The sequence below is a fragment of the uncultured Pseudophaeobacter sp. genome (assembly GCA_905479575.1).
Lineage (GTDB): Bacteria > Pseudomonadota > Alphaproteobacteria > Rhodobacterales > Rhodobacteraceae > Pseudophaeobacter.
On the sequence record CAJQNB010000005.1, the window covers coordinates 1 to 112,752 of the forward strand.

108 protein-coding genes and 1 pseudogene are annotated in these 112,752 nt (G+C 59.6%); 62 read left to right on the plus strand and 47 right to left on the minus strand.

The genetic code is table 11. The features are described from left to right. The first annotated feature begins 238 nt into the window (after positions 1-238). The 4 genes from QZ268_RS01465 (at position 239) to QZ268_RS01480 (ending at position 2,573) form a co-directional block, all read left to right on the plus strand. Positions 239-1,102 (plus strand): MBL fold metallo-hydrolase, encoded by an 864-nt coding sequence (locus QZ268_RS01465; RefSeq protein WP_295447060.1) that lies wholly within the window; start codon positions 239-241, stop codon positions 1,100-1,102. A gap of 172 nt (positions 1,103-1,274) precedes the next feature. Then, the gene (locus QZ268_RS01470; RefSeq protein ID WP_295447062.1) at positions 1,275-1,703 is read left to right on the plus strand and encodes a YeeE/YedE thiosulfate transporter family protein; all 429 of its coding nucleotides are present in this window, start codon (positions 1,275-1,277) and stop codon (positions 1,701-1,703) included. Continuing rightward, complete coding sequence (locus QZ268_RS01475; protein WP_295447064.1) at positions 1,703-2,137, plus strand: DUF6691 family protein; 435 nt, start codon at positions 1,703-1,705, stop codon at positions 2,135-2,137. The genes QZ268_RS01470 and QZ268_RS01475 overlap by 1 nt, the downstream gene beginning before the upstream one ends. A gap of 10 nt (positions 2,138-2,147) precedes the next feature. After that, complete coding sequence (locus tag QZ268_RS01480) at positions 2,148-2,573, plus strand: TIGR01244 family sulfur transferase (RefSeq protein WP_295447066.1); 426 nt, start codon at positions 2,148-2,150, stop codon at positions 2,571-2,573. A gap of 196 nt (positions 2,574-2,769) precedes the next feature. Here the strand turns inward: QZ268_RS01480 and QZ268_RS01485 are convergent, their stop codons facing one another. From QZ268_RS01485 to QZ268_RS01505, 5 genes are all read right to left on the minus strand, one after another. Continuing rightward, entirely contained in the window at positions 2,770-4,131 is a 1,362-nt protein-coding gene (locus QZ268_RS01485) for a flagellar motor switch protein FliM (protein WP_295447068.1), read from the minus strand. 68 nt (positions 4,132-4,199) lie between these two features. Then, positions 4,200-6,893, minus strand: coding sequence for a sensor histidine kinase (locus tag QZ268_RS01490; RefSeq protein WP_295447071.1), 2,694 nt, complete (start codon positions 6,891-6,893; stop codon positions 4,200-4,202). Then, on the minus strand, positions 6,893-7,216 hold the full coding sequence (locus QZ268_RS01495; RefSeq protein WP_295447073.1) for a hypothetical protein: 324 nt from the start codon (positions 7,214-7,216) through the stop codon (positions 6,893-6,895). Before QZ268_RS01495 ends, QZ268_RS01490 begins: the two co-directional genes overlap by 1 nt. Before the next feature lie 94 nt (positions 7,217-7,310). Beyond that, positions 7,311-7,709, minus strand: a complete 399-nt coding sequence (locus QZ268_RS01500) for a response regulator (protein ID WP_295447075.1) — start codon at positions 7,707-7,709, stop codon at positions 7,311-7,313. Positions 7,710-7,804: 95 nt separating this feature from the next. Then, a complete protein-coding gene (locus tag QZ268_RS01505; protein ID WP_295447076.1) occupies positions 7,805-9,103 on the minus strand; it encodes an XRE family transcriptional regulator in 1,299 nt (432 codons plus the stop codon). A 233-nt stretch (positions 9,104-9,336) separates the two neighbouring features. On the opposite strand from QZ268_RS01505, the gene QZ268_RS01510 reads away from it, so the two are divergent. From QZ268_RS01510 to QZ268_RS01530, 5 genes are all read left to right on the plus strand, one after another. Beyond that, positions 9,337-10,683: a substrate-binding protein gene (locus QZ268_RS01510; protein WP_009808643.1), complete on the plus strand. Its 1,347-nt coding sequence runs from the start codon at positions 9,337-9,339 to the stop codon at positions 10,681-10,683. Positions 10,684-10,859: 176 nt separating this feature from the next. Next, positions 10,860-11,882, plus strand: coding sequence for a branched-chain amino acid ABC transporter permease (locus tag QZ268_RS01515; protein WP_295447080.1), 1,023 nt, complete (start codon positions 10,860-10,862; stop codon positions 11,880-11,882). A gap of 3 nt (positions 11,883-11,885) precedes the next feature. After that, on the plus strand, positions 11,886-13,088 hold the full coding sequence (locus tag QZ268_RS01520) for a branched-chain amino acid ABC transporter permease (RefSeq protein ID WP_295447082.1): 1,203 nt from the start codon (positions 11,886-11,888) through the stop codon (positions 13,086-13,088). A 12-nt stretch (positions 13,089-13,100) separates the two neighbouring features. Next, entirely contained in the window at positions 13,101-13,856 is a 756-nt protein-coding gene (locus QZ268_RS01525; protein WP_295447083.1) for an ABC transporter ATP-binding protein, read from the plus strand. Between the two features lie 77 nt (positions 13,857-13,933). Further along, positions 13,934-14,689 (plus strand): ABC transporter ATP-binding protein, encoded by a 756-nt coding sequence (locus QZ268_RS01530; protein WP_295447085.1) that lies wholly within the window; start codon positions 13,934-13,936, stop codon positions 14,687-14,689. 174 nt (positions 14,690-14,863) lie between these two features. Here the strand turns inward: QZ268_RS01530 and QZ268_RS01535 are convergent, their stop codons facing one another. Further along, positions 14,864-15,247 (minus strand): CVNH domain-containing protein, encoded by a 384-nt coding sequence (locus QZ268_RS01535; RefSeq protein WP_295447087.1) that lies wholly within the window; start codon positions 15,245-15,247, stop codon positions 14,864-14,866. A gap of 400 nt (positions 15,248-15,647) precedes the next feature. Next, entirely contained in the window at positions 15,648-17,147 is a 1,500-nt protein-coding gene (locus QZ268_RS01540; RefSeq protein WP_295447088.1) for an AMP-binding protein, read from the minus strand. Between the two features lie 134 nt (positions 17,148-17,281). Here QZ268_RS01540 and QZ268_RS01545 point away from each other — a divergent pair, with 134 nt between their 5' ends. The 4 genes from QZ268_RS01545 (at position 17,282) to aat (ending at position 20,639) form a co-directional block, all read left to right on the plus strand. Next, positions 17,282-17,821 (plus strand): PAS and helix-turn-helix domain-containing protein, encoded by a 540-nt coding sequence (locus QZ268_RS01545; RefSeq protein ID WP_295447090.1) that lies wholly within the window; start codon positions 17,282-17,284, stop codon positions 17,819-17,821. Positions 17,822-18,002: 181 nt separating this feature from the next. Next, positions 18,003-18,494: an acetyl-CoA carboxylase biotin carboxyl carrier protein gene (gene accB / locus QZ268_RS01550; protein ID WP_295447092.1), complete on the plus strand. Its 492-nt coding sequence runs from the start codon at positions 18,003-18,005 to the stop codon at positions 18,492-18,494. 9 nt (positions 18,495-18,503) lie between these two features. Then, on the plus strand, positions 18,504-19,856 hold the full coding sequence (gene accC, locus QZ268_RS01555; RefSeq protein WP_295447094.1) for an acetyl-CoA carboxylase biotin carboxylase subunit: 1,353 nt from the start codon (positions 18,504-18,506) through the stop codon (positions 19,854-19,856). A gap of 147 nt (positions 19,857-20,003) precedes the next feature. Continuing rightward, complete coding sequence (aat, locus tag QZ268_RS01560; RefSeq protein WP_295447096.1) at positions 20,004-20,639, plus strand: leucyl/phenylalanyl-tRNA--protein transferase; 636 nt, start codon at positions 20,004-20,006, stop codon at positions 20,637-20,639. Here aat and QZ268_RS01565 read toward each other — a convergent pair. From QZ268_RS01565 to QZ268_RS01575, 3 genes are all read right to left on the minus strand, one after another. After that, positions 20,588-20,977 (minus strand): DUF2155 domain-containing protein, encoded by a 390-nt coding sequence (locus QZ268_RS01565; protein ID WP_295447313.1) that lies wholly within the window; start codon positions 20,975-20,977, stop codon positions 20,588-20,590. The two genes, aat and QZ268_RS01565, sit on opposite strands and share 52 nt — an antisense overlap. A gap of 44 nt (positions 20,978-21,021) precedes the next feature. Beyond that, positions 21,022-21,474: an outer membrane lipid asymmetry maintenance protein MlaD gene (mlaD, locus tag QZ268_RS01570; protein WP_295447098.1), complete on the minus strand. Its 453-nt coding sequence runs from the start codon at positions 21,472-21,474 to the stop codon at positions 21,022-21,024. A 103-nt stretch (positions 21,475-21,577) separates the two neighbouring features. Next, the gene (locus QZ268_RS01575; RefSeq protein ID WP_295447100.1) at positions 21,578-21,964 is read right to left on the minus strand and encodes an NADH:ubiquinone oxidoreductase subunit NDUFA12; all 387 of its coding nucleotides are present in this window, start codon (positions 21,962-21,964) and stop codon (positions 21,578-21,580) included. Between the two features lie 433 nt (positions 21,965-22,397). Between QZ268_RS01575 and QZ268_RS01580 the strand changes: the two genes are divergently transcribed. After that, positions 22,398-22,598 (plus strand): hypothetical protein, encoded by a 201-nt coding sequence (locus tag QZ268_RS01580; protein ID WP_295447101.1) that lies wholly within the window; start codon positions 22,398-22,400, stop codon positions 22,596-22,598. Between the two features lie 30 nt (positions 22,599-22,628). Continuing rightward, positions 22,629-23,105, plus strand: coding sequence for a DUF4760 domain-containing protein (locus QZ268_RS01585; protein WP_295447315.1), 477 nt, complete (start codon positions 22,629-22,631; stop codon positions 23,103-23,105). Here QZ268_RS01585 and QZ268_RS01590 read toward each other — a convergent pair. The 3 genes from QZ268_RS01590 to QZ268_RS01600 form a co-directional block, all read right to left on the minus strand. Further along, the gene (locus tag QZ268_RS01590; RefSeq protein WP_295447103.1) at positions 23,102-23,473 is read right to left on the minus strand and encodes a RidA family protein; all 372 of its coding nucleotides are present in this window, start codon (positions 23,471-23,473) and stop codon (positions 23,102-23,104) included. The two genes, QZ268_RS01585 and QZ268_RS01590, sit on opposite strands and share 4 nt — an antisense overlap. A 165-nt stretch (positions 23,474-23,638) precedes the next feature. Then, positions 23,639-24,913, minus strand: coding sequence for an ATP-dependent Clp protease ATP-binding subunit ClpX (gene clpX / locus QZ268_RS01595; RefSeq protein WP_295447105.1), 1,275 nt, complete (start codon positions 24,911-24,913; stop codon positions 23,639-23,641). Positions 24,914-25,057: 144 nt separating this feature from the next. Continuing rightward, positions 25,058-25,690, minus strand: coding sequence for an ATP-dependent Clp protease proteolytic subunit (locus tag QZ268_RS01600; protein WP_039965932.1), 633 nt, complete (start codon positions 25,688-25,690; stop codon positions 25,058-25,060). A 345-nt stretch (positions 25,691-26,035) separates the two neighbouring features. Here QZ268_RS01600 and QZ268_RS01605 point away from each other — a divergent pair, with 345 nt between their 5' ends. Further along, positions 26,036-27,043, plus strand: coding sequence for a GlxA family transcriptional regulator (locus QZ268_RS01605; protein WP_295447109.1), 1,008 nt, complete (start codon positions 26,036-26,038; stop codon positions 27,041-27,043). 114 nt (positions 27,044-27,157) lie between these two features. Here the strand turns inward: QZ268_RS01605 and QZ268_RS01610 are convergent, their stop codons facing one another. The 10 genes from QZ268_RS01610 to QZ268_RS01655 all read right to left on the minus strand — a co-directional run bounded on the left by QZ268_RS01610 (position 27,158) and on the right by QZ268_RS01655 (position 37,145). Continuing rightward, entirely contained in the window at positions 27,158-28,762 is a 1,605-nt protein-coding gene (locus tag QZ268_RS01610) for a class I SAM-dependent methyltransferase (protein ID WP_295447111.1), read from the minus strand. Positions 28,763-29,125: 363 nt separating this feature from the next. Further along, positions 29,126-30,181 carry a c-type cytochrome gene (locus QZ268_RS01615; RefSeq protein WP_295447113.1) on the minus strand — a complete coding sequence of 352 codons (1,056 nt, stop codon included), beginning with the start codon at positions 30,179-30,181 and terminating at the stop codon, positions 29,126-29,128. After that, entirely contained in the window at positions 30,165-31,457 is a 1,293-nt protein-coding gene (gene soxC / locus QZ268_RS01620) for a sulfite dehydrogenase (RefSeq protein ID WP_295447115.1), read from the minus strand. Before soxC ends, QZ268_RS01615 begins: the two co-directional genes overlap by 17 nt. 115 nt (positions 31,458-31,572) lie before the next feature. Next, entirely contained in the window at positions 31,573-33,270 is a 1,698-nt protein-coding gene (soxB, locus tag QZ268_RS01625) for a thiosulfohydrolase SoxB (RefSeq protein ID WP_295447117.1), read from the minus strand. 115 nt (positions 33,271-33,385) lie between these two features. Beyond that, the gene (soxA, locus tag QZ268_RS01630; RefSeq protein ID WP_295447119.1) at positions 33,386-34,237 is read right to left on the minus strand and encodes a sulfur oxidation c-type cytochrome SoxA; all 852 of its coding nucleotides are present in this window, start codon (positions 34,235-34,237) and stop codon (positions 33,386-33,388) included. 75 nt (positions 34,238-34,312) lie between these two features. Next, positions 34,313-34,642 (minus strand): thiosulfate oxidation carrier complex protein SoxZ, encoded by a 330-nt coding sequence (gene soxZ / locus QZ268_RS01635; RefSeq protein WP_295447121.1) that lies wholly within the window; start codon positions 34,640-34,642, stop codon positions 34,313-34,315. A 66-nt stretch (positions 34,643-34,708) separates the two neighbouring features. Further along, positions 34,709-35,125, minus strand: coding sequence for a thiosulfate oxidation carrier protein SoxY (soxY, locus tag QZ268_RS01640; RefSeq protein ID WP_295447123.1), 417 nt, complete (start codon positions 35,123-35,125; stop codon positions 34,709-34,711). 50 nt (positions 35,126-35,175) lie between these two features. Continuing rightward, positions 35,176-35,652 carry a sulfur oxidation c-type cytochrome SoxX gene (soxX, locus tag QZ268_RS01645; protein ID WP_295447126.1) on the minus strand — a complete coding sequence of 159 codons (477 nt, stop codon included), beginning with the start codon at positions 35,650-35,652 and terminating at the stop codon, positions 35,176-35,178. A gap of 125 nt (positions 35,653-35,777) precedes the next feature. After that, positions 35,778-36,371, minus strand: coding sequence for a thioredoxin family protein (locus QZ268_RS01650; RefSeq protein ID WP_295447128.1), 594 nt, complete (start codon positions 36,369-36,371; stop codon positions 35,778-35,780). Between the two features lie 36 nt (positions 36,372-36,407). After that, entirely contained in the window at positions 36,408-37,145 is a 738-nt protein-coding gene (locus tag QZ268_RS01655; RefSeq protein WP_295447130.1) for a cytochrome c biogenesis protein CcdA, read from the minus strand. A gap of 117 nt (positions 37,146-37,262) precedes the next feature. On the opposite strand from QZ268_RS01655, the gene QZ268_RS01660 reads away from it, so the two are divergent. The 11 genes from QZ268_RS01660 to mdoH all read left to right on the plus strand — a co-directional run bounded on the left by QZ268_RS01660 (position 37,263) and on the right by mdoH (position 51,897). Next, the gene (locus QZ268_RS01660; RefSeq protein ID WP_295447132.1) at positions 37,263-37,715 is read left to right on the plus strand and encodes a hypothetical protein; all 453 of its coding nucleotides are present in this window, start codon (positions 37,263-37,265) and stop codon (positions 37,713-37,715) included. Positions 37,716-37,778: 63 nt separating this feature from the next. Continuing rightward, positions 37,779-38,117, plus strand: coding sequence for a metalloregulator ArsR/SmtB family transcription factor (locus QZ268_RS01665; RefSeq protein WP_295447134.1), 339 nt, complete (start codon positions 37,779-37,781; stop codon positions 38,115-38,117). Between the two features lie 208 nt (positions 38,118-38,325). Beyond that, positions 38,326-39,384 carry a YeeE/YedE family protein gene (locus QZ268_RS01670; RefSeq protein ID WP_295447136.1) on the plus strand — a complete coding sequence of 353 codons (1,059 nt, stop codon included), beginning with the start codon at positions 38,326-38,328 and terminating at the stop codon, positions 39,382-39,384. Positions 39,385-39,617: 233 nt separating this feature from the next. Then, the gene (locus tag QZ268_RS01675) at positions 39,618-41,648 is read left to right on the plus strand and encodes a PhoX family phosphatase (protein WP_295447138.1); all 2,031 of its coding nucleotides are present in this window, start codon (positions 39,618-39,620) and stop codon (positions 41,646-41,648) included. Positions 41,649-41,906: 258 nt separating this feature from the next. Then, positions 41,907-42,422, plus strand: coding sequence for a DUF302 domain-containing protein (locus QZ268_RS01680; protein ID WP_295447162.1), 516 nt, complete (start codon positions 41,907-41,909; stop codon positions 42,420-42,422). 195 nt (positions 42,423-42,617) lie between these two features. Beyond that, positions 42,618-44,237, plus strand: a complete 1,620-nt coding sequence (locus QZ268_RS01685; protein ID WP_295447164.1) for a thiamine pyrophosphate-binding protein — start codon at positions 42,618-42,620, stop codon at positions 44,235-44,237. After that, positions 44,224-45,447, plus strand: coding sequence for a CaiB/BaiF CoA-transferase family protein (locus QZ268_RS01690; RefSeq protein WP_295447166.1), 1,224 nt, complete (start codon positions 44,224-44,226; stop codon positions 45,445-45,447). The genes QZ268_RS01685 and QZ268_RS01690 overlap by 14 nt, the downstream gene beginning before the upstream one ends. 270 nt (positions 45,448-45,717) lie before the next feature. Further along, complete coding sequence (locus QZ268_RS01695; protein WP_295447168.1) at positions 45,718-47,082, plus strand: tetratricopeptide repeat protein; 1,365 nt, start codon at positions 45,718-45,720, stop codon at positions 47,080-47,082. Positions 47,083-47,204: 122 nt separating this feature from the next. Then, on the plus strand, positions 47,205-48,485 hold the full coding sequence (locus QZ268_RS01700; RefSeq protein WP_295447170.1) for an OpgC domain-containing protein: 1,281 nt from the start codon (positions 47,205-47,207) through the stop codon (positions 48,483-48,485). After that, positions 48,482-49,999, plus strand: a complete 1,518-nt coding sequence (locus tag QZ268_RS01705; RefSeq protein WP_295447172.1) for a glucan biosynthesis protein G — start codon at positions 48,482-48,484, stop codon at positions 49,997-49,999. Before QZ268_RS01700 ends, QZ268_RS01705 begins: the two co-directional genes overlap by 4 nt. A gap of 44 nt (positions 50,000-50,043) precedes the next feature. Beyond that, positions 50,044-51,897, plus strand: a complete 1,854-nt coding sequence (mdoH, locus tag QZ268_RS01710; protein ID WP_295447318.1) for a glucans biosynthesis glucosyltransferase MdoH — start codon at positions 50,044-50,046, stop codon at positions 51,895-51,897. Between the two features lie 193 nt (positions 51,898-52,090). On the opposite strand, the gene QZ268_RS01715 is transcribed toward mdoH, so the two are convergent. Together QZ268_RS01715 and QZ268_RS01720 are read right to left on the minus strand one after the other, a co-directional pair. Continuing rightward, complete coding sequence (locus QZ268_RS01715) at positions 52,091-52,996, minus strand: alpha/beta fold hydrolase (RefSeq protein WP_295447174.1); 906 nt, start codon at positions 52,994-52,996, stop codon at positions 52,091-52,093. A 14-nt stretch (positions 52,997-53,010) separates the two neighbouring features. Continuing rightward, positions 53,011-53,517, minus strand: a complete 507-nt coding sequence (locus tag QZ268_RS01720) for a rhodanese-like domain-containing protein (RefSeq protein ID WP_295447176.1) — start codon at positions 53,515-53,517, stop codon at positions 53,011-53,013. Between the two features lie 404 nt (positions 53,518-53,921). On the opposite strand from QZ268_RS01720, the gene QZ268_RS01725 reads away from it, so the two are divergent. From QZ268_RS01725 to selD, 7 genes are all read left to right on the plus strand, one after another. Next, a complete protein-coding gene (locus tag QZ268_RS01725; RefSeq protein WP_295447178.1) occupies positions 53,922-56,813 on the plus strand; it encodes a monovalent cation/H+ antiporter subunit A in 2,892 nt (963 codons plus the stop codon). A gap of 17 nt (positions 56,814-56,830) precedes the next feature. Further along, positions 56,831-57,184: a Na+/H+ antiporter subunit C gene (locus QZ268_RS01730; RefSeq protein WP_027239900.1), complete on the plus strand. Its 354-nt coding sequence runs from the start codon at positions 56,831-56,833 to the stop codon at positions 57,182-57,184. Continuing rightward, positions 57,181-58,743, plus strand: coding sequence for a monovalent cation/H+ antiporter subunit D (locus QZ268_RS01735; RefSeq protein WP_295447180.1), 1,563 nt, complete (start codon positions 57,181-57,183; stop codon positions 58,741-58,743). The genes QZ268_RS01730 and QZ268_RS01735 overlap by 4 nt, the downstream gene beginning before the upstream one ends. Continuing rightward, a complete protein-coding gene (locus QZ268_RS01740; RefSeq protein WP_295447182.1) occupies positions 58,740-59,237 on the plus strand; it encodes a Na+/H+ antiporter subunit E in 498 nt (165 codons plus the stop codon). Before QZ268_RS01735 ends, QZ268_RS01740 begins: the two co-directional genes overlap by 4 nt. Then, positions 59,234-59,506 carry a K+/H+ antiporter subunit F gene (locus tag QZ268_RS01745; RefSeq protein ID WP_295447184.1) on the plus strand — a complete coding sequence of 91 codons (273 nt, stop codon included), beginning with the start codon at positions 59,234-59,236 and terminating at the stop codon, positions 59,504-59,506. The genes QZ268_RS01740 and QZ268_RS01745 overlap by 4 nt, the downstream gene beginning before the upstream one ends. A 14-nt stretch (positions 59,507-59,520) precedes the next feature. Beyond that, entirely contained in the window at positions 59,521-59,907 is a 387-nt protein-coding gene (locus tag QZ268_RS01750) for a Na+/H+ antiporter subunit G (RefSeq protein ID WP_295447186.1), read from the plus strand. Positions 59,908-60,124: 217 nt separating this feature from the next. Further along, positions 60,125-62,293 carry a selenide, water dikinase SelD gene (gene selD / locus QZ268_RS01755; RefSeq protein WP_295447188.1) on the plus strand — a complete coding sequence of 723 codons (2,169 nt, stop codon included), beginning with the start codon at positions 60,125-60,127 and terminating at the stop codon, positions 62,291-62,293. On the opposite strand, the gene mnmH is transcribed toward selD, so the two are convergent. From mnmH to QZ268_RS01770, 3 genes are all read right to left on the minus strand, one after another. Then, positions 62,290-63,357, minus strand: a complete 1,068-nt coding sequence (gene mnmH / locus QZ268_RS01760) for a tRNA 2-selenouridine(34) synthase MnmH (RefSeq protein WP_295447190.1) — start codon at positions 63,355-63,357, stop codon at positions 62,290-62,292. The two genes, selD and mnmH, sit on opposite strands and share 4 nt — an antisense overlap. Before the next feature lie 109 nt (positions 63,358-63,466). Beyond that, positions 63,467-64,210 carry an SOS response-associated peptidase gene (locus QZ268_RS01765; RefSeq protein WP_295447192.1) on the minus strand — a complete coding sequence of 248 codons (744 nt, stop codon included), beginning with the start codon at positions 64,208-64,210 and terminating at the stop codon, positions 63,467-63,469. Positions 64,211-64,367: 157 nt separating this feature from the next. Beyond that, positions 64,368-65,945, minus strand: coding sequence for a bifunctional metallophosphatase/5'-nucleotidase (locus QZ268_RS01770; RefSeq protein ID WP_295447321.1), 1,578 nt, complete (start codon positions 65,943-65,945; stop codon positions 64,368-64,370). Positions 65,946-66,173: 228 nt separating this feature from the next. Between QZ268_RS01770 and QZ268_RS01775 the strand changes: the two are divergent. The 4 genes and pseudogenes from QZ268_RS01775 to arsC all read left to right on the plus strand — a co-directional run. After that, positions 66,174-66,506: pseudogene (locus QZ268_RS01775) on the plus strand (DUF952 domain-containing protein); the annotation flags it as partial. A 15-nt stretch (positions 66,507-66,521) separates the two neighbouring features. Next, positions 66,522-66,953 (plus strand): DUF1330 domain-containing protein, encoded by a 432-nt coding sequence (locus QZ268_RS01780; RefSeq protein ID WP_295447324.1) that lies wholly within the window; start codon positions 66,522-66,524, stop codon positions 66,951-66,953. After that, positions 66,950-68,008, plus strand: a complete 1,059-nt coding sequence (locus QZ268_RS01785) for a quinone-dependent dihydroorotate dehydrogenase (RefSeq protein ID WP_295447194.1) — start codon at positions 66,950-66,952, stop codon at positions 68,006-68,008. Before QZ268_RS01780 ends, QZ268_RS01785 begins: the two co-directional genes overlap by 4 nt. Beyond that, positions 68,005-68,346, plus strand: a complete 342-nt coding sequence (gene arsC, locus QZ268_RS01790) for an arsenate reductase (glutaredoxin) (RefSeq protein WP_295447197.1) — start codon at positions 68,005-68,007, stop codon at positions 68,344-68,346. Before QZ268_RS01785 ends, arsC begins: the two co-directional genes overlap by 4 nt. A 1-nt stretch (position 68,347) precedes the next feature. Here arsC and QZ268_RS01795 read toward each other — a convergent pair whose 3' ends face one another. The 3 genes from QZ268_RS01795 to QZ268_RS01805 all read right to left on the minus strand — a co-directional run bounded on the left by QZ268_RS01795 (position 68,348) and on the right by QZ268_RS01805 (position 70,670). Continuing rightward, entirely contained in the window at positions 68,348-69,667 is a 1,320-nt protein-coding gene (locus tag QZ268_RS01795; RefSeq protein ID WP_295447199.1) for an MATE family efflux transporter, read from the minus strand. 68 nt (positions 69,668-69,735) lie between these two features. Then, complete coding sequence (locus tag QZ268_RS01800; RefSeq protein WP_295447201.1) at positions 69,736-70,251, minus strand: PaaI family thioesterase; 516 nt, start codon at positions 70,249-70,251, stop codon at positions 69,736-69,738. Next, positions 70,248-70,670 (minus strand): PaaI family thioesterase, encoded by a 423-nt coding sequence (locus QZ268_RS01805; protein ID WP_295447203.1) that lies wholly within the window; start codon positions 70,668-70,670, stop codon positions 70,248-70,250. Before QZ268_RS01805 ends, QZ268_RS01800 begins: the two co-directional genes overlap by 4 nt. A 128-nt stretch (positions 70,671-70,798) precedes the next feature. Between QZ268_RS01805 and QZ268_RS01810 the strand changes: the two genes are divergently transcribed. The 11 genes from QZ268_RS01810 (at position 70,799) to QZ268_RS01860 (ending at position 82,737) form a co-directional block, all read left to right on the plus strand. Next, positions 70,799-71,167: a MerR family DNA-binding transcriptional regulator gene (locus QZ268_RS01810; RefSeq protein WP_295447205.1), complete on the plus strand. Its 369-nt coding sequence runs from the start codon at positions 70,799-70,801 to the stop codon at positions 71,165-71,167. Between the two features lie 430 nt (positions 71,168-71,597). Further along, positions 71,598-72,002: a MerR family DNA-binding transcriptional regulator gene (locus QZ268_RS01815; protein WP_295447207.1), complete on the plus strand. Its 405-nt coding sequence runs from the start codon at positions 71,598-71,600 to the stop codon at positions 72,000-72,002. 79 nt (positions 72,003-72,081) lie between these two features. Continuing rightward, a complete protein-coding gene (locus QZ268_RS01820; RefSeq protein ID WP_295447209.1) occupies positions 72,082-73,863 on the plus strand; it encodes an acyl-CoA dehydrogenase C-terminal domain-containing protein in 1,782 nt (593 codons plus the stop codon). A 91-nt stretch (positions 73,864-73,954) separates the two neighbouring features. Further along, positions 73,955-74,167 carry a hypothetical protein gene (locus tag QZ268_RS01825; RefSeq protein ID WP_027239884.1) on the plus strand — a complete coding sequence of 71 codons (213 nt, stop codon included), beginning with the start codon at positions 73,955-73,957 and terminating at the stop codon, positions 74,165-74,167. A 43-nt stretch (positions 74,168-74,210) separates the two neighbouring features. Next, positions 74,211-75,362 (plus strand): acyl-CoA dehydrogenase family protein, encoded by a 1,152-nt coding sequence (locus QZ268_RS01830; RefSeq protein ID WP_295447214.1) that lies wholly within the window; start codon positions 74,211-74,213, stop codon positions 75,360-75,362. A gap of 280 nt (positions 75,363-75,642) precedes the next feature. Beyond that, on the plus strand, positions 75,643-76,275 hold the full coding sequence (locus QZ268_RS01835) for a glutathione S-transferase (protein ID WP_295447216.1): 633 nt from the start codon (positions 75,643-75,645) through the stop codon (positions 76,273-76,275). Between the two features lie 10 nt (positions 76,276-76,285). After that, positions 76,286-77,497 (plus strand): acetyl-CoA C-acetyltransferase, encoded by a 1,212-nt coding sequence (locus tag QZ268_RS01840; RefSeq protein ID WP_295447218.1) that lies wholly within the window; start codon positions 76,286-76,288, stop codon positions 77,495-77,497. Continuing rightward, positions 77,497-77,982 carry a cupin domain-containing protein gene (locus tag QZ268_RS01845; RefSeq protein ID WP_295447220.1) on the plus strand — a complete coding sequence of 162 codons (486 nt, stop codon included), beginning with the start codon at positions 77,497-77,499 and terminating at the stop codon, positions 77,980-77,982. Before QZ268_RS01840 ends, QZ268_RS01845 begins: the two co-directional genes overlap by 1 nt. After that, a complete protein-coding gene (locus tag QZ268_RS01850) occupies positions 77,979-80,183 on the plus strand; it encodes a 3-hydroxyacyl-CoA dehydrogenase NAD-binding domain-containing protein (protein ID WP_295447222.1) in 2,205 nt (734 codons plus the stop codon). Before QZ268_RS01845 ends, QZ268_RS01850 begins: the two co-directional genes overlap by 4 nt. A gap of 315 nt (positions 80,184-80,498) precedes the next feature. Further along, complete coding sequence (locus QZ268_RS01855) at positions 80,499-82,049, plus strand: RNA-directed DNA polymerase (protein WP_295447224.1); 1,551 nt, start codon at positions 80,499-80,501, stop codon at positions 82,047-82,049. A gap of 184 nt (positions 82,050-82,233) precedes the next feature. Beyond that, on the plus strand, positions 82,234-82,737 hold the full coding sequence (locus tag QZ268_RS01860) for a hypothetical protein (RefSeq protein WP_295447226.1): 504 nt from the start codon (positions 82,234-82,236) through the stop codon (positions 82,735-82,737). A gap of 328 nt (positions 82,738-83,065) precedes the next feature. On the opposite strand, the gene QZ268_RS01865 is transcribed toward QZ268_RS01860, so the two are convergent. The 4 genes from QZ268_RS01865 to QZ268_RS01880 all read right to left on the minus strand — a co-directional run bounded on the left by QZ268_RS01865 (position 83,066) and on the right by QZ268_RS01880 (position 86,607). Further along, positions 83,066-83,728, minus strand: a complete 663-nt coding sequence (locus tag QZ268_RS01865; RefSeq protein ID WP_295447228.1) for a Hint domain-containing protein — start codon at positions 83,726-83,728, stop codon at positions 83,066-83,068. A 97-nt stretch (positions 83,729-83,825) separates the two neighbouring features. Continuing rightward, entirely contained in the window at positions 83,826-84,515 is a 690-nt protein-coding gene (locus tag QZ268_RS01870; protein ID WP_295447230.1) for a sulfotransferase family 2 domain-containing protein, read from the minus strand. A 353-nt stretch (positions 84,516-84,868) separates the two neighbouring features. Beyond that, positions 84,869-85,462, minus strand: a complete 594-nt coding sequence (locus tag QZ268_RS01875) for an HD domain-containing protein (RefSeq protein ID WP_295447232.1) — start codon at positions 85,460-85,462, stop codon at positions 84,869-84,871. Beyond that, positions 85,459-86,607: a TauD/TfdA family dioxygenase gene (locus QZ268_RS01880; protein WP_295447234.1), complete on the minus strand. Its 1,149-nt coding sequence runs from the start codon at positions 86,605-86,607 to the stop codon at positions 85,459-85,461. Before QZ268_RS01880 ends, QZ268_RS01875 begins: the two co-directional genes overlap by 4 nt. Positions 86,608-86,693: 86 nt before the next feature. Between QZ268_RS01880 and QZ268_RS01885 the strand changes: the two genes are divergently transcribed. Continuing rightward, positions 86,694-87,551, plus strand: coding sequence for a LysR family transcriptional regulator (locus QZ268_RS01885; RefSeq protein WP_295447236.1), 858 nt, complete (start codon positions 86,694-86,696; stop codon positions 87,549-87,551). A 147-nt stretch (positions 87,552-87,698) separates the two neighbouring features. Here QZ268_RS01885 and QZ268_RS01890 read toward each other — a convergent pair whose 3' ends face one another. The 4 genes from QZ268_RS01890 to QZ268_RS01905 form a co-directional block, all read right to left on the minus strand. After that, positions 87,699-89,249: a cryptochrome/photolyase family protein gene (locus tag QZ268_RS01890; protein WP_295447238.1), complete on the minus strand. Its 1,551-nt coding sequence runs from the start codon at positions 89,247-89,249 to the stop codon at positions 87,699-87,701. After that, a complete protein-coding gene (locus tag QZ268_RS01895; RefSeq protein WP_295447240.1) occupies positions 89,189-89,326 on the minus strand; it encodes a DUF2256 domain-containing protein in 138 nt (45 codons plus the stop codon). Before QZ268_RS01895 ends, QZ268_RS01890 begins: the two co-directional genes overlap by 61 nt. Then, positions 89,323-90,831 carry a deoxyribodipyrimidine photo-lyase gene (locus QZ268_RS01900; protein ID WP_295447242.1) on the minus strand — a complete coding sequence of 503 codons (1,509 nt, stop codon included), beginning with the start codon at positions 90,829-90,831 and terminating at the stop codon, positions 89,323-89,325. The genes QZ268_RS01895 and QZ268_RS01900 overlap by 4 nt, the downstream gene beginning before the upstream one ends. Before the next feature lie 246 nt (positions 90,832-91,077). Next, complete coding sequence (locus QZ268_RS01905) at positions 91,078-91,509, minus strand: helix-turn-helix domain-containing protein (protein ID WP_295447244.1); 432 nt, start codon at positions 91,507-91,509, stop codon at positions 91,078-91,080. A gap of 70 nt (positions 91,510-91,579) precedes the next feature. Here QZ268_RS01905 and QZ268_RS01910 point away from each other — a divergent pair, with 70 nt between their 5' ends. From QZ268_RS01910 to QZ268_RS01940, 7 genes are all read left to right on the plus strand, one after another. Next, positions 91,580-92,809 carry an MFS transporter gene (locus QZ268_RS01910; protein ID WP_295447246.1) on the plus strand — a complete coding sequence of 410 codons (1,230 nt, stop codon included), beginning with the start codon at positions 91,580-91,582 and terminating at the stop codon, positions 92,807-92,809. A gap of 294 nt (positions 92,810-93,103) precedes the next feature. Next, the gene (locus QZ268_RS01915) at positions 93,104-93,979 is read left to right on the plus strand and encodes a DUF4394 domain-containing protein (RefSeq protein ID WP_295447248.1); all 876 of its coding nucleotides are present in this window, start codon (positions 93,104-93,106) and stop codon (positions 93,977-93,979) included. A gap of 127 nt (positions 93,980-94,106) precedes the next feature. Further along, the gene (locus QZ268_RS01920) at positions 94,107-94,649 is read left to right on the plus strand and encodes a sigma-70 family RNA polymerase sigma factor (RefSeq protein ID WP_295447250.1); all 543 of its coding nucleotides are present in this window, start codon (positions 94,107-94,109) and stop codon (positions 94,647-94,649) included. After that, on the plus strand, positions 94,646-95,368 hold the full coding sequence (locus tag QZ268_RS01925) for an anti-sigma factor (RefSeq protein WP_295447252.1): 723 nt from the start codon (positions 94,646-94,648) through the stop codon (positions 95,366-95,368). Before QZ268_RS01920 ends, QZ268_RS01925 begins: the two co-directional genes overlap by 4 nt. A 74-nt stretch (positions 95,369-95,442) precedes the next feature. Beyond that, on the plus strand, positions 95,443-95,994 hold the full coding sequence (locus QZ268_RS01930) for a fasciclin domain-containing protein (RefSeq protein WP_295447254.1): 552 nt from the start codon (positions 95,443-95,445) through the stop codon (positions 95,992-95,994). Positions 95,995-96,067: 73 nt separating this feature from the next. Continuing rightward, positions 96,068-96,535, plus strand: coding sequence for a peptide-methionine (R)-S-oxide reductase MsrB (msrB, locus tag QZ268_RS01935; RefSeq protein WP_295447255.1), 468 nt, complete (start codon positions 96,068-96,070; stop codon positions 96,533-96,535). Between the two features lie 35 nt (positions 96,536-96,570). Beyond that, positions 96,571-96,885 carry a DoxX protein gene (locus QZ268_RS01940; RefSeq protein ID WP_349376149.1) on the plus strand — a complete coding sequence of 105 codons (315 nt, stop codon included), beginning with the start codon at positions 96,571-96,573 and terminating at the stop codon, positions 96,883-96,885. Between the two features lie 134 nt (positions 96,886-97,019). On the opposite strand, the gene QZ268_RS01945 is transcribed toward QZ268_RS01940, so the two are convergent. Then, positions 97,020-97,952, minus strand: a complete 933-nt coding sequence (locus QZ268_RS01945) for a DMT family transporter (RefSeq protein WP_295447259.1) — start codon at positions 97,950-97,952, stop codon at positions 97,020-97,022. Between the two features lie 78 nt (positions 97,953-98,030). On the opposite strand from QZ268_RS01945, the gene QZ268_RS01950 reads away from it, so the two are divergent. Then, entirely contained in the window at positions 98,031-99,659 is a 1,629-nt protein-coding gene (locus tag QZ268_RS01950) for an AMP-binding protein (RefSeq protein WP_295447261.1), read from the plus strand. 50 nt (positions 99,660-99,709) lie between these two features. On the opposite strand, the gene QZ268_RS01955 is transcribed toward QZ268_RS01950, so the two are convergent. Then, positions 99,710-100,165 carry a GNAT family N-acetyltransferase gene (locus QZ268_RS01955; protein WP_295447264.1) on the minus strand — a complete coding sequence of 152 codons (456 nt, stop codon included), beginning with the start codon at positions 100,163-100,165 and terminating at the stop codon, positions 99,710-99,712. A 224-nt stretch (positions 100,166-100,389) separates the two neighbouring features. Here QZ268_RS01955 and QZ268_RS01960 point away from each other — a divergent pair, with 224 nt between their 5' ends. Then, positions 100,390-101,400, plus strand: coding sequence for a hypothetical protein (locus QZ268_RS01960; protein ID WP_295447265.1), 1,011 nt, complete (start codon positions 100,390-100,392; stop codon positions 101,398-101,400). A 145-nt stretch (positions 101,401-101,545) separates the two neighbouring features. Here QZ268_RS01960 and QZ268_RS01965 read toward each other — a convergent pair whose 3' ends face one another. The 6 genes from QZ268_RS01965 to QZ268_RS01990 form a co-directional block, all read right to left on the minus strand. Next, a complete protein-coding gene (locus QZ268_RS01965; protein ID WP_295447267.1) occupies positions 101,546-102,946 on the minus strand; it encodes an SPOR domain-containing protein in 1,401 nt (466 codons plus the stop codon). A 138-nt stretch (positions 102,947-103,084) separates the two neighbouring features. Next, positions 103,085-103,717 carry a uracil phosphoribosyltransferase gene (upp, locus tag QZ268_RS01970; protein ID WP_295447269.1) on the minus strand — a complete coding sequence of 211 codons (633 nt, stop codon included), beginning with the start codon at positions 103,715-103,717 and terminating at the stop codon, positions 103,085-103,087. A 91-nt stretch (positions 103,718-103,808) separates the two neighbouring features. Next, entirely contained in the window at positions 103,809-105,020 is a 1,212-nt protein-coding gene (locus QZ268_RS01975; RefSeq protein ID WP_295447271.1) for a phosphopentomutase, read from the minus strand. Beyond that, complete coding sequence (locus QZ268_RS01980; RefSeq protein WP_295447273.1) at positions 105,020-106,324, minus strand: thymidine phosphorylase; 1,305 nt, start codon at positions 106,322-106,324, stop codon at positions 105,020-105,022. The genes QZ268_RS01975 and QZ268_RS01980 overlap by 1 nt, the downstream gene beginning before the upstream one ends. Positions 106,325-106,328: 4 nt before the next feature. Then, positions 106,329-106,721, minus strand: a complete 393-nt coding sequence (locus tag QZ268_RS01985; protein ID WP_295447276.1) for a cytidine deaminase — start codon at positions 106,719-106,721, stop codon at positions 106,329-106,331. 140 nt (positions 106,722-106,861) lie between these two features. After that, positions 106,862-107,962 (minus strand): cupin domain-containing protein, encoded by a 1,101-nt coding sequence (locus tag QZ268_RS01990; RefSeq protein ID WP_295447278.1) that lies wholly within the window; start codon positions 107,960-107,962, stop codon positions 106,862-106,864. A 184-nt stretch (positions 107,963-108,146) separates the two neighbouring features. Here QZ268_RS01990 and QZ268_RS01995 point away from each other — a divergent pair, with 184 nt between their 5' ends. The 3 genes from QZ268_RS01995 (at position 108,147) to QZ268_RS02005 (ending at position 112,495) form a co-directional block, all read left to right on the plus strand. Then, entirely contained in the window at positions 108,147-110,420 is a 2,274-nt protein-coding gene (locus QZ268_RS01995; protein ID WP_295447280.1) for an NADP-dependent malic enzyme, read from the plus strand. Positions 110,421-110,703: 283 nt separating this feature from the next. Beyond that, positions 110,704-111,489, plus strand: coding sequence for a CbiX/SirB N-terminal domain-containing protein (locus tag QZ268_RS02000; RefSeq protein ID WP_295447282.1), 786 nt, complete (start codon positions 110,704-110,706; stop codon positions 111,487-111,489). 160 nt (positions 111,490-111,649) lie between these two features. Next, positions 111,650-112,495 carry a fumarylacetoacetate hydrolase family protein gene (locus tag QZ268_RS02005; protein ID WP_295447284.1) on the plus strand — a complete coding sequence of 282 codons (846 nt, stop codon included), beginning with the start codon at positions 111,650-111,652 and terminating at the stop codon, positions 112,493-112,495. Positions 112,496-112,752 lie beyond the last annotated feature (257 nt).

Genomic DNA, 112,752 nt, shown 5'->3' on the forward strand with positions numbered 1-112,752 from the left:
AGTAGCGAAAGCGCGGCAGTGTCGGTATTGTTCTTCATGGCGTGATCTCCCTGGCGGTTGCTGCCGCCGGTTGGGTGGGTTCAGTTCACCCGGAGATTACGCCACCTTCAAATTTCCACCACCTTCGCGACACGACCGAAACTAATTTAGACTGATCCATAATCAAAGCGACAGCAGCACTTGAAACATATTCCTTATTTTGTATATATCAAATGAAACGAAAGGGAGTGCCCAGACAATGAACCCCACCGTCAAAGCTTTTTTCGACGAGGCCACCAACACAGTATCCTACGTTCTGCGGGACCCGACCGGAGTGGCCTGCGCTGTTGTCGATTCCGTGTTGGACTTTGATCATGCCTCGGGGCGCACCGACACGGCCTCGGCGGATGAGATCATCGCCTGGATCACCGCAGAAGGGCTCAAATGTGAGTGGATCCTGGAGAGCCACGTGCATGCGGACCATCTCTCGGCGGCGCCCTATCTGCAGGAGCGTCTGGGCGGCAAGATTGGCATTGGCGCCAATATCACCGTGGTTCAGGACACCTTTGGCAAGGTCTTCAACGAAGGCACAGCCTTTCAGCGCGATGGCAGCCAGTTTGATGCGCTGTTCAAAGAAGGCGACAGCTTTATGATTGGGCAACTGCGTGGCGACGTTCTGCACACGCCCGGCCATACCCCGGCCTGCCTGACCTATGTGATTGGCGATGCGGCCTTTGTTGGCGACACCCTGTTCATGCCCGATTTTGGCACTGCGCGCTGCGATTTTCCCGGCGGCTCTTCCGAGGTGCTGTACCAGTCGATCCAAAAGATCCTGGCCCTGCCTGAGGAGACCCGGATCTTTGTCGGCCACGACTACAAGGCACCGGGGCGTGATGACTACGCCTGGGAAACCACCGTCGGTGAGCAAAAAGCGCTCAACGTGCATATCGGGGAGGGTCGTCCACTGGAGGAGTTCACCGCAATGCGCGACGCACGCGATTCCACCTTGGCAATGCCGCGACTGATCCTGCCCTCGCTGCAGGTCAATATGCGGGCAGGCCAGATGCCGGAACCGGACGAACAGGGCGACATCTTTCTGAAACTGCCGGTGAACAAGATTTAATCCCCTGCTTTTGGGTTTGGCGGCATAGAAATTTCCCGCCAAACCGCTGTGGCTCGGTCGGGGGCAATTGCATGGTCAGATGGGCTTGTTCTCGCAGGCTGATCTGTCCATCGCGGCGGCAGGGATGAAACACGACCCGATAGCTAAATTGACAAAATAGGAACGCGCGAAAATGGAAATGGATTGGATCTGGGGGCTCGTCGGTGGCGGCCTGATTGGATTGGGAGGCGCAGTCTTCCTGCTCGGCAATGGTCGCATCATGGGGGCCAGTGGCATTCTTGGTGGCCTAGTGGACGGCTCGGGCCGCAGCAATATGGCAGAGCGCCTGGTCTTTTTGATTGGGGTGCTGGTCGCGCCAATGCTGCTCTATCCCCTGTATCAAAACGGTGTGGACACGCATATGACCAGCAATATTGCTGTGATCATTGCCGCTGGCCTGTTGGTTGGTATTGGCACCAGAATTGCCAATGGCTGCACCTCTGGCCATGGGGTATGTGGGATTTCCCGCCTGTCCCTGCGTGGCATTGTCGCCACCGTTTTCTATATCATTGCCGGCGGGGTCACCATTGCCCTGTTTCGCCACGTATTGGGAGTGATCTGATGCAGCGCTTGTTTCTCTCGCTTGTTTCCGGCGCGTTATTTGGTGCCGGGCTTTTTGTTTCCGGCATGACCGACACCACCAAGGTCCAGGGTTGGCTGGATGTCTTTGGCAGTTGGGATCCCACCCTCGCCTTTGTTATGGGCGGCGCCATTGTACCAATGTTTATCGCCTGGCGTCTGACCAAGGGGCGGCACCCCTTGGTTGGTGGAGAATTTCCCATTGCCCCGCGCCCGGAAATGGATCACCGGCTGATCACCGGATCCATTCTGTTTGGCATGGGCTGGGGACTGGCCGGTCTTTGCCCCGGACCAGCGATTGCCTCGCTCAGCTATAATGGCTCTGGGGGTCTTATCTTCATGGGGACGATGCTTGTGGGCATGTGGGCGGCGCCCTTTTTTGGCAGGCAACTGGACGGGCTGGCGGCAAAGGTTTAAAGAACCCACCATGGATGCACGTATAATCACCCCCCGCTACGCCGTCTCGCCGCAAATCTCGGCGGAAGACATGCCAAAAATCGTTGCTGACGGCTACAAAACGGTGATTTGCAATCGCCCGGATTCCGAAGTCCCGCCCAGCCATCAGGCCGCTGCCATTCGTGCCGCAGCCGAGGCGGCAGGGCTGATCTTTCGGGAGCTGCCGCTCACCCATCAGACCATGACACCAGAAAATGTCGCGCAACAGCGCGCCTTTTATGAAGAAAGCCCAGGCCCGGTTTTGGCCTATTGTGCCTCTGGAACCCGCTGTTCGGTGATCTGGTCTCTCGGTGTTGCCACCGAAATGAGCCCGGACGAGATTTTGCAAAAAACCAGCGCTGCTGGCTATCAACTTGATGGTCTGCGGCCGGCACTGGAAACAATCTTCGCCGGATAAATGTGGCAAGCCCCCTGTGGTTCGCCCGCGGGGGGGATACGGCGTTTGAACACTGCGGTGCATCCTGCCCGCCAGTCAAACCCAAAGGGCGCAAACCAAAGGCCCGGCCATCATTTGGCCGGGCCTTTGGTTTGTTGTCTTGCGACAAAGCAGCTGCCGACCGTCGCTACAGAACGCCACGATCGGGTCGGCGGCATCAGAGCCCAGGTGCTGCGTCCCCTTCCAGGCCTGCAAGTTTTGATATTTCTGCAGCCGCATCATCGGGGTTAAACTGATCCGCGCCATCACCAAGCCCGGCGAACTCCCCCATTGGGGCTGCGCTCAGATCCGCGCCCAGGTCCGCGCCCAGATCCCCACCGAGACCGCTGCCAAGGTCGCCTCCCAGGTTGCCCAGATCCGCACCAAGGTCCGCTCCTAAGCCAAGCCCAAGATCGCCCCCGAGATCACTCATGTCGTCGTCCATCCCAGCGGGATCAGAGCCCATGCCATCCAGGGTAAGCCCCCCTGCCGGAGCCCCAAAGCCCATGGGGTCATCCAGTGGATCCTGCAAATCCTGCGCCGCAATCCCCAGATCCAGCGTTGCCGGTTCTTCGATCATAGGCAGAGCCGGGGGCACGTCAGAACCAATGCTATCGGCAAACCCATCGCCCATTTGAGCGGGGTCCGCCTGCTGGCTGGGTCCAGTGTTCAACCGCACCGCACGGGCGCCATTCAACTGGCCCAGACGGCCCTTGGCAATGGAATGACCGCCAATGTCGATTAAATCGGTTTCATACAAAAAGGCCTGATCCAGCGGCAGCACTTCGCCCACGCGCAGGGCCGAAAATTCATTCAACGGCACCCGCACCTTGCACAGAATCGCAGAGAGCTCCGCCCGCATGGCCCCCATGCCGCCAGCCAAGGTTGGCCCGGATTTTGCACCGCTCAGGCCGAGCTCCTCTGGGGTGGGTTCCGGCAGGATCAGCTTCAGCTCCCCCTGCATCGCCCCAATGGCCAAATCCACAGTCATGGTGATCAGACGGTAGTCTTCCCGCTCCATCCCCAGGATCAGCGAGCGCACGTCTTCGATCTGTGCGCCGTAGCGATAGCCAGAAAACACCAGTTGATCTTTTTCCCCCTGCAACAACGCCTGCACCTTGGAAAAGGACTTTTCCAGGAACTCTGCGGTCATCGCCGCATCCGTTGGGGTGTAGTTCCGCTCAGATGGGGCCTTGCCCATGATCTGGCCAATGGTCTGTTTCTGGATCAAGGCCGTCACCAGCGCCGCATCCAAGGTGGCCGCGCCAATCCGTCCGTCGGGCCCGTCGAGAATCACCAATAGATCCTTGTCAGACAGCTCTTCGACCAGGTCTTCGGGGGCACGGTTGGCCTGGCGCGCCGCCAGAACGGCCAGCGGCAGGTCGCATTGCTCCGACGCCGCACGGGCAAGCGAACGACGCAAAGCTTTGAGGGTCAAAGACCCTTTTTGAGCCGCTCCCCCGTCCTTTGACGCCGCAAGTTTACGCGCGAGTCCACCGGACCCGCCGTTCCCAGCTTGCTGTTTTTCCGCTTCAGACATCAGCCATCAACCTGCACGTTTTGCGCTCCCTTTTTAATTGTCTTAACGCCCGTTCGTTACCAAGACCTTTAAAACGCCCCCTCCGGGGAGATTTTCCGCGCAAATGGCAGGGAAATTCTGAAACTGCCTCCCTTTTGCCCCGGCAGGTAGGAAATGTCGCCCTCAAGGCGCTGCATGATCTCACGGCAAATCGCCAACCCAAGCCCGGCTCCCCCGGCCCGTTCGGGGCTAACCCGCGAGAATTTCTCAAAAATTAGCTGTTGGTGGTCAGCGGGAACGCCGCTGCCATTGTCGGTGAAATCTATCCAGACCTCCCCTAAGCTGCGGGTCACCCGAATGGTCATTTCCGCCGGTTGCCCGTCGCAATACTTCTGGGCATTGGCAATCAGGTTGATAAAGACCTGCGCCAATCGATCCAGGTCAGAGGAAATCCGTATTTGCTCTGATTTTGGGTCGCGGTGCACCTGAATGGGGTGATCCGAACCCGCCAAAGCAGTGGAAATCGCATGGTCCATCACCTCGCTCAGAGTCCCCGTCGACATATTCAAACTCACCTGTCCGCTTTCCAGCACGCTCAGGTCCAACAAATCATTCAACAGCCGGGTCAGACGCAGCGCCTCGTCATGGATGATGGTGGCATACCGGGCTTTGTCCGCCAAAGGCATATCGCCCTCATCGCGCAGGATCTCGGAGAAGGCCCGGATTGAGGTCATCGGCGTGCGCAGCTCATGGCTCACCTGGCTGAGAAAGGCATCTTTTTGCTGGGAAATCTGGGTCAGCTTTTCATTGGAGACCCGCAATTGTCGTGCGGTGCGCGACAGTTCCGCGGATTGCTCTTCCAGTTGATTGGAGTACTCCAGCATCTGCGCCGTTTCATCCGCCACCGCCAGCAGATCCTGCACCGACACCGAGGAGCCGCCGACGATTTGGCCAATCATCGCATGGGCCGCGGCCGCCCCGATCGAGGCCCCCAGTTCGCGCTCCAGCCGCTCCAGGAAGGCCGGTGTGGGCTCTGGCAGGGTGCCGCGCCCGCCTTGCCTGACAAGTTCACGTTGAAAAAACGCCTGCGCCTCGGTCGCGCCTAAGATGCGTTGCGACATCACCATCAGATCTTCGCTTTGCGCCACAGAGCCAGTCCAGCCGCGTGGCCCCGAGGAATGTTCAAACACATTGACAAACTGCGCGCCCTGCAAACGCTCAATAGGGCTTGGAAAGGTCATCAGCGAGACCAGACAAAACACCACCGCATTGAGGCTCATCGACCAGAGCACCGCATGCACCGTGGAATCCAGCCCTTCGATACCAAACAGGGCCTGTGGGCGCAGCCAAGAGAGGCCAAACAGCCCTTCGGCCAGGATATGATCCGGCAACAAGCCCCCCCCCAAGGCCGGCAGCAACATGGTATAGACCCAGATGGCAAAGCCCACGGACAGGCCACAAAGGGCGCCGGTACGGGTGGCACCGCGCCAGAACAGCCCGCCAACAAGTGGCGGCAACATCTGGGAAATACCGGCAAACGAGATCAACCCCACGGCGGCCAGCGCGGCGCCACCGCCGGAGAGCTTGTAATAGAAATACCCCAGGCCAAGAATGACAGCGATGGAGATCCGCCGGGCAAACAGCACCACATTGCGCACGTCTCCGGACACCGAAGCCCCCTCGCCGCCTTGCAGATGCAGCCAGATCGGCATCACCATATGGTTCGACACCATGGTCGACAGCGCCATCGCCGCCACGATCACCATCGATGTAGCCGAGGAAAATCCGCCCAGGAAAGACAGCATCGCCAGCCCCTGTTGCCCCTGTGACAGAGGCAAGGCCAGGACAAACAGATCCGGGTTTGATCCCGGCGGCAGCAGCTCCAGGCCGATGGCCGCAATCGGCACCACAAACATCGAAATCAGAAACAGATAAAGCGGAAAGGCCCAGGCCGCGACCCGCAGATGGCGCTCGTCCTCGTTCTCGACGACCATGACCTGAAACATTCGCGGCAGGCAGACAAAGGCCGCAGCGGACAGGAAGGTAATGGTTGCCCAGCGGCCACCATCCACCCGCCAATCACCAATTTGCGAGGCATCAATCCGCGCCAGTGTATCTGAGATCCCATCGGACAGACCCCAGACCACAAAGATACCAACCGCCAGCAGCGCCACCAGTTTGACCACCGCCTCCAGCGCCACCGCCGTGACCACGCCGTGGTGGCGTTCATTCGCGTTCAGGTTGCGGGTTCCAAACAGAATGGCAAAGACCGCCAGCCCCGCAGTCACCCAGAACACCGTCGTGGTCTCGTGGTAGCTGCGCAGCGGATCGGCCTCGGCAAAAGTTGAAAAAGACAGGGTAATAGACTGTAGTTGCAGGGAAATATACGGGGTAATGCCAATCACCGCCAGGACCGTGACACCGATGGCCAGAGCATTGGACTTGCCATAGCGTGCCGACAACAGATCCGCGATCGAAGTCACCCGCTGGCTGCGCCCAACCCGGACCAGTTTACGCAGCCCCCACCACCAGCCAACCATGACCAGAGTCGGCCCCAGATAGATGGTCAGAAATTCCAGCCCTGAACGCGCCGCGTATCCGACCGCCCCGTAAAATGTCCAGGCTGTACAGTAAATTGACAGGGACAGTGTATAAATCAGCGGCGAGCGTATCCAGGCAGAGCTTTGGCCGCGCGCGGCGCGGCGGTCCGCAACAAAGGCAACAAAGAACAACAACGCCACATAGGCCAGACAGACCAGCGCCAGAACATTAAGCGAGGCCATCAGCTCTTGTCGTCCTGAGGGCCGCCCTCTGTCCAGTGCCCGGCCCAAAGCCGCACCGCCAATCCAAAGACAAAGCTGGCAGCGATCAAACCGCCCCAGACCGCAAAGATGTAGGTGATTGCAGCAGAGGTGGCCATGCCACCGTGATTGCCGGGGGCAGGATAGGGATCTGGATTTGGCCACATCAGGGGCACCGTAAACAGCAATGCGCCCAGAATGGGCAGCAAGCGGGCAATATCCATCAGGCGACGACGACGATAGGTGCGCCGCTCTACAAAGGGGCTTTTGAACGCGTCCTGATGCCCTGCCCCATCGCCGCGCATCACAGCTGTTCCAGGGTAACTATGGTGGCAGTTTCCATGAAAACTTGCGGGCCTGTCACAGGGCTGCGCGCCGGGCTGCTGGCGGGCGGACAATTCACGGGGCGGCGTCCTGCGGTTCCTGATAGGCCTGCGCATAAAGGTCGCGCACCGCCGTCAGCACCTCGGAATTGGAAAAAGGCTTGGTCATAAACCGGGTCACCCCAGCTTTTTCCGCCATTTCGCGATCTTTTAGCTGGCCACGGGCGGTCAGCATCAAGACCGGCAGGCGCTGCATCTGTTCGACAAGGCGCAGCTCTTGGATCACCTCAAGACCGCTTTTCCCCGGCAGCATCAGATCAAGGATCACCAGGTCGGGGCTGGCAGCCTGGATGACCTCCGCCGCGTCACTGCCATTTCCATGCACATCCACAGTCCAATTGTCGCGGGTCAGCAGAAACCGAATGGCCTCTGCGATATTTGGCTCATCTTCAATTAAAACGACATGTCTGCTCATTGGCAGAAGTTCCTCCCAGCGCGGCTATTTCGGACTGTTTTGCCCAAGACCACGTTCTCATCCCAGGGCAGACTACCCCTGCCGCCGGGCACAAGTCAAAACTCTTCCTTCAGGATCGACGGCTCGCGGCGTGCTTCACAGGTTTGACGGGGGCAGATCCGGCAGCTGCTGCCCACCGGTTGCGCCTGCGGCGGCACCTCTCGGCGGGGCAGGATCAGCATCACCGCATGATAGAGCGGATCCCGGTCAAACGAGCTGGGCACATGATTCCAGGCCACCGCCAGGCATTCGAACCCCAGCGCGCTGCGCCCCTGTTGCACCACATTGCGCCGCAAGGGTACATCCGGCCGCTGCAATGCCGTGTAAATCGGCCAAAGCGGACAGGAAGCGCCAAAGCGCGGCAGCGCAAAACCCGCAACCGGTTTGCGAAATAGGATCGACCCCGAAGCGTCACAAACCACCAGTCCTGCCTCATGCCCCAGCACATCAACCGGCAACACCCCCAGGCGCCGCAGCACCACCGGCAGGGGGACGTCAAACCGCCGCGCCAGCGCCGAGGGATCCACTCCCTGAGACTGGATAATCGGCGCCACCTCCGCCAGGGGCATCTGCAGCGCGTCCTTTTGGTATTGTTCCAGCGCGCCACGGGCAATCAATCGGGCCGAGTCACTGACCAGCTCCGGCGCGGCTGCAACCAGGGCTTTGGGATTGCTGCGCCCCTGTTCCAGTTCTGGAAAGTGATAGCTATTGGACAGCAGGAACTCCTCGGCTTCCTCCTGTGGCATCCCGCGACGCTCGGCGCTGCTGTCGCTTTCATCGAGAAAGTTCACCAGCGCCCGGCTGCTTTCGGCCAGGCGTCGCGAATCCTCGTTCAGGTTATTGTGAAAGCGATCGCGCCATTCCGGCTCCAGCTCTCCGGTTTCCGCCAGGATCGAGGCCGTGGAGCGGATCGCCGCCGCTGTTGACAGCACCTCATGCAAGGAGGCCGCAAGATGCGGGTCATGGGTCAGCCGGTCCGACAGGGTTTCGACCGTGCGTTCCAGCCGGGCAATCCGCTGATGATTGCTCGCCAAGACCTCGGCCCAGCCTGGAAAACGGCCGGCAAACTCATCAGTCCGGTCAAGTTCAGCCACCTTGGCGCCTGCATCGGCTGCCGCCTCACGCAGGGCGGCAAGCAATGCTGCCTCAGCGCCTTCGGTCAACATAGAGGGCTCCACCCCCAAGACCTGCGCCAAACCCACCAGGAGTTTACCGCCGATTCTACGGCGGTTGTGTTCGATCAAATTGAGATAAGACGCCGAGATACCAGCCTTGCGCGCCAGCTCTGCTTGTCGAATACTCAGGATCAAACGCCGCTCCCGAATGCGGCTGCCTGTCAGCGTGTCACGCGCCATCAGCTGGCCCCCTGTCAAAACTCCGCCATTTCAACGGCTTTCTGCGTTGCAACATAACAAACTTTACAGAATACCGCTGAATACTGTGCATTTGTTTACAGAATAGATGATCATTTCAAGGGTTTTATTGCGCAATTTTACAACTCGCTCCCATACTGATTTTGCACAAAACGTGCAGACGCCTGGGCAGAAGTGAGGAGCTGCTCAGCGTTTTACACATAAGGGAGGAATTTATGTCCAAGTCAGCATTCTCGCGTCGCGGGGTCCTGAAGTCAGGCGCTCTCGCAGGCACTGGCCTTGCGCTTCCAACAATTTTCACCGCGTCTTCTGCAGCCGCATTTACAAATGACCCAACCGGCAGCTCGGTCACGCTGGGTTTCAACGTTCCACAGACCGGCCCCTACGCCGATGAGGGCGCCGACGAGCTGCGCGCCTATCAGCTGGCCGTTGAGCACCTGAACGGTGGCGGCGACGGTGGCATGATGAACACCTTCTCGTCCAAAGAGTTGCAGGGCAACGGCATCCTGGGCAAAGAAGTCAAGTTCGTCACCGGCGACACCCAGACAAAATCTGATGCGGCCCGTGCCTCGGCCAAGTCGATGATCGAAAAAGACGGCGCAGTGATGATCACCGGTGGCTCGTCCTCCGGTGTGGCCATCGCGGTTCAGGGCCTGTGCCAGGAAGCTGGCGTGATCTTCATGGCGGGTCTGACACATTCCAACGACACCACCGGTAAAGATAAGAAAGCCAATGGCTTCCGTCACTTCTTTAACGGCTACATGTCCGGTGCTGCGCTGGCGCCAGTGCTGAAGAACCTCTATGGCACCGACCGTAACGCCTACCACCTGACCGCCGACTACACCTGGGGCTGGACTCAGGAAGAAAGCATCGCAGCCGCGACCGAAGCTCTGGGCTGGAACACTGTGGAGAAAGTCCGTACGCCGCTGGCGGCCACTGACTTCTCTTCCTACATTGCGCCGGTTCTGAACTCCGGTGCAGACGTGCTGGTTCTGAACCACTACGGCGGCAACATGGTGAACTCGCTGACCAACGCGGTTCAGTTTGGCCTGCGTGAGAAGGTGGTGAATGGCAAGAACTTCGAAATCGTTGTTCCGCTCTATTCGCGTCTGATGGCCAAAGGTGCTGGTGCCAACGTTAAAGGCATCCACGGTTCCACCAACTGGCACTGGTCCCTGCAGGACGAAGGCAGCCAGGCCTTTGTGCGCTCCTTTGGTACCAAATATGGCTTCCCACCCAGCCAGGCGGCTCACACCGTTTACTGCCAGACACTGCTTTATGCAGATGCGGTTCAGCGCGCCGGTTCCTTTAACCCATGCGCCGTGGTCGAAGCGCTGGAAGATTATGAGTTCGACGGTCTGGGCAACGGTAAAACACTGTACCGTGGCGAAGATCACCAGTGCTTCAAAGACGTTCTGGTCGTACGTGGTAAAGAAAACCCCACGTCCGAGTTTGACCTTCTTGAAGTGGTTGAAGTCACACCTGCGGCACAGGTTACCTATCCTGCGGATCACCCAATGTTTGCCGGTGGCGCACTGGGCAGCTGTAACTCGGGCGCCTAATTCAGGTACTCATCGCCGGGCGCTTGCTATAGCGCCCGGCACTTTATCTTCATTCTGACATCGCGGTTTTACCTGACGCGGCCTAGGCTGTTTGGGCGTGCCGTTAAGCCGGGGCATGAGGCCTCGCAGGGTCGGAATCCACCACTTCCACATCGAAGAACCCAAGGGTGGGGACTATGGACGCAATCCTATTGCAAATTTTAAACGGGCTGGACAAAGGCTCTGCCTATGCGCTGATCGCGCTAGGCCTGACACTCATTTTTGGCACGCTGGGCGTGGTGAACTTTGCCCATGGCGCATTGTTCATGATCGGTGCCTTCTGCGCTGTCACCGTGCAGCGTATCCTAAACCTCAGCTATGAGGTGGTCGACGAAACCCAAAAGGATTTCCTTGGCAACCCACTGAAAGTAAAAGCAACCTATGTGGAAAGTTGGTTCGGCCCCGAAATGGGGGGCGCCATAATAGACTGGGCAGTGCCCATCGCGATTATCTTTGCCATCCCGATCATGATCTTAATCGGTTTTGTCATGGAACGCGGGTTGATCAAGCATTTTTACAAGCGCGAACACGCGGATCAGATCCTGGTGACCTTTGGTCTCGCCATCGTGTTGCAGGAAGTGATCAAATACTTCTACGGTGCCAACCCGATCCAAACCGCCTCCCCCGAGGCCTTGAGCGGCGTTGCCAATGTCGGCGCGCTGTTTGGCACCGAAATCTTTTATCCGGTCTGGCGTATCGTCTACTTCTTCTTCTCGGTTGTCATCATCGGCGGCATCTTCTCCTTCCTGCAGTTCACCACCTTTGGGATGGTTGTGCGCGCCGGCATGGCAGACCGTGAAACCGTTGGCCTGCTGGGCATCAATATCGACCGCCGCTTTACCATCATGTTTGGCATTGCTGCTGCCGTCGCCGGGCTTGCCGGGGTGATGTATACCCCGATCAACTCCCCCAACTATCACATGGGCATGGACTTTCTGGTGCTGAGCTTTGTGGTTGTGGTTGTTGGCGGTATGGGCTCGCTGCCTGGTGCCGTTCTGGCCGGCTTCATGCTGGGTATTCTTGAGGCCTTTGCCTCGATGAACGAGATCAAATCTTTCCTTCCCGGTATTGACCAAATCATCATCTACGTCGTTGCGATCATCATTCTGCTCACCCGTCCGCGGGGTCTCATGGGCCGCAAAGGTGTGATGGAGGAATAACACATGTTCGGACTTGATAAAAAAGACACGCGGATGCTCTTGGTCGTCGCTATATTGACGCTCTGTGCTCCCTTCATCCTCAATCCCTTCCCCACTGACAGCGCCATGGCGCAGTTCAATGCGGGCTACCCGGATCTGATGCAACGCTTTGTGATATTTGGCATCTTTGCCATCGGTTTCAATATTCTCTTTGGCCTCACCGGCTATCTCTCCTTTGGTCACGCGGCCTTTCTGGGTGTCGGCTCCTACTCTGCCGTTTGGATGTTCAAACTGCTGAGCATGAACGTGGTGCCAGCCATCCTGCTTGCGGTGGTGATCTCGGGATTGTTTGCACTGCTCATTGGCTTTGTTTCGCTCAGACGCTCGGGGATCTACTTTTCGATCCTGACGCTGGCCTTTGCCCAGATGTCCTTCAACCTGGCCTATTCGGTGCTGACCCCGATCACCAACGGTGAAACCGGTCTGCAGCTGACACTGGATGACCCCCGCGTGCTGGGTGTTTCCGCCACAGCAGATGGCTCCATCCCGGTGACCAGCCTGTTTGGTCTGGAAATGCGTTCAACCTTTGAGATGGTTGTTGGCCCCTGGGCCTTCCAGTTCAACGCCGGATACTACCTCTGTGCGCTGGTACTGCTGGCGGCCTTCTACTTGTCGATCCGCATCTTCCGCTCGCCCTTTGGCATGATGCTGCGGGCTGTGAAGTCGAACCAGCAGCGAATGAACTACACCGGTCTCAACACCAAACCCTACACATTGGCGGCCTTTGTGATCTCCGGCATGTATGCGGGTCTGGCCGGTGGCCTGATGGCCTCGATGGATCCTCTGGCTGGTGCGGAACGGATGCAGTGGACCGCCTCGGGCGAGGTTGTTCTGATGACCATCCTCGGCGGTGCCGGCACTCTGATCGGCCCGGTTCTGGGCGCGGGCTTCATCAAGTACTTTGAAAACATCTTCTCCAAGATCAACGACACCGTGCTGCACAACTGGTTCAACTTTATGCCAGACGGGCTGGAGGACTTTGTGGTCTTCATCGTGCACCCCTTTATCGGCAAGGGCTGGCACCTGACCCTGGGCATCCTGTTCATGCTGGTTGTGGTGTTCCTGCCTGGTGGCCTGGTTGAGGGTGGTCAGCGTATCGCCAAATGGGTGAAGGGTCGTAAAGATAAAGACGGCTCCAGCTCAGCCACAAAAACCCCTGCGGAATAAGGAGACGGATTGATGGGTATTCTTGAAGTCAAAAACGTAGGCAAACGCTTTGGTGGCCTGCAAGCGCTGGGAGATGTCAATCTCAGCGTTAAGGAAAACACCGTCCACGCCATTATCGGACCCAATGGCGCGGGCAAATCCACCCTGCTGAACTGTCTGGTGGGCAAGCTGATCCCTGATACCGGATCGGTGATGTTCGACGGCCAGTCGGTGCTGGGGCGCAAACCCTATGAGATCAATCAGATGGGCATCAGCCGCGTGTTTCAAACGCCTGAAATCTTTGGCGATCTCACGGTGCTGGAAAACATGTTGATCCCCTGCTTTGCCAAACGGGATGGCGCCTTTTCCCTGAATGCGATCACCTCGGTTCCCAGTGAAACCGACGTGCTGGAAAAGGCCGAAGCCATGCTGGTAGAAATGAATATGGCAGACAAGCGCCACATGCATTCTGCCTCGCTGTCGCGGGGGGACAAACGCCGTCTTGAGATCGGCATGTGCCTGTCGCAAGAGCCGCGTCTGTTGCTACTGGATGAACCCACCGCCGGGATGGCGCGGGCGGATACCAACAACACCATTGATCTGTTGAAAGAGATCAAGGAACAGCGCGACATCACCATCGCCATTATTGAGCACGACATGCATGTGGTGTTTTCTCTTGCGGATCGGATCACCGTTCTGGCCCAGGGCACGCCCCTGGTCGAGGATGATCCCCAAAACATCCGTGGCAATCCAAAAGTGCGCGAAGCCTATCTCGGCGAGTCGGCGTAAAAACGGACACTCCCGGCCCCTCCTGCTGTGCGGCACCCCCGCCTCAGGATGGGTCAGAGTAAGAAAGGACAAGACAGATGAACGTCAAACCCGACTTTTCCAAGAACGCCAATGCGGCAACCACCGCGCCGGCCTTTCTGTCGGTCTGGGACATGCATGCCTATTATGGCGAAAGCTATATCGTGCAGGGCATCAACTTTAACGTCCACGAGGGCGAAATCCTGGCACTGCTGGGCCGCAACGGCGCGGGCAAGACCTCGACCCTGCGCTCCATCGCCCGTACCGGCTCGCCGATGGTGACCCAGGGGGAGATCTGGCTGGATCACCAGCCGCTGCACCTGATGGAAAGCCACGAGGCCGCAGCCGCCGGTCTGGGCCTGGTGCCCGAAGATCGCCGCATCATTGCCGGCCTCACCGTCGAGGAAAACCTGCAACTGGCGCAGATTGCCCCGCCCATCGGCTGGTCGATCGAACGGCTTTATGATCTGTTCCCGCGTCTGGGCGAACGTCGCAAGCAAGAGGGCGTGACCCTGTCAGGCGGCGAACAGCAAATGCTGGCCATCGCCCGTGCCCTGGCGCGGGACATCAAGGTGCTGCTGCTGGATGAACCCTATGAAGGCCTGGCACCGGTGATTGTTGATGAGATCGAAAAGACCCTCATCCACGTCAAGGAACAGGGCATGACCACCATTCTGGTGGAACAAAACGCTGTGCGGGCGCTGGAGCTGGCGGATCGTGCGGTGATCCTGGACACTGGTGGCATCGTCTTTGACGGCACCGCCGCTGAGGTTCTGGAAAACGCCGAGCTGCGGGCGGAATATCTGGCGATCTGATTTCCGGGCCACTCCCCGTTGCTCAGGCCAAAAGCCCAGGCAATACCACTCTGACCGGCCCCCCTCTGGGGGGCCGGTCTTTCCTTTTGTTGCTTCACAGGAAATATACAGGCGGCACAAAATTAAAGGCGGCACAGGGTACCGCCTTTATTCTGGTGGACTGTGTAGAGAGCGTTAGTAGCTCAGAACCCCATCTTGATTGGAGATGCCATCAATTTCGATCGAGGTTTCAATGAATTCGCCATTTGGGGCACGGCAGTTTGCCGTCAGCGTCACCGATCTGAGGTCACTCCACAACCCGATGTTGCCACAGCTTTTCTGGAACGAACTGGGAGCCCCATCCTGGGTTAAAATACCATTCTGATTGGATATTCCACGGATGACAATGCTCGTCTGGTTGGCGTCGCCATTGCTGGTCAGACAGGTTGCGGTAATACCCGCGTCATTGCCCAGATAGGAAAATTGGAAATTTGAACAGGTGTTCTGAAATGAGCTCCCAGCCAAAGCGGCAGTGCTCAAGATCGCAGCAGGAACGCAAAGCGAAAGAAGTAGCTTCATAATAATACCCCTCAAGGTGAAAATGGAAAGATCCCAACAACCATACCGAGACATTAGACAACTTTGGCATATTTGCAAGGCAGGTCCCCCGGCTGAGCGAAGCTGCCCTGGGCTCTGGACCCATTAATCTTACGTGCTCAGCGGCTATTTCGCGAGATTTCAGGGGCTTGGGGTGCGCAGCCAATAGTGGTTCTATTTGCAAGTGATCCGAGACATTGAAATGAAGTGAAATAGCCGCCCTTCGGGTTTGACGGATTTTCCCGCTGGAGGCGTCACATCTGATTGAAATAGAACCACTATTCCTGCGCAGATGCTCCTAACCAGCGAAAAAATCTGTCAAACTGAGCACGTAAGATTAATGGGTCCTGAGCCTAGGTGCCGATGGTCTTTAGCAAGGGCTTTACAGCAATCGCGCCCGCAATTCGGTTTTCAACACCTTGCCGTAGTTGTTCTTGGGCAGCTCGGGAACAAAGACATAGGCCTTGGGGCATTTGAAGCGGGCAATCTGGTCGCGGCACAGGGCGTCCAGATCGGCCTCCGCCACCTCTCCCACCACAAAGGCCACCACCTCTTCGCCCCAATCCGCATGGGGCCGCCCCACAACAGAGACCTCCTGCACCTGGGGGTGGGTCAGCAGCACCTCCTCGACCTCGCGCGGATAGATGTTTGAGCCACCGGAAATGATCAGATCCTTGGAGCGGTCCTGCAAAGTCAGATAGCCGGCCGTGTCCATAACTCCCATATCGCCGGTCATCAGCCAGCCGTCCTTTAGGGTCTGCGCAGTGGCCTGTGGGTTGTTCCAATACCCCGGCATCACCGCATCGCCGCGCACCATGATTTCGCCCAGCTCTCCCGCTGGCAGAGGCTGCCCCTCTGGGGTGCCAATACGCAACTCGACACCGCTTTGGGCGCGCCCTACCCCTGCAAGGCGCAATTTCCAGTCGGGATGGCTGCGGTCGCTGACCTCGGCCCGTTTCAGCGCGGTAATGCCCATCGGACATTCGCCCTGACCGTAGATCTGAATAAAGATCGGGCCAAAATGCGCCTCGGCCTCGATGATGTCGGCCAGATACATTGGCCCCCCAGCATAGACGACGCTGCGCAGCCCGGTGCCACTGCGCCCCTGCGCCTTGGCCACTGCGGTCATCCGCGTCACCATGGTGGGGGCCGCGAAGATCTGCACCCGGCCAAAATGTTCCGCCAGATCAAAGATCTCTGCCTCGTCAAAGCCGCCTGACACCGGGCAGACATGGGCCGCGCCAACCAGAACATGCAGCATATTATACAGCCCTGCGCCGTGGCTCATCGGGGCCGCATAAAGGATCTGATCAGCACCCGTGGCCGCATCCACATCGGCAAAATAGCTCAGCGAGACCGCCACCAGCATGCGATGGGTGATCTGCACCCCCTTGGGCTGCCCGGTGGTGCCAGAGGTATAAAACAGCCAGGCCAGATCCTGTGGATGCCGCTGCACGGGCTCCGCAACGGGTGCACAGCCCATAGCCTGCCGATAGCGATCAGCCGCGATCGACACCACCGGTGTTTCAACCCCGACTTCCGCCAGGGCGCTGTCCAGCCCCGCAGAGACAATAACCATCCGCGCCCCGGAATCCTGCAGAATATACTGCGCCTCACGGCCGTGCAGCTTGGCGTTGATGGGCACCGCCGCAGCGCCGGCATACCAAATGCCATAAAGCGAGATCAGATAGTCCGGGCAGTTCTTCATAAACAGGGCGATCCGATCGCCGGGCTGCACCCCCTGCGCCAACAACCACCCCGCAAGTGCGGCGGCTTTGTGATGGAATCTCTGATAGTTGGCCTCCAGATCCTGCCCCAGGTAAAGCGCCGGACGGTCGCCCTCTGCCTGCGCCTGCCGATACAGCCATTGCGCGATATTCATCGCCTGATCTCCTCCTGAATGGTCGGCTCTTTTGCTCCCTCCCCGGAGCATTGCGACAAAGAACCTGTCAAAAACACCCTTCCATGGTGCAGCTTCCCCTTCAATTCCGCAAAAATACCCGGTTAATAGGAGGCATGAGCGATATAGCCTTTGACCATGCCCCTGTGGGGCTCGCCGTTTTGGAAAACCGTGTGATCAAACGGTGTAACCAGCAGTTTGCCGTCACCTTTGGCGGCACCCCTGCGGATCACGCCGATGTATTGATTGCCGAGCTGTATCCCAGCCAGGAAGATTACCACCGCATTGGTCAACTGCTGCAGCAAGACGAAGGCGCCAAAACCGGGCTTTACAATGATGAACGCATCATGCGTCGCCACTCTGGCGAATTGTTCTGGTGTCGGGTGCGGGGGCGCTCCATCAGCCCAGAGGATCCGTTTCGCACCGGCATCTGGTCCTTTGCCGATATCTCAGAGGATCGGCCGGTGGTCAGCCTCACCCCGCGTGAACGCGAGGTGGCGATCCTCACCTGCAAGGGGCTTTCGGCCAAAGAAATCGGCCTGAAGCTGGACCTGTCCTATCGCACGATTGAAACCCATCGCGCCCATCTTTTGCAGAAATTCAACGCCCGCAAGCTGCCAGAGCTGGTGGCAAAGCTGGGCGGCATGCCGCTGTAACTGACGGTCGGTGATGAAAATTTTGGCTCAGCGATTGCGAATCCCGGCAAGCCTGCCCATTTTATCACTGTAATCGACAGTGCTTTCCTTGTGGTAAAGCTTCCCCTATAAGCGCTGTTAATTTCCAGGCTGCCCAAGTGGCAAACCTGTGGCAGATCTGTCGGAACCGGCTGAGGACACAATGACAAACAAAACGCACGAAGCAGATGTGGCATTCATCAAGGCACTGGCCGAATTGCTGCGCGACAACGACCTGACCGAACTGGAGGTCAAACGCGACTATAGCGAAGACGACAGCCTGAATGTGCGCGTATCGCGCCAGGCCATCGCCGCGCCAGCAGCCCCTGTACAGGTGGCCGCGCCTGTGGCCGCCGCACCCGTTGCTGCAGCAGCGGCTCCCGCCGCCCCAGCCCCAGCAGCCGAGGATCCGGCCAGCCACCCCGGCGCTGTTACCTCGCCGATGGTTGGCACCGTGTATTTGCAGGCAGAACCCGGTGCGCCTGCCTTCATCGCTGTTGGCAAACAGGTCAATGAGGGCGACACTATTTTGATCGTCGAAGCGATGAAAACCATGAACCATATCCCGGCGCCAAAATCCGGTACCGTCAAGCGCATCCTGGTTGAAGATGGCGCTGCCGTCGAATTTGGATCTCCGCTGGCCATCATCGAGTAAGGGCAGCCCATGTTTGACAAGATCCTGATTGCCAACCGCGGAGAGATTGCGCTGCGCGTGATCCGGGCCTGCCGCGAGATGGGCATCAAATCGGTTGCGGTGCATTCCACCGCAGATGCCGATGCAATGCACGTGCGCATGGCTGACGAATCCGTCTGTATCGGACCGCCCTCTGGCGCGCAGAGCTACCTGTCGATCCCGGCCATTATCTCGGCCTGTGAAATCACCGGCGCGCAGGCGGTGCATCCCGGCTATGGCTTTTTGTCGGAAAACGCCAACTTTGTGCAGATCATCGAAGACCACGGGCTGACCTTCATTGGCCCCTCGGCCGCCGATATCCGCACCATGGGCGACAAGATCACCGCCAAAGAGACCGCCAAGGCCCTGGGGATCCCCGTGGTTCCCGGCTCTGAAGGCGGCGTGCCCGATGTGGAAAGCGCCCGCAAGGCTGCTGCCGACATGGGCTACCCTGTGATCATCAAGGCCACCGCAGGTGGTGGCGGCCGCGGCATGAAGGTTGCCACCTCGGCGGCTGATATTGATGTGGCCTTCTCCACCGCCCGCTCGGAAGCGAAAGCCGCCTTTGGCAATGACGAAGTCTATATGGAGAAATACCTCCAGAAACCGCGTCACATCGAAGTGCAGGTCTTTGGCGATGGCAAAGGCAACGGCGTACATCTGGCAGAGCGCGACTGTTCGCTGCAACGCCGCCACCAGAAAGTGTTCGAGGAAGCCCCCGGCCCCTCGATCAGCCCTGAAGAGCGTGCGCGCATTGGCAAAATCTGCGCCGATGCGGTTGGCGCCATGTCCTATTCCGGGGCTGGCACCGTTGAATTTCTCTATGAGGACGGCGAGTTCTATTTCATCGAGATGAACACCCGTTTGCAGGTGGAACACCCGGTCACCGAGGCCATTTTTGGTGTTGATCTGGTGCGCGAACAAATCCGCGTTGCAGAAGGTCTGCCGCTCTCCTTTACCCAGGACGATTTGCAGATCAATGGCCATGCAATTGAGGTGCGGATCAATGCTGAAAAGCTGCCGAACTTCTCTCCCTGCCCCGGTAAAATCACCGCGTACCATGCCCCCGGTGGTCTGGGCGTGCGGATGGATTCGGCGCTTTATGATGGCTATTCGATCCCGCCCTATTACGACAGCCTGATTGGCAAGCTGATCGTGCATGGCCGCGACCGTCCCGAAGCCCTGGCGCGTCTGAGCCGCGCCCTGGGGGAGCTGATCGTGGATGGCATCGACACCACCGTACCGCTGTTCGATGCCCTGCTGCAAGAGCCCGATGTGCAATCTGGCGACTACGGCATTCACTGGCTGGAACACTGGCTGGAAGAAAATCTCGGGGGTAAATAAGCCTCCTACTGGATTGGGGCGTTTCCATAGCGGAACGCCCCAATTCACATCTGCCACTCTGGCAGTGAGACCAACCGCCCTGCCCCGTTTCAAAGCCCCTTATCGTTGTCCCGTTTCCTTGTCCCCACTCGTTGTCCAGGCAGATTGATGAGCCTCACCCCGGATCTTTTGCTGCATGCCTATTCTGTCGGTGTTTTTCCGATGGCCGAGCACCGCGAAGATGATGAGATTTTTTGGGTCGATCCCAAACGCCGCGGCATCTTTCCCATTGATGATTTCCATATCTCGCGCTCGCTGGCCAAAACCATTCGCCGCAACGCCTATGATATTTCGGTGAACCGCGCCTTTGACCAGGTGGTCGATGCCTGCGCCGACCGGAAAGAGACTTGGATCAATGGCGAAATTTTTGCCCGCTACCAAGATCTTCACGCCATGGGACATGCCCATTCGCTTGAGGTCTGGGATCAGGAGGGCAACCTGGTTGGCGGCGTCTATGGCGTCTCTCTGGGGGCGGGCTTTTTTGGCGAGAGCATGTTCTCGCGCCAGCGCGACACCTCAAAAATTGCCCTGGCCTATCTGATGGATCGGTTGCGCCAAGCCGGGTTTCAACTCTGCGACACTCAGTTCCTGACGCCGCATCTCGCCTCGCTAGGCGCGATAGAGATCAGCCGCGCCGCCTATAAGGCGCGCCTGCAACAGGCGTTGGAACACGACGCGGATTTTGAGGCGCCTCAGCTGCCCTCGCCCGCGCTGCTGTTGCAGCGGATGACCCAGACATCATAGCGGGCGTGATCCAGGGCCGACAGCGCCGGGCTGGAGGCAATCATCCAGCCGTCAAAAAAGACTTCGCCACTCAGCGGATCCCGGATGGTGAGATAGGCATAGGCATCCCCGGTTGGGTTGGCCACCGGATAGCGACACTCGGCCAGAGTGACAATCAACCCATAGATCTCGGCGCTGCCCCCGACCTGGACTTCAATGTCGGCGTGATGGCCGTTGACCTTATCCAGCCCGCGTAAAATGGCCGCCACTCCACGCTCTGCAGGCTCCTGAGCAAACAGCGGGCTTGGGGCGACAGTGGTGCTGAGCCCGAGCGCCAGAAGGCCAAAGGCAAGGGGCATTGCCCGCAAGGCGTCAGACAGGCCGGAAAATGCGCGTCCCAAAATCACGAGTCCCCCCCGCTGCCAGACACAAACTTCACCAACAGGGAAATCAGACTGACCGCCCCCTGGGTGTCCAGAACCTCGTCTCCTGGTTCAAAATTGTAGGGTGATCCCCCGGGCATCACCTCGACAAAGTTGCCGCCCAACAAACCTTCGGATGAGATGATCACCGAACTGTCATCCGGGACCTGAATGCCCTCAAGAACCGAGAACCTGGTATCCGCCCGAAAGGTGTCCGCGTTCAGATCCACCCCGGTAACGGTGCCGATCTTGACCCCGGCAAGGCGCACATCGGTGCCGACGCCAACGCCTTCCAGCGATCGAAAAGAGGCCGTGAGCTCATAGCCGCTGCCCGCGGTAGACAGCCCGGCGACCTGCCCTGCATAGACAGCAAAACCAATGGCCGCTGCCAGAACCAGCCCGCCTGTCAGAACTTCAGTTGTGTTATGCGACATAGCGTGTCTGCCTAGATCTATGGGTCAAAAAGAGGAAAGGACCAAAGAGCGTTCCGCCCTTGGGTCCAGTGATATATGCGATCGGAGGTCCTGGGATCAGGCCCTATTCCGGCACCCATGCCTCGTAATCGCTGCGCGATGCGGGGCTGGCGCCACTGCGGATCGACCCGGCCGGTGCATAGGCCTGCAATGTACCTGTCAGGTTTTCCTGATGCGGCTTTTCCCAGACCTTGTGAACAAGTGGCTTTTTGCTGGGCAGCTCATCAAAGGTGCGGTGCAGCCAGCCATGCCAATCAGCGCCAATGCGCGAGGCCTCGATTTCGCCGTTGAAAATGACCCAGCGACGGCTGTCATCGGCATTGCGGTAGAACACATTGCCCTGGTCATCCTCTCCCACCTTGATCCCCTTGCGGGCGGTAAAGATCTGGGTATTCAGCGTCTGACCGTTCCACCAGGTCACAGCGCGTAAAAGAGTGTTCAGAATTCCCATGAATGCCTCCGAAGATTTCCCTATCCGTATGACGCAGTTTCCCGCCAAGGTCCAGTGGCTTGCGATGTGCAAGGCCAGCCCCGGCAGGTTTTGGCACAGGCTACTGCAAGAGCCTTAAGCATTGGTAGATGCCCCCTTGCAATACGCAGGCTTATCCCCATGTGAACACTATGGTGACAGGCTCAGACAGCGACGGTTCCTCATCATGCCGCCGCTATGCAGGTCCCGACCGCAGATGCCGCCACAGGATCAGGGCTTGGCCCGGCGCCGCCATATGGTATAGGATTGCTCTATACCCAATCAGAAATGATACAAAAGGAAACAGACCAATGATGCGCGAAGGTTTTGGTAACGGCTGATAGCCCCAAAATTATCTCAACACCTTGGTCTTTGGGGCCTTTTTTCTTTGGGTAGATCCTTACAGGTAATTTTTGTGACCGCCACCGCAGTTCTGGCAGCGTCGGTGATTCTGGTCTTTGCTGCCTTATCTACCTTTCTCATCACTGGGGAATTCCAGGCGTTGCTGCGCCATATTCCTGATCAACCTTCCGAAGATTACAAAATTCTGGTCACGCTGTTTGGCATTGCTGCCGCCACACTGACCGCAGTCCTGGGCCTTTTGGTCGCCCTCTAGACCTATCGCCGCTCCAGCAAGGCCACCCGGCTGGCGCAGCGCAAGCAGCACACCATCACCATCCTGTTTGAAACCCGGCTTTCGGAATACTTCCAACGGACGAACACCCAGCGCAAACTGGCCTTTCCTGTCGATCAGGACATCACCCTGGCCGACTGGCGCGCCGCGCGAACAGCAACAGGCTGCTCCCCCCAGGATGAAGCGCGCGCCGCAGCGCTTAGGGACGGGGCTGATGCGCTGCAGCAGATGCTGAACTACTATGAATTCCTTGCGGTTGGCATCGCCCAGCAGGATCTGGACAAAGACCTGCTTAAGGCCTCTATTCGAGGGATCATGTGCAATCTGGTGGATGATGCGCGTATCATGATTGCCGAACTGCGCCAGAACGATCCCAAAACAATGGAACACCTCGTGCATCTCTACGAAGAATGGCGCCGCGATGACGCCATCAATCATAACGGCGAAATCACCGAACGTCCGATCCCACGCCTGCCGGATCCCCGTTAACTGGCGCCCGGCGCCAAAGCGGTCACTTCGATCTCGATGCGGTATTTCGGGTCGATCAAGCCACATTCAATCATCGTCGCCGCCGGTGGATTGTCGCCAAAGACCTCTGCCAGTATCGGCCAACAGGCCTCAAACTCCCGACGGTCAGGCAGGTAGTAATTCACCCGCACCACATCGGAGAATCCAACCCCTGCCTCTTCCATGGCATTGGCGATGATGTCCAAAGCGGACCGGCATTGGCTCACTACATCGGCGCCCTGGCCCACGGTGCCGGCCACATGCACAAATCCGCCCGCAACCACGGCGCGACAATAGCCAACCTTTTTTTCAAATTCGCCACCGGACGAAATACGCGTGATCCTAGCCATCTGTAATCCCTTTCATTTGGCCCCAAAACCCTGATGGAGCGAATGCCCAACAGGCAACAGGTCGCAAAGCCCCCTGTGAACCGCCCGCTACAAAACAAAAATGGCCAATGTTTTTAAACATCGGCCATTCCAAAGGGGATGCATCTACATCCCGAAATCAATCGCTTAACTCGCCGAGGCCGGCTCTTTTTCCGCCTCATTATCCGTATGGATCATCAAAGGCTGCGCATCAGAAGTGACCGCCTCTTCATTGACCACCACCTTGGTGACGCTCTCCATCCCGGGCAGCTCGAACATGGTTTCCAGCAGCAGATCCTCTAGGATAGAGCGCAGACCCCGAGCACCGGTTTTACGTTCGATCGCCCGTTTGGCGATGGCGCTCAGCGCCTCATCGGTAAAGTCCAGCTCGGTCTCTTCCAGCTCAAACAGGCGTTGGTACTGTTTCACCAGCGCGTTCTTTGGCTTGGTCAGGATTGTGACCAGCGCGTCTTCATCCAGATCTTCCAGCGTTGCCAGAACCGGCAGACGGCCCACAAATTCCGGGATCAGACCAAATTTCAGCAGATCTTCTGGCTCCAGCTCCTGGAAGATCTCCCCGACACCACGGTCATCATTGTTGCGCACATCGGCGCCAAAGCCCATGGCAGAGCCCTTGCCGCGCTGCGCGATGATCCGGTCAAGACCGGCAAAAGCGCCGCCGCAGATGAACAGGATATTGGTGGTATCCACCTGAAGGAATTCCTGCTGCGGATGCTTGCGGCCGCCCTGTGGCGGTACCGAGGCCACAGTGCCTTCCATCAGCTTCAACAGCGCCTGCTGCACGCCTTCGCCCGATACATCGCGGGTGATAGACGGGTTTTCCGACTTGCGGGTGATCTTGTCGACTTCGTCAATATAGACGATTCCGCGCTGCGCCCGCTCGACGTTATATTCGCTGGCCTGCAACAGCTTCAGAATGATGTTCTCGACATCCTCACCCACATAGCCGGCTTCGGTCAATGTGGTGGCATCGGCCATGGTAAAGGGCACATCCAGGATCCGCGCCAGGGTCTGGGCCAGCAGCGTCTTACCGCAACCGGTGGGACCGATCAGCAGGATGTTGGATTTTGCCAGCTCAATGTCATTGCCGGCCTTTTGCGAATGGTTCAGGCGCTTGTAGTGGTTGTGCACCGCCACCGAGAGTACCTTCTTCGCCATGGCCTGACCAATCACATAGTCATCCAGAACTTCGCAGATATCTTTGGGGCTCGGCACACCATCGGTTGCCTTCAGACCAGAGGCCTTGGTTTCTTCACGGATGATATCCATGCACAACTCAACGCATTCGTCGCAGATGAACACGGTGGGGCCCGCAATCAGTTTACGTACCTCATGTTGGCTTTTGCCACAGAAGCTGCAGTAAAGCGTGTTCTTGCTGTCGCCACTCGAATTCGTCGCCATGGTCTACCTTTCAGTCCGCTCGCAGCGCCGGTTTCTCCGGATGCCGCGCCTATCAGTCAGCTTATGACAGCCCATCGGCGGCCACAATGTCAAAATATGTGCTCCGTAAAAACCGGAGCACATGTTGTATCAGAAAGGCGAGCCTCAGCTCTCCTCGTCGTCACCCTTGGCGCGGTTTTCAACGATCTCATCAATCAGACCAAAGGCCTTGGCCTCTTCGGGATCCATGAAGTTATCACGCTCCAGCGCCGCTTCAACCTTGTCCAGCTCCTGGCCGGTGTGCTTGACGTAGATCTCGTTCAGACGACGCTTCAGCTTCAGGGTCTCTTCGGCATGGATCATGATATCCGTAGCCTGGCCCTGGAACCCACCAGAGGGCTGGTGCACCATAACCCGGGAATTGGGCAGCGAGAACCGCATGCCAGCCTCACCTGCGGTCAGCAGCAGCGATCCCATTGAGGCCGCCTGGCCGATAACCAGGGTCGAAACCTTGGGTTTGATATACTGCATTGTGTCGTAGATCGACAGCCCTGAGGTCACAACACCACCGGGGGAGTTGATATACATCGAGATTTCCTTGGAGGGATTCTCGGCCTCAAGGTGCAACAGCTGCGCCACGATCAGCGAAGACATGCCGTCATGCACCGGACCGTTGAGAAAGATAATCCGCTCTTTCAGCAGGCGTGAAAAGATATCGTAGGCCCGCTCACCCCGGCTGGTCTGTTCGACCACCATAGGTACGAGGGTATTCATATAAGTTTCTCTGGGATCAATCATGCGAACCTGCCTGCGTTGTGTACTGTCCGGCACCATACCAGACAGAGTGTTACCTGAGTCTTAGTATCGCCCTCTGGGGCCTGCAAGAGGTCGCTTTTGTTTTTACCGCCCAGCTCCCGATCTACCCCCCAATGAAGGCAGACCTGTGGCACAGGCGTCGCAAAACATCTTAACGCTGTCGCTATTTCAGGGCCTTCAGTTGCCACGGCACAGTACATGCAGTGCAGGATAGGTCAAAGGTGCCGCCCATTCAGGATGTCGCAAAATCCGGCATTTTGGATATGTTTTCACCAAATCCGCTCTTGCCATAGCGGCTATTACTGCCTTTTGGACCAGGACATTGCCATGACAGAAGACAATTTTGTTCAAAAAGGTGCATCCGCCACCCTGGCAGTTCCCCATTCAGGCGCACCGCAGGATTTTTATTTTCTGTTGTTGCCCAAGGCGACAATGCTGGCGGTTGCCGCTGCAATCGAACCTCTGCGCATTGCCAATCAAGTCACCAACTCCAAGCTGTACCGCTGGTATATCCTCACCGAGGACGGTGCCCCTATCCGCTGTTCCAATGGTATGATGGTGACACCGGATATGGCACTGCAGCCGATGACCTCGGAGGCGTTGGGGTTTGTCTGTTCCGGTGTCGAGCCGCAATCGACCGCAGGCGATGCCACCCTGAACTGGCTGCGTCGCGAAAGCCGGTTTGGCCGCGCGATTGGCGGCATCTGCACCGGTGCCTTTGCCCTGGCCCAGGCCGGGTTGATCCGCGATCAGGCCTTTACCCTGCACTGGGAAAACCAGCCCGGTTTTCAGGAGAGCTTCCCGGACCTTACGCCCTCGGCCAATACCTTTGAGATCAGCGGCGCCCTGATGACCTGTGGCGGCGGCAATGCGGCCACCGATCTGATGCTCAACTTGATCGAAGCCCGTCATGGCAAACAATTGGCCATTATCGTCGCCGATATGTGCCTGCATGTGCGCTCTGGTGGCCAGGCGACACCACAGAAATCCAACTATGCTGTGGCCATCGGCAGCCGCAACCAGCGGCTTTTGAACGCGTTGCAACTGATGCAATCCGCTATTGAGGACCCCCTGTCAATTGGCGAGCTATGTGAACAGCTGGACATCTCGCGGCGCCAGCTGGAGCGCCTGTTCTCGCGCTATCTGGCTCAAAGCCCGATGCATGTCTATTTCGACATGCGCCTGTCCCATGCCTTTGCCCTGATGAACGAAACCTCGATGAGTGTCACAGAAATCGCGCTGGCCTCTGGCTTTAACAGCTCGACCCATTTCTCCCGCCAGTTCAAACGAAAATTCGGCGCCTCACCACATTTTTTCCGCAAGGGCTGGAGCTAACCCCCAACGGTTTGGCGCGGCGCCCGCCAAACGGTAACGGCCACCGTCTATGCGCGGTGGCCGTTGTATTTGCGCGCAACGGATCTGGCTAAACCCCCACGGCAGCGCTCTGCCCTATGCGGCGCGCACCGTGTTGTGCGCCGACGCTGGTGCGGCACGTGCCGCCTCAGGTGCAGCCGGGATCAGACCCAGTGATTTACACAGAGGCATCCGGCGCGCGGCAAATGCAGCGGCCCGCGCCTGCAATAGCGCTAGGTTTTCCTCCGGCGTTACCAACACCCGTCCTTCATGCTGCAGCCGCTGCCCCTGCGCGGACAGAATGCTCCAGGCCAGGTCCGCCCAGTCGGTTGGCTGCGCCTTGCCTTCGCCATAGGCCAAAAGGAACAGCAGCTCGACCCGGTCCAGCTGCAGCCCGCCCCCAGTCACCGGAGAGGCCAGAAACCGCAGCGTTTCGCTGTCCTCGGCCCGTTTGCAAACCGCCAGATTAAAGGCCTGACAGCGCGCCTGACGCTCTGTGATGCCGTCCAGTGGCAGACAGGGCGCCACGACCCCGGACCCGGCCAACAGGCGCAGCAATCGCGATATTTCGCCCCAGGTCATTTGGCCAAAGGCTCCTTGATCCAGAAGGCTGCGCACCGTGGCTGGCCCGGACTGCAAAGCTTCCAGAATCGGCCCATATTGCGCCGGGTCCAAAGCGATCTCTCCCTGGCGCCAGCTGAGCTTCAACGGCCCGCCACTGTAGCGCTGCATCAGCGCCAGCGGGGTCTCGAACCAGGCCCCAATGGCGCCGCGTTCCGTATGGCTGCGCCCCCCCTTTACAAACAGGTCAGAGCGAAACTGTTCGTTCACCAGAATATCCCGCAGGTTTTCGCGCTGCACCGGGTCGCTTTCGCCCTCCAGCACCGCAGTTTGGTCGGGGGTCAGGCAAATGTCGTCCACATGGTCCAGAATACTGGTTGAGCCCAGGAAACTCAGCTTGGCCTGTGACAGATCACCGGCAAGATCTGCAAAATGAAACGGCGTCCAGTCGGCATTGAACATCTCATGGGCCAGATAGTTGGCCGACATCTGCTGGGATTTTTCCAGTCTGGTGCAGGCGATGGGATTGGCTTTGAAAAACTTGGCCCCTGCCCCTTCCAGATTCCCGGCAAAACTCAGCGCCTCAACGATCCTGTCCTCCAGCGGGCCCGTGCCCTGGGCGGCGCGATCCTGCAGAATACGCCGCAATGGCATCACCGAGGCCCAGCCCGACAGGGAATTGTAGCTGACATAGACCATGCCGCCAGGTTTCAAACGGCGGCGGATAAACTGGACGATATGCTGCCGATTTTCCTGCGAGACCCAGCTCATCACCCCGTGCAGGGCAATGATGTCAAACTGCTTGGGCAGGCTGTCTTCTTGCTCAAAATCAGCAAAGGAGCGCTCGTAGAAATGAACATTATCCAGATCCGTTTCTGCGGCCAGGTCCCGGGCGCCGGCAATGTGGGCCGGGTTAAAATCCATTGCGTGAAACTGAATATGCGGGTTGGCCGCTGCCAAGAGATTGGCGGTGAAACCCTGACCGCAGCCCAGCTCGCAATAGCTGAGGTCCCTCTGTGTCAGATTGTGTTTTTGACCCTTTGAAGTTGCAGCCAGGGCCATGACTGCCGGCGTCATTTCTTGAAAAAAATCATGTGTATAGTCAACCTCAGCTACGTAGCCGGAAGTCCAGTCGCTCATATACTACCTCTTGGTCTGCTTAGAAAACTTCGCGTCTGGGCAACCTGTCCAAAATTGGTGATCAAGAGGTTAAGCTATCAACATTTCTATTCAAGTTTTCGAGATCTCCCGCCCCGGCGCAGAAGGTGCACAACACCGCCGCTTGTGCCCGTGGTTGCGCGGTTGGGGTCGAAAAAGAGCCAGGTCCGCCCCGGAGCCAGGAAAAATGTTCAGGAAAAGCGGCAGGAAATAAGCCTCCCAGTTTCAAACGTCACAGAGACCACAGCCGAAGCTGACGGCAGCAAAAAGGGCGGAATGATCCGCCCTTGATCCCATGCTGGTGGGGTTTGTCCCCAGCTGTTTTGTCAGGCCCCACGGCGGGGATTAATCAAAGCTTCTGAGGTAGCTCACAACCGCTTCGATATCGCGCTCCTTGCGCAGCCCCGCAAACGACATCTTGGTGCCCTTCATGAACTTTCTTGGTTTGGTCAGAAAGGCAGCCAGGGCCTCTTCGTCCCAGACCAGACCATCTTCGCCCGCGGCCAGCATCGGCTTGGAGTATTTGAAACCCTCCACCATGCCCGCAGTGGCGCCAAAGATACCGTTCAGGATCGGGCCGGTGCTGTTCTTGGCCCCTTCGCCCACCTTGTGGCAGGCCTTGCACTTCTTAAAGACCTTGGCGCCCTTGGCGACCAATTCCGGGTCCAGTGCAACTGCCTCGACCACCGGCTCTGCGGCCGCTTCGACCACAGGTTCTGCTGCAACCGGTTCAGCAGCGGCCTCTTCCACAACCGCCTCAGTGGCCACTGCTTCTTCTGGTGTCACATCCAGAACCCGCGCCCGCATGGTGATTTCGACACTGTCCTTACAATCCGCCATGCAGGGTTCTGGCTTCCAGAAATGCGCCTCGCTTTGCAGCCGGTCATCGACAAAAAAGCCTTCGGCGTTGGGCAGGGTGACATCGGCGAATGTCTCATTTGACAGCACAAAATCCTCATCCACCAGATCGTTGGAATAGAGGATATAGGCGACGATGGCATAGACCTCATCTGGTTCCAGCGTCTGCGCCGCACCAAAGGGCATAGAGCGGTTCACATAGTCCCAGGTGGTCGACAGATAGGGCCAGTAGGAGCCCACTGTTTTCAGCGGATCCTCATGGTCCAGCGTGCCCTGCCCCCCGGCCAGTTTGGGCCAGTTGTCGACACCCTCGGCAAAATCGCCGTGACAGACGGCGCATTTCTCGGCAAAGACTTCCTCACCGGTCAGCGCATCGCCCGAGCCCACGGGCAAGCCGGTACCATCTGGAGACACGTCAATATTCCAGGCGGCAATTTCTTCCGGCAGGGCGGGACGGCCCAGACCGTATGTGCCGGCATAGGCCGGCAGGGTGAGCCCGGCTGAGAGAGCCGCTGCGGCGATAACTTTAGGAAACTTCGACATTTTCTGCCTCCCCATTGGCTTTGACCCACCAGGTCTGGATGGCGTTGTTGTGATAGATCGAGTTCAGACCGCGCACCTCGCGCAGCTCTGCTTTTGTCGGCTGGACATAGCCCGCGCTGTCACGCGCCCGGCTTTGCAGCAGCATTTCGGAGCCGTCCCAGTTCACATCGAGGTAGAACCGCGCCAGCGCCTTGTCGACACCAGGCGCGCCCAGACGGGCCTCGGTCCAGGTCTTGCCGCCATCAATCGAGACATCCACCCCGGTGATGGAGCCGCGACCGGACCAGGCCAGGCCTGTGATCACCAGCGGGCCGCTGCCATGGGTGATGGGCGACTGCGGGCTGGGGCTGGTCACGACGGATTTGGCATCCATTTCCCAGGTCCATTTGCGCGCCGAACCATCTGCCATGGTGTCGGTGTATTTTGAGGTCTCTTCGCGGCTTTCCACCGGGCCATCCATGACCTCGATGCGGCGCAGCCATTTGATCCACATGTTGCCTTCCCAGCCTGGCACAACCAGACGCACCGGGTAGCCATGCTCTTTGCGCAGGGCCTCACCATTGGCCTTAAAGGCCACCAGCACATCGTCCAGCGCCTTTTCCAGCGGGATCGAGCGGCCATTGGACGAGGCATCAGCGCCTTCAACGTAGACCCATTTGTCCTTGAAATCGCCAGCTGCGGCCAGTCCGGCCTCTTCCAGCAAGCTGCGCAGCGATACCCCGGAGTATTCCATATTGTGGATCATGCCATGGGTGAACTGAGCCCCATTGAGCTGAGCACCCGCCCATTCCATGCCCGAATTCGCAGCGCATTCGCAAAAATAGACCCGGTTCTCGCGCGGGAAACGCTCCAGATCGGCGTAGGAGAACACCAGCGGTGTATCTACCAACCCGTTGATCATCAGGCGGTAGTCTTCCTTACGCAGCTCGATCGCCCCCGAGTGGTGACGCTCAAAGGCGCAGCCTTGTGGGGTGATGGTGCCATCCAGTGCATGGATCGGTGTGAAGTTGATCGAAGAGATCGTATCTGCGGTCAGCCATTCCACATTGCGCCGCACCACGTCCTGCTCAAACTGGATCGGCAGGCCATAGGGGGTGGCATCCACACCATCGCCCAATCCACTGGCCCACTCCTGCACTTCGGTGATCAGTGGGTCCGGCGTCGCGGCCTGGGCCGCCTGGCCTGCGCCAACGGCGGCGGCCCCTACTCCGGTTGCGGCTGCACCGGCCAGAAACTGGCGGCGCGATGGCGCAAAATCATCTGCTTTATCGCTCATTTTCTTTCCTCCTTACATCGATAAATTCGCCTTTGTGAATTCATCAGCGCAAAAAATTTTGATCAGGAAGAGGTGCTGCTAGAGACGTCCCCCCAGCAGCACCTCCGGGTCAGGCCTAGGCGCCGACCACATTGACCGATGTGTTAGGGGTGACGGAGACCGTCCCCTGTTTGCGAATGTGATCTTCGACCACATCCCAGATCATGGGACCCTCGGTGCCCTCGTTGACGCTGGCCCAACCAGAAACCATGTAGGATTTGCTGGCGTCGATTTTCTCGCCGGTTTTCAACAGGGTCATTTCGCTGATGCGATCCCCCTGCGGCTTGGTGATATCAATCCGGTAGCCCATGCCACCAATGCGCACCATGTCACCGCCCTGCTGATAATAGGGGTCGGGGTTAAAGATGTTATCGGCCACATCCTCCAGAATCACCTTGATAAATTCCCCTGTCATCTCAGACCGGTAGGCAGCGCCGTAGCTCATCGAGGTGACATTCCAGATGTCTTCGCGGGTGATGTCATCCCCAGGCACCAGCGACGGCCCCCAGCGCACACCGGGCGACATGGCGATATCCGCCTCGCGCTCGCTGAGCAGCGCGTCACAGATCAAGTCATCCCAGGTGCCGTTGAAATTGCCGCGACGATAGAGCAGCGAGTCGGTCTTGCCGATCACTTCAGCCAGCTGATCCGCAAAAGGAGCGCGCTGCTCGTCGATCAGTTTGGTGATCACCGGATCCGGCGCAATCACATCCGAGAAGATCGGGATCAGCTTATGGCGGATGCCCATCATCTGACCATCGCGCACATCCAGATCAATGCGGCTGACAAACTTGCCGTTGGAGCCGGAGGCGATAATATGGGTTTTGCCAACCAGAACCGGCTCTGGCAGCGCGTCATGGGTGTGACCGGACAGGATCACATCAATGCCGGTGACAACGCTGGCCATCTTTTTGTCCACGTCAAAGCCGTTGTGCGACAGCAATACAACCAGATCAGCCCCCGCAGCGCGGACCTCATCCACCATCTCCTGCATGTGCTCATCGCGGATGCCAAAGGAATACTCGGGGAACATCCAACCGGGGTTGGCGATGGGCATATAGGGGAAGGCCTGACCGATCACTGCTACCTTGGCGCCACCGCGATCAAAGAATTTGTAGGGTTTAAACAGTTCCGCCGGTTCGTCCCACTCGGAATCAAAGATGTTCTGGCCAAGCGCCGCAAAAGGCAGGCCTTCGACGATCTCATTCACCCGGTCAGAGCCCAGGGTGAACTCCCAGTGGAAAGTCATCGCATCGGGCTTGAGCGCGTTCATGACGTTGACCATGTCCTGACCTTCGGTCTTGTGACAGGTCATGGAGCCATGCCAGGTGTCACCGCCGTCCAGCAGCAGCGCATCGGGGCGCTCGGCGCGGATGGCGTTGATCACGGTGGCGACGCGGTCCATGCCACCTACCCGGCCATAGCCCTGTGCCAGTGAAGAAAAATCATCATGGGTCAGCGCATAGGCAGAAGGGCTGCCATCCTGGATGCCATATGCCTTCCGGAAGTCAGCGCCGGTGATATGGGGCACATGGCCCTTGTTGCCCCCAACCCCAATGTTGACCGAGGGCTCGCGGAAATAGATCGGTTTCAGCTGCGCGTGAATATCAGTGATATGGATCAGGCTGATATTGCCAAAGGTGTCAAACTGGAGCAGCTGATCCTGGGTCAAGCTTTGCTGTGCGGCCAAACGGCCCCAGTTGCCAAAACCGGATGCACCAACCAGGGCGGAAGCGGCCATCGATACCTGCAAAAAGTCACGGCGCGAGATCATGTCTATCTATCATCCTGTGCGATCATAAGCAGCAAATATGATTCATATTCGCATCTATGAATTCATTAAAAGCGAAACACCCCGCGCCTGCAAAGACGCGGGGTGTTGGTGTGTTTTAGTTACGGACCGAGGGGCCTTCGACGGACAGACCATTGCCGCGCGACGCGACATAGAGCTCAAGCGCGACAAACTCGGACGAACCGGGCTTGTAGGTCTCGGCGCGGGTATCGCGCACGCAGCCTTTGAAACGGGCCTGCACGTTGTTGAGCTTGGCGTTTTTCAGACGATAGGTCGGAAAGCCGTTGATATGGCCCTGGCTCAGGTGATCAGCGCGGATCATCAGACCATAGCTGTCCTCGTGGCAATTGGCACAGGACAGTTCCAGCTGACCGGTACGGGCATAGTACATTTCTTTGCCCTGCTCCCAGACCGACTGAGCCGGTCCATCAATGGCGACATTGACCGGCATGCCACGTGACTGCACCGAAATAAGAGCCTCCATCGCGGTCATGTCACCGCCGGTGTATTTCCATGCTTTGGCACCCATCTGGTTTTCGCGGCAGTCATTGACCTGCATCGCCAGGGTACGGACTTCGCCGGCCTGTTCATTCCATTTAGGATAGACCGCACGCACCCCAGCCATGCTTTGCTCCACGTCATCATGACAGGAGGCGCAGGATTTACCCTCGGACCCCTCGACGGTGTTCCAAGCATCATAGGCCTTATCGACAAAGACCATGGCGGGGTTTTCAAAATCGTCCATCTGCAGGGCCTGGGTCTCATCCGACCGGAAGTGCCACCCCGACATCACCTCGTCCAGCACATCGGCCACATGGGCCGGTGCCGCGGTTTTGGTTACCAGAGTTTGTTCTTCGTTGAGCACCAGTGTGTCGTCATCCGCATCCGCATGGGCAGAAAGCGGCAGGCTCAGTGCGACAGCAATGGCGGTAAGCGCCTTATAGTTCATTCCTTGTCCTCCCTTGGGTATCCACCCTGGCCACATCTGCGGCCAGGATGCCGTGCCTTTGAGATCCGGAAGGGATCAGGCGATAGCGATAGATTTAGATGTCTCATAAACAGAGCCATCGTCGTCATACCAGGTAAAGGCAAAATCGCCGGCCTCTGGCACAATGGCCTCGAACTGGAAATAGGGGTTGGTCGAAACCGCAGGTTCAATCGTAACATCCACGACCAGCTGGCCGTTGAATTCGCAGGTAAAGCGATTGATGATCGAGCGCGGGATAACATTGCCTTCCTTATCCTTGCGCTGGCCGCTTTCCATCTGGTGGCTGATCAGGGTCTTGATGGTGATCGCCTCACCAGCAGTTGCCTTCTTGGGGACTTTGACGCGGGGTTTTACACCGGATGCCATGTCTTTAACTCCTTCGTATTCAGGCCGTATTTCAGGCCGCAATCGGATATGAGCGGGGCTGAATGCTTAGCCGCCGCAGCCACCGATGGTCACTTTCACAGATGCGCTTGCCTTGGCAAAGCTGCCGTCGGCCAGCTTGGCGATGGCCACTACATCCTGGGTGCCTGCAAGGCGGATCCGGGTGGCAGCAGACTGGCTGCCGGCCAGGGGGCCAAAATTGAAGGTTGCAACACCCGGCGTCGGGTTGCCGGTGGCCAGAACCATGATCGCAGTGGCGCCCGGGGCACTCACTTCGATTGGCACGGTATTGCCGTTTTCAGCAATCTCCGGCGCCGTTAGTTCAACTCCGGTGTCGGCCATGTCGGCACCACCTGTAAATTCGGCAATCCGATCCTCGGTGCTGGCGCTGACCCGCAGCGGCAGCACCGTCATCACAGCAGCACCCAGGGCCATGCCCAGGGTCTCACGGCGTGAGAACTCCATCATATGTCTCCTTTGACGTTTCGCAAAGCGGCTGGGCTGTCGCCCTCGCTTTACTCTTCTTTTAGGGTCGCGATGAACGCGATCACATCTTCGATTTCCTGGGCGGACAGGATCGGTGTCAGCGCCTCTGTGGGGGCCTTGCCGGTATAGGCATCACCAGGACGCAAAAAGCCGTCGACCTTGTAGAATGCAGGCATCATTGTGCCTTCAAAGGTCATTTTGGCATTGGTCATCAAACCGCGAAGCTCCGCTTCGGTCCAGCGATCCCCGGCGCCATCCAGCGACGGGCCGATTTCGCCGTGAAACGGCACATCAGCCAAGGCTGTCAGCTGGTGACAGGCGACACAGTTGCCCAGCGATTTGGTGCCTGCGATAACAGCACCGCTTGCCGCATCACCTGGTTTGCCGGTCAAGGAGGCCGCAACTGCGCCATCCTCGTCAAATTGCACATCCTTTGGCGCGACCTCTGCCGCCAAGGCTGCACTCCCGATCAGGCTCACGGCCAGTGTCAGAGATAGTCTCTTCATGGTTCCTCCCGTTGGCTGCCACCCGCAGTCTGGCGGGCTTAGCTGTTGTATACCGTAGGGCACCCTGCCCTCTAAACGCAACAACAAATTCAATAGTATGAATTAATATATTCGTTCGCCCGCACTCAGTCTGCAGACCCATTGTTGCGCTCCGAGATGCGGCGCGCGTGGTAGCGTTGAAAATCTTCTCCATTGTCAGAGAGATACCGCTTTTCGTTCACCCAGGTAAACATGTCCAGTGTTGTTCCCGAACCAAAGGCACCGGGCATTGTCGCCACCGCCGCCTGGGGGGCTGTCTGCCCCTCCTCCACCTCTTCCGGCAGGAACAGAATCGTTGGCGTAAACAGGACGCCCCATTTGCGCGCCATGTCTTTTTCCGACAGGCTCTCGCCATCAAAGTCAGTGACCTCCACATCGCCGTAAAGGTTCATCTGCACCACAAAGTAATTCTCGTCGATGTAGCTGCTCACCTCGGGGCGAGGGAACACATCGGTGTGCATCTTGGTGCAGTAGATGCAGCCACGTTGTTCAAAGAACAACACCAGACGTTTGCCTTCGCTGTTGGCCTCCTCCAGGTCTTCGCGCAGATCCTTGAAGGTCTCGCGCATCCAGGGCGTTTTATGCAGCCCGTCATCGCCCAGTTCAACCGCTGCAACATCCGTTGCAATCAAGGGCAACGCCAGTGCCAGGGCGGCAAGTTTCAACATCCAGTTCTTCATGTTTCTCTCCCAAAATCTCGCATTCTGTCTTGGTCACTATCCAATTGTGGCAAAGCTTGGCATCCAGCGGATCATCAGATCTGCAATCCAGCGCACGCCGCCGGTGACGATCAGGATGGCAAACAGGATCAGCATGGCGCCCATGATCTTTTCGACCCAGTGAAAGGCCGCCCGGTGCCGCGCCACCCAGGCCAAAAACGGCTTGGCAAACAGCGCCGCCACCACAAAAGGAAAGGTCATTGCCGCGCCATAGACAAACAGCAACGCGCCGCCGCGCCAGACCTCTCCCAGCCCGGAGGCCACCATCAGGATCGAGGCCAGAGCCGGCCCCACACAGGGCGTCCAGCCAAAGCCAAAGGCCAGCCCCATCAGGTAGGCCCCGGCCAGGCTAGATGGGTCGGCAGAGCTTTCCATCCGTGCCTCACGGTACAGCAACCCGATGCGAATGACCCCCAGAAAATGCAGGCCAAAGACCATCAGAATCGCCGCTGCCCCGTAGGACAGGATCTCCATATACTGCCCAAACAGCTGCCCCAGCGCCGTCGCCCCCATTCCCATCAGCATAAAGACCGAGGTCACCCCATAAGCAAAGCACAGGGAAGCCAGGACCATACGCCGCTGCGCTCCCGGTGCGATCTCGCCGTCACTGCGCAGTTCGGACATGGACAACCCGCCCAGATAGGACAGGTAAAACGGCACCATCGGCAGAATGCAGGGGGTGAAAAAGCTCAACAATCCGGCAAAAGCAGCGCCCAGGTATGAAATTTCCAGCATCACGATTTTATGACCTTCCGCGCCTTAAGCTGTCTTGGCGCAAGACTTGTGTTATTCACATATTCAAATTATGTAGTATCAAGCCGCAAATCGCGGATGCCGTCAACGGTTGAGGTCATGAAAAATCAACGCCCCCTTTCTGTAACCCGCCGCAGCTTTGCAGCGACCGCCTTGTCAGTGGCTATTGGCCTGGCGGTTGTAAACCCGTTGCCTGCGCTGGCTGACGTGGATTTGCCCTGGGCTGACAAGGGTCGCGCGCTGGTCATGGTTGAGCAGGCAGGCTGTGAATGGTGCAAACGCTGGAACGAAGAAATCGGCCCCATTTACCCCAAAACCCGCGAGGGCGCTTTTGCGCCGCTGCACCGGGTGGATCTGCGGGCCATTCCCGCTGACCTGCAGTTGACACGTCGGGTGACTTTTACGCCAACATTCTTGATTGTAAACGACGGACATGAGATGGCCCGCCTGGAAGGCTATCCAGGGGAAGACTTTTTCTGGCCCTTGATCGCCCAACTTATGCGCCAGTATCTGGGGTTGCCCACCGAAGAGGCCGACCCACCCGAGAGCTAGCCGATATTAAGACCGCATTGGGAGGAGCGGCGCCCGCGCGCTGCCACCACAGGAGACGAGACTATGGGACTACCGCAATTCTCGGCCGACATGGCCCCGGAAGAGCTGGACAACATGGTGGACAACGCCACCACAGCGTCAAATTTCCTCAAGGCGATCAGCCATGAGGGACGATTGATGATCCTGTGCCACCTGGTCACCGGTGAAAAATCGGTTACCGAACTCGAAGATCTACTGGCCGCACGCCAGGCCGCCGTGTCGCAGCAGCTGTCGCGGTTGCGGCTCGAAGGGCTGGTCGTGCCACGCCGGGACGGCAAGGCCATCTATTACCGTTTGGCAGACGACCGTCCACGGCGGATCCTCGAAGTGGTCTATGAGCTGTTCTGCAACGACGCCAACTAGGGCCAGATCCCTTGAAATTGACGCCCAGCGCGCTGGTCAGGATGCAAAACCATTGCGCAAAACCCATTGCAATGGATCCTGCAATGACGCTTCACTGCGCCCATAGATGCATCCCCTGAGCCGCCGCCGGAAAGACCTCAGGCGCACATGCGGGAGCGACATCGCTTGAGGTCAGCGCCAACCGCCCAGCCCAGGAGGAGAGTTGCCCATGTTTGATCTGTTCAGCGATCACCAGTTGGTCACCGGTATCGGCCTGTTGGGGGGGATCTTATTGGGTCTGGCAGCCCGGTTGGGCCGGTTCTGCACCCTGGGCGCCATCGAAGATCTGCTATATGGCGACTCGTCGCAGCGGATGCGCATGTGGGGGCTGGCAATTGGCACCGCCATCATTGGCAGTTTCACCCTCATCGGGCTGGGGCTGTTTGACCCCTCGCACTCTTTTTACCTTTCAGTGCGCTGGATGCCGATGGCCTCGATTATTGGTGGCCTGATGTTTGGCTATGGCATGGCCCTAAGCGGCAACTGTGGCTACGGCGCCATTGCCCGGCTTGGCGGCGGCGATCTGCGCAGCTTTGTCATTGTGCTGGTGATGGGCATCTCAACCTATGTGGTGCTGTCTGGCCCCCTCGCCCCACTGCGCAACCTGCTGTTTCAGCAACAGGATGTCACCAGCGAGCTGCCCCCAGGACTGGCACATCACCTGGCCGCGCTGACCCACCTGCCGCTGGCGGGTATTGGGATCGTTGTCGGCGTCCTCCTGATTGGCATCAGCCTATGGGATGCGGACTTCCGCCGAGATCGCAAAAGCCTGTTTTGGTCCGTCATTGTCGGTGTGGCCGTGGTCTCTGGCTGGGCGGGCACCGCCTATATCAACGCCCGCGGGTTTGAGGCGCTGCCGGTGGTTTCACATTCTTTCTCAGCGCCTCTGGGGGAAACCATCCTCTGGACCATGACCGGCAGCCTGCGGCCACTGTCCTTTGCGGTGGGTTCGATCACCGGGGTTTGGCTCGGCGCCTTTATTGGCTCGCTGATCAAAGGACATTTCCGCTGGGAGGCCTGTGACGATCCGCGTGAATTACGGCGCCAGATCATTGGTGCCGCCATCATGGGCGCGGGCGCTGTGATCGCCATGGGCTGCACCGTGGGGCAAGGGCTCAGCGCCTTCTCCTTGCTCTCGCTCTCCGCCCCTGTCACCTTTGTGGCGATCTTTGCCGGGGCCGCCCTGGGGCTGCGACAGCTGATCGAAGGCTTTCGCCGCACCACCTAGGGCCAGTCTAACCTGTGCCATCGCTGTGCCGCAGTGTTTGCTATCTGGCTGGTCACATTGCCGCCTGACATATACCCGGTGATATGTGCCCCTTGTTATGTACCCTGTGATATGTACCCTGTGACATTCTGATGAATTCGCTTTGATCATAATCTATCTGTTACACAGCGGCTGCAAATCACCAGGCATCTGCCGGGGTTCTCCCGCCTACACCGTTATGAAAAGAGCACGCCATGGACCGCAAGCAAATCATCAACGATCCTGAGATCGGCAACAAGGCCGAAGCCTATGAGGCCTTTGACGACATCCCAACCAACCCCAACCTGGATGCCACCATTGGCGATGTCATCAATACCCGCTATGGCCGCCGCGATATGCTGCGCGGTATGCTTGGTGTCTCGGCAGCGGCCACCCTGTTTGGCACCTCCGCGCTGATCGCCCCCAACCGCGCTACAGCCTCTGCGGCGCCTGAAAGCCGCTATCGCTTTGATGAGCTGACCTGGGGCAATGATGAAACCCATCACATCGCCAATGGCTATGAGGCAGACGTGCTGCTGCGCTGGGGCGATCCGATCACCGCTGATGCGCCTGAATTTGACGTGATGAACCAGACAGCTGAGGCCCAGCTGCAGCAGTTTGGCTATAACAACGACTATGTGGGCTTTACCCCACTGAACGCCGAAGGCACCCATGGTCTGCTCTGTGTGAACCACGAATACACCAACGAAGAAGTCATGTTCCCCGGTCTTGGCCGTCAGGACAAACAGGGCTTTGCCGGTATGACCAAGGCGCTGATCGACATCGAGATGGCCGCCCATGGTGGCACCGTGGTTGAGATCGCGCGCGACGCAAGCGGCAAATGGGCGGTTGTGCGTGATGGCGCCTTTAACCGGCGCATCACCCCGCTGAACACCGCAATGACCATCGACGGTCCCGCCGCAGGGCACGCCCGAATGCAAACCAATGCTGATGCCTCTGGCAAAGCTGTCATTGGCACGCTCAACAACTGTGCCGGCGGCATGACACCCTGGGGCACCTGGCTGATGGCTGAAGAGAACTTCCACGGCTATTTCTGGACCGATGCCCGCGACAGCGACGGCAAGCCGGATCTGACCGCGCACCAGGATGCTGCCAGCAAGAAACGCTATGGCGTCCCCGGTGGCTGGTATGCCTGGGGTCAGCACTATGACCGGTTCAACATCGACAAAGAGCCAAACGAGCCAAACCGCTTTGGCTGGGTGGTCGAGGTCGACCCCCGCAAACCAGACGCAAAACCAGTAAAACACACTGCCCTGGGCCGCTTCCGCCATGAGGGCTGCGAGACAACCATCTCAGCGACCGGCAAATTGGTTGTCTATATGGGCGATGATAACCGCTTTGATTACCAGTACAAATATGTCTCCAACGGGACAGTGTCCCACACCGATGATGCCAATGGAAACCTGCTGAGCGACGGTATTCTATATGTTGCCCGCTTTGATGCCGATGGCACCGTGCACTGGCTGCCATTGGTTCACGGCGAGGGGCCGCTGACCGCAGAGAACGGTTTTGCCAGCCAGGCTGATGTGCTGATCGATACCCGCCTGGCCGCGGATGCCCTTGGCGCCACACCAATGGACCGTCCCGAAGATGCCCAACCGCGCGGCGACGGCACCGCCTATATCATGCTGACCAACAACTCCAAGCGCAAGGATACGCAGCTCAACGCCGCAAACCCCCGCGCCAAATCCAACTTTGGTCACATCATCGAAATCAAAGAAGCGGCAGGCGATCATGCCTCCACCACAGGCACATGGTCGATCCTGGTGAAATGTGGCGACCCAGAGCTTGCGGAAGTGGGCGCTCAGTGGAACCCGGAAACCAGCGAAAACGGCTGGTTTGGCTCCCCCGACAACTGTGCCTTTGACGCCGATGGCCGCCTGTGGATCTCTACCGATCAGGGCAGCAAATGGGGCAAGACCGGCAAATCCGACGGGCTGTATGCGCTGGAAACCGAAGGCGAACTGCGTGGCCATTCAAAACTGTTCTTCCGCTGCCCTGTTGGCGGGGAACTCTGCGGGCCTTACTTCACCGAGGATAGCGAAACGCTCTTTTTGGCGGTGCAACACCCCGGCACCGATGGCACCAAGGCGCTGCAAGGGTTTGAGCGCGCCTCGACTTTCGAAGATCCCGCCACCCGTTGGCCCGACTTCGATCCAAAAATGCCGCCGCGCCCCTCGGTTGTTGTGGTCACCAAAACAGGCGGTGGCCGGATCGCTGTCTAGCTGGGTCTCATAGCGCAAGCCACCGCTATACCTCACACTGGCCCAGGCCCGGATTCGTCCGGGCCTGACCTTTCTGCGCTTATGGCAGGATCCTGCCTTGCCCCCCTCCGCCGCACTTGACGACCCAAAATGCTACACTGCAATGTGATGCCTTAGCCCGCAAATCTATGCCAATCTGCGGTCAGCTTAATCCAAGGGGTCTTTCCAATGCGCTCTCTGTGCCTATCACGCTCTGCCCTGTGTCGCAGACTTCCCCAGATGCTAAGGGCGCTGAGCCTCGCCCTACCACAGGCTGCTCTCCCGGCGTTGCTCATGGTGGTGATCCTCAGTCTCAGTTCGTTGCCCCAACCCGCCGGGGCGAGCGAACTTGGCAAACGCAAAGGCTGGGTGATCTTTGAAAGCGAGAAACCCTATGAAACGCTGCTGCAGGATCTGCGTGCCGCAGTAAAGGCCGAGGGGCTCGTGGTGGTCACACAGGCCGGCCCGACGCAGGCAGCCGCAGCCCGTGGCATTTCCATTCCCGGCAACCGGGTGATTGGTGTCTTCAACAATGACTACGCGGTGCGCATTCTGGCCCTGTCCACCGCCGCGATGATCGAAGCCCCCCTCCGGTTTTATGTCACCGAGGTCGACGCAGATCACACCCATCTGGCCTATAAGCGTCCCAGCTTTGTCTTTGCCCCCTACCTCAATGAGGGCGGAGGTCGGCTGCTGCGCATTTCCACCGACCTGGACCGCCGCTTTGCGGCCATCGCTGAGGCTGCACTACACTAAGGAATTGGCAGGGCGGCCCGGACGGCAACAAAGCCCGCCCCCACCATGCCCCCCAGCTGACCAGTTTAGGGCGCCCTGTGGTCAGTGCCGAGGCCACTATGTAACACACAGCAAGACACAGAGTCGTGATACGGCTTGCGCCGCCTGCCGCAACCCGCGAATTCTAGCTTCTGGAACAAGTGGGAAATCAAAAACATGACACAGACCCTTCGCGCCGCCGACGTTCTGGCCCGCCGCCTCTACGAGGCCGGCTGCCGTCACGCCTTTGGCATGCCCGGCGGCGAGGTGCTGACCCTGGTGGATGCGCTGATCAAGGCCGGCATTGCGTTTCACCTGGCCAAACATGAAAACGCCGCCGGCTTTATGGGCGAAGGCCTGCACCACAGCGACGGCGCCCCGGTTATTCTGGTTGCCACCCTGGGGGCTGGGGCGCTCAACGGCGTCAATGTGGTGGCCAATGCCCATCAGGACCGGGTGCCGATGCTGGTGCTCACCGGCTGCGTCGATGCTGCCGAGGAACACAGCTATACCCATCAGGTGCTGGATCACCGGGCGGTGTTTTCTCCCATAACCAAGGCCACATTCCGCCTGGATGCCGAGGCTGCGGACCTGATCGCCGACAAGGCCGTCGCCATCGCCACCCAGCCACGCAATGGTCCGGTGCATATTGACGTGCCGATCTCGGTTGCAGATGCCCCTGCCAGAGATCGCGGCTCTCGCCGCGCGCCTGCGGCGCTGACCCGGCCAGAAGACGCCGCGCTGGCGCAGGCGCTGTCCTGGCTCGACGCCGCCCAGCGTCCCATCGCCATCATCGGTCTCGACGCCCTGCAGGAACAGGCCGCCCCCGAGATCAAGACCTTCCTCGAACACCACCAGATCCCCTTTGTCACCACCTACAAGGCCAAGGGCATTCTGCCGGAAACCCACCCGCTGTGCCTGGGCGCCGCCGGGCTGGCGCCGCTGGCGGACAAATATCTGCTGCCCCTGGTGCAAAAATCCGATTTGATCCTGGCCCTGGGCTATGACCCCATCGAGATGCGCCCCGGCTGGCGCAATGTCTGGGATCCTGCGGTGCAGCGGATGATCGACATCACCCCTGAGCCCAACAGCCACTACATGCATCAGGCCAGTCTGGCCCTGGTCGCTGCCTTGAAACCCACCCTTGCGGATCTGACCCGCTCCGGGACCGCAACAGATCGCCCCAAATGGCCCTGCGCCACCCCGGCACAGGTTCGCCAGGAACTTGCAGCGGCCTTTTCCACCACCGATGACTGGGGCCCGGCCGGGGTGATTGCCCAGTGCCGCGCCTCCCTGCCCGAAACCACCCTGGCGACAGCGGACAGCGGCGCTCATCGCATTTTGCTCAGCCAGATGTGGCCCTGCGCTGAACCGCGCGCCCTGATCCAATCCTCCGGCCTGTGCACCATGGGCTGCGCCGTGCCCATGGCCATTGGCCGCAAGCTGGCAGAGCCCGATCGTCCGGTTGTCAGCTTCTCTGGGGATGCCGGGTTTTTGATGGTTGCCGGGGATCTGGCCACCGCCGCCGAGCTGGGCGTGGCACCGATCTTTGTGGTCTTTGCCGATGCCAGCCTGGCCCTGATCGAGCTGAAACAGCGGGGCCGCCAGATGTCCAATGCCGGGGTTGATCTGGGGCGCCACGACTTTGCGGCCATCGGCCGCGCCTTTGGCGGCACGGGTGTAACGGTGCGTAATCGCGCTGAATTGGACCAGGCCTTGCAACAGGCCTTGGCCTCGGACCGCTTCACTGTCATTTCTGCCGAAATCGAACCCGGAGGATATGATGGACGCATCTAACCCACAGCCAAGCTCGCCCCAGAGCAGCCTCACCCATGGCGCCCTGAAGGGCATCAAGGTACTGGATCTTTCCCGCATTCTGGCAGGCCCCACCTGCACCCAGATGCTGGGCGATCTCGGCGCTATCGTGGTCAAAGTGGAAAACCCCAAAACAGGCGGCGACGACACCCGCCAATGGGGCCCTCCTTATGTGGAAAATGAGGCCGGCGAACGCTCTGATCTGTCGGCCTATTTCATGGCCGCCAACCGCAACAAACGCTCCATTGCCCTGGATATCGCCAGTGCCGAAGGTCAGGACGTGATCCGTCGCCTTGCGGCAGAGGCGGATATTCTGGTGGAGAATTTCAAACCCGGCGGTCTGGCCAAATACGGGCTGGATTTCGCCAGCCTGCGCGCCGCGTGTCCCAGCCTGATCTATTGCTCTATTTCCGGCTATGGCCAGACCGGCCCCAACAGCGCCAAGCCCGGCTATGATCTGATGGCCCAGGGCTATGGCGGCCTGATGTCCCTCACCGGGGAGCCCAAGGGCCAGCCGGTGAAGGCCGGCGTTGGCATCGCCGATGTGATGTGCGGCATGTATGCCACCATCGGCGTTCTGGCCGCGCTGCACCACAAGACCCAGACCGGCGAAGGCCAGCAGATTGATCTGGCGCTGGTGGATGCCCAGGTGGCCTGGCTGATCAACGAGGGTGTGGCCTATCTCAATACCGGCGAGCTGCCCCAGCGGCGCGGCAATGAACATCCCAGCATCGTGCCCTATGGTCTCTATGAAACCTCAGATGCCCATGTGATCCTGGCGGTGGGCAATGACAGCCAGTTCCGCCGCTTTATGGAGTTTCTCGGGCTTGAAGGCCTGGCAGAGGATCCGCGTTTTGCCACCAACCCCGCCCGCCTCAGGCATCGCGACGCGCTGAATGATATCCTGCACCCGGCGCTGAAACGCTTTACCATGGATGCAGTCATCGCCGGCATGGAAGCCCGCAAGGTGCCCGCCGGGCCGGTGCAGACCCTGGACCGGGTCTTTGCCTCCGATCAGGTCGCCGCCCGCGAAATGGCCATTGAAATGCAGTCTGGCGCAGGTCCGGTACAGCTCTTGGGCAATCCGCTGAATTTCTCCCGTACGCCAGTGACCTACCGCTACGCCCCGCCCCAATGCGGCGAGGCCACCGAGGAGATTCTGCAGGCCGCAGATCCCTTTGCCGAGACCTGACCCCGCCGGGCCGGTCGCACCGCTGACTGCCTAATGTTACAAAAACGCGCAAGCACCCGTCCCCAAGGGGGGTGCTTGCTTGTTATTGCACCTTCAATTGCCAAAAGGCGCAAAAATCCGCCTGTTCGGGTGTCAGACTTCGCGCCTTTCCGCACGAAGCACACACGCGTCATCACCAAACCGCGAGCGACGTCGCGCGGTTGTGCGCTCTGGTTTAGTCTTTTGAGCAACAACAGTGGTTTGTGAACATAGGCAGCGATTGGACCCTCAATGACGCAAGATATCTTTGGACAGGACACCAGCCTCAGCAGTGCCGCCACCCAAGCACGCTGGGATGCAGCGCAGATGGGGGTGCTGGCGCATTCCGCGGCCACAGCAGATCACCTGGGCGCCGTTCTGGCAGCCGCACCTGATTTTGCCCAGGCCCAGGCCATCAAGGGGCTGTCGGTGCTGATGCTGGGCCGCTCCGAACTGGTGCCGATGGCGCAGGAGGCGCTGAGCGACGCCAAATTGGGATATGAGGCTGCCCTGCCGCGGGAACGCAAATATGTCGATGCGCTTGCGGCCTGGCTGGCTGGACGTCCCTCGCGGGCAGTGGTGCTGATGGAGCAGATCCTGGATGTTGATCCCTGCGATGCCCTGGCGATGAAGCTCAGCCATGGGATCCGCTTTATTCTGGGCGATTGCACCGGCATGCGCGCCTCGGTTGAGCGGGTGATGCCTGCCTATGCCCCGGATCACGCCGCGCGCGGCTATCTGCTGGGCTGTCACTCCTTTGCGCTGGAGGAAACCGGGTCTTACGAGAAGGCAGGGATTGCCGGGCGTCAGGCGCTGTGGATGGCGCCGGATGATGCCTGGGGACTGCATTCTGTCGCCCATGTGCACGAAATGACCGGCAATGCGGCACAGGGGTTGGAGTGGCTGACCGGACGCGAAGAGGCCTGGGCCCATTGCAACAACTTCCGCTATCACGTCTGGTGGCACAAGGCGCTGATGCATCTGGATCTTGGCCAGATTGATCAGGCGTTGATGCTGTATGATACCGAGGTGCGCAAGGACAAGACCGATGACTACCGCGACATCTCCAATGCCACCTCGCTGCTGATGCGGCTGGAACTGGAAGGGGTGCCGGTTGGCAACCGCTGGGAGGAGCTTTCCGAGCTCTGCGCCAATCGCACCGAGGACGGCAGCCTGATCTTTGCCGATTTGCACTACCTGCTGGCCCTGGCCGGTCACAACCGGCAGGCGGAAACCCGCCGCCTGGTCAGCCGCATTCACGCCGATGCAAAGGCGCGCAATACCGAGGCCCAGGAACGCATGGCGACGCCGGGTTGCGACGCGGCCAACGGGCTGGAGGCCTTTGGCGATGGCAACTATGCCCAGGCCTTTAGCCATCTGTCGCGCGCCCGCAGCACCCTGCAATTGGCGGGCGGCAGCCATGCCCAGCGCGATGTATTTGAGCGCATGACCATCGACGCTGGTCTACGTGCCGGAGAATTCGACGCAGTCGAGGTCATTCTGGACGATCGCCGTGCCAAACGCGCCGGCGGAGAGGACAATTATGCCCTGGCCCGGCGCAGTCTGATTGCCCAGGCCCGCAGCACCCCGGACCCCCATAGCGTGCCCGCAGAATAACCGCTGGTAAAGATCTGGAAAACAGCTCAGAGAGCACAGACAGATACTGGACCCAAGACCCCGCAGTTTCGATTTAGAATCAGGGGCAGAACCGGCTTTAAAAGACCAATAAGGAATTCCCCATGGCGAAGATTTCGCCCTTCCCCACCCTACAGCAGGATCCAGGACCTGCGGCCAACCGGAGCGCCTCTCCCGGACCTGTTGATCTGGATAAGGCGCCCGCCAAGCGCCAGCGCGACCCTCGGCTCGATTTTTACCGTGGCATTGCCATGTTCATCATTCTGGTGGCCCATATCCCCGGCAATCGCTGGACCGGCTGGATCCCGGCGCGGTTTGGCTTTTCTGATGCAACCGAAATCTTTGTGTTCTGCTCTGGCATGGCCTCGGCGATTGCCTTTGGCAGCTCTTACGCGCAGCAGGGCTGGGCTTTGGGCACCACGCGGGTGGTGTTTCGCTGCTGGCAGGTGTTCTGGGCCCACATCGGCCTGTTCTTCTTTGTCGCCATGACCATGGCGGCGCTGGACACCTATGGCAGCTTTGACAAGACCTATATCAACTCCCTGAACCTGCAACATTTCTTCAACAATCCCGCGCCGCAGCTGGTGGGGCTCTTCACCCTCACCTATGTGCCAAACTATTTTGACATCCTGCCGATGTATCTGGTGGTTTTGGCGCTGATGCCAGTGATGATGGGGGTTGAGCGCCTTGGCCTCTGGGCGGTGGCGCTGACTTCTGGTCTGATATGGCTCGCTGCCAACCCCTATCTTGTCGGGCTTGGCCCCGATGGGCTCTCGCTCCCGGCAGAGCCCTGGTCGCAGCGCGAATGGTTCTTTAATCCCTTTGGCTGGCAGCTTTTGTTCTTTACCGGCTTTGCCTTCATGAAGGGCTGGCTGCCCCCGCCGCCTGTCTCGGCCCTGCTGGGCGCTGCCGCAGCTGCCTTTCTGCTGCTGTCGGCGCCCTTTGGCTCGTGGAAGGTGTTTCTTTGGGTGGATGCCGCCAATGGCGATCTTGGCGATATGATCCGACCCTGGTGGCAGACCACGGCCCAGTGGCGTGAAAAGAGTGATTTTGGCCTGCTGCGCTACACACATTTCCTGGCCCTGGCCTATCTTGGCTGGCTGATTGCCGGGACCGGCGGCAAGCGCCTGATTGCCTCGGGTCACAGCCTTGGTGCCCGAATCTGGGCGCGGCTGCTGGGGATCATCACCAAGGTCGGCCAGCAAAGCCTCGCGGTCTTTGTCTTCTCCATGGCGCTGGCGCGGCTCATCGGCTTTGCCCTGGATCAGACCGAGCGCGGCATCGCGATCACCGCCCTGGCCAATCTGACGGGCTTTGCCCTGATCATCGCCTGCGCCTATGGGGCGGGCTGGTTCAAATCCCAGCCCTGGAGGGCCAAGCGATGAGCACTCTTAGCCGCCGCGCCTTTGTAGCCTCTGCACTCTCCAGCACCCTGCTCACCGCGCTGCCGACGGGCGCCACAGAGAGCCCTCAGCCTGCGGCCTTTGACCCGGCCCAGGTGATCGCCCGCGCCCGCGCCCTGGCCACCCAGGGCTACCAGCCCCGGCAACAGGTGCCACAGGATTGGCTGGATCTGACTTATGATCAGTACAAGGCACATCGGTTCCGCACCAAGGACGCGATCTGGTCCAAGACCGACAGCAGCTACAACGTCGATCTCTTTCTGCCGGGGCTGTATTTTCGCCACGCGGTTCAGGTGAACACCGTTAAAGACGGCATGACCCGCCCCTTTGGCTTTGACATGGCGCTGTTTGATCGCAGCGAGATTGCGCCGCCTCTCAGCACCACCGGCGCTCTGGGCTATAGCGGGCTGCGTCTGCGCACCCAGTTGGATCAGCCCAATAAGAAAACCGAATTCTGCGTCTTTCAGGGGGCCAGCTATTTCCGCGCCATCGGTATCGGCCAGGCCTATGGTCTGTCAGCACGCGGGCTGGCGCTGAAAACTGGCGATCCCATGGGGGAGGAATTCCCCGATTTCATTGAGTTCTGGCTGGAGGCCCCCGGCCCCAACCAGCGCAGTATGGTGGTCCATGCGCTGATGGATTCGCCCTCGGTCACGGGGGCCTACCGCTTTACCATCACCCCCGGAGCCACCACGGTGATGGATGTCGAGGCGCATCTGTTTGCCCGCGAGGATCTGACCCACGCCGGGCTGGCGCCGCTCACCTCGATGTTCCTGTTTGACCGCACCAACCGCAACCGGTTTGACGATTTCCGCCCCAATGTGCACGACAGCGACGGGATGTTGATCCTCAACGGCAATGGCGAGCGGCTGTGGCGGCCCCTGGCCAACCCGGTGCATTTGCAAATCTCCTCCTTCGTGGATGAAAACCCCCGTGGCTTTGGCCTGATGCAACGGTCGCGCAATCTGCAGGACTTTGAAGACCTGGAAGCCAATTACCACCGCCGCCCCAGCCTCTGGGTGGAACCAAAGGGCAACTGGGGCAAAGGCGCGGTCACCCTGGTTGAAATCCCTGCCGACAAGGAAATCTACGACAATATCGTCGCCTATTGGCGGCCTCAGGACACCCTGCCCGCCGGAACCGAGCTGCCGCTGTCCTATCGGCTCAGCTGGGGCGAGGACCCAGAGATGGATCTGGCCCGAGTGATTGATACCGCCGCAGGCGCGCGCATCTTTGGGGAGCCCGGACGGTTGATGACGGTGGATTTTGAAGCCCACCCGCTGCTGGACGGCGATCCCGAGGACATCGAGGTGCATCTTTCCTCCCCCCATGTGGAAACCAGCGAAGGGGTGCTGCAACGCAACCCCGCCACCGGTGGGCTGCGACTGGCCTTCAGCTTTGCCCCCAATGAAGAAAACCATGTTGAGCTGCGCCTGCAGCTGCGCCGCAATGGCGCCGCCGCCAGCGAAGTCTGGCTGTACCGGTGGACTGCATGAGTGATCCGATCCCGACCTCACCCCTACAGCCAGCCGAACCGCTGATGCCACCGCAGCAGCCGCTGGCCATGCCCGAGCAGGATTTCGCCAGGCCGTTTCACGACCACAACGCCCCGGAGTTTGAGCCACCGCGCCATCTGGCGCTCTGGCGTCTGCTGGCCTTCTCCCCCGCCATGCTGGCCACCGCCGTGTTAACCTGGGTGATGCAGGGCTGGTTCGCCAAGGGCGGCTTTATGGCGCTGGAGCTGGTGCTGCTGGCGTTGATCGCCTTCAACTTTTTCTGGATCTGCTTTTCGGTCTCCACAGTGGTCCTGGGGCTGTATTCCCTGTCCAAACGCAACCGCGACCGCCCCCAGGCCAGGCCCGCGCCGATGCGGGTCGCCCTGCTGGTTCCGGTCTATAATGAGACCCCCTGGTATGTACTGGGCAATGTGCGCTCCATGCTGGAAGAGCTGCACCAGCGCGGCGGTAAGCACAGCTATGACATGTTTGTGCTGTCGGACACCCGCGACGACAACCTCGCCGACCAGGAACGGTTAAGCGTCGAGGCCCTGCGCGCCGCCCTGCCTGCTGGCGTGGCGCTCTATTATCGCCGCCGCGCTTTGAACACCGGCCGCAAGGTGGGCAATATAAGCGATTGGCTGCGCCGCTGGGGCGCGGGCTACGAGGCCATGCTGGTGTTGGATGCCGACAGTCTGATGACCGGGCGGGCCATTGCCCGGCTGGCGGATGCGCTGTCGCGCGATCCCAGCGCCGGTTTAATCCAAAGCTTCCCGCAACTCATCGGGGCGCAATCCGTTTTTGGTCGCATGCAGCAGTTTGCCAATGGCGTATACGGCCTGGCTCTGGCCGAAGGTCTGGCCCGCTGGACCGGGTTTGAGGGCAACTATTGGGGCCACAATGCCATTATGCGGGTCCAGGCCTTTGCCGCCTGTGCCGGGCTGCCGCCGCTGCGCTCGCGCTTTTGGGGCGGTGACAAGCTGATCATGAGCCATGATTTTGTCGAGGCCGGCCTGTTGCGCCGTGCCGGGTGGCGGGTGCGGTTTCTGCCGCGTCTGGGGGGATCGTTTGAGGAAACGCCGCCAACGCTGATAGATCACATCCTGCGCGATCGGCGCTGGTGTCAGGGCAATCTGCAACACCTCAATCTGCTGGGGGCGCGCGGCTTTTTTGCCATCTCGCGGTTTCACCTGCTGCACGGGGCCATTGGCTATTTGATGGCGCCGATCTGGTTTGCGCTCTTGGTGATCTGGGCGCTGATTGGCCGGGGCGAAGACAGCTCTGTGATCCATTACTTCAGCGCCGCCAATCCCTCGCGGCCCTCCTGGCCCGATATGTCAGAGCCGCGCCATGTACTGGTGATCTTGCTGATCTACGCCATGCTGCTGGCACCCAAACTGCTGGCGGTGCTGGCGCTGGCCCTCACCAGTGGGCGGCTGTCCGACTATGGCGGACCTCTCCGCTTTGCCGCCTCCGTAGGAGTCGAGATCCTGCTGGCGGTGCTCTATGCGCCGATCCTCATGGTGCAGCAGATGATCGCGGTGTTTCGCACCACCTTCGGCCTGCAGCGTGGCTGGTCACCCCAGGCGCGGGCCGGCGGCCAATATGGTCTGGCAACCCTGCTGAGCTGCCACGCGCTGGAAACCCTCAGCGGTCTGGCTTTGTGGGGTGGCATCGCCACCGGGCTGGTGTCGCTCTGGCTGGTGCCCATCGCCCTGTCCCTGGTGCTTGCGGTGCCCCTGTCGGCGCTGTCAGGGCGCCGCGCCGGTAAATCCAAAGCCGGCTGGATGGCCACCCCGGTGGTTTATTCGGAACCCAAGATCACCCAGGCCGCCCACCGCTACCGGGCGCAGCTGAAACGCTACCTCGATGTGGTCAACCAACATCCGGCGCAGTAGCTCAGAACCTCGCTTGGCTCAATGTGATTTGAAACAGGCGCAACCGCCTCCGTTGCCCCTTGGGCGACGGAGGCCCGGCCCAAGGCTTTGTCTCTCATCTGAGATGAGAGGCAAAGGCACGGGAGCCCGCCCGTCTCAAAGCACACAGATTTGCCAACCTTCTCCCTGCCAGACCCTATTTATAATCACAGCCTCACTCGGCGCCTTTTTGTGGTCTCTCAAACCAGTCCAACACCGCTCCCGGCCACCAGCCGGGCACCCGATGCCCCTGAGGAAACAAAAGAAATTCGATGTCCGCCCCCGGACCACAGTCCCAGCTACGCCCCAGGACATCGCCCTGTTGCCAGCGCTGATCCGGCGCGTGCTCACTACAGTGATTGGTGTCGCGCCACAGCTCCAGCCCGGCAAAAATGTCGCCCTGCTGGAACCGCTTGCCATCCAGATAACGCCCCTCAAGCGGCACCACCCCATCACTCCAGCCATGGCTGTGAAACAGCCGTATCTCTCCGCTGCAGGTCTCTGGCTGCGGGCGCCAGAAGCCACCGGCAATGGGCGCGTAGCCGGCAAAAGCCTCAGGTGCGGCGCAGGCCAGATAGTTGACCATAAAGCCCCCCGCCGAAAACCCCGCCAATAGCATGGTCTGGCGATCCAGACCAAAGCGCGCCGCCGCATCCGCTGCCACATCCTGCAGGAATTCCACCTCGTCGCGGCCCTGCCAGCCGGGAAAGAAATTCCAAGAGCGCGGACCACCGCGCCGGGGCAAGGCATCTGGCGCAATAACCGCATAGCCCCGCGCCGTCAGCCCCTGCGCCACGGCCTGGTTGTTCAGTGCAGCCAAACCTGACCCACCGTAGCCATGCAGAAACACCACTGCGGGCATCGCCGCGGTCTGCTCCGCCTGCACAGGGCTGCGCTGATCCGGACTTGGCAGCGCGATATGATAGCTCCCCTGGGGCATCGCGCAGGCCCGCGCCACTGTGGGGCCACAGCCCGCCGCTGCCGCACGCGGGCTGGCCAGCGCCACCATCAGGGGCAATGCGACCAGCGCCAGCGCCGACGCGCACCGCCGCGCGCCCCTGCGGCCGAACCCGACCGCCATCCCCAGCCCCAGCCCTAGCCCTGCCATCGGGTCACCGGTAGATTTCCTGCAATCCAGCCAGGACCGCTTGCGGATCCCAGCATGCCCTCTGGCACATCGATAATCCTGCTATAGCCAGCCGCCGCCAGGGCCCGCGTCATCCGCGCCGAGCGCACCCCCCGGGCACAGATCAGCGCAACCGGCGCCGCCAGGTTCCCAGCAGTGGCCTCGCTCAGGGCCTGCAAAAAGTCATCACGCCGCATATCGATGGCAACGGCCCCCTCCGGCAGACCAGTTTGGCGCCATTCACCCGGCGTGCGAATGTCAACCAGCGTGATCTCTTTTGCCTTGGCCGCCGCAAAGGCCTGCGCCGGGGTCAGCCGTGGATAGTCATGGTCCACTGGCTGGCTACGCCACCAATAGGTGCCGCCGCCGAGCGCCAGGCCAATTCCGCCAAGGCCGAGCAGCAGCTGGCGCCGCGACATCCCCGAGGCTCTGCTTGTTTCAGGGAGAGATCCCTGCATCTGTTCATGTCGTGCCATAATGCCCTGCAGCTGAGTGACGATATCCGGTATCAAGGTGCTCCGCCTTCTGCTTCCGGTCGCAGACGGATCGGTTTCTTATAACAGCTATTGCGGCGCGGATCAGCTCTGGCTGCGCCCCGGTTCTTCAACTTATCGGCACCCCCAAGCAGCCACTGGCCCCAACAAGCCCCCCACTTCGCCCCAACGGATACGCCGCCAGCGCACCCGGCCTTTAAATTCCACGAGAAGAAGGAAAAATTCAGCGCCCCGGCCTACAAAAAGCGCCAGTGCAGACCTAAATGCCCCCCAATCGAACAACAAAACCTCACTCAAGAGGCACTTACGCGGTCGCAGGGCTGGAACAGTTGCAAGAAATTGCCTAAGCCTTGACTAATGCCTAAGCCCAGCCAGGAGAACTGCACGTGTCCCTGTTTTTGATTGCGGCCCTGCCCTTTCTCGGAGCGGTCTTTCCCGCTCTATTGATCCGTGCCGGGCGCAACGCCTCGGCCTCAGCAGCAGGTCTGACCACGTTTCTTGCCTTTGTTGGCCTGTTGCTACACGCGCCTGCGGTGTTTCGCGGCGAGGTAATCCAGGTCGGCGTTGACTGGCTGCCCGGCCTTGGCCTCAATGCCAATTTCTTTCTTGATGGGCTTGGTTTTCTCTTTGCCGCGATGATCCTTGGCATTGGCTTGCTGGTCATCCTCTACGCCCGGTTTTACCTGTCGCGTGAAGATCCCATGGGGCAGTTCTACACCTATCTGCTGCTGTTTCAGGGCGCCATGGTTGGCATCGTTCTGTCAGATAACATACTGCTTTTGCTGGTGTTCTGGGAGCTCACCTCGCTGTCCTCGTTTTTGCTGATCGGCTATTGGAAACACCTGCCCGAGGGCCGACAGGGCGCACGGATGGCACTGGCAGTCACCGGATCCGGTGGCCTGGCGATGATCGGTGGCATGATGATCCTGGGCAATATCGCGGGCTCTTATGATCTGAGCGTGATTTTGCAGCACAAGGACATGATCCAGGCCTCGCCGCTGTATCTGCCCGCGCTGATCCTGATCCTCTTGGGCTGTTTTACCAAATCGGCGCAGTTCCCGTTTCATTTCTGGCTGCCCCACGCCATGGCAGCGCCCACACCTGTTTCGGCCTATCTGCATTCCGCCACCATGGTCAAAGCCGGTCTGTTCCTGATGGCGCGGCTTTGGCCGGTGCTTGCGGGCACGCCTGAGTGGTTCTATATCGTCGCCACAACCGGGTTGATCACCATGTTGCTGGGCGCGGTGATTGCCCTGTTCAAGGATGATCTGAAGGCGCTTTTGGCCTTTTCCACCGTGTCGCATCTGGGGCTGATCACCATGCTGTTGGGATTTGGCACCAAGATCGCAGCGGTAACGGCGGTGTTTCACATCATCAACCACGCCACATTCAAGGCCGCATTGTTCATGTCGGCCGGCATTGTCGACCACGAGGCCCATACCCGCGACATCAAACGTCTGGGCGGGCTGCGCCATCTGATGCCGGTGACCGCAACCATTGCCATTGTCGCCGCCCTGTCGATGGCCGGCATTCCCCCCTTCAACGGGTTCCTGTCCAAGGAGATGATGCTGGAAGAGACCGTGCATACGCTCTGGGGCGGCTCACATTATGTGGTGCCGGGTTTGGCGCTGCTGGCGGCGCTGTTTTCCGCCGCCTATTCCTTTCGCTTTATTGGCCATGTGTTTCTGGGCAGAACCCGCGATGACTATCCGGCGCAGCCCCATGATCCGGGGTTTGGCATGTGGGCCGGTCCCGGCTTGCTGATGATGCTGGTGGTCTTGATCGGGCTGTTTTCGGCCAATCTGGCAGGGCCACTTGTGGCTGTCGCAGCTGGCGCCGTGATTGGTGGCGCAGATCTGCCCTATTATTCGCTCAAGCTATGGCACGGATTGACACCGGCGCTGTATATGTCCGCAGGAGCTGTTGTTGGCGGCTTGGTTTTGCTCAAGCTGCACGCGCCGCTGATGGCGGCCTGGAACCGGGCACCACGCCCCGAGGCCAAGCAAATCTTTGACGCCCTGATGCGCGGGCTCACCAAACTGTCGCAGCTGATCACTGATGGCCTGCATAATGGCGCCATTACCCGCTATGCCTTTGTGATGATGCTGTTCATCATCGGCCTCAGCTACTACGCCTATGCCAGTGGCACCCTCAGCCTCCCCAGCCGCGCGGTGCAAAGCGTGGGGCCGATCACCGTGATCGCCTGGTTCTGCCTGATGGTGGCCACCCTGGCTGTGGTGGCAAAGCACCGTCAGCGTCAGCTGTCGCTGGTACTGATCGGCGTGGTTGGTCTGGTGGTTTCGCTGGGCTTCAACTACCTCTCGGCACCAGATCTGGCGCTGACCCAGCTGTCAGTGGAGGTGGTGACCATGGTGCTGCTGCTGCTGGCGCTGAACTTCATGCCAAAGGACAGCCCCGTTGAATCGCCGCTTTGGGTGCGGCTGCGCGACGGCGGCATTGCGATGATTGCCGGGCTGGGCGCTGCGACGCTGATCTATATGCTGATGCTGCGCGACTTTGCGATGCCCAGCATTTCTGAATTCCACCTGGCCAATTCCTACAAAGGCGGCGGCGGCACCAATGTGGTCAACGTGATCCTGGTGGACTTCCGTGGCTATGACACCTTTGGCGAGATCATCGTTCTGGGCATTGCCGCGCTGGTGATCTACGCCCTGACCGAAGCGGTGCTGGGCACACGGGTGCGCGCCTATCTGCTGAACCGCAAACCCGATATTCCGCAGGCTGGCGATGCCCATCCAATGATGATGGTTGTCGCCACCCGGGTGATGATGCCGCTGGCACTGATGGTGGCGGCCTATATCTTTTTCCGCGGTCACAACCTGCCCGGCGGCGGTTTTATCGCCGGTCTGATCGCCGCCATCGCGCTGTTGATGCAATATATGGCCTCTGGCTTTAGCTGGGCGTCCGAGCGCCAGCGGATGTTCTACCACGGCACCATCGGGTCCGGGGTGCTGATTGCCGCCGCCACCGGGCTTGGCTCCTGGTTCAGCGGCCTGCCCTTCCTGACCAGCGCCTTTGGCTATCTGCACTGGGCACCACTGGAAGAGTTCGAATGGGCCACCGCTGCGCTGTTTGACCTCGGAGTGTTCCTGGCTGTGGTTGGCGCCGTGCTGCTGGCGCTGGAAAGCCTGGCGCGCTTTGCCTGGCAGCCGGGAATTTCTTCGGAACATGCGATGGATATCAACCCGGCCCGCGATCACGCGGCAGAAGAGGCTGCGGCGGAAGCCGCAGCAGCAGCGGCAAAAGGCGAGGCATGACCATGGGCTTTCTGAATATCGAATTTCTGGTGGCCTCTGCGGTGGGGCTGCTGACGGCGGCGGGGATCTATCTGATCCTGCGGCGGCGCACCTTTCCGGTGATCCTGGGGCTGTCGCTGCTGACCTATGGGGTGAACATCTTTCTGTTTGCCACTGGCAGGCTGATGGTCAATGCGCCGCCGATCCTGAACAAATACGCCGAGGTGCCCTATACCGATCCGCTGCCGCAGGCATTGGTGCTGACCGCCATCGTGATTTCTTTTGGCATGACGGCAGTGGTGGTGATGATCGCCCTGGCCGCCTATCTGTCGGCCCGTGATGACAAGATCGATATGCCCCATCATCCCGAAGACGAAGGGGAAGACGCATGAACCATTTCCTGATTGCACCGGTTGTTCTGCCGGCGCTGGTGGCGCCCTTCATTATCATGGTGGTGCGCCACCATATGGATCTGGCGCGGATCTTTTCGCTGGCCAGCACGGTCTTTCTGGTGGCGATCTCGCTGGTCCTGGCCGCGCAGGCCAGCACCGGAGAAGTGCAGGTCTATGAGCTGGGCAACTGGTCGGCGCCCTTTGGCATCGTGCTGGTGCTGGACCGCCTGTCGGCGATGATGGTCTTGCTGACCTCGGTGCTGGCGCTGGTGATCAACCTCTATGTCATTGGCTCGGACTGGGATAAACGCGGCGCCAATTTCCATGCGCTGTTTCAGTTTCAGCTGATGGGCATCATCGGCGCCTTCCTCACCGGAGACGCCTTTAACCTGTTTGTTTTCTTTGAGGTTCTGCTGATCGCCTCTTATGGGTTGATGATCCATTCCGGTGGCACCCGGCGGTTTCAGGCCGGGGTGCAATATGTGGTCTATAACCTCTTGGGCTCAACCCTGTTCCTGTTTGCGCTGGGGACGCTTTATTCCGTCACTGGCACGCTCAACATGGCGGATCTGGCGTTGCGGGTGGCAGAGATCCCGGCGGAAGACACCGCTCTGCTGCGCGTCGGCGCGGTGATGCTCTTGCTGGTTTTTGCCATCAAGGCCGCCGTCATTCCGCTGCATTTCTGGCTGCCGGCCTCTTATGCCAATGCGCCCCTGCCGATTGCGGCGCTCTTTGCCATTATGACCAAGGTCGGCGCCTATGCCATCCTGCGGGTCTATACCCTGGTCTTTGGCCCAGATCTGGCGATCACCCAGGGGCTGGCCGGGGCCTGGCTGATGCCAGCCGCGCTGGTTACTCTGATGATCGGCGCCGTGGGCATCCTTGGCTCTTACCGCATTGGCCGCCTGGTGGCCTTTGGCGCCATCACCTCCATGGGCACGCTGCTCACGGCGATTGCGCTGTTCTCCCCCGAAGGGGTCGCCGCGGCGCTGTATTACACGGTGCATTCCACCCTTGCTGCCGCCTTTCTGTTTCTGGTGGCGGATCTGGTGGCTGAGCGCCAGGGCATCGAGATCACCGGCCAGCGCCTGATGCCGCAAAGCGGGCTGATCGCGGTGCTATTCTTTACCGGCGCCATTGCCATGGCGGGCATGCCGCCCTTGTCGGGCTTCCTGGGCAAGCTGCTGGTGCTGGATGCGGCACGCGACCACGATCTGGTCTGGTGGATCTGGGGCACCATTCTGATCGGCTCTTTGATCACCATCCTTGGCATGGCCCGTGCCGGCAGCCTGTTGTTCTGGAAAAGCCACGGCGTCACCGCCCAAACCGACCCAGATTCTGCGCCCTCTTATGAGGAAGAGGCCAACGAGCAGGACGAGGACAACACCAATCCGCGCCCCGCCGCCCTGCCCTTTGTCGCCTGTTTTGCCCTGCTGAGCGGCCTGATCCTGCTCACCGTGTTTGCCGGCCCCGCCAGCCGCTACGCCGAGGCAACAGCCGCGCAGCTCTTTGCGCCCGAGATCTATATCAAAGCCGTGCTGGGAAAGGTCACACCATGAGACTGCTACGGCGGCTGCTGCCGCATCCGATCCTGACCCTGCTGCTGACCCTTGCCTGGGTGCTGCTGACCAGTACCTGGACGCTGAACTCGTTGGTTTTTGGCTTTTTGCTGGGGCTGCTGATCCCCTTTTTGACCCAGCCCTACTGGCCAAATCAGATGCGGCTGAAAAAGCCGCTGAAGATCATCGAATACATCCTGATTGTGCTCTATGATATTGTTGTTGCCAACGTGGTTGTGGCCCGCATCGTGGTGTTCAAATCCAATGCCAAACGCCAGCCCGCCTGGGTCGCCGTGCCGCTGGATCTGCTCACCCCCGAGGCGATCTCGGTTCTGGCCGGCACCATCACCATGACGCCGGGCACGGTGGCGGCTGATGTCTCGGCTGAGGGCCACGCCCTGTTGGTGCATTGTCTGGATGCGCCAGACCCAAATGCCGTCCGCGATGAGATCAAACACCGCTATGAGCGCCGCCTGAAGGAGATCTTTGAATGATTATTACCTATGCCACGCTCTTTGCCTTTACCTGCTTTGCCCTAGCGCTCCTGATGAACCTGTGGAAAATCATCTTCGCCGCCGAGATCGCTGACAGGATCCTGGCGCTGGATTCCATGTTCATCAATGGGTTGGCGCTGATGGTGCTTTATGGGCTGGCCCTGGGCAGCGAAATCTATTTCGAGGCCTCGCTGATCATTGCCATGCTGGGCTTTGTCTCAACCGTGGCCTATGCGCGCTTTATTCTGCGCGGCAATATTATCGAATGATGGGAGGCGCAGAGATGGTGTATGACTACCTGGTCGCAGGCTTTTTGATCATGGCGGGCATCTTTGGCTTTGTCGGCTCCTTTGGCCTGCTCAAGCTCAACGATCCGATGTCGCGGCTGCATGCCCCCACCAAGGCCACCACGCTGGGCGTTGGTGGCGTGCTGCTCGCCTCGATGCTGCACGGCGCGGTGGTTGAGGGAAATCTGTCGCTTCATGAGCTGATGATCACCCTGTTTTTGTTCCTCACTGCACCGGTCACGGCCTTGTTTATTGCCAAGGTCCATATTCACCGCCATGAGACAAAGGCCAGCCTGCCAAAGGCCGGCGCAGATGGCATCTGGGCCACCCATGATGTGCCAGAGACCAAAACTGAGAGCGAAACGGATCCCGCGCAGGGCTAAAACCCGGCGTGAGGGTGCCTGGCTGCACGACCAGCCGCCGCGCCTCTGATCTGAGTTGCCCGGTGCGGGTGTTGCCAGCTGTTTTGCCAGCAACGGCCAGCTACCACCCGCGACGGTGAGAGGTGATCTGTCACTTTGTTCTGGCTCAAGGCAGTTCCCGCTGCTGGCCCTAAACAGGTCAGGACTGACAAGATAACTGACACAAAGGCGCCGCCCCATGTACAGCCCTCCTCTTCCGGCAACCAAAGATGTGGTTCTGATCGGCGGTGGCCATGCCCATGCGCTGGTTTTGCTAAAATGGGGCATGCGGCCCCTGCCGGGCGCGCGGCTCACTCTGATAAACCCCGGTCCTACAGCGCCCTATTCCGGCATGTTGCCGGGGTTTGTGGCCGGTCATTACCAGCGCCAGGATCTGGATATTGATCTGGTGAAACTGGCGCGGTTTTGCGGCGCACGGCTGATCCTGGGGGCGGCTGACGGGCTGGACCCGCAGGCGCGCCTGGTCAATGTGCCCGGACGTGCGCCCATTGCCTATGATTTTGCCTCAATCGACGTTGGCATCACCTCAGAAATGCCGGATCTTCCCGGCTTTGCCACCCATGGCGTCCCGGCCAAACCCTTGGGCACCTTTGCCAGCTCCTGGGAGGCGTTTCGCCGCGATCATGGCCGCAGTGACCCGGCACATATTGCCGTTATCGGCGGGGGTGTTGCCGGGGCCGAACTGGTACTGGCCATGGCCCATGCTCTGTCCCGGCAGGGGCGGTTGGGACAGGCAACGCTGATCGACAGCGGCCCGGTGCTGGGACAGGCCAGCCCGGAGGTTGCCAAACGTCTGCGCCGCGCCTTTAGCGAACATCGAGTCTCCTTGGTGGAAAACACCGGCGTCGACCGGGTCGAGCCGGGTCTGATCCACCTGTCGGATGGGCGCGAGGTGCTCTCTGACTTCACCACCGGCGCTGCCGGCGCCCACCCCCATGATTGGATCGCCGGGTCAGGCCTTACGCTGCATCAGGGCTTTGTCACCGTGGATGAGACCCTGCAAAGCTCTGATCCCAATGTCTTTGCCGTGGGCGACTGCGCCCATCTCGGGTTTTCCCCCCGCCCCAAGGCTGGCGTCTATGCAGTGCGTCAGGCCCCGATTCTGTATCACAATCTGCGCGCCCGTCTGACCGCAGACCCGCTGCGCCGCTACCGCCCGCAAAAGGACTACCTCAAGCTGATTTCCATGGGCCGTAAAGAGGCTTTGGGAGATCGTTTTGGCCTGCAGTTTTCCGGTGCCCTGGTCTGGGGCTGGAAGAACCGGATCGACCAGGCCTTTATGGAGCAGTTCCGCCACCTGCCGCAAATGGAGCAGGTGAAACTGCCTGCCGAACATACCTATGATCTGCCCGAGGCCCTGGGCGACAAACCCATGTGTGGCGGCTGCGGCGCCAAGGCCGGACGCGGCGCGCTGCGGGCTGCGCTGACCGCCCTGACGCCACTGCAACGACAGGATGTCACCGCCCTGCCCGGCGATGACGCGGCGCTGGTACAGACAGGGGGTGTGCAACAGGTGATCACCACCGATCATCTGCGCGGCTTGGTCCTGGATCCGGTGGTGATGGCGCGCATTGCAGCGGTGCATGCTCTGGGTGATATCTGGGCCATGGCCGCCGACCCGCAGGTGGCCACAGCCAACCTGATCCTGCCCCGCCTGACGCCCGCCCTGCAACAGCGAACCCTAAGTGAAATCATGTCCAGCGCGGGCGAGATCTTTCACGCCGCCGGGGCGGATATTGTCGGCGGCCACACCTCGATCGGCGATGAGCTGTCGATTGGCTTTACCGTCACTGGGCTGTGCCCATCGGCTCCGGTGACCCTGGCTGGGGCGCAGCCGGGGGATGTGCTGATCCTAACCAAACCCCTCGGCTCGGGCGTGATCATGGCGGCGGAAATGGCAGGCGCGGCCAAAGGCGACTGGGTGGCGGCAGCCCTGACGCGGATGTGCCAGCCCCAGGGCGCCGCCGCCCGCATTCTGTCCGGTGCTCATGCGATGACCGATGTCACCGGCTTTGGTCTGGCCGGGCACCTCTTGGGGCTCTGCGAGGCCTCCGGTCTGGCCGCGCAGGTGGATCTGGCAGCGGTGCCCCTGATGCAGGGGGCGGCAGAGCTCAGCGCGGGCGGTATCCGCTCCTCCCTGTTTGAAGACAACCGCGCCATAGCGCCCGGCCTGCCGCGCGGAGCAGAGGCAGATCTGTTGTTTGACCCACAAACCGCCGGTGGCCTGCTGGCGGCTATCGCCCCCGAGACCGCAGATAAGGTGCTGAAACAGCTGCAGGACGCGGGCTATAGCGCCGCCAGAATTGGCAGCCTCACCTCTGGCACGGCAGAGCTGCACCTGATCTAAAGCGGATTGTCCTGCGGGGCCTGCAGCAAATCACAGATCTGCTGCGCCACCCGGTCCAGATCCGTTTCAGACATCTGTCCCAGATCCAGTTCAGCCGTCACCGCAGCGCCGCTGAGGCGGCTGGATTTCTGGTAAGAGGGATCATAATGGTCCTGCATCAAGGCCAGGGTCAGCGCCGCTTTATCCCCCGTGGCGATCAGGTCGAACCAATGGTCAATCACCGCATTGGCGCGGTGACCGCGCAGAAAGCTCAGCTTTTCGCGCAGCATGTCCTTATCCGACAGGATATCGTCATAGGCCTGGGTCAGGTAGCGGCAGCGCGCCGCCACGGGCGCGTGCACCTCGATGCGGGGCGCCTGTTTCATGGCGCGCCACAGGCTGGGCGGCAGGATTCGCGCACCGACCTTGCTGGACTCCGCCTCAACCAGAACCGGGCGGGCCGGATCCAGCTGCAACAGCGCCTGCGCCAAGGCGCTCTCAAAGCCTTTTTGGCAGGGCTGAGGCTGCGCCATCCCCCCCAACAGCGAGCCGCGATGATTGGCCAGCGCCTCCAAGTCAATCACCTGCCCGCCCAGCGCCCGCACCCGCTGCAACAGCTCGGTTTTGGCGCTGCCGGTATAACCGTCCAAGGCGATCAGGCGAAACGGCAGCTGTTGGTCATAAAGATAGGAATGCACCAGCCGCCGATAGCTTTGATAGCCGCCCTCAATCAGGCCAGCCCGCCAGCCGATCTGGCTCAACATCCAGGAAAAACTGCCCGAGCGCTGGCCACCACGCCAGCAATAGACCAAGGGTCGCCAGCCGCCCTCATGGTGGCTGAGACTGGTTTCGATATTGTTGGCGGCATTGCGGAACACCAGCGCCGCGCCCAGTTTGCGCGCCTTAAAGGGGCTGTCCTGCACGTAGATGGTGCCAACTTTGGCCCGTTCTTCGTTGTTCAACACCGGCAGATTGATGGCACCTGGCAGATGGTCATCGGCAAATTCCGCCGGGCTGCGCACATCTATGACGGTGTCATAGCCGTGGGCCATCAGGTCTTGCAGGGTTTCATAGCGATTGGGCATAGGGTTTGCTTACCCCGCAGCCGCGCTGAATAAAAGAAAGATCTCGCCTGCCTGCGCGCAGCAGCGCCCCGAGGGAGCCCCGACGGGGCCCAGACAGCAAATCAAGGGCTCAGATCAGACGCGGCTCGGTTTCGTGGGCCAATTGTGCCGGCAAGTCAGCATCCTGAGGCTGGGCAGGCTCCTGTTCTGCGTCCTCATAAAACGGCTCGATCAGCTCTGGCCCTGCCGCGCGATTGCTGTTCACCTGCGGCGCAACCCGGTGCATCTGCAGCTGCCCAACTGGCCCGGGCTGCATCAGCGCCGCCGCGCCCTTGCCTGCCTCCCCCAGCCACAGGGGCCAGTGCTGCGGTTCCAGCACCAAGGGCATCCGGTGGTGGATCGCAGAAATCGTCTGGTTGGCTGCGGTGGTCACAATGGCGCAGGTTTTCTGCGGATCTTGCTGGCCCCAGCTTTGCCAGATGCCGGCAAAGGCCAGCGGTGTCTGGTCCGAAGCCTGAATATACCAGGGCAGAGGTTTGCCGTCGCCATCCTTGACCCATTCATAAAACCCGGTTGCCGGGATCAGGCAGCGGCGCGTCCGGCAGGCCTCGGCAAAGGCGGGCTTTTGCGCCAGTGTTTCGGCGCGGGCATTGATCAACAGTGGCCCGGCGAGTTCACTTTGGTACCACTGCGGCAAGAACCCCCAGCGCATCGCAACCAGCTGGCGCCCGTCGCCCTGTGCCTGGATCACATGCACCGGATTGGTGGGGCAGATATTGTAATTGGGCAGCGCGGGCAGATCATTGGCCGGGCTGGCCGCAAACAGCCGCGCCATGGCGTCATTGGGCAGGGTCAGGGCAAAGCGTCCACACATGCAGGCAGTCTAGCGGTTTTGGCGCGCAACCGCCAGCCAGATGGCTTGGGGTGCCGCCGCCTAAGACCCTGTTGCGGGGAGCAAGCATCACAACAAAAAGCCCCGCCACTGCGGGCGGGGCTTAAAGGTTTCAGTCACCTGTTTCGCGCGCGAAACACTATTTCTGGGTAATCCGCCCATCGGTATAGGCCTGATAGGGCCCCTGCGCCGCCAGATATTCCGCCAGGACATCGGCCAGATCTGGACCATAATCATAGGCGTTTTTGTCGTCGCCGGCGAAGATCTTGTAGCCGTCACCGCCATTGCGCACATAGTTGTTGGTCACAACCAGATAGGTCTTGGCCGGATCAATCGGCCCAAAGCCGTCAGCCCCCTGCACCAGAACCTGTTGCACCCGGCCCTCGTTGGCGGCCACGGTGCCATCCCAGGTGAATTTCAGACCCGCCACCTGTGGGAAACGCCCCTTGACCTCTTCCACCTGGCTCACGCCGTTTTCCAGCGCCGCAACCAGGCCTTCGCCAGAGATTTCAAAGGTGGACAGGGTGTTCTGGAACGGCAGCACCGTCAACACCTCGCCCATGGTGACCGCACCGGGTTCAAGACTGGCGCGAATGCCGCCGGAATTGGCAATGGCAATGCTCACCCCCTGGTCCTTGACCCGCGCCAACATGGCATCGGCGATCAGATTGCCCATCTCACATTCCTGAATACGACAGACCGTGCGGTCGCCCTCGACGGCGCTTGCGGCCTCGGCCACCACCTTGTTGCGGATCTCATCCAGCGGCTGCGCCAGCTCCGCGATACGCGCAACCGTGTCGCTGTCCTCTGCCACAGAACCATCCATGATCAGCGGCTCACCTGCGGCCATGGTCACAGTGCCCGCATCATCAAAAGTGACATTGAGCTCACCAAGGAATTTGCCATAGGCATAGGCCTGCACGATGGCCACATCATTGATCATGGTGGGGTATGGACCTGCCGCTTTGTCCGAAACATTCGACAGGTAGGTGTTGGAATGCCCCCCCACGATCACATCCACGCCGGTGGTTTCTGCCGCCACCCGTTTGTCGACCTTGTAGCCAGAATGGCTCAGCACCACGATCTTGTTGACGCCCATCTCGGTCAGCCGGTCCACCTCGCCCTGCACGGCGGCCACCGGATCAGAAAAGGAGATGTTTTTGCCGGGGCTGGCCAGATCATGGGTGTCCTCGGGGGTAAGGCCAATAAGGCCGATCCGTTCGCCGCCCCGCTCAATCACCGTGGATTTTTGCAGCACCTCCGCCAGATGCGGCTCCCCCGAGACATCGGCATTGGACATCAGCACCGGAAAGCCCACCGCATCCATGAACCCACGCAGCACCTCGGGGCCATCGTCAAATTCGTGGTTGCCAACGGTCATGCCATCATAGCCGAGCTTGTTCATCATCTCAGCCGCGACTTTACCCTTGTAGTAGGTATAAAACAGCGAGCCCTGAAACTGATCGCCACCATCCACCAGAATGGAGTTCTCGGCCCGCGCCCGCGCCTCGGCCAGCGCTGTCACCAAACGGGCGGAGCCGCCAAAGCATTTGCCCTCGGCATTGTCGCCATCACGGCAGCCGCTGTCATATTTGCTGATCGGTTCAAACCGCGCGTGGAAATCATTGGTGTGCAGGATCGTCAGCTTGAAATCAGCCGCCGCCATGCCAGCCGTCAGCCCCAATGCCGCGACCGAGGTCAGGAAACGCGTAAACATCATAATCACTCCCATTTTGTCTTTTCTTTGCCCGCAATGGTGCGACCAAAGCGGATGCCAGTCAAAGGGGAAAAACAACTCTGCCGGGTTTCCATAGGGAAACCGCAGGCGCTGGTGCGCAATTTTTGCAAAACGCCACGCGCCCTGTGCCTGCCAGGGTTGGGAATGGCGATCACCTTGCGCTGCTTCGGGCTTGATTCCAACGCGGCAACGGGGCATCAGACCCATATGCTGATCTATAAAATCTTTCGCGCCGACGAATGGTCGGCCCTCCAGGCCCAAGGCGACACCCTTGGCGCCCCCATCGACCTGAGCGACGGGTTCATTCATTTCTCCACCGCCGCGCAGGCCGCCGAGACCGCAGCCAAGCATTTTGCCAATGTGGACGGCTTGTGGCTATTGGCGCTGGACAGTGACGCCCTGGGCGAGGCGCTAAAATGGGAGGTCTCCCGCGGGGGGGCCGAGTTCCCGCATCTCTATCGCAAGATGCTGCTGTCAGAGGTGCTTTGGGCCAAGCCGCTGCCGCTGGTCAAGGGCGTGCATCAATTCCCCGAGGAGATGACCAGAGGAGAGGGTATCAGCGCCTATGTCGATCCAACCCCCGCGCAGTTTGCAGCCTTCAAAGCGCTGGAGCGCGGCCACCCCATCGAGATGCTCAATCTGGTGCGTTTCAAGGCCGAAGCCAGCTACCCAGAAGGTCATCCATTGGCCAATGCGGGGCTGAGCGGGGCTGAAGCCTACAAAAACTACGGCGCCGAATCCGGTCCGATCTTTGCCGGACTGGGGGGCAAGATTGTCTGGCGCGGTGGCTTTGAAACCACCTTGATCGGCCCTGCGGATGAGGCCTGGGACGCGGTTTTTGTCGCCCGTTATCCGGATGCCCATGCCTTTTTGGCGATGGTCACCAATCCTGACTATCAAAAAGCAGTGGTGCACCGGCAGGCGGCTGTTGCCACCTCGCGGCTAATCCGCACCAAACCCGGCGACAGCGGAGCGACGTTTGGATGAAACTCACCGAAAAACTGGCGCTGAAAGCCCTGCACCAAGTAGATCCAGAGCTGGCCCATGGTCTGTCGATCAAGGCGCTCACCGCCGGATTGACCCCGGCCCCCGGCCCGGTCACCTCGCCGCGCCTGACATGCGAGATCGCCGGCATCGCCCTGCCCAACCCGGTTGGTCTGGCGGCTGGCTTTGACAAAAATGCCGAGGCCCTGGCGCCCCTGTCGCAGGCCGGGTTTGGCTTTATCGAGGTGGGCGCCGCCACCCCACGCCCGCAGCCCGGCAACCCCAAGCCGCGCCTGTTTCGCCTGACCGAAGACCGCGCCGCGATCAACCGCTTTGGCTTTAACAATGAGGGCATGGAGGTGATAGCCTCCCGTCTGGCCAAACGCCCGCAACAGGCCGTGATCGGGTTGAACCTCGGCGCCAATAAGGACAGCGAAGATCGCGCTGCCGATTTTGCCCGGGTGCTGGCCCATTGTGGCGCGCATCTGGATTTTGCCACCGTCAATGTGTCGTCTCCAAATACCGAAAAACTGCGCGATCTTCAGGGCAAGGCGGCGCTGTCGGCGCTGCTGCACGGTGTCATTGAAACCCGTGACAGCCTGGAGCACCGGGTACCGGTTTTCCTGAAAATCGCCCCGGATCTGGATCGTGCCGGCATCGAAGATATTGCCGCAGTTGCGGTTGAAACAGGTATCGATGGGGTGATTGCCACCAATACCACACTGTCGCGCGAAGGGCTGCAAAGTGGCCACCGCGATCAGGCTGGTGGGCTGTCCGGCGCGCCCCTGTTTGAGAAATCCACCCGCGTTCTGGCACAACTGTCTGAGCTGCTGGATGGCAAGCTGCCGCTGATTGGCGTTGGCGGCATTTCCGATGCCCAGCAGGCCTATACCAAGATCTGCGCCGGGGCCTCGGCGGTGCAGCTATATACTGCCATGGTCTATGGCGGCCTGTCGTTGGGCGCTGAAATTGCCCAGGGGCTGGACCGGTTGCTGGCCCGCGATGGGTTCGCTTCGGTTGCGGCTGCTGTGGGCTCCAAACGCGGAGACTGGCTATGATAACCTATTGGCACAATCCACGCTGCTCAAAATCCCGCGCCGGGCTGGCGCTGTTTGAGGAAAAAGGCATCGCGCCCGAGGTGCGGCTTTATCTGCAAGATGGCCCGACGCTGGAAGAGCTGCAGGCGGTGCAGGCTGCCTTGGGCCTACCGGCCCTCAAAATGATGCGCACAGGCGAAAAACTCTTTAAGGAGTTGGGCCTGCACAAGGACAGCCCCGAGGCCGAGCTGCTGGCCGCCATGGGGGCCCATCCCATCCTGATTGAGCGCCCGATTGCGATAAAAGCTGACAAAGCCGTAATTGGCCGCCCGACCGAAGCGCTTGAGGCGCTGATCTGATCTAGGCTGCGACCCCGGCTTCCAGTCGGGGGTAGCGCAGCCCCAGGGTCACGGCGCGGGCCAGATTAAGCACAACCAGCGCCGCCCAAAGCCCGTGATTGCCAAAAAGCGGCACCAGGGCAAACAGCACCAGCACATAGATCACCACCGATTGCACCATGGCGCGGCGCATATCGCCGGTCCAGGTGGCACCGATATAGATGCCATCATACATATAGCTGGCCACCGATATGATCGGCAGCAGCGCCGCCCAGATCAGATAGCTGCGCGCCTCGACCCTGACCTCGGGCGCCTTTGCCATCAGATCAATCAGATAGGGCCCACCCAGGGCAAAACCCACTGCCAACAGCACCGCGCAGCCCATCCCCCATTGCGAAGATATCCAGGCCGCTCGGCGCAGGTTGCCCCGGTGTTTTGCACCAATTGCGCCCCCCACCAGGGCCTCGGCGGAAAAGGCAAAGCCATCCAGCGCAAAGGCCGTGATCTCAACAAATTGCAGCAACACCTGATTGGCCGCCAGGGTGACATCACCAAATTTGGCGCCCACAAACAGAAAGGTGGTAAACGACCCGGTCAGCAACACCGAGCGCACCATTATATCGCCATTCACCTGCGCCATGCGGCGGATACGGGCCGGGTCAAACACCCGGGGCCAGTCGCACCACTGCCTGCCCGTAAAGGCGGCGCGGCACAGCCAAAGCCCCAGCAAGACCCCGGTCCATTCCGCAATCAAGGTGGCAATAGCAACGCCTTCAACGCCCCAGCCCAGCCCCAGCACAAACCACAGATCCAGAATGATATTGAGCCCATTCATCCAGATCTGCAGCACAAAAACGCCGCGGGTGTTTTCAACCGCGATCAACCAGCCGGTCACCGCATACAGCGCGATGGTGGCAGGGGCGCCCCAGATGCGGATCTGCAGATAGTCGCGGGCCAGCCCCTCGACCTCGGCGCTGGTGGGCGCCAAAACAAAGGCGCCCCAGAACAGCAGCTTTTGCAACAGGATAAAGCTCAGCCCTGCGGCTGCGGCCAACAGCACGCCCCGCATCAACAGCGCCCCCGTTTCGGCCACATCCCCAGCGCCGCGCGCCTGCGCCACCAAGCCGGTGGTGCCCATGCGCAGGAAGCCAAAGATGAAATAGAGCGTCGCCAGAATCACCGCGCCGATGCCCACGGCCCCAATCGGCGCGGCGGTGCCCATCTGCCCCACCACGCCGGTATCCACTGCGCCCAAAATTGGCACTGTCGCATTGGACAGCACAATGGGCACGGCAATCTTGAGCACCCTTGAATGGGTGATGTCAGCCTGCGACTTGGCCATGGGCGGCGTCTCTTTCTGTTTCACCACTGGCCGCTGTGTAATACCTAGGGACCAGTGATCAGTCTTGCTCAGCTTTTGCCGTCATCCTGCGGCATCAGGAAATGGCCCGTGCCCTGGGCAAAGAGCTTATCCTTGTGATCCTGCCAGGCCTCGACGTGGACCGAAGCATAGCGCCGCCCGGCGCGGCTGATGGTGGCGCGGGCATAGGCATCGCGCGGCAGGCCCGAGCGCAGGTAATCAACGGTAAAGTCGATGGTCTTGGGTTGGCGCGGCACATGGCCCTTAGCCATATCCTCAGGATCCAGCGCGCCGCTCTCAATACGTTCCCACAGATGCGACCAGTTGAGCGAGATCATCGCGGTGATCTCCAGAAAGGCCGCTGTGACCCCGCCGTGGATGGCCGGCAGAAAGGGATTGCCGATATGTTTTTCGTTAAAATTCAGCTGTGCGGTCAGCTCATCGCCGCGGCGATCAAAGGTAACATTCAGAAACTGAATATAGGGCACCGAATCGAGGAGTGCATTCAAAGCCGCATCGCGGCGCTGTTTCACCACCTGGACATGTTCTGGACGGGGACGGCTCAAAATCCATTCTCCACTGTAAAGGCACCAGAGGCTGTGGCCACTGGCCGGTCGGTATCATCGTCAACCGCCACCGCCCGCACAAAGGCTACGTTGCGGGTGATGTGGTGACAAGTGGCGCGGGTGGTGATGGTCTGGCCGGGGGTGGCCGCACGCATGTAATCGATGCGCAGGTCAATTGTCGCGGTCCCACCAGGGGCGTCAGGGTGGCACATCACCGCCGCACCACAACAGGTATCCATCATGGCGGAAACCGCGCCCCCCGCCACCACACCGCTTTGCGGATCCCCGACGAGCTTTGTATCGTAAGGCATGGAAATACGGGCAACTCCATCGCCGATATCTTCCAGCACCAACCCCAGCTCCTTGGCATGGGGAATAGCCTGAATAAACTGACGGGCGAGTTGGGTCTTGTCTGCCATCTGGCTGTTTCCTGTCTTGACTAGAACCTATTTGTGGCCCCGCCCGAAACAAAGAGCAAGCCCACACGTCGCTGGGTGGTTGCACTGGTCAATTCAAGTGCATAGGTTGCGCGCAAGGGAGATGATGGATGACCGAAGAAAGATTGTCATTCAAGGAAATGTGCGCAGCGTTCGACGTTACGCCGCGAACCTTGCGTTACTATGAGTATATTGAGCTGCTGAAGCCAGACCGCGAAGGCCGGTCCCGGTTTTACGGCGCCCGCGAGCGGGCCCGCATGAAACTGATTCTGCGCGGCCGCAGATTTGGGTTTCAGCTGGAAGAAATCCGGCAATGGCTTTTGATTTACGAAAATGAGGGCAACAAAGCCCAGATGCAGACCTTCATCGAAATGGCCGATCGTCAGATAGGAGAGCTGCAACAGCAGCGCGAACAGCTGGACGAGGCCCTGGATGAATTGGGCAGCCTGCGCGCAACCACACAGAGCCTTTTGAAGTAGGCTGCACAGACTCTGAAGACATTTATGGCCCATCCTGCCGACGCGGGGTGGGCCTAATCATTTCTACCCTTTTGGTCTTGTGGCCTGGCGGTCTGGGCCCCTCTATCTGCGCCAGCCAGGGTTGTTTATCAGTGAGAGGCAGTGGCGCCTTGTGGCCCCAAAAGACGCCCCTGCCCCAAAGGGCATAGAGCGCGGCCCGCAACTCTCCGCCGCCTTTGATCACCACACTGCACACATTGAACGCGACCGGTTGACCGCAACCCGGCGTCAAAACCAGTGACAGCTACGTCATCTGAAAAAGTGACGTCGCGTTCAGCTTACGTCAACGTCAAGATAGTGTTGTAAAACACCTCAGACCGTCCCAGCTTGGATGTGCAACCTGACCGCTGCTGATCCGCTGCTGATCCATGGCCGACAAAGAGTGACGACGATGACAGAAGAAGAGACAAAATCGATCCGTGAGATGTGTGATGCCTTTGGCGTCACCCCACGCACCCTGCGCTTTTACGAGGCAAAGGAGCTGTTGTTTCCCCAGCGCGATGGTCAGAAACGACTGTTCACCAAACGCGATGGAGCCCGGCTCAAACTGATCCTGCGCGGCAAACGCTTTGGCTTTAGCCTTGAAGAGATCCGCCAGCTTCTGGATCTCTATCACATCGGCGACCAGCAGGTGACCCAATTGTCGCGCACCTATGAAATCGCCTGCGACCGGCTGGACGACATGGTGCGTCAACGCGACGAGCTGAATGAGGCCATCGAAGAGCTTCAGGACCAGCTGAAATGGGGCGAGAAAGTCATCGCCTCAATGAAACTAGAACAAAAGGCCGCTGAATAGCGCCCTGCCCGCTTTATCCTCTGCCAAAATGGGCACAGGACCACCCTAGAACAGATGTCTCAGACCAACGAGGACCCCGATGCCAGTCTATACCGCCCCCACCAAAGACACCCAGTTCATCCTGCATGACATGTTGAAAGTATCCGAGGCCGCCACCCCCGGCTATGAGGATCTGGAGCGCGACTTTACCGCCGCCATTCTGGAAGAGGCCGGCAAGATCAGCTCTGAGGTTCTGCATCCTTTGAACACCGTTGGCGATCAGGAAGGCTGCAAACTGGAAAACGGCCTGGTCTCGACCCCAACCGGGTTCAAGGCCGCGTTTGAGCAAGTCAAAGCAGGCGGCTGGACCGGGCTGGACATGCCCGAGCAATACGGCGGTCAGAACATGCCCTATGTGCTGGGCACCGCAGTCGGCGAGATGTTCTCCTCTGCCAACCAGGCCTTTGTGATGTACCAGGGTCTGACCCATGGCGCCGCAGCCGCGATCCTGGCCCATGGCACCGACCAGCAAAAAGACACCTACCTGCCCAAGATGGTGTCCTGTGAATGGACCGGCACCATGAACCTGACCGAACCGCACTGCGGCACTGATCTCGGGCTCATGCGCACCAAGGCAGAGCCACAGGACGACGGCAGCTATAAGGTTTCCGGCCAGAAGATCTTTATCTCGGCGGGCGACCATGACATGGCCGACAATATCATCCACCTGGTGCTGGCCAAGATCCCCGGCGGCCCTGAAGGCATCAAGGGTGTGTCGCTGTTTATCGTGCCCAAATTTGTGGTCAAAGAAGATGGCACAGCAGGGGCGCGCAATGGCGTGTCCGTCGGCAATATCGAGAAAAAGATGGGCATCCACGGCAACTCGACCTGTGTGATGAACTACGACGAAGCCACCGGCTATCTGCTGGGCGACACCCACAAGGGCATGCGCGCCATGTTCACCATGATGAACGAAGCCCGTATTGGCGTCGGCATGCAGGGTGTGTCCCAGGCCGAAGCCGCCTATCAAAACGCGGTGGAATACGCCAAGGACCGCCTGCAGGGCCGCGATGTCACCGGCGCTAAAAACCCCGATGGCCCCGCTGACCCGCTGATCGTACACCCGGATATCCGTCGCTCGCTGATGGACCAGAAAAGCTTTATTGAAGGCGGCCGTGCCTTCCTGCTTTGGGGCGCAAACATGATCGACCAGGCCCACCGCGACGGCAACAAAGATGCCGACGGTCTGGTCTCACTGTTGACCCCGGTCATCAAGGGCTTCCTCACCGATGAGGGCTACGACATGACCGTCAAGGCGCAACAGGTTTTTGGCGGCCACGGCTACATCGAAGAACATGGCATGAGCCAGTACACCCGTGACGCCCGCATTGCGCAGATCTATGAAGGTGCCAACGGGGTTCAGGCGCTGGATCTGGTGGGCCGCAAACTGGCAGTGGATGGCGGCAAGCACCTGATGGGCTTCTTTGAGCTGGTCAAAACCTTCTGCAAAGACAACGCAGAGCTGAGCGAAGACTACGCCAAGAGCTACATCGCCCCGCTCAAGTCAGCCTCCAAAGACCTGCAGGCCGCCTCGATGTATTTCATGCAAAACGGCATGAAAAACCCCAACAACGCCCTGTCCGGGTCTTATGATTTCATGCATATGTTCGGTCATGTCTGCCTGGGCCTGATGTGGGCGCAGATGGGCAAAGCCGCCATCGAAGCCCTTGACGCAGGGGCCTCTGACGCGGCGTTCTATGAGACAAAAATCGCCACTGGCCGGTACTATATGGCACGGAGGCTGCCCGCCACCAAACTGCATCTGGCCCGCATTGAAACCGGCGCCGATACAGTGATGGCACTGGATGCGGCAAGCTTCTGATCCATAAAACACCACCGGGCCTCCCCTGCACAGCGTCAGGGGGTGCTCGATCCGGTCCGGGGCTTTGACCAACGTGCTGTAAGGAGCCTCCATGCCCAAACGTTTCCGCCTCACCCGCCGCTTTCCCGTCGCCATGACAGAGGATGGCTATCGCAGGCTGAAACGCTTTGCCGCCGAGGCCGGACTGGACGAAGGCGAAGCCCTGTCATTTCTGTTCGAAAATTTCGACAGCGTGACAGATCAAGAAAACCTTGGACACCGGCTGCGACTGTTCAACAGCGCGCTGGAAGACCGCAAAAGATAAGGGCCCGGCGCACGGCGCGCCAAGACGGGCCAATGGGAGCAACATGACCACTGAGACGCGTTCCGCCTGGATGACTGACGAACACCAGATGCTTGCTGATATGACAGCACAGTTCATTACCAATGAATGGATGCCCAAATACGAGACATGGCGCAAACAGGGTATGATGGACCGCGAGACCTGGAACCAGGCCGGCGAGCTGGGCCTGCTCTGCCCCTCCATCCCCGAAGAATACGGCGGCGTCGGCGGTGACTTCGGCCATGAGGCCGCCATCCTGATCGAAGGCAGCCGGGCCAATCTTGCCAGCTGGGGTCATGGTATCCATTCCGGCATCGTCGCCCATTACATCCTGCAATACGGCACCGAAGAGCAGAAAAAACGCTGGCTGCCCAAGATGATCAGCGGCGAGCTGGTCGGGGCCCTGGCGATGACAGAACCCTCCACCGGGTCCGATGTACAGCGGATCAAGACCAAGGCAATCCGCGATGGCAATGCCTATCGGCTATCGGGTCAAAAAACCTTCATCACCAATGGACAACATGCCAATCTCATCCTGGTGGCGGCCAAAACCGACCCCAGCCTCGGGTCCAAGGGTGTGTCGCTGGTGGCGCTGGAAACCGATGGCGCCGAAGGATTCGCCCGCGGACGCAACCTGGAAAAGGTCGGGATGCACGCGGCAGATACATCCGAGCTGTTCTTTGACAATGTCGAGATCCCACCGGAAAACATCCTGGGCCAGGAAGAGGGCAAGGGCTTTTATCAGATGATGCAGCAGCTGCCGCAGGAACGTCTGATCATCGCTTGCGGCGCAGTTGGCGCCATGGAGGGCGCAGTTGCGCGCACCATCGCCTATTGCAAGGAACGCGAAGCTTTTGGCGGCCCGCTGACCCAATTCCAGAACACCCGTTTCAAACTGGTGGAATGCCTGACCAAAACCAAAGTCGCCCGGGCCTTTCTTGATGAATGCATGGTAGAACACCTGCAAGGCAAGCTGACGGTCGAAAAGGCCGCAATGGCCAAATATTGGATCACAGACACCCAGGGCGAAGTCCTGGACGACTGCCTGCAGATGCACGGCGGCTATGGGTTCATGCAGGAATATGCGGTCGCAGAGATGTGGACTGACGCCCGGGTGCAACGCATCTACGGTGGCACCAATGAAATCATGAAGGAACTGATTGGCAGGTCACTGTGACCCAACACAGATTTCCCCCAACTGGATCTGATGGATGCCTCCGGCGGAGGTATTTAAGGCAAGATGAAATCAACGGCGCGTCCCTGCCCCCAAGCCTTCGCCAAATGGGCAGGGACGACTTCACCTTACGCGGTCATCGGCTCCTCAGCCTGTACCGCGCCACAACATTAGCACACTACCAGAGGGAGAGTGTTAATTCTCTTTCATCTTACTCAAAATACCTCACGGGGGTCCGGGGGTGTGAAACCCCCGGCACCACATTGGCGACAAGGAGAACAACGTGACGATTAAACTGCATTGTTTTGGCGAGTCGGGTCATTCCTACAAAGCGGCGCTGGCGCTCGAGTTGTCGGGTTTGGACTGGGCGCCCGTATTTGTTGATTTTTTTGCCGGGCAGCATCGCGGTGAGGACTATCGCAACCTAAATGTCATGGCAGAGGCTCCGGTGCTGATTGACGGTGACATCCGCCTGTCACAGTCCGGAGTTATCCAGCAGTATATCACCGATCAGACCGGAAAGTTTGGCGGCGCGCCCGACGAGAAATATGAGGTTCTGCGCTGGGTCCTCTGGGATAACCACAAGCTTTCCAGCCAGGTTGGAATGACGCGGTTTCTGATGAACTTCCTGCCTGAAGACAAACGCCCCAAAGATGTGATCGGCTTTATGCAGGGGCGCCTAAAAGCTGCTTTTGCCACTTTGGAGAACCAACTCAGGGGGCGCGACTGGCTGGTGGGCAACGGCATGACAAATGCTGATCTCACCTGCTGCGGCTACCTGTTCTATGATGAGCCTTTTGGCTTTGACCGCAAGGACTACCCCAATATCGACGCCTGGCTGACGCGCATCAGTGAAACGCCCGGCTGGAAACATCCCTATGATCTAATGCCCGGCAATCCGTCGGACCGCGCTTGAGGAGACACTCATGACCGAAGCTTATATTTACGATGCCATCCGCACCCCGCGTGGCAAGGGCCGCAAGGACGGCGCCTTGCACGAGGTCACCTCGGTGCGCCTGTCAGCTTTGACGCTAAACGCGCTGAAAGAGCGCAACAATCTGGAAGGCCATGCGGTCGAAGACGTGATCTGGGGCAATGTTACCCAGGTGATGGAACAGGGCGGCTGCCTGGCGCGCTCGGCAGTGCTGGCCTCGGATCTGGACCAGAGCATTCCCGGTCTGGCCATCAACCGGTTTTGTGCCTCCGGCATGGAAGCGGTCAACCTTGCCGCCAACCAGGTAAAGGGCGGCGCTGGCCAGGCCTATATCGCGGGCGGTGTCGAAATGATGGGCCGCGTTGCCATGGGCTCGGATGGCGCTGCCATCGCAGTCGATCCCAGCCTGGCGATGGAGACCTATTTTGTCCCCCAAGGTATTTCGGCCGATATTATCGCGACCGAATATGGGTTCACCCGCGAGCAGGCCGATGCCCTGGCGGTGGAAAGCCAGCGTCGCGCCAAAGCGGCCTGGGATGACAACCGGTTTGCCAAATCAGTGATCACCGTGCGCGACCAGAACGGTATCGCCATTCTGGACCATGACGAATACATGCGCCCCGGCACCGATATGCAGTCGCTTGGCGCGCTAAATGCCTCGTTCCAGATGATGGGCGAGCAGATGCCCGGTTTTGACAAGGTGGCGATGCTGAAATACCCGCATCTGGAACGGATCAACCACATCCACCACGCGGGGAATTCCTCTGGCATCGTTGATGGCTCTGCTGCCGTGCTGATCGGCAACAAGGAATTTGGCGAGCAATATGGCCTGAAGCCACGGGCGCGCATCAAGGCCACCGCCAAGATTGGCACCGACCCCACCATCATGCTGACCGGTCCGGTGCCTGTGACCCAGAAGATCCTGGCTGACAACGGCATGGTGATTTCCGACCTGGATCTGTTTGAAGTCAATGAGGCTTTTGCTTCCGTTGTGATGCGCTTCCAGCAGGCCTTTGACGTGGATCCGGCCGTGGTCAACCCCAATGGCGGCTCCATCGCCATGGGTCACCCACTGGGCGCCACCGGCGCGATGATCATTGGCACCCTGCTGGATGAGTTGGAGCGTCAGGATAAGGAAATGGGTCTGGCCACACTCTGCATCGCCTCTGGCATGGGGGCCGCCACCATCATCGAGCGCGTCTGATGCCCAAGCTGGATCTGGCCCAAATCCCCTATCAAGGCGGCTCTGGCTACCCAGGAAAGCTGGCTGAGGCGGTCTCTGGCCGTTCCAGCCAGCGCATCGGAGATGCCAGCGGTTTGAGCCAGTTTGGCGTCAACATCGTGCGGCTGGAACCCGGTGGCCTGTCTTCGCTGCGCCACTATCACATGCAGCAGGATGAATTCCTGGTGATGCTAAGCGGTGCCTGCATCCTGATCGACGATCAGGGCGAGCACGCGATGCAGCCCGGTGATTGCGCCAGTTTTCCAGCCGGTGAGGCCAATGGCCATCACCTGAAAAATAACACCGACGCGCCGGCCACATTCCTGGTGGTGGGCACGCGGACCCCGACTGAAACCGCTTATTACAGCGATATCGACATGATGGTAGAGATGGACGCCGAGGGCTCCTCCTTTACCCGTAAAGACGGCAGCCCGCTGACGGCTGACCAGATCGGAGACGAGACATGAGTGAGTTTACGCTTTCCAAGGACGCCGACGGCGTCGCAACAATCACCTGGGATGTGCCCGGCAAAACCATGAACGTGATGTCCTTTGACGGGCTCACCCAGCTGGAGGCCTGCATTGACGACGCCCTGGCGGATGACGCGGTCAAAGGCGTGGTGATCACCTCTGGCAAAGAGGGCACATTTGCCGGCGGCATGGACCTGAACCTGCTGGCGGTGATGAAAGAAGAAGCCGGTGACGATCCCGCACGCGGTGTCTTTGAAGGCACCATGAAAATGCACGCCCTGCTGCGCAAGATCGAACTGGCCGGCATGGATCTGAAAACCAAAAAAGGCGGCAAGCCAATTGCAGCCGCCCTGCCCGGCACCGCTGCGGGTATCGGCATGGAGCTGCCGCTGGCAACACATCGGATTTTTGCCGCAGAGAACCCAAAGGCCAAATACGGCCTGCCGGAAATCATGGTTGGCATCTTCCCCGGTGCCGGCGGCACCACCCGCATGGTGCGCAAGGTTGGCGCTATTGCTGCAGCCCCACTGCTGCTGGAAGGCAAGATGCTGGACGTGAAAAAGGCCAAGGGTGCGGGCTACGTGGATGAGATCGCTGCCGATCCCGTTGCCGCTGCCAAGGAGTGGGTGCTGAACGCCTCTGGGGCCGATCTGGTGAAACCTTGGGATGCCAAAGGCTACAAGATGCCCGGTGGCGCCCCCTATCACCCTGCCGGTTTCATGAACTTTGTTGGTGCCTCTGCCATGGTGCACGGAAAAACCCAGGGCGCCTTCCCAGCCGCCAAGGCGCTGCTGTCAGCCGTCTATGAGGGCGCGCTGGTTGATTTTGACACCGCGCTCAAGATTGAGGCCCGCTGGTTTACTAGCGTTTTGATGAACCCCTCCTCCGGCGCAATGATCCGCTCGCTGTTCATCAACAAGGAAGCGCTGGAAAAAGGCGCAGTCCGCCCCAAGGACATTCCCGATCAGCGCGTCAAAAAACTGGGCGTGCTGGGCGCTGGCATGATGGGTGCCGGCATTGCGCTGGTGTCGGCTCAGGCCGGTATCGAAGTGGTTCTGGTGGACCGCGATCAGGAGGCTGCCGACAAGGGCAAGGCCTATACCGAAAGCTACCTCGACAAAGGCATGAAGCGCGGCAAGGTCATCGCCGAAAAGAAAGAGGCGATGCTGTCGCGCATCACCGCAACCCCTGATCTGGACGCCCTGAAAGGTTGCGATCTGATCATCGAAGCGGTCTTTGAAGACCCAGCCGTCAAGGCCGACATGACCAAAAAGGTCGAGGCGATCATCCCCGATGATTGCATCTTTGCCTCCAACACCTCGACCCTGCCGATCTCGGATCTGGCCAAGGCCTCGGTGCGCCCGGAGCAATTCATCGGCATTCACTTCTTCTCGCCGGTTGAAAAAATGCTGCTGGTGGAAATCATCAAAGGCAAGGAAACAGGCGACCGTGCCGTGGCCAAGGCGCTGGACTATGTGCGCCAGATCAAGAAGACGCCGATCGTCGTCAATGACGCGCGCTTCTTCTATGCCAACCGCTGCATCATTCCCTACGTGAATGAAGGCGCGCGGATGATCACCGAAGGTGTTTCGCCAGTGCTGATCGACAATGCCGCGCGCCAGCTTGGCTTCCCGGTTGGTCCCATTCAGCTGACGGATGAGACCTCGATTGATCTGGGCGCCAAGATTGCTCGCGCCACCAAGGCCGCCATGGGCAATGCCTACCCTGACAGCCCGGCTGACGACATGATTTTCTGGATGGAAGATCTGGGCCGCCTGGGCCGCAAATCCAACGCGGGCTTCTTTGACTACGATGAAAAGGGCAAGCGCACCGGCTATTGGAAAGGCATGCAGGACAAATACCCGCTGCTGGAAGACCAGCCTGACCTCATCGAGGTGCAGGAACGTCTGATGTTTGCCCAGGTGCTTGAGGCCGTGCGGGCGCTGGAAGAAGGCGTGCTGGAAGACATCCGCGAAGGCGACGTGGGCGCGGTTCTGGCCTGGGGCTTTGCCCCATGGTCCGGCGGCCCGCTCAGCTGGCTCGACATCATCGGCACGCCCTATGCGGCCGAACGCTGCGACCAGCTGACCGCAGCCTACGGCGAGCGCTTTGCCTGCCCCGACCTGCTGCGTGAGATGGCCGCCAAAGGCCAAACCTTCTACGGCCGCTTCAACCCGGATGCGGCTTCGGCGGCCTAAAGCCTCCCCCCGATCCGACGACACAAACGCCGCCCCCCATGCATTTGGGGGGCGGTATTTTTATGCCCGGAAGATCTCTGAAAGCAACCCTCAGACTATTTATGGGCAAAGTCTGAAACCTGAACAAAATGCTACCTGTGAGACCGGTACAACGACCACTCCCAGCCCAAACCGGCCTCAGCACAGTACATGAGGGTGAGAGGGAAGCGGACGTTCATAGCAATCGGCATGCTTGTCAACCTAACGGATTTTTGTCGCATCCATTTTCAATCTCGCGTAACTTTGTTCTGCAAACTCATTCAAGGAAAAGTTCAGATGCCAGGCCTTGCGAATCCAGTTCTTGAAAGTATCGATTGGGGGCATTCCGCGAGAAATATCGAAGTTGACTCACGAAGTGATTTCATTTTGGCACCTCATCTAGATATCGTATTTCGGGACAAGTCCGCCGATCTGATTGAGCAACTGAAGTCTAGACTTTCTGCTGGTAGCTTCGAACCTCAGTTACCCATAACAATCGGCGCACCCAAGCAAGGCGTTTTAACACGTCCCGGTTCAATCCTCCTGCCGCAAGACCGCTTACTATATCAGGGTCTCCTTGAAGACATGCTGCCCGAAATTGAAGCTCAGTTTGATCGGACGCGTTCGTTTAGCCACGTACCTTCTGGTGAGGCGGATCGTTTGTTCGAGCCTTCTTTTGAAGGCTGGAATACTTTTCAACGAAGATTCGAAGCAATTTGCGGAGACTCAGCGTTTGTCCTGCAATGTGATGTCGCAAACTACTTTGACACCCTTCCACAGCATAACCTCATTAACGCCTTAGAAGGCTGTGGGTGTCGTACCGAGAGCGTAAGGCTCATGGAAAAACTATTGTCGGCCTACAGGCAGAAAAGCTCTCAAGGTATTATCCAAGGGGTTTTTCCTTCTGATGTTCTTGGAAATTTCTACCTTACTGATTTTGATGCATACTGTAGCTTGGTTGATCGCCCTTCTGCTAGGTATGTCGATGATTTTTACATTGGATTTCAAACCGAATTAGACGCCAAAATCTTCCTGAACGGGATGATAGAAAGAATGCGTAAAGTCGGATTGGCGCTGAACCCGATGAAGACGCGAATCTGTGCATCACAAGAACTTCTATTTGAGCATCGGGAGGTGGATCGACTTTTCGGAGAAGCCAGAGACGAAGTTGAAGCCGCGCGCGATCTCGTTGAAAATGGCGGCTATGGTTTTCAAGGCGATTGGATAAACTCGGATGACGTGGAAGAGGCAATTGCTGATGGGTTGGATGAAGAACTACTCGCCGTCCGTGCTCTACTAGATTATCCAGACGAAACTCAAGAGCTTGCGGAAAAGATAGATAGATTTGCCTTACCCTATCTGAGGGCCGCAGGCGACGACTACGGTGTCGAGAGAGCTTTCAATGGTTTGACGCACCGGCCACACCTTACACGCCAATATTTCTCATATCTCAACCATTTCGCACGGATACATCCTGATGTCCGACTTAGAATAGAAGGTTTGATCCGTGCGAATGGCTTTCATCTTGACTACCAGAGAATGTACCACATGGCAGGTATAATGGCGTGCAATACGGTATCTGCTGATGCAGTAGCCCATGTCATGTCTTGGTTTCGAAACCGCCGGATAGGTGGGCATACCCGCGCGATTGCGGCGGTTTTTGCATGCAAGTTTGGAACTGCTCGAGAGAGGCGTGAAATTCGGGCAGCTTACGATGAAGAGGTTCCCTACGTGCAAGCCGCGATTCTCTATAGTTCCCAGTTTTTTACAGTTGCTGAGAAGCGGACGATGAAAACGGCGTGGAAAGGTCACTCTGATCTCAACGCACTGATATCAGCGGCAATTTGATTGTATGCTTCAAAGTTTTCCGATTAAGCGCTTTGTCTGCTTTGAATCGTGAACTGTCGACTTTGGCATGCTCCTAGATGTCACCAATGTGACGTTCGCAGAACTTAGCAAAGCACGCGACTTGTGCCAAGCAGCCGCAGGACCAGAAACATCCCAGTTTTTTGAAAGTTGAATGAGGGCTAGAATGGCGCAAAGCAGATATGAAGAACTTCAACAGATAACGAAGAAATATGGGGATGAAACTTGGAGTTTCCATAAGATGGTGAAGGACATTGGCCCCATGATTTTGGAGGCATATATTTCCTATCTCGGTGGGCCGAAGACGGCTGCAGTTGCAGTCCCACCAAGCGACGGTTTTGACCCGAGAATATGCTACCGAGGAGAAGCCTTTGACTGCTATGGGAATGGCACATTGTTTCTCGAACCGATCCGCATGGGTGTCTGCACTGAAATAGGGAATTTGTTGGACAGTGGGGCAACATGGGTTCGCACGATCCTAGTATTTCACCCCTCTTCGGGTGGACTACGCCTCACAGTGGGCAATCGTGAACGCCGCTTCCAAGTCGCCGCTCACTCGAAGTCAGTGTCATCCGAAATATGTGAAGCGATTTTCCAAGATGCTCGGGAAGCTTTCTCGCTTGAACTAGATGAAGCTCAAGGTCGTTCAACCATCGGGTTTATCACGTAACATGGTCAAGTTGGGGTTTGTCGTTTAGCTGGGCTCAGAACATCCAGCATTGCCGTTTGACTGAATGTCCGCTTCGGAGAACCGTCCGGACTTTGCAAAGGTCGCTACCTGCGCATTGCTGAGATTGAGTTCGGTGCCGCATCTGGTAAGATTTCAGAGCGGGCCTTTTGTGCCCCCACCGATTGCGGCTTTTGCAACGTCTGCAGCATGGCCATTCGCAGGCCCGGCAGGAAACGGACCTTTGTAAACAAAACAGCCCAAAGCGCGCAGGCTTTGGGCAGCTTGTGATCAGGTTTACAGCCCGGTCTGGGCCCAAAATCGTGGCGTATTACATCTGAAAGGCACCTGGAGACGTCATTGGCAGTGCGCCAGTCATCATCACAGCCTCGGCGGTGGTCATCGCCTCGATCAGGGCACAGGCCTCTTCGATGGGCAATACCTTGTAGATGTCCTCTTGCAGATCGACCCCGATGGTCAGCAGGTCGCGCGGTGCCGGGCAATATCCCAGCAGACCTGCCTCAAGGTAGATCACCTCATCCTGTTCAAAACGCGGCGTGATCAGTTGCAAGTGATTGTCCGGATGCAACCGGCAAATTCCCCGGTAGCCCTCCAGGGTCGAGGCTGGCACTACGGCAAAGGGGTCGCCCTGGTGATCCTCGATCAGGTCGCTTTCCATCAGCACGCCCTGATCGGGCATCAGCCACATGGGCACCCGGTTGTTCAGCGCATCGCGGGGGATATGCATGGGGCAGCGGGTCGGGTCGATCTCCCCCGCTTCCAGCTGCACGGTCTCGCGCACCATTTCGACCACGGTCTGCATGCCATGATCAAAGGTCAGCACCTTGTCGCCGGCACAGAGCGCCTCAACCGGGCGCCAGCCCAGGTTCGACGCCACATGGGTGCCGCTGAGAAACCCGCCCTGACCTACAGAAACAGGCGGAACCGACAGTTCTGCGCCAAAGCTCAGGCGTTTTTGAAACCAATCCAGCATTTCGATCTCTCCTCTGCGGCGGCACAGTCACCCTGGGGGCGAAAGTGCTGCTATCCTTGTCTGGCCAGTCAAACCGGAGAGAATCTATGGTGCGATCTCACGTGGTTGGACGGCCTGTTTGATCCAAGGCTAGGTCGAAATCGTTAAAAGAATATTCAAATCGTATTATTTCTTCTCGGCAGGCCTGGGCAAGTGCCTCTTGGGTCTGCTCATCATAGTAGCCGCGCCAGTCCCGGTGCCGCTCAGAAGTGTTTTCACGGGGCAGTTCCAGCGTGAATCCGAGGTGATCAAACAGCGGCGCGGCATCGGTGCTGAACTGTTCCAGCCGGATATAAAGCTGGCACTGCTCGCGACCATCCGCCCGGCGCATATAGCTGGGTGCGCTGTGGGTTTCAAAGCTGCGCAGGATCACTGGATGCAGTATAAAATCTTTAAATTCCAACCTCTTGGAAAGCAAAACTGCCGGATGGTCAAAGCCCTGCCCCCGCAGCCAGTGATAGTAGCTCACCGCGCGATCCCAGGGATTGCGCACCAGAGTAAAGGTGAAGAGGTCGCGCATCTCCTGCTCGGGGATCAGCCCGGTGAGATCGGCAAGGGTGGAGTGTTTCCACAAGCGGCCCGCCGTTTTCACCCCCTGCAAACGGCGACGGCGTTTGCTGGCCTTTGGGGTATCCCCCAGCATCATATCGTCGCGCATGGCCCGCGCCTCCAGCGCCAAAGCCAGGGCCGTGCCGCCGGTTTTGGGGATATGTATGAACAGAAATTTACGGCCGCGTGACAGGATCATGGCATCAGGCTACGCCATCCCAAGGCAGAAGAAAACGCCTGCGGACTGGTCGCTAAGACGCACTTAGCTACTGGTCTGCGGCGTTGCCTCGCCCTGCGCTGTTGGTACTTTGTGGTGGCGATGACATCCGAGCCGAGGTTGCGCCACACTGGGGCCACTCACAACAGCGCGTTGTCGGTCTGCCAGATCTGGTGGCCTGGTTATTTGCAGTCTCATCCAAATGATCGATGCAGTGCAACCGCCCCCACGGCTGTCCGACAGAGAGCTGGAAAAAGTAGCGTTTGGCCACTGCGCCCGAGCCTTTGTCAGCCGCGCGGGCGCAGTGAAAACAGGTTAGGTGAGCAGGACGCGGGTCAGACGTTGACCCTGCTGTGCCTGTCGACCTGGCGTTGCACCATCGGGGCAAAGTGCCAGAAGTCCGGCGTCTCCATATCGGGGCGTTTGCCTGCCTCATCAAGGTAGCGGACCGCAATAATCGTATCCAGATTTGGGTTCTTCTCGAACACGGCAACTTCATCCGGGCTCATCGCGCCGCCCTGAAGGTTCAGAGAATGAATCGAGGCCTCGGACAGTCGCCTGAAATACTCTGGCCGGGTCGCACAAAGATAGCGCTTTGCGGCAACGTGGTATCGGCAACAATCGGTGATCACCCTCGGAAAGAACTGCTCAAGCACCTCGGCGCCAGCGTGCTCGTGGTGCCGGTCCTCGGTGTCGTCCATGGTGAAGGTGCCGAACTCGCTGGTAAAATGGCCGATGTCATGCAGCAGGGCCGCGACAATGATCTCTTCGGACTGGCCGTTCTGCTCTGCGATGGTCGCGCCTTGCAGCATGTGCTCGCCCATCGTCACCGGTTCGCCGAGGTATTCTTCGCCGCCGCGCCGATCAAAGATCGACCCGATGAAGTCTACGATCGTTTTGTGGTTCAACATTTCGATATCCGGTTTCATTCCGCAGCCTCCAGGGCTGTCGAACGCACCATTGCGTCATGGGTTGACCGCAGCCCGTCCATATCGGCGTAGCAGCCCTGCAACCAACGGGTGCCCTCGCCCGAGTATCCCTTGCGTGCGTGCAGGACACGGGTGTTGTCGATGACAAAGGCCTCGCCGGGGTTCAGTCGGAACGTCACTTCCATTGCCGTGTCATCGATGATCTCGCCCAGCCTGCGATAGGCCGCATAGTAGTCTGCCATCAGGTCGAAGGGCACATCGGTGATCGCGGCGCAGGACCGGTTGTTGAAGCGGATCCCGATCAGTGCACCGTCCGGTGCAAGTTCGATCATCGGACGACGGGAGGTCAGGCAAACGCCGTCTTCGCCCGCGTATTCAAAGCGCGCACAATGGTTGGCCAGCAGGTCGAAACCTTCAGGATCTTCAGCCCGCAAACGCAGCGCGGCGGCAAATCCATCGACAACCATGTTCTCCCCACCTGCAGCCGAGCTTTCAAGACAATGCAGCACCTGCACTGTTGGCACCGGATCGCGGTACGGGTTGTCGGTATGGGCTTGCAGACCCAAACCAGTGAAGGCGAGGTTCGAGGGATTGACCTCTGTGCGGACTTCGAAATGCCTACCATAGTTGGTTTCGCGCACATGGCCGAACAGGCCCACGATGTCGAACAGCGTGCCGGGGGTGGCGGGCGCGTTTACCACCTTGGCAAAGCCATAGCGCATGATTTGGCCAAGCCAGTCCTGCAGAGCGCGCCCCCCCTGTGCAAGCGCAGCAAAATCTCCGCAAGGCACGTCTGCCATGAGATCCGCATCCCAGGTCTCGACCCCGTCTTCCAGCCATCCACGTTGAGCGGGTGCTGTCTGATCGTATGCATGCGCTTCGAGCCAGGCAAGATCGAACGAGACGCGCTTACCCTCGGGGGCAAAACGCACATCCAGCGTACCGGGTTGGGAGATTTCCGCCGCCTCAATGCGGGTTTCCGCGGGGATGTCCCGAAGAGCAATCAACCGCTGGCCGTTGCCCTGCGCCCGCGTCTCATGGTCTTGTGCGTTGTCCCGCAGCCATACTGCATGGAAGCGCAGCGGCCCTGAAGACATCTGAAGAGTTAAAAATGCTCCAGTTGGATCGACTGTGACGGTCGGCATGCTTGTGCCCCTTTGAAAATGTCTGTTGCGCTTGAACCTCGCGCAGACCTCGCATAAACACAAATTAAGAAAAACAAGTATGAGACATGGTTTTGCTTATGCATGGAAATCGGCTTCCACCGCTTGAATGGATACGTGCATTCGAAGCAGCGGCCCGGCTTGGCAGTTTCACCGCAGCCGCAAGCGAGGTTGGCCTGACGCAGGCGGCAGTCAGCCAGCGGATCGGTCAACTGGAGAAGCATCTTGGCATCAGACTGTTCAACCGCAAAGCACGCACGATCGCGCTGACAGTCGAAGGCGAGGCATGGCTTCCGCATGTTCGCCATGCGCTCGACGGTTTGCGCGACAGCACCGAAGCGATCTTTGGCGCAGGACACAAACGGCTGACAATATCGGCGAGCCAGTCGGTGATCGAGTTGTGGCTGATGTCTCGGTTGGGGCAGTTGCAGGCCTTGACAGGGGCTGAGCTTTCGATCCGTACGCTGGTTCTGGGCGCCCATGATGCACCACTCGACGACGTGATCAGCATTCGCTACGGAACGGGAGATTGGCCGCATCCTTACAAGGCCCGCCTTTACGCCGAAGAACTGGCCCCGGTCGCGGCTCCTTCGCTTGCAAAGCGCGCGGACCCCTGGACCATTTTGCCGCGGATTGCCTGCGCAGGGGCCCGCCCGGGCTGGCCTGCCTGGGCAGCCGCCTTCGGCACTCCGACGACCCCAGTGCCACATCTGCGCTTTGACACCCAACTCACGGCGTTGACCGCGGCAAAGGCAGGGCTGGGAGTGGCTCTCGCATCGCTTCCCCTTTGTGCCGATGCGCTGATGGAAGGGACGCTTGTACGTCTTGACGCGCGATCGCTTGCCCATCACGAAAGCTACTGGCTGCTCGCCGGGCCAAAGGCCGTATCCCGCCAGACCTGGACGACAATCGCCGAAAGCATCTGACAGTGAGAAGAATACCGTCTTAGGACCAGGATCCATTCGTTCTGAGCCTAGATTATTGGCGCTGATATTGCCAAAACCGCACTTCTTTCGTTTTGCAGAAATGTCTTTTATTCCGGAGGCGCACCTGCTTGTGTATTTCTGCTTTGTTCAATTCAGTTGCGACAAAAATTCCTCGGCAATCGTCAAATGGTAGTCCTTGTTTTCACGCTTCATCCGCTCTGCTGTGCGGCACATCATCGCCCAACGCGGGTTCTTTGCGAGCGCATCTGAATGCTTCAAAATGAAACGCCAATACAATCCGTCCCAGACCTCCGTCCAAGGCCCTTTGTCCCAGTGGCTCATTTTCCGGATGTAGTTTGAGCCGGAGAAGTAAGGCTTGGTGGTGATCAACCCGCCATCGGCGTGCTGGCTCATGGCATATACATTGGGAACCATGACCCAATCGTAGCTGTCCACGAACATCTCCGTGAACCAACGATAAACGTCGTCCGGGTCAATCTCGCAAAGAAACATGAAGCCGCCCAGCACCATCAGCCGCTCGATATGGTGGCAATAACCGGTCGCGAGCACGCGCCGGATCGTGTCGTCTAGCGGGGCAATGCCGGTTGTGCCGTCGTAGAAGGACTTGGGCATGGGGCGGCGGTGTCCCCAGTGGTTGGTTTGCCGCATGGGGACACCGAGCTCATCGTAGGTGGCACGGATAAATTCGCGCCAACCGATGATTTGACGGAGAAAACCTTCCAGCGAATTCAGAGGGATATCCCTGCGCTTTGCATAGGCAAGCGTGCTGTCCAGCACCTGGCGCGGGGTTAGCAGCCCGATATTCAGCACAGGGGTTAGAATGGCATGCCAAAGCCAGCTTTCACCTTCGACAATCGCATCCTCAAAATCGCCGAACCGATCAAGCCGCCGCTCGAGGAACTGATCGAACCAAGCGGCGGCAGCCGCGTGCGAGGTCGGATAGTAGAGCTTTTCCAAACGGCCTATCGCCTTCGGGAATTCGGCAAGAACGCTTGCTTTTGCGGCCTCATCGATGGCGTCAGGGGCGGGCCAATCAATCCAGGGCAGGCTTGCCAGCAGTGCCTTTGGCACCTTCTTGCGGTTGTCCTGGTCAAAGCTCCACTTTCCGCCTAGGGGTTGGTCATCCTCCATCAAAACATCCAGGCGGCGACGCTGGCGTTTATAGAAATCTGCCATGAACCAGCGCTTACGGCCCTGCGACCATTCAATATTGTCGCCCCGGCTGTTCAGAAAGCCAGGAGAGGGCAGGATATCAAGTGCGATGCCTGTGTCCTTTGCAGCCGCATGAAGGCGACGCTCGGCAATGAAATCAACCGGGTCAGCCATGACCACTTCGGTGATCTCTTGCTCCCTTAGGCTTTGGAAAAGCCGCAGGCACGCCCCCTTTTGCCCGTCATATGGAAAGATCTCAGCATCCATCCCTTGTTTCACCAGCGCCTGGTGATAGCGCGCCATACCGGCCCGATGCAGCCAAAGCTTTTGACGGTGCATCCTGGCCGGATATTGTGGGTCGCCAAAAAAGAGCGGGTCTTCGAAAAGAACCACATGTTTTACAGGGGGAAGCAGGGCCGGATGGTCAGCAAATAGCTGATTTGGCAGCAGGATGGCGGCTTTAGTCATGAGGATGCCCTGCAGCGTTTGGAGCAATATTTCACCTCGTTCCAGACCTTCGCCCATTTCTTGCGCCAGACAAAGGGGCGGCTACAGGCGGGGCAGATCTTCTGAGGCAAATCCGATTTCTTTTGGTGTTTCACGACGTCTCTCCAAAAGGCAGGCTCAATTGGTCAGAGCGTTTCGGTGCAGGTGCCTTACGCCTGGAACGGTTCTTTCGGCTAGCATGTTTGATCACGATCGCCTCGGCCTGCGCGCGAAACTCCGGGCGGCGCCGAACCTCCCAGATCTTTTCACGCGCGGCTTTTGCGGCTGCCATATGATCAAAAATTCGTTCGGGATAATCGTGACCGATCACCTCTGCCGCGTTATCTGCCGCCCATGGTTCATGGAGATACTGATCGGGAATCTGCGCCAGTTCCGGCAGCCAGGTGCGAATGAAAGTGCCCGTGGGATCCTGATCAAATCCCTGCTTCACCGGGTTATAAATTCGGACAGTATTGATGCCCGTGGTGCCTGATTGCATCTGCACTTGGCTCCAGTGAATGCCCGGTTCGTAATCGGTGAACATCCGCGCCAGATGCAGCCCCGGTGCACGCCAGTCGAGCCAAAGGTGATAGGAAGCCACCGCCATGAGCATTGCGCGCATGCGGAAATTCAGCCAGCCCGTGGCTTGCAGCGACCGCATGCAGGCATCCAGAAATGGGTAGCCGGTTTCCCCTTTTTTCCAAGCCTCTAGCCGTGCGACGTCGGGCGTTCTGGGGCGCAGATCGTCATACAGCCGGTGGAGATTTTCGAACTCAACCCGCGGCTCGTCTTCAAGCTTTTGAATGAAATGGCAATGCCAGTGCAATCTTCCTGAAAAGGACCGCAACGACTTCCGCCAGGTTTTGTTGGCGGGGGGCAAGGCGCGCCGCCGTGCCTCATTGGCCTGCGTCACTTCACGCATCGAAACCGCGCCCCAGGCCAGATACGGAGAAAGCCGTGAACAGGCGGAGACGCCATCAACCGGGCTGGACATGGCGCGCTGATATTGCTCACCCCGTTGTTGAAGAAAGCTCTCCAACCGCTCTTGCCCAGCCCGTCGCCCCCCGGTCTGCCGCCCCGGACAGTGATCTGATCCAAGACCCAGATCCCGGGCCGAGGGTATCGGCCCCGGCACACTCTCTACTGGGGCGAGATGCGGCGCAGACGCACAGGGCTGGGCCATCAGTCGATCCCAACGCGTCGCCCAACCGTCGCGAGACTGAAGCCGCCGCCAAACACCATGGTTCTGCAGTTCATGCCAAGGCACCCCTTTGTCGCGACACCAGGCCGCGACCTGTTGATCCCGCCGAAAGGTCCAGCCATTGCCAGTTTCCTCATGCGACCAGAGCGCCGAGAGCGCTCCTTGGCGCGTCAATCCTTCCAAAATGTCAACGACCGCCCCCTGACGCACAACCAGCGGCTGGCCAAGCCGCCCAAGCTCTTCGCGCAGTTCTGCTAGCGTTTCCGCGATAAAGCCCCAGTGCCGAGGCGATGCATCAGGCTGCTGCCAAAGATCGGGCTCAACAACATAGAGCGGTAGAACCGGCCCGGCTCGTGCCGCACGGGCCAAGGCAGCATGATCCACCACACGCAGATCTCGCTTGAACCAAACAACTTGCATGAGCCATCCACCTCTCGCTGTCAATCTTACCGATTACGTCAGTCAGCCTGGATCAGATCACCATGGTATCGCTATGAATAATGGATGTAGCCACAATTTCTGTTTGGCGGTCATTCAAGCGTTGTGCAGCACTGATCAATTTCGGCTCCTAGCGGATCTCTGACACCTTTGGGATGGAAACCCAGCGCGTTTGTGGGGCCAATAGCGGCTCAGAGGCTGAGCCGACGACGCGGCCATTCGTCCAGACTAACCCAAGGTCTGCAAACCTGGCTTGATCCGTTTTTGTCGACGTTTTCCAGCAAGATCGACGAGTCGTCTAAAGGTTGGGCACTCCATATGCGACGGAGCCGGGCAGTCGGCAACATGGCGAAGGGTATCGCGTAGCGCGGTGAGCTCTGCAATCTGCCGATCCAGTTCATCTGCACGGTCGTGCAGATCCTTTCTTGGCAGGTCGGGCTTTCCGCCTGGACCGAACATTGCCGAGATGTCCTCAAGCGAGAAACCCGCCGCCTTCCCCATCGCGATCAGCGCAAGCTGCAAAAGCACATCGGGTTCGAACTGCCGTCTTAGCCCGTGTCGAGCCACCGAAGATATCAGACCAATCTCTTCGTAATAACGCAGTGCCGATGCCGGGATGCCGGCCTGACGCGACACCTCGCCGATATCGATCAGTTTCATGATTGACCTCAAGTTGGCTTGAATTCGTAAGGTGACCGTTCACATCGATTCTCGCAAGTGGAGTACACAGATGCAGACCCTCAAACCATCGGCACCCAAGGCTGCGCAGCGCGGGGGGATGCTGTGTCTTTCGCTGTCCATGGTGCTGGCCTCGCTGGGAACCAGCATCGCCAATATCGCACTCCCGACGCTGGCGGTGGCCTTCGACGTGTCATTTCAATGGGTGCAATGGGTTGTGATCGCCTATCTGGTGTCGATCACCCTTTTTGTTGTGATCGCAGGACGTCTCGGGGACGTTTTTGGTCGGCAACGGATGCTCGCTGTTGGTCTGGTTTTATTCGCTCTGGCATCCACGCTTTGCGGCCTGGCATCCAGCCTGTGGATGCTGGTCGCGGCACGGGCGCTTCAGGGGATCGGTGCCACATTTATGATGACGCTCGCCATCGCTCTTGTGCGAGAGACAGTCGAGACCGAGCGTGTCGGGCGGGCCATGGGATGGCTCGGCACGATGTCGGCCATTGGAACGGCGCTTGGCCCGTCTCTCGGCGGCGTGCTTATCGGCTGGGTCGGATGGCATGCGATCTTCCTTGTTCTGGTTCCGGTTGGTCTGTTGGCGGCCGGATTGGCTTTGCGGCTCCTGCCAGCGGTCGCGCCGATCGGGACAACGCAGCGATTGAATTTGTCCGCTCTTGGTGAAGCTGGCGTAGTTGCTGGCCTAACGGCAAACTTTCTGGTGGCGAATGTGATGATGGCTACGTTGGTGGTCGGGCCGTTCTACCTCGCCGTCGCGCTTGGCCTGCAGGAGGCGATCGTCGGTCTCGTGATGTCGGTCGGGCCGGTCCTGTCGATCTGCACTGGCGTGCCGTCGGGTCGATTGGTCGACAGCTGGGGCGGCCAGCGGGTTCTGACGCTCGGGCTGGGAACCCTTGCCGCCGGAGCTTTTTCGCTATCGGTGTTGCCCGCGACATTCGGTGTCGTGGGCTACATCGCGGCAATCGCGATCCTGACGCCGGGATACCAGATGTTTCAATCCGCCAACAACGTGATGGTGATGGCAGACGTGTCCGCGGACCAGCGCGGCGCGGTGTCGGGCCTGCTCGGACTGTCGCGCAACATCGGTCTCATATCCGGGGCGTCCGTCATGGGAGCCGTCTTCTCAGCCGGCGTGGGAAGCACCGCTATTGAGGAAGCCGCCGAAGCTGCGATTGTCGACGGCTTGCGGATCACGTTCATGCTCGGCGGATTGTCGATCCTGATCGCGCTGTGGCTCACACGCCGTCTAGCCTCGGTTCACGTCTGACAGCAGCCCCCTGCTGGAGCGCCGCGTCAAAGCCGCTGCTCATTTCCGCCGCACTATTGGTCAAACCGGGATCAAAACCGCCGTTTGCGGTGTCAGCACACCGACACGGTGCTGGGGCCGTAGGTCAAGGGCGCAGAGCCGGACAAACCAGAAATGCGCTGCGGCTGCGACAAAATGATAAATGTGGGCGCAGGACTTTATCACCAACTAAATTTCAAAGTGATCAAGTTTTTGAAACTATCCAGCACTGCCTTTCGTGGTTCAGGTCAGAGCGCATCCAGTAAGGTGCGTAACATGTCCAATTTGAAAGGAAATACGATGAAAACTCGAGCTCTTGTGACATCCTTGATTGCCCTTGCGACCGGTCCGGCATTTGCCGCAGGTCACGCAGCTGTTTCGGGTTATGCCTTGGCCAATGACGGCGCGACGCTGGTTGTGATGAGCGATGTGAACGCCCCCGGAGAGGTGATGACCTACAGCCTTGCCTCTCCGTTGAGCGCGATTGCATGGCGTCCCGTGACCGGAGAGTTGCTTGGCTTTTCCGATGGAATGATCGCGGTGATCGACCCGATGTCGGGCGAAATGACCGATCTGGGCGCGTCGTTCATGGACGGTGCCATGATCGGCGACGGAAAAATGGTGGCGTTTGACTTCAACAACAAGATCGACGCCGTTCGCGCCGTGACATCGGCCGGCGACAACCTGGTCTATTTTCCCGAAGGCTTCGGTGACAATGATGAGCGCGCAGGTTCTGTTCGCCGCTTTACCGACCTCGCCTACTCTGACGGGGACGCCATGGCAGATAAAACACCGATGATCTTTGCCAATGCCTACACAAACGCGATCAATGGCGAGACAGCGGACGCGACATTCCAATATGCGCTTGATGCCGAAACCGACACGCTGGTCAGCTTGGCAAACAACGCAGGCACCCTGAAAACCATCGGCAAGATCACCGTTGACGGTGCCGCTGTCGACCTCGCCCCGATGGGTGGCTTCGACATCGTCTCGTCCAAGGAAGGCGAGAACATGGCACTTGCAATCCTGCAAATGGAAGGCGCTGGATCAGCTGGCCTTTACGAGATTGACCTCGAAACAGGGGCCTCCACGATGAAGGCCGATCTGAAAATGGGTGGCATTACGGGCTTCGCGACGTCGCTCGGCAAGTAATTCGTCGCGATGGGTAAATGAGTTCCTTCATACCAGTGCAGGATGGTCCCGGTGGCAAGAGATTGCTGTTCGGGACCATTTCTGTCAGGAAGACAAGACGAAGTTATTTGAGCTGCTCAAAACACCTATGACAGACCGCAAGAACATCGAAGAGTTTATTGGCAGGGTCGCGCTTGGTGACCGGGCTGCACTGGCCGCGCTTTATGATGCCACAAGCGGGAAACTATTCAGTGTCTGTTTACGTGTCTTGAAGAACCGCTCAGAAGCCGAGGACGCACTACAGGACGTGTATCTGCGGATTTGGGCCAAGGCTGACCGCTATGCGGTGACGGGTCACTCTCCGATGACATGGCTCATAACCGTTGCGCGAAATCTGGCCATAGACCGGCTGCGTGCGAAAAAGAGCGATCATGTGGACCTCGACAGTGTTGGTGAGCTTGTCGAAAAGCGTCCAGGGCCTGAGGCTGCAAGTATAGCAGCCTCTGAACAACGTCGCATCAGTGCCTGTTTCGCGGAACTACCGCCAGACCGTGCCGATGCTGTCCGCTCCGCCTATCTCGACGGGGCGACGTACCAAACGCTTGCGGACCGTTTTGACGTGCCGCTGAATACGATGCGCACCTGGCTGCGCCGCAGCCTGCAATCTTTGAAGGAGTGCCTTTCACGATGAGCGACCTTCAGGACATACCGGAAGACGAGGCCCTGGCTGCTGAATACGTCTTGCGCCTGCTGGACGCGGACGCAGAGCAGGCCTTTGCAGCGCGGCTTCAGACCCACCCGGATCTTCGCGCGCATGTGCAGTTCTGGGAGGCAGAGTTGGCAACCATGGCCATGGAGCTGCCGGAAGACACCCCATCGCCTTCGGTCAGGGCAAAGCTTGTCGCCGAATTGGGCGGCGAGGCCGCGCGCCCGCGCCGTGGATGGGCCTGGGGTCGTGGATGGGCCTGGAACTGGTTGGCTTTCCCCGCAATGGCCGCCGTTGCCCTGGCCGCATTCCTCGTCTTCAGCCCGATGCTGCGCGGCCCGGCTTTTGATCCCACGCATCATGCGACGCTGATCTCGCAAGACGGCGGCCTGCATATCGAGGCAGGCTACGCCCCGGACGGCAATCTGTTCAAAGTCATCCCGGAACAGGGCAGGCCCGCGACAGGCCGCGATTTTGAGCTTTGGGTCATCGGCGCAAACGCACCAGCGCCGGTGTCCCTGGGCGTGATCCCTGCGGATCGCGAAAGCCTGTTCGAAATCACGCCCGAGATTGCCGCCTTGATCGACGGCGGAACTCTGGCGGTCTCGGATGAACCGGCAGGCGGATCACCGACCGGCGCGCCGACAGGAGCCATTCTCGCGCTCGACGAATTCTTTGATGCAGATTTATTTCGCGCCGGCTGAAACTGTTTCCGGCCGGGCGCCGTGGTTCCCTCATAGCCGCAGGAAATTGCGGACAATCATGAGAGGAAATAAGCATGAAAATCGTATCCAAAATCGCTACAGCCGCAGCAGCGCTGACCATTGCAACCGCAGCCTATGCCGAAAACCCGATGGTTGGCGGCGCCGCCATGTTCGAGACTAAAAACATCGTGGAAAACGCGGTCAATTCAGCCGACCACACGACACTTGTTGCCGCTGTTAAAGCTGCCGGCTTGGTCGAAACGCTGCAAAGCCCTGGGCCTTTCACAGTCTTTGCACCCGTAAACGACGCCTTTGCGGCCTTGCCTGCGGGAACGGTCGAAACGCTCTTGATGCCTGAAAACAAAGATATGCTGGTCAAAGTTCTGACCGCGCATGTGGTGGCCGGTGATTGGTCCGCCGCAGAGATCGCTCGTCAGGCGCGTGCCTCATCCGACGGCTTTTATCACTTCAATACCGTGTCAGGTGACGCCCTGTCTGCCCAGGTCAAGGGCAACAATGTCTACATCCTCGACGAAAGCGGCAATGCAAGCATGGTAACAATCGCTGACGTCAACCAGTCGAATGGCGTGATCCACGTCGTCAATTCCGTTCTGGTTCCAAAATAAATCGAGCAGGCGAGCGGATGGGAGGGCCTCCACAGGGCTCTCCTATCCGCGCAATTATTCAAAAGGTGATGTTATGAACCGTCGAGCATTCCTGTTGACCACTGGCGCGGCCATGCTTGCACAGCCGCTGACCGCTGAGACCTGCGACTTTGAGATTTGCCGCAGCGAAGCCCAGTGGCGCGCCCGTTTGAGCGACGACGAATACCTCGTATTGCGCGAGGAAGAGACCGAGCAACCCTACACCAGCCCCTTGAATGAAGAGACGCGCCCCGGCACCTACCGATGCCGCGGATGCGACCTGCCTGTCTATGGCGCAGAGGCCAAGTATGACAGCGAAACCGGCTGGCCGAGTTTTTTTGAAAGCCTCCCGAATGCGGTTAGGACAAAAGAGGACCGAAGGTTCATCTTTCAGGTCCGGACCGAAGTACATTGCCGTCGCTGCGGCGGCCATCTGGGTCATATTTTTGATGATGGGCCAGAGCCGACCGGCAAACGCCATTGCTTAAATGGGCTCAGCTTGTCATTCGCTCCTGCCGGATGAGCGGACGGCTTGAATGGGCCTTTGGGCGATACCTCTTGGCGTTCCTGTTTCTTGCCGGAGCGGCGCAGAAAACAATTGATCCCGCCCCGGCAAGAATGCTTTTGGCCGGATATGGGATGCCCGAATGGCTCGTCTGGCCCGCCCTTGCATTTAACGCTCTGGCTGCGGGCCTTCTAATTGTAGGCAAGTTCCTGAAACCTCTTGGGCGCACACTCGCCATGTACTGCCTTCTCACCAGCGTCTTTCACTTGGTGCCGGATGACCCATGGCAGATGTCGATCTTGGTCAAGAACTGGGCTTTGGCGGGCGGGTGTCTGATCTTGTCGGCGTCTTCAGACCAATGGTTATAAACCTCGCGCCAAACGGGCTGTTTCTTGGCCCCCATGCCATGCCTCGTTTGAGACTGCGACCAAACCCGTTCACCGCTCAAAACAGGTATTGAGAGTGCATGGGCTCATATTGGGCCTTCAGCGGTCCTCGCCAATTACGCCCCCTTTGAAGAGCGCAACGCCAGGGTGGAGCCTGCGAGAACAATCAAGGCAATTCCCAGCATTTGCCAAAGGTTGAGCACCTGACCAAAGACCACCCAGGCGATGGCCGGGCCGACCAGCAGCACTGAGTATTCAAACACGGCGACAAAAGACGCCTCGCCCAGCTGATAGGCCTTGGTGATCAGAAACACCCCAGCCACGGCGGCAAAGCCCTGCAGCAAGATAAAATGCGACATCTCCCAAAGCGGCCAGTCCCACCCCCGGGTGACAAACCCATCTGCGCCCTGCCCCACGGGCAGCGGCCAGATCTCGACTGCGACCAATAAGCCTGCCCCGATCAGCCCCTGGGCCAAAAGGTAGATGAACAGCATCGCAACGGTGCTTTCCTCTTTGCACATGGTGCCGGTGACGATCGACCCCAGCGCGTAGAAAAACCCGCCTGCAACCGGCAGCAGGATCAGCCAGTCGAAGGCCGCAACATCGGGCTGCAACACAAAGAGCACTCCGACAAATCCGCCAATCACCGCTGCAATCCGCACCATGCCGATGCGCAACCGCATAAACAGCACCGAAACCACCACGATGATGATCGGCGAGGTAAACAGACCTGCCAGCGCCTGCGCTATCGGCATCAAGGCCACCGCAGAGAAATAGAAAACCATCGCCAAAGCCACCAACAGAGCCCGCAACCCCACTGCGCCAAAGCGACGCGGCATCATGCTGCCAAAACCCATCTTCGACAGCACCCAGAGAATTGGCAGCGCCACCAGCGTGCGCAGCAGGTAGAACTGCCCCAGCCCCATGGTTTCTGCCATCAGAGGCACGACATTATCAGTGACGCCAATAATCGCCATCGCCGCCAACATGGCCTGCGCCGCCGTTGTTTGATGTCCTGCATGGGATGGAAGGGCTGCAATCTGTTTCATAGCTCTTCCAATGCCTGCAACTTTGCTCATTATCTGTTCTCAAACCGACATACCAAAAGAATCACGGGAGGATAGCTGATGGGATGGATGGCTGATGAGGCGGGCCTGGAGAAGACCGCAGCAAACTACGTACCGCTGACACCGCTGTCGCATCTGCGCCGGGCGGCACATGTTTTTGGCGACATTCCGGCGGTGATCTATGGCAATCACCGCAAGACCTATGCCGCCTATTATGATCGCTGCACCCGGCTGGCCTCGGCGCTGGCGGGGATGGGGGTGAAACCCGGCGATGTGGTGTCCACCCTCATTCCCAATCTGCCCGCCCAGGCCGAAGCCCATTTTGGCGTGCCCGCCTGTGGTGCGGTGCTCAATACCATCAACACCCGGCTGGATACTGACACGGTTGCCTATATCTTTGAGCACGGCGGCGCCAAGGTGGTGCTGGTGGATACCGAGTTCCTGCCCCTGGCCGAGGCCGCCGTGGCGCAGATGGCGGGCCAGCCGCCGCTGCTGATCGAGGTGCCGGATCCGCAGGCCGGTTTCGAGGCCACCGGCCGCCATCCTGCCTATGAGGAAGTGCTGGACGCCGCCGAGCATGATTTTGACTGGATCATGCCGCAGGATGAATGGGAAAGCCTGGCGCTGAACTATACCTCTGGCACCACAGGTCGCCCCAAGGGCGTCGTCTACCACCATCGCGGTGCCTATTTGATGACCATGGGCACGGTGATTTCCTGGCGCATGGTGATGAACCCGGTGTATCTGGCGATTGTGCCGCTGTTTCACTGCAACGGCTGGAACCACACCTGGATGATGCCAGTTTTGGGCGGCACTCTGGTCTGCTGCCGCAACATCACCCCCGGCGCGATCTACACCGCCATTGGCGACCACGGTGTCACCCATTTTGGCGGCGCGCCGATTGTGCTCAACCTATTGGTCAACGCCAAGGAAGAAGAACGCCGCGCCTTTGACCATACGGTCGAGGTCTTTACCGCAGGTGCCCCGCCCGCGCCTGCAACGCTGCAAAAGATCGAAACCCTCGGCTTTCACGTCACCCAGGTGTACGGCCTGACCGAAACCTATGGCCATGTCACCGAATGCCTGTGGAAAGGCGACAAATGGGATGGGCTGGACCACCAGGGCCGCGCCGCCATCAAGGCCCGCCAGGGGGTTGCCTTCCCAATGATGGACCATATCACCGTAATGGATGACGACATGAAGCAGATCGCCCGGAACGGCGCCGATCAGGGTGAAATTGTCATGCGCGGCAACTCGGTGATGAAAGGCTACCTGAAAAATCCCGAAGCCACCGCCGAAGCCTTTGAGGGCGGCTATTTCCATTCCGGCGATATCGCGGTGCAGCACCCCGATGGCTATATCCAGATCGCTGACCGGGCCAAGGATATCATCATTTCCGGCGGCGAGAATATCTCCTCTGTCGAAGTCGAAGGCGTGCTGATGGGCCATGCGGCGGTGAACCTGGCGGCGGTGGTGGCCAAACCCGACGACAAATGGGGCGAAGTGCCCTGCGCCTTTGTGGAGCTCAAAGAGGGCGCAGAGGTCTCCGAGGCGGAACTGATCGCCTTTGCCCGCGAGACTCTGGCGGGTTTCAAGGCGCCAAAGCGGGTGGTTTTTCAAGACCTTCCCAAGACCTCTACCGGGAAAATTCAAAAGTTCGAGCTGCGCGAAACCGCAAAATCCTTGTAACCAAGCCCGGTTACACCCCGGCCCCCTTGCTGCTGCAGGGGGGCTGGGCCTTAGGCCAAACGCCGCAGCCGTGGGCCGACCTCATCAAACCCATTTCGCAGGTAGAAGTTCAGTGTGCGGTGCCATTCAGGCTGGCTTGGCGCGCCAACCTCAAGACGCGCCCACCCCCGCGCCCGCGCCTCTTGCTGCGCATGATCCAAAAGCAGCTGCGCAACCCCTTGCGACCTCATGTCAGGGCGCACGTATAGCTCTGATATCTCGCTAAATTGGCCACCAGCATAGATTGCGGCACATTGGTTCAGCGTGATGACACCTACTGGCGCGTCCCCGGCATATGCGATGGCTGCACTCACATCCGCCCCCGCAAGCAAAGCCTGAGCGAGGTCAAAAACCCCCTGTTTTGCGGGCGCTTTCCCACCCGAAAGCTCATCAATCAGCGCATGTACAAAATCAGCAACGATCGCGGCATCTTCAACCCGCGCCGCCCGTACAGAAATCCCTGTCATCTCTCCGCTTTCTCTCACATCACAACAACACCCCTCACGTTACAGTAATTTGATCAAAAATACACAGTGATCTACACCCGACCTGCGCCTGCCATTGCCGATCCGACGCGCCACCCTGGGAAAATCGCGCTATTCAAGGCCTTTGCTATGCAAAGCCATTTGCCGCCTGCGGCACAGCCATGCTAGGCTTTTGGCAACGAAAACAGGCAACACAGGCAGGATGAATGACCGTTCTGAGGGAATTCGAACGACTTGAGGCTGCGGGCCTTTGGCGAGCGAGCCCAGACGCGCAGCGTCGTGACGTGATCATTTCGGTTGGCGATGCGACGCTCACCATCACCGATATGCAGGACCGGGTGCTGGCGCACTGGTCGCTGGCGGCGGTGGAACGGGCCAACCCCGGTGTATTTCCGGCCCTGTTTCATCCGGATGGTGACCCCGGTGAACAGCTGGAAATCCCCCAGGATGAAACGACAATGCTGGAGGCCATCGAAAAGGTCCGCACCGCGATTGAGCGCGCCCGCCCCCATCCTGGCCGATTGCGGGTGGTGAGCATCTTTGGCAGCCTGGCGCTGGTGGCACTGCTGGTGGTCTTCGGGCTGCCAGGATTGATGCAAAACCACGCAGTCAAAGTGGTGCCAGAGATCAAGACCAAGGCGATCGGACAGGCCTTGCTGGGCCGCATTGAACGGGTCTCTGGGCAGGCCTGCGCCACCCCGGAGGCCAGCCCGCTTCTGGCCAAACTGGCAGCACGCACCGACGTGCGGCAACTGGTGATCATGCGCTCAGGCGTTGCCAGCAGCCTGCATTTGCCCGGCGGCATTGTGCTGCTGAACCGCAGCCTGGTGGAAGATTTTGAAGATCCGGCGGTTGCCGCTGGTGCGGTCCTGGCCGAGCGCGCCCGCGCCCATCTGCACGATCCGCTGGCGGAGCTGCTGGAGGTTGGCGGTTTCCTTGCCTCTTTCCGGCTGCTCACCACTGGTGAGCTGACCCGCGAAACCCTGGATCGCTATTCCGAAACCGTGCTGGCCGCGCCGCGCCCAGTGTTGCCGGATGATCTGTTGCTGGCCGAGTTTGCCCGCGCCGCCATTCCCTCGACCCCCTATGCCTATGCGCTGGATGTGACCGGTGAAACCACGCTTGGTCTGATCGAAGCCGATCCAATGGCTGGCCGGGCGCTGGAGCCGGTGCTGAATGATCGCGACTGGGTGCAGCTGCAAAACATCTGCGGCTAGACAGTGACAGTGCCCCGCCGGGCGCTATCCGGGGGCGCTCTGGCCGCTTTATGGCTGGTAAGCGGCAATCGCGCTGATAAAGCGCGGTCCCATCATACGGCCTTACAGATGCAGGTAGGTAGATGCAGGCGCGGCCAAGCGGCGCTTAGCGACTGATACGCGCACCACGATAGCCAGCGGCGCGCACTGTGCTGAGCGCCTGTTCAGCTGCATTCAAATTGCCAAACGGCCCGGCCATCACCACCTTATAGGGCTGACCATTGCGCGACACCGAGCCAAGGCGCACCGGCACACCGGTGGAGGCCAGAGACCGCGCCGCCTGCTGTGCCTCAGCCGGATCAGCAAAGGTCGCGGCGCGCACATAGCGCGAGGCAGAGGCCACAGAGCGTTCCTCCAGGGTCGCACCGGGCTGCGAGCGGCTCGACAGGCGCAGCGCCAGGCCGCTTGAGGCCTCGCCCTCAAAATCATCGGTGCGGCTGTTTTGGCTGGTCACAACCTGACGGTCCAGCGGCAGGTCGCGCAGCCTGCGCGGTGTGCCATTGTCCCAGATTGCCGCCATCTGCGCGTCGCCCTGGGCAGTACGGACGCCCCGCATTTGGTTCATCCGATCATCGCCACGGGCAACCAGCACATAGCCCGCAGGCACCTCTGTCTGGCTGGTCAAAATTGCCGGACGCAGATCACGCTCGGCGCGACGCAGGTTCAGGCGGTCATCCTTCCAGGCTGGTTTGTATCCTGCTGGCGTGGTCAACCCCTGACTATGGCGCTGCTGTTGATAGACATGCACCGGCAGCACCCGCGTATTGGGCGTCAGCTGCAGCGAGGACTGCGGGCCAATGCCACCGCCTGAGCCATAGCTGACAGGGGATTGCGCCTGCGGCCCGCAGCGCACGCCACTTTGGTTGCTATACTGCTGGCTAATCGCCGAGGCCCCGGCGCAGCCGCCCTGAGAAGCGCCAGTTGGTTGGTTGGAGGCCGTGGCGCGGGGCTTGGGCACCCTGGCAACAGGGGCGGCCTGAATGCGAACCGGAGCGGCCGCTGTGGTGCGGCGGGTCTTGGGCGCTGGCGCAACCCGCGCGGTGGTGGTTTGCGGCGTGCGCCGCACCCGCGTCGTGGTCACCACAGTGGGCGCAGCAGCTGTTGCAGCGGCGCGGCGCGGCGCACTGGCAGCCGGACGGGCGCGCGCAGGACGGGCTGTAGATGCAGCAGCGGAGGACGCGGCCCCGCCATTCAGAGTAATCTGTTCAGGTGCAGCACTTTGGGTGGGGCGCGCGGTGGTCCCGGCGATAGCAGTTGGTTTATAGCCACACAGCTGCTTGCGATTGCGCGCCACCCGCGGCACCCAGTTTACATTGCCATCAATACCGGCGCGAATATAGACGCAGCCACGGCTATCGACAAACTGGTTGCCCTTAAAGGAGGCTGGCGGATACTGGGCAGGAGAGCTGACAGACCGCAAAGTCTGCGCCTGCAGCGCTGAAGTCTCAACCACGGCTGCGGCAGAGGCCGCTATAATGGCAAGCGCAACAATTCTTGTAAGTTTCATACCAAGGCCCCACTATATATGGGGTTAGGATGCCTCATTTAGTCGAATGAGTAAAGCCGCCTGTGACAACAATATGGCAGCATTCAGGTAAATAGTTTCCCGATTGCTGCCATTGAGTAACACGCTAGAAAAGCGGGTTTATTTGGTGCCAAACATCCGGTCACCAGCATCGCCAAGACCGGGCATGATATAGCCTTTGTCGTTCAGTTCGCGGTCCAGAGACGCGGTGACGATTGGCACATCTGGATGGGTTTCTTTCATCCGCGCCACCCCTTCTGGGGCTGCCAGAAGGCAGAGGAAGCGGATATTGGTGGCGCCTGCTTCTTTCAGCAGATCAATCGCCGCCGCCGAGGAATTGCCGGTGGCCAGCATCGGATCAACTGCGATGACCATCCGGTCGCCCAGCTCCTTGGGGGCTTTGAAATAATATTGCACCGGCTGCAGGGTTTCTTCGTCACGGTACAGACCAACAAAGCCTACACGGGCCGAGGGCACCAGCTCCAGCACCCCGTCCAGCATGCCGTTGCCAGCCCGCAGGATCGACACCAGCGCCAGCTTCTTACCGGCCAGGATGGGCGAGTCCATGGTTTCCATCGGGGTGTCGATGGTCGTATGGGTCACCGGCAATTCGCGGGTGATCTCATAGGCCAGCAGCTGGGTGATCTCATGCAGCAGGCGACGGAACTCAGAGGTCGAGGTGCCCTTGTCGCGCATCAGCGTGAGCTTGTGCTGTACCAGCGGGTGATCAACAACGGTCAGATGTTCGCTCATTTGGGCTCTCTCCTACAATGAATACCATGATGTTTCAGCGCGGGTTTATGCGCCTGCGCCCTGTCAGGGCAAGTGGCTTTTGATCTGATGGTCAAAGAAAGCTGCGCCCCGGCCCCTGAGCCGCCACATTCAGATGCGCCGCAACCGAGGCCGCAACATCCACAAAAGCCCGCTGTCCAATGCAGCCCGCGCCACAGCCCGCCACCAGAACAGGTACCTGTTCGCGGGTGTGATCAGTGCCGGGCCAGCTGGGATCATTGCCATGATCCGCCGTCAGCAGCAGCATGTCACCGGGGCGCAGGCGCGGCAGCAGCTTGCCCAGTTCCGCATCAAACCATTCCAGAGCACGGGCGTAACCCGCAAGATCGCGGCGATGGCCAAACAGACTGTCGAATTCGACAAAATTGGCAAAGGTCAAGCTGCCCTCCTCTGCCTGATCTATCGCCTCGGCCAGATGCTGCATCAGCTGGGCGTCGCGGCCCTTTTTCAGCGTATCAATGCCGGACATGGTGAAAATATCGCCAATCTTGCCAATGGCATGCACTCTTTGGCCTGCGTCCTGCACCCAATTGGTCAGCACCGGGGCGGGCAGCGCAATGGCAAAGTCCCGCCGGTTGGCGGTGCGGGTAAATCCCTGCTCAGGCGTGCCAACAAAGGGTCGCGCGATCACCCGCCCGACCTTCATTTCATGCAGGCGCGGCGCCACGGCACGGCACAGATCCAACAGGCGCTCCAGCCCAAAGCTGTCTTCATGGGCGGCGATCTGAAACACGCTGTCGGCAGAGGTATAGCAGATCGGCTGGCCGCTTTGCATATGGGCGGCGCCATGGCGGGCAATGATATCTGTGCCGGAGGCATGGCAATTGCCCAGGATCCCGGTGGCGCCCGCTGCCTCTGCAACAAAATCTGTCAGCTCTGGCGGGAAGGCCGGATCGGTATCAGGAAAGTTACACCACTGCCAGGGTACCGGCAGACCGGCCAGCTCCCAATGGCCCGACGGGGTGTCTTTGCCCTGGCTCACCTCAGCGGCGCAGCCCCAAAGCCCCTCTGGTGTGGCCTCAAATCCTGGCAAAGGCTGGGATGAGGCCAGCCGCAGGGCAGCCCCCAGGCCCAGCGCTTCGAGATGGGGCACCTGCAAGGGACCAGAGCGCCCCTGCTCGGCCCGCCCCGCTGCGCAGGCCTGAGCGATATGCGCCAGGGTATTGGCGCCCAGGTCCGGCAGGTCGCCGTTGTAAAACTCACTGGCATCCGGCGCACCGCCAATGCCAAGAGAATCCATCACCACCAGAAAAGCACGCGCCATCAGCTGATCCTCTCGTAGACAAGAGGCGGTAGCTCTGGCGCCTGCGATGTGAGGGTTATGGCCTCTCGCACGCCGGCCTCGGCCACCTGCGCTGCGCTTTCGCGGGCTGCATGGATGCGCGCCAGCGGGGTGCCGGCCTCGACCCACTGGCCCAGGCGCACCAGATCCGACAGGCCCACAGCCGGATCCACCTGATCGCCCTCGACCAAGCGCCCGCCGCCCAGATGCACAACGGCCAGCCCCAGGGCCTCGCCGTCCATGGCGCTGACATAGCCCGCGCGCGGCGCTGTGACCTCGCGGATCACCGGAGCCACCGGCAGATAGCGCTGCCAGTGGCTGGCAAAATCATCGGGGCCGCCCTGGGCAGCCACCATACGGCCAAAACGGCTGGCCACCCGCCCGCTCAGCAATGCCTCGGTGATCCGCTCTGCCCCCTCGGTGTCATTCCCTGCCAGACCGGCATGGGTCAGCAAGATGCCGGACAGGGCCGCAGTGATTTCGATCAGCGGGCAGGGCTTGCCCGCCGTCAGCGCCTGCATCACCTCGGCCACCTCCAACCCATTGCCCAGGGCGCGGGCGATGGGCTGGTTCATATCGGTGATCAGCGCCGTGGTCTGACATCCCGCCCCATTGGCGGTGTCCACCAAGGAGCGCGCCAGGGCGCGGGCCTCTTCAAGGGTTTTCATAAAGGCGCCAGAGCCGATTTTCACATCCAGCACCAAAGCCTCGGGGCTGGCGGCGAGCTTTTTCGACAGGATCGAGGCGGTAATCAGATCAAGGCTTTCCACCGTCGCGGTGACATCGCGAATGGCATAGAGCCGCTTATCCGCCGGCGCGATGCGCCCGGTGGCGCCAACGATGGCGCAGCCGACCTTTGCGGTGATCCTGTGCAGCCGCTGCTGCGAGATCTGGGTGGTGACGCCGGGAATAGCCTCCATCTTGTCCAGGGTGCCGCCGGTATGACCCAGCCCCCGCCCCGAGATCATCGGCACATAGACACCGCATTCCGCCAGTGCCGGCGCCAGCAGCAATGAGACACAATCGCCGACGCCACCCGTGGAGTGTTTGTCCATTACCGGTCCCGGCAGGTCCCAGTGCAACACATCACCGCTGTCGCGCATCGCCAGGGTCAGGGCGCGCCGCGCCGACTGGTCCAGCCCCTGCAGGCAGACCGCCATGGCAAAGGCCCCCGCCTGGGCATCGCTGACCTCACCATTGGCCAGCCCTTCGGCAAACCAGCTCAGCTCCGCCTCGCTGGGCTGCCCGCCCCGACGCAGGGTGGCAATGATCGCACGCGCATCCATGGAGTTAGCTCCGTGCCATATGGTCGGCATCAAAGGCGCCAGGCAGCAGATCTGCTATGGTGGTCTCATGTTCCAAACCGTCCAGCGTACCCAGGGTCACCTTCACCGCGCCAGCGCCAAACTCCTTGAGCTTTTGACGGCAGCCACCACAGGGCGGCACCGGGGTTGGGCTGTCGGCCACCACATAGACCTCTGCCAGCTCTTGCTCCCCGGCGGCCACCATGGCGGCAATAGCGCCGGCCTCGGCGCAGGTGCCTTCGGGATAGGCGACGTTTTCAACATTGCAGCCAACATAGGTATTGCCGGCTGTTGTGCGCAAAGCCGCCCCGACCAGAAAGTTGGAATAGGGCGCGTAGGCGTTCTTACGCACGGCGAAGGCTGCGTCTTTCAGGGTCATAAATGGGTCTCGCTAGATTGGGGCAACAGGCCGCGTGGAGGGATCGAAAGGGATCAGGATAGGAGAAAGCAGCGGCAAAGGGAAAGCCCCTATTGCCGCGCGCAGTCCTCCATCCTGCCCCGCCCCAACCCGCAGGCGGGTTATGCGCTTTGCGAAACGGTAGTGTTGAACACCCCCGGCAGGCTGACCTCCAACAGTTCCAGATCTCCAGAGGCGCCGCTGAGCCGCGTCTTCATCCCCGGCGGGATGACAAAGGCATCGCCCTCTTCCAGCGGATAGGGATCGCGCCCCTCGCCCTCCAGCGTCACTGCGCCATTCATCACAAAGGTAAAGTGGATATCGCTATCGTGGCTGGCCCAAACGGGATCTGCGCCGCCCGCGGCAGGCCGCACCACCTGAACCCCGGCAACGCCTTTGGTATTTGTCGCAATGGTAGTGTCGCGGGCCTCAAACCCTGGTAGGCGAAACGGCTGCCAGGCAGCCCCCTCGGCCTGGTTGTAGACAAACCGCTGCCCCTGCCATTCGCGATCCGGGCGCAAATGCGGTGTTGGCAGCGTCATTTCGTGGTCGATCTCGGTCACATGTTCGGCCGGCACGCCAATCTCGATCACCTGCACGTTGTCGCTGGCCTCCAGCACCCGGTGGCGGATCTCGGGCGGCTGGATAAAGCAATCCCCCGCCGTCAGGCGCATCTTTTCGCCCTGATCCTCATAGACCACATCCACCCAGCCATGGATGCAAAAGATCAGCTGAAAGCCAACCCGGTGGAAGTGCACCATATCCGGCACCGGCCCGCCATCAGGAATGCGGATATGGCTGGCAATGATCGAGCCGCCCAGCCGGTCGGGCACCAGATCGCGGTAGTGCATCCCAGCACGGCCAATGATCCAGGGCGCCTGATCCTTGAGACGGCGCACCACAAAGCTATGCACGGTCTTTGGCATCACCAGCGGCGGGTGGCGCTCTTCGATTTCAACCCGAGTGCCGTTTGGCGCCGTCAGCAGCCGCTGGCCATCGGCAAACCCATCGGGGTCGTCACATAAAATGCGCAGGGTCCCCGGTGCCTCTGGGGCGTCCTTGTCGATCCGCAACCGCAGCCCATGGCCTGAAAACACCGCAACCGAAGGGTCATCCGCTGGGTAGATCATATCCATCTTCATACCCAAGACTTTGGTAAAAAACGGAATATCCTCACGCAACTCCTGCGTAGGCAGGCGCATCTCTGCTGCAATCTCGCTCATATCACTTATCCTTTTCCCCCGCTGCACGGGGCGTCGCAAACCGTTTCCGGCACAGTTTTGGCCACAGTGGAACGAAGTTTTTCATTGCGCAAGAGAGTGCCGATCACGTTAGGTTGCTGAAAAGCCTGTTCACCCGACGTCACAATTGGTTTAATGTTAAACTATAGTATTTTTGGAGCCCCTCATGTCCGACACCCCCTCCCTGCGCGACGCGGCGCTGCGTTACCACGAATTCCCACGCCCCGGGAAACTGGAGATCCGCGCCACCAAACCGATGGCCAACGGCCGCGATCTGGCCCGCGCCTATTCACCGGGGGTGGCTGAGGCCTGTCTGGAAATCAAAGCCGATCCCGAGAACGCCGCGCGCTATACCGCACGTGGCAATCTGGTGGCGGTTGTCAGCAATGGCTCTGCGGTCCTGGGGCTGGGCAATATCGGCGCGCTGGCCTCCAAACCGGTGATGGAGGGCAAGGCGGTGCTGTTCAAGAACTTTGCCGGCATTGATTGCTTTGACATTGAGGTAAACGAAAGCGACCCGGAAAAACTGGCCGATATCGTCTGTGCGCTGGAACCCAGCTTTGGCGCCATCAATCTGGAAGACATCAAGGCACCGGATTGTTTTATCGTGGAAAAAATCTGCCGCGAGCGCATGGGGATCCCGGTGTTTCACGATGATCAGCACGGCACCGCCATCGTGGTTGGGGCCGCCGCCCGCAATGCGCTGCATGTGGCTGGCAAAAGCTTTGAAGACATCAAGATTGTCTCGACCGGCGGCGGGGCAGCCGGGATTGCCTGCCTCAACATGCTGGTGAAACTGGGGGTGAAGCGGCAAAACATCTGGCTGTGCGATATTCACGGGCTGGTCTATGAGGGCCGCAGTGAAGACATGAACCCGGAAAAAGCCGCCTTTGCCCAGGACAGCGACCTGCGCACCCTGGACGAGGTGATCGGGGGCGCCGACCTGTTCCTTGGCCTTTCCGGCCCCAATGTCCTTAAGCCCGAAATGGTCGCCAAGATGAGTTCCCGGCCGATTGTGTTTGCCCTGGCCAATCCCAACCCCGAAATCCTGCCGGATCTGGCCCGCGAAGCGGCCCCTGATGCCATCATCGCCACCGGGCGCAGCGATTTTCCCAATCAGGTCAACAACGTATTGTGTTTTCCCTTCATCTTTCGCGGGGCGTTGGATGTGGGCGCCTCTGAGATCAACGATGAGATGCAGATCGCCTGCGTCGAGGGCATTGCCGAACTGGCCCGCACCACCACCAGCGCCGAAGCGGCAGCCGCCTACAAGGGCGAGCAGCTGACCTTTGGCGCCGATTATCTGATCCCCAAACCCTTTGACCCGCGTCTGGTGGCCGTGGTCTCCTCGGCGGTGGCTGAGGCGGCGATGAAAAGCGGCGTCGCCTCGCGTATGATCGACGACCTGGAGGCCTACAAACAGCGGCTCAATCAAACGGTGTTCAAATCAGCGCTGCTGATGCGCCCGGTGTTTGAAGCCGCCCGCGCCGCCTCCCGTCGGATTGTGTTTTCTGAGGGCGAGGACGAGCGGGTGCTGCGGGCTGCACAGGAAATTCTGGAGGAAACCACCGAGACCCCAATCCTGATTGGCCGCCCCGAGGTGATCGAGGCGCGCTGCGAAAAGATGGGCCTGCGCATCCGTCCCGGCAGCGATTTTCAGATCGTGAACCCGGAAAACGACCCGCGCTACTATGACTATTGGAACAGCTACCACCAGCTGATGCAGCGCCAGGGGGTCACCCCGGATCTGGCCAAGGCGATCATGCGCACCAATACCACGGCAATTGGCGCCATCATGGTGCATCACAACGAGGCCGACAGCCTGATCTGCGGCACCTTTGGCGAATACCGCTGGCATCTGAACTATGTGAACCAGGTGCTGGGCGGCAATGGCCTTGAACCACACGGCGCCCTGTCGATGATGATCCTCGAAGATGGGCCTCTGTTCATTGCCGACACTCAGGTCAGGATCGAACCCACACCGGAACAGATCGCCCAGACCGTCATGGGCGCCGCCCGCCATGTGCGCCGCTTTGGCATCGAGCCTCAAATCGCGCTTTGCTCGCAGTCTCAGTTTGGCAATATCGCCTGTGATACTGGCAGCCGGTTGCGCGCCGCGATCGAGATCCTCGATGCCAATAACTGCGATTTCACCTATGAGGGCGAGATGAACATCGACACCGCGCTGGACCCCGATCTGCGCGGTCGTATCTTCCCCAATTCGCGTCTGCAGGGGGCGGCCAATGTGCTGGTCTTTGCCCATGCCGATGCCGCCTCTGGGGTGCGCAACATTCTGAAAATGCGCTCTGATGGTCTGGAGGTTGGGCCGATCCTGATGGGCATGGGCAACCGCGCCCATATCGTCAGCCCGTCGATCACCGCGCGTGGCCTGTTGAATATGGCGGCCATCGCCGGCACCCCTGTGGCGCAATATGGCTAGGGCTGTCGTCCCTGGGGAGGCCGGTTGGCCTCCCCGTCCCGCCCCGTGCTATCTTGGGCGCGGCTTGACCGAACCGCCAACAGGGTACAAGAGCGGCTGCGATCACGGGCATTCCTTCCACGGGAACACCTATCGCGGGCACAGCCTTTGGCAAAATATGCTCTGTGCCCTAGCGCCAGGCCCAGAACGACATATATAAATCACCCAGCCGGTCGATCTCTGTCCTGCCCTCTGGACAGACCAAGTCTCCCACATTCACCCCCAGCCATGCAGAAGCCTCCTGATGTCCTCCCCCTCCCCTGCCTCCCAAGTCATTGATGCACAGACCTCCGGCGCGCGCCCCAAAACCGTTGTTCTGGTGGCCCATGGCCAGCCGTCAGCGCCCAATCCGCCAGAGCACAGCCTGGCACAACTGGCTGAACAGGTTGCCAGCTTTCTTCCCGGATGGCAGGTGCGCTCGGCCACCCTGGCGCAGCCTGGCCGGTTGGAACAGGTGATGCAGCCGGGGGCCTTGGTCTATCCCTTCTTCATGGCAGAGGGCTGGTTCACCGGCAAAGTTCTGCCCAAACGGATCTGTCACGTAGATCACCGGCAACTGCCGCCTTTTGGCCAGGATCCCAACCTCCCAGAACTGGCGGCCAGGCTGGTCCGGCAGGCCCGCACCGCTCAGGGCCACCGCTTTGAAGCGGCCTCTGGTTCTAGTTCGGCCTCTGGCTCTGGTTCTGACCCGAGCGCGCCAGGCTGCCTGCTGCTCGCTGCCCATGGCTCTGCCCGCGGCCCAAAGGCCGCCGCCGCCACCGAGCTTTTTGCCACCGCACTGCGCCCGCTCTTGCCAGAGCTGGAGGTGAGGACAGCCTATATCGAACAAGCGCCCTATCTGGCGGATGTCGCCTCAAACATGCCCAGCGACGGCCTTTGCCTGCCGTTCTTTGCCCAGTCCGGCGATCACGTCAAAGACGACATTCCCGAGGCGCTCAGCAGCGCCAAATTCGATGGCACAGTGCTGCCTGCCCTCGGCACCACGCCTGAGGTTGCCCGGCTGATTGCCAAGGCCATCCAACGCGCCTGAACATCGGGCCGCGTCCCCAGGGTGGGGACACAAGAGGTCGCAGCCCTCGCATTGCACCTTGCCAGCGCCGACAACGCCTTTACCACTGGGGCGACGCCCGCCCGCAACGGCGGCTGATCGATTTGAATGTCAGTTTGAATGTCAGGGAGACAGAAACCACATGAAACTATTGCGATTTGGTCCACTGGGCAGCGAAAAACCAGGACTGTTGGATGCCGATGGCAAGATCCGCGATCTGTCTGGCGTGGTGGGGGATATCGCAGGCGAGGTGCTGAGCGACAGCCAGTTGCAGGCGCTGCGGCAGATTGATCCGGCCAGCCTGCCCCTGGTAGAGGACAGCCCCCGGATTGGCGCCTGCGTCGGCCAGGTGGGCAAATTTGTCTGTATTGGTCTCAACTACGCCGATCACGCCGCTGAAGCGGGCATGGACCTGCCACAGGAACCAGTGGTCTTTTTCAAAGCCACCTCCGCCATCTGCGGCCCCGATGACGAAATCGAAATCCCCCGCACCTCGGTCAAGTCAGACTGGGAGGTCGAGCTGGGCGTGGTGATTGGCAAACACACAAAATATGTCTCTGTTGAAGACGCGCTGAGCCATGTTGCGGGCTACTGTGTGGTCAATGACCTGTCAGAGCGGGATTTTCAGATCCATCGCTCCGGGCAATGGGTCAAGGGCAAATCCTGCGATACCTTTGGCCCCATCGGCCCCTGGCTGGTGACCCGCGACGAGGTGCCAAACCCACAGGATCTGACCATGTATCTGGAGGTAAACGGCCATCGCTATCAAGATGGCTCCACCCGGACGATGCATTTTGACGTGGCCACTGTCATCTCGCATCTGTCCCAGTTCATGAGCCTGCAGCCGGGGGATGTGATCTCGACCGGGACACCTCCGGGTGTTGGGGTGGGGCAACGCCCCGAGGTCTACCTGAAACCCGGCGATTACATGGAGCTGGGGGTCGAAGGCCTGGGTGTGCAAAAACAAAAAGTGGTGGCCAGCGACTAGCCAAAGCCACCGGGCGGGGGCTGGGAGCTGGCAGAGTTAAGACGATCCAGACAGCCCGCCCCTGCGCCCCCTGCCCCGGCCCTGTCAAACAAAGTGCCGCAGCCTGTTTCAGCGCGGCTTTTGTTGCCAGCGCTGCAAAACCATGTTTAGTCCGGCGGTAACCTTGATGGGCTAGCCTGCGCCGCGACACCTTTGGGTCGCAGCGCAGGCTGAACCCGTTTCACAGATGAGAACAGACAAGACCAGTCAAAACATCA

What these genes read in the sequence shown, in the direction of transcription:
- QZ268_RS01860 (WP_295447226.1), top strand. Translation starts at nt 82,234, where the DNA reads ATGGCGCAAAGCAGATATGAAGAACTTCAACAGATAACGAAGAAATAT.
- QZ268_RS01670 (WP_295447136.1), top strand. Translation starts at nt 38,326, where the DNA reads ATGTTTGATCTGTTCAGCGATCACCAGTTGGTCACCGGTATCGGCCTG.
- QZ268_RS01855 (WP_295447224.1), top strand. Translation starts at nt 80,499, where the DNA reads ATGCCAGGCCTTGCGAATCCAGTTCTTGAAAGTATCGATTGGGGGCAT.
- QZ268_RS01540 (WP_295447088.1), bottom strand. Translation starts at nt 17,147, where the DNA reads ATGAATATCGCGCAATGGCTGTATCGGCAGGCGCAGGCAGAGGGCGAC.
- QZ268_RS01785 (WP_295447194.1), top strand. Translation starts at nt 66,950, where the DNA reads ATGAAACTCACCGAAAAACTGGCGCTGAAAGCCCTGCACCAAGTAGAT.
- QZ268_RS01925 (WP_295447252.1), top strand. Translation starts at nt 94,646, where the DNA reads ATGAGCGACCTTCAGGACATACCGGAAGACGAGGCCCTGGCTGCTGAA.
- QZ268_RS01530 (WP_295447085.1), top strand. Translation starts at nt 13,934, where the DNA reads ATGAACGTCAAACCCGACTTTTCCAAGAACGCCAATGCGGCAACCACC.
- QZ268_RS01735 (WP_295447180.1), top strand. Translation starts at nt 57,181, where the DNA reads ATGAACCATTTCCTGATTGCACCGGTTGTTCTGCCGGCGCTGGTGGCG.
- QZ268_RS01905 (WP_295447244.1), bottom strand. Translation starts at nt 91,509, where the DNA reads ATGAAACTGATCGATATCGGCGAGGTGTCGCGTCAGGCCGGCATCCCG.
- QZ268_RS01805 (WP_295447203.1), bottom strand. Translation starts at nt 70,670, where the DNA reads ATGGCAGACAAGACCCAACTCGCCCGTCAGTTTATTCAGGCTATTCCC.
- QZ268_RS01830 (WP_295447214.1), top strand. Translation starts at nt 74,211, where the DNA reads ATGACCACTGAGACGCGTTCCGCCTGGATGACTGACGAACACCAGATG.
- arsC (WP_295447197.1), top strand. Translation starts at nt 68,005, where the DNA reads ATGATAACCTATTGGCACAATCCACGCTGCTCAAAATCCCGCGCCGGG.
- QZ268_RS01675 (WP_295447138.1), top strand. Translation starts at nt 39,618, where the DNA reads ATGGACCGCAAGCAAATCATCAACGATCCTGAGATCGGCAACAAGGCC.
- soxA (WP_295447119.1), bottom strand. Translation starts at nt 34,237, where the DNA reads ATGAACTATAAGGCGCTTACCGCCATTGCTGTCGCACTGAGCCTGCCG.
- QZ268_RS01605 (WP_295447109.1), top strand. Translation starts at nt 26,036, where the DNA reads ATGACAGAAGACAATTTTGTTCAAAAAGGTGCATCCGCCACCCTGGCA.
- accC (WP_295447094.1), top strand. Translation starts at nt 18,504, where the DNA reads ATGTTTGACAAGATCCTGATTGCCAACCGCGGAGAGATTGCGCTGCGC.
- QZ268_RS01745 (WP_295447184.1), top strand. Translation starts at nt 59,234, where the DNA reads ATGATTATTACCTATGCCACGCTCTTTGCCTTTACCTGCTTTGCCCTA.
- accB (WP_295447092.1), top strand. Translation starts at nt 18,003, where the DNA reads ATGACAAACAAAACGCACGAAGCAGATGTGGCATTCATCAAGGCACTG.
- QZ268_RS01840 (WP_295447218.1), top strand. Translation starts at nt 76,286, where the DNA reads ATGACCGAAGCTTATATTTACGATGCCATCCGCACCCCGCGTGGCAAG.
- soxY (WP_295447123.1), bottom strand. Translation starts at nt 35,125, where the DNA reads ATGGAGTTCTCACGCCGTGAGACCCTGGGCATGGCCCTGGGTGCTGCT.
- QZ268_RS01695 (WP_295447168.1), top strand. Translation starts at nt 45,718, where the DNA reads ATGACGCAAGATATCTTTGGACAGGACACCAGCCTCAGCAGTGCCGCC.
- selD (WP_295447188.1), top strand. Translation starts at nt 60,125, where the DNA reads ATGTACAGCCCTCCTCTTCCGGCAACCAAAGATGTGGTTCTGATCGGC.
- QZ268_RS01495 (WP_295447073.1), bottom strand. Translation starts at nt 7,216, where the DNA reads ATGCGCGGCGATGGGGCAGGGCATCAGGACGCGTTCAAAAGCCCCTTT.
- QZ268_RS01700 (WP_295447170.1), top strand. Translation starts at nt 47,205, where the DNA reads ATGGCGAAGATTTCGCCCTTCCCCACCCTACAGCAGGATCCAGGACCT.
- QZ268_RS01990 (WP_295447278.1), bottom strand. Translation starts at nt 107,962, where the DNA reads ATGAGCGAGATTGCAGCAGAGATGCGCCTGCCTACGCAGGAGTTGCGT.
- QZ268_RS01960 (WP_295447265.1), top strand. Translation starts at nt 100,390, where the DNA reads ATGACCGTTCTGAGGGAATTCGAACGACTTGAGGCTGCGGGCCTTTGG.
- mdoH (WP_295447318.1), top strand. Translation starts at nt 50,044, where the DNA reads ATGCCACCGCAGCAGCCGCTGGCCATGCCCGAGCAGGATTTCGCCAGG.
- QZ268_RS01650 (WP_295447128.1), bottom strand. Translation starts at nt 36,371, where the DNA reads ATGAAGAACTGGATGTTGAAACTTGCCGCCCTGGCACTGGCGTTGCCC.
- clpX (WP_295447105.1), bottom strand. Translation starts at nt 24,913, where the DNA reads ATGGCGACGAATTCGAGTGGCGACAGCAAGAACACGCTTTACTGCAGC.
- QZ268_RS01920 (WP_295447250.1), top strand. Translation starts at nt 94,107, where the DNA reads ATGACAGACCGCAAGAACATCGAAGAGTTTATTGGCAGGGTCGCGCTT.
- soxZ (WP_295447121.1), bottom strand. Translation starts at nt 34,642, where the DNA reads ATGGCATCCGGTGTAAAACCCCGCGTCAAAGTCCCCAAGAAGGCAACT.
- QZ268_RS01500 (WP_295447075.1), bottom strand. Translation starts at nt 7,709, where the DNA reads ATGAGCAGACATGTCGTTTTAATTGAAGATGAGCCAAATATCGCAGAG.
- QZ268_RS01475 (WP_295447064.1), top strand. Translation starts at nt 1,703, where the DNA reads ATGCAGCGCTTGTTTCTCTCGCTTGTTTCCGGCGCGTTATTTGGTGCC.
- QZ268_RS01470 (WP_295447062.1), top strand. Translation starts at nt 1,275, where the DNA reads ATGGAAATGGATTGGATCTGGGGGCTCGTCGGTGGCGGCCTGATTGGA.
- QZ268_RS01680 (WP_295447162.1), top strand. Translation starts at nt 41,907, where the DNA reads ATGCTAAGGGCGCTGAGCCTCGCCCTACCACAGGCTGCTCTCCCGGCG.
- QZ268_RS01705 (WP_295447172.1), top strand. Translation starts at nt 48,482, where the DNA reads ATGAGCACTCTTAGCCGCCGCGCCTTTGTAGCCTCTGCACTCTCCAGC.
- QZ268_RS01600 (WP_039965932.1), bottom strand. Translation starts at nt 25,690, where the DNA reads ATGATTGATCCCAGAGAAACTTATATGAATACCCTCGTACCTATGGTG.
- QZ268_RS01535 (WP_295447087.1), bottom strand. Translation starts at nt 15,247, where the DNA reads ATGAAGCTACTTCTTTCGCTTTGCGTTCCTGCTGCGATCTTGAGCACT.
- QZ268_RS01715 (WP_295447174.1), bottom strand. Translation starts at nt 52,996, where the DNA reads ATGGCGGTCGGGTTCGGCCGCAGGGGCGCGCGGCGGTGCGCGTCGGCG.
- QZ268_RS01545 (WP_295447090.1), top strand. Translation starts at nt 17,282, where the DNA reads ATGAGCGATATAGCCTTTGACCATGCCCCTGTGGGGCTCGCCGTTTTG.
- QZ268_RS01525 (WP_295447083.1), top strand. Translation starts at nt 13,101, where the DNA reads ATGGGTATTCTTGAAGTCAAAAACGTAGGCAAACGCTTTGGTGGCCTG.
- QZ268_RS01765 (WP_295447192.1), bottom strand. Translation starts at nt 64,210, where the DNA reads ATGTGTGGACGCTTTGCCCTGACCCTGCCCAATGACGCCATGGCGCGG.
- QZ268_RS02000 (WP_295447282.1), top strand. Translation starts at nt 110,704, where the DNA reads ATGTCCTCCCCCTCCCCTGCCTCCCAAGTCATTGATGCACAGACCTCC.
- QZ268_RS01510 (WP_009808643.1), top strand. Translation starts at nt 9,337, where the DNA reads ATGTCCAAGTCAGCATTCTCGCGTCGCGGGGTCCTGAAGTCAGGCGCT.
- QZ268_RS01490 (WP_295447071.1), bottom strand. Translation starts at nt 6,893, where the DNA reads ATGGCCTCGCTTAATGTTCTGGCGCTGGTCTGTCTGGCCTATGTGGCG.
- QZ268_RS01750 (WP_295447186.1), top strand. Translation starts at nt 59,521, where the DNA reads ATGGTGTATGACTACCTGGTCGCAGGCTTTTTGATCATGGCGGGCATC.
- QZ268_RS01815 (WP_295447207.1), top strand. Translation starts at nt 71,598, where the DNA reads ATGACAGAAGAAGAGACAAAATCGATCCGTGAGATGTGTGATGCCTTT.
- QZ268_RS01985 (WP_295447276.1), bottom strand. Translation starts at nt 106,721, where the DNA reads ATGACCCTGAAAGACGCAGCCTTCGCCGTGCGTAAGAACGCCTACGCG.
- QZ268_RS01515 (WP_295447080.1), top strand. Translation starts at nt 10,860, where the DNA reads ATGGACGCAATCCTATTGCAAATTTTAAACGGGCTGGACAAAGGCTCT.
- QZ268_RS01810 (WP_295447205.1), top strand. Translation starts at nt 70,799, where the DNA reads ATGACCGAAGAAAGATTGTCATTCAAGGAAATGTGCGCAGCGTTCGAC.
- QZ268_RS01615 (WP_295447113.1), bottom strand. Translation starts at nt 30,181, where the DNA reads ATGTCGAAGTTTCCTAAAGTTATCGCCGCAGCGGCTCTCTCAGCCGGG.
- QZ268_RS01865 (WP_295447228.1), bottom strand. Translation starts at nt 83,728, where the DNA reads ATGCTGGATTGGTTTCAAAAACGCCTGAGCTTTGGCGCAGAACTGTCG.
- QZ268_RS01520 (WP_295447082.1), top strand. Translation starts at nt 11,886, where the DNA reads ATGTTCGGACTTGATAAAAAAGACACGCGGATGCTCTTGGTCGTCGCT.
- QZ268_RS01575 (WP_295447100.1), bottom strand. Translation starts at nt 21,964, where the DNA reads ATGGGAATTCTGAACACTCTTTTACGCGCTGTGACCTGGTGGAACGGT.
- QZ268_RS01845 (WP_295447220.1), top strand. Translation starts at nt 77,497, where the DNA reads ATGCCCAAGCTGGATCTGGCCCAAATCCCCTATCAAGGCGGCTCTGGC.
- QZ268_RS01955 (WP_295447264.1), bottom strand. Translation starts at nt 100,165, where the DNA reads ATGACAGGGATTTCTGTACGGGCGGCGCGGGTTGAAGATGCCGCGATC.
- QZ268_RS02005 (WP_295447284.1), top strand. Translation starts at nt 111,650, where the DNA reads ATGAAACTATTGCGATTTGGTCCACTGGGCAGCGAAAAACCAGGACTG.
- QZ268_RS01880 (WP_295447234.1), bottom strand. Translation starts at nt 86,607, where the DNA reads ATGCCGACCGTCACAGTCGATCCAACTGGAGCATTTTTAACTCTTCAG.
- QZ268_RS01980 (WP_295447273.1), bottom strand. Translation starts at nt 106,324, where the DNA reads ATGGATGCGCGTGCGATCATTGCCACCCTGCGTCGGGGCGGGCAGCCC.
- QZ268_RS01740 (WP_295447182.1), top strand. Translation starts at nt 58,740, where the DNA reads ATGAGACTGCTACGGCGGCTGCTGCCGCATCCGATCCTGACCCTGCTG.
- QZ268_RS01685 (WP_295447164.1), top strand. Translation starts at nt 42,618, where the DNA reads ATGACACAGACCCTTCGCGCCGCCGACGTTCTGGCCCGCCGCCTCTAC.
- QZ268_RS01485 (WP_295447068.1), bottom strand. Translation starts at nt 4,131, where the DNA reads ATGTCTGAAGCGGAAAAACAGCAAGCTGGGAACGGCGGGTCCGGTGGA.
- soxC (WP_295447115.1), bottom strand. Translation starts at nt 31,457, where the DNA reads ATGAGCGATAAAGCAGATGATTTTGCGCCATCGCGCCGCCAGTTTCTG.
- mlaD (WP_295447098.1), bottom strand. Translation starts at nt 21,474, where the DNA reads ATGTCGCATAACACAACTGAAGTTCTGACAGGCGGGCTGGTTCTGGCA.
- QZ268_RS01885 (WP_295447236.1), top strand. Translation starts at nt 86,694, where the DNA reads ATGGTTTTGCTTATGCATGGAAATCGGCTTCCACCGCTTGAATGGATA.
- QZ268_RS01665 (WP_295447134.1), top strand. Translation starts at nt 37,779, where the DNA reads ATGGGACTACCGCAATTCTCGGCCGACATGGCCCCGGAAGAGCTGGAC.
- QZ268_RS01995 (WP_295447280.1), top strand. Translation starts at nt 108,147, where the DNA reads ATGTCCGACACCCCCTCCCTGCGCGACGCGGCGCTGCGTTACCACGAA.
- QZ268_RS01610 (WP_295447111.1), bottom strand. Translation starts at nt 28,762, where the DNA reads ATGAGCGACTGGACTTCCGGCTACGTAGCTGAGGTTGACTATACACAT.
- QZ268_RS01505 (WP_295447076.1), bottom strand. Translation starts at nt 9,103, where the DNA reads ATGGCGCGTGACACGCTGACAGGCAGCCGCATTCGGGAGCGGCGTTTG.
- QZ268_RS01870 (WP_295447230.1), bottom strand. Translation starts at nt 84,515, where the DNA reads ATGATCCTGTCACGCGGCCGTAAATTTCTGTTCATACATATCCCCAAA.
- QZ268_RS01465 (WP_295447060.1), top strand. Translation starts at nt 239, where the DNA reads ATGAACCCCACCGTCAAAGCTTTTTTCGACGAGGCCACCAACACAGTA.
- soxB (WP_295447117.1), bottom strand. Translation starts at nt 33,270, where the DNA reads ATGATCTCGCGCCGTGACTTTTTGCAGGTATCGATGGCCGCTTCCGCC.
- QZ268_RS01590 (WP_295447103.1), bottom strand. Translation starts at nt 23,473, where the DNA reads ATGGCTAGGATCACGCGTATTTCGTCCGGTGGCGAATTTGAAAAAAAG.
- QZ268_RS01655 (WP_295447130.1), bottom strand. Translation starts at nt 37,145, where the DNA reads ATGCTGGAAATTTCATACCTGGGCGCTGCTTTTGCCGGATTGTTGAGC.
- QZ268_RS01850 (WP_295447222.1), top strand. Translation starts at nt 77,979, where the DNA reads ATGAGTGAGTTTACGCTTTCCAAGGACGCCGACGGCGTCGCAACAATC.
- QZ268_RS01825 (WP_027239884.1), top strand. Translation starts at nt 73,955, where the DNA reads ATGCCCAAACGTTTCCGCCTCACCCGCCGCTTTCCCGTCGCCATGACA.
- soxX (WP_295447126.1), bottom strand. Translation starts at nt 35,652, where the DNA reads ATGAAGAGACTATCTCTGACACTGGCCGTGAGCCTGATCGGGAGTGCA.
- QZ268_RS01950 (WP_295447261.1), top strand. Translation starts at nt 98,031, where the DNA reads ATGGGATGGATGGCTGATGAGGCGGGCCTGGAGAAGACCGCAGCAAAC.
- QZ268_RS01795 (WP_295447199.1), bottom strand. Translation starts at nt 69,667, where the DNA reads ATGGCCAAGTCGCAGGCTGACATCACCCATTCAAGGGTGCTCAAGATT.
- upp (WP_295447269.1), bottom strand. Translation starts at nt 103,717, where the DNA reads ATGAGCGAACATCTGACCGTTGTTGATCACCCGCTGGTACAGCACAAG.
- QZ268_RS01770 (WP_295447321.1), bottom strand. Translation starts at nt 65,945, where the DNA reads ATGTTTACGCGTTTCCTGACCTCGGTCGCGGCATTGGGGCTGACGGCT.
- QZ268_RS01930 (WP_295447254.1), top strand. Translation starts at nt 95,443, where the DNA reads ATGAAAATCGTATCCAAAATCGCTACAGCCGCAGCAGCGCTGACCATT.
- QZ268_RS01975 (WP_295447271.1), bottom strand. Translation starts at nt 105,020, where the DNA reads ATGGCGCGTGCTTTTCTGGTGGTGATGGATTCTCTTGGCATTGGCGGT.
- msrB (WP_295447255.1), top strand. Translation starts at nt 96,068, where the DNA reads ATGAACCGTCGAGCATTCCTGTTGACCACTGGCGCGGCCATGCTTGCA.
- aat (WP_295447096.1), top strand. Translation starts at nt 20,004, where the DNA reads ATGAGCCTCACCCCGGATCTTTTGCTGCATGCCTATTCTGTCGGTGTT.
- QZ268_RS01720 (WP_295447176.1), bottom strand. Translation starts at nt 53,517, where the DNA reads ATGGCACGACATGAACAGATGCAGGGATCTCTCCCTGAAACAAGCAGA.
- QZ268_RS01890 (WP_295447238.1), bottom strand. Translation starts at nt 89,249, where the DNA reads ATGGGCGAAGGTCTGGAACGAGGTGAAATATTGCTCCAAACGCTGCAG.
- QZ268_RS01480 (WP_295447066.1), top strand. Translation starts at nt 2,148, where the DNA reads ATGGATGCACGTATAATCACCCCCCGCTACGCCGTCTCGCCGCAAATC.
- QZ268_RS01915 (WP_295447248.1), top strand. Translation starts at nt 93,104, where the DNA reads ATGTCCAATTTGAAAGGAAATACGATGAAAACTCGAGCTCTTGTGACA.
- QZ268_RS01660 (WP_295447132.1), top strand. Translation starts at nt 37,263, where the DNA reads ATGAAAAATCAACGCCCCCTTTCTGTAACCCGCCGCAGCTTTGCAGCG.
- mnmH (WP_295447190.1), bottom strand. Translation starts at nt 63,357, where the DNA reads ATGCCCAATCGCTATGAAACCCTGCAAGACCTGATGGCCCACGGCTAT.
- QZ268_RS01910 (WP_295447246.1), top strand. Translation starts at nt 91,580, where the DNA reads ATGCAGACCCTCAAACCATCGGCACCCAAGGCTGCGCAGCGCGGGGGG.
- QZ268_RS01690 (WP_295447166.1), top strand. Translation starts at nt 44,224, where the DNA reads ATGGACGCATCTAACCCACAGCCAAGCTCGCCCCAGAGCAGCCTCACC.
- QZ268_RS01945 (WP_295447259.1), bottom strand. Translation starts at nt 97,952, where the DNA reads ATGAAACAGATTGCAGCCCTTCCATCCCATGCAGGACATCAAACAACG.
- QZ268_RS01565 (WP_295447313.1), bottom strand. Translation starts at nt 20,977, where the DNA reads ATGCCCCTTGCCTTTGGCCTTCTGGCGCTCGGGCTCAGCACCACTGTC.
- QZ268_RS01900 (WP_295447242.1), bottom strand. Translation starts at nt 90,831, where the DNA reads ATGCAAGTTGTTTGGTTCAAGCGAGATCTGCGTGTGGTGGATCATGCT.
- QZ268_RS01820 (WP_295447209.1), top strand. Translation starts at nt 72,082, where the DNA reads ATGCCAGTCTATACCGCCCCCACCAAAGACACCCAGTTCATCCTGCAT.
- QZ268_RS01965 (WP_295447267.1), bottom strand. Translation starts at nt 102,946, where the DNA reads ATGAAACTTACAAGAATTGTTGCGCTTGCCATTATAGCGGCCTCTGCC.
- QZ268_RS01875 (WP_295447232.1), bottom strand. Translation starts at nt 85,462, where the DNA reads ATGAAACCGGATATCGAAATGTTGAACCACAAAACGATCGTAGACTTC.